The following is a 115343-nucleotide window of genomic DNA, read 5'->3' on the forward strand; positions in this document are numbered from 1 at the left end:
GTGGCGGCTGGGGTGGCGGCTGCATCCCGCCACCGCCGCCACCACCGCCGCCACCGGTGCGGTTCTGCTCGCGGATCGCCAGCTCGAGGTTCCACTTGGCGTCCGGGTCATCCGAGCGCGTGCGCAACGCACGCTTGTACGCTGCGACAGCCGCCGCGTAGTACGGGCCCGCCTCGGTGGCAGACGCCGCCCGTGCGCGGCGCAGGTTCGCGAGGCCAAGGTTGAAGAGGGCGCGGAACCGCAGGTCCTGATCCGGCGCGATGGTCACCACCCGCTCCAGTGCCTCGGTGGCCGCCACGACGGAATCCGCCTCGAGCAGCGCCGTGCCGAGGTTGTACTGGGTGCGCAGCGACCGGTCGCCCCGATCGATCCGGGCACGGAGTGCCTGCGCCGACGCCACGTACTGACGCTGCCCGAAGAGTGCGAGCGCATCGGGCGCGCCGCGCTCCTGCGCCGCCAGCGGCGCGCCGTGCGGGGACAACAGCAGCACAGCCAGCACGGCAGCCATCGTCGCCCCGCCGCGGCGATGGGCACGCTCCGCCAGCAGCGCATCGAGCAGCAGGAGTGCGAAGGCCGGCCACAGGAACAGGGCGTACCGCTGGATCGGCGAGGAGCCGGCGTTGTAGACCCGCTCCGTCTGTCGCAGCCGGCGCAGGGCGGCGCGCACGCGGCCGGGTCGATCCGCCGACACGCCATCGACGAAGACGCCGTCGGTCAGCTGTGCGATCCCCTGCAGCGTGGCGGCGTTCGCCCGCGTCACCACCGGCTGGCCATCGAGGTCACGCTTCACCTGGCCGCCGCCCGTCGGGATCGTGCTGCCGGCGGCGGTGCCATAGCCCACCGTCACCACGGCGAGTCGTGCGTCGCGCGCGCCCTTGGCGGCGGCCGCGATCTCCGGCTCATCGTCCCACGTCTCGCCATCACTCATCACCACCACCGCACGGTCGCCACCATCCTGGCTGGCACCGAGGAGCTGCGTGGCCTGCACCAGGCCCTGCGCGACCGCCGTGCCGCCCTGACTCACCATCCCGGGGTCGAGGCCATCGAGAAAGAGCTCGAGGGCATCGTGGTCGGCCGTGAGCGGGGTCAGGATGTAGCTCCGTCCCGCCACCACCAGCAGCGCCACGCGCGCACCGGGCAGCGTGGCCAGCAGCCGGCGCACGTCGGCCTTCATCCGGTCCAGTCGCGACGGTGCCTCGTCGGTGGCCAGCATCGACGCCGACACATCGAGGACGAGCGCGAGGTCGATCCCGACGTCGCGGCGGCGCTCCGCGCGCTCGCCCCACCGCGGTCCGGCGACGGCGATGCCGAGACAGAGTGCGGCGGTGCCGAGCAGCACGGCACGCACGCGCGGCGGCAGCCCGGCCGTCCGGTCCGGGATGAGGCGCTGCACCACCGGCAGGTCGCCCAGGCGCGCGAGCTTCGACCGGCGGCGCGCCTCGGTGCGCCAGCCGACCAACGCCACACCAATGGCCGCCAGCAGCGCGAGCGGCAGCATCCATGCGCGTGCGAACAGCGCCGCGACCAGGTCGATCGTCACGGCAGCGGCCCCCGGCGAAGCAGCACCCACGCCTCCAGCAACAGTGCGGCCAGCGCGACGCTCGCCGGGATGACGTACCACTCCGACCGCGGCAGCGAGCGACGTGCGAGCGTGGGCGTCCGCTCGAGGCGGTCGATCTCGCGCGTCACACGCTCCAGCCCTGCCGCATCGCGCGCCCGGAAGTACCGCCCGCCCGTCGCGCGTGCCACTTCCGTGAGCAGGGCATCGTCGATCTCGACCTTCTGCGTCTCGTAGCGCAGCCCGAACAGGCCGCGGCCCACCGGCACGGGGGCCATGCCCTCGGTGCCGACGCCAATGGCATAGACGCGGATGCCGAACGCCGCGGCCGCGCGGGCCGCGGTGCGCGGATCCACCTGGCCACGGTTGTTCACGCCATCGGTCAGCAGCACCAGCACCTTCGAGCCGCCGCTGGCGGCCCGCAGCCGGTTCGACGCCGTGGCGATCGCCGTCCCGATGGCCGTCCCGTCATCGAGCTGTCCGGGCTGGAGCTGGTCGATGGCCGCCAACACCACCTGGTGGTCCGCCGTGAGCGGCACCTGCGTGAGCGCCTCGCCGGCAAACGACACCACGCCCAGCCGGTCCGACTCACGCAGGCGCACGAACTCCTTCACCTGCGCGCGCGCGACCTCGAGGCGGTTCTGCGGCTGGAAGTCCTCCGCGAGCATCGAGCTCGAGATGTCGAAGGCGAGCATGATGTCGATCCCGTCCTTCGTCTGCCGGCCGGCACCGCCGCGCGAGAACGGGTGCGCCAGCGCCAGCACGCAGGCCGCCAGCGCCACCAGGCGGATGCGCACCAGCCACCGGCGCACGCGGCTGGGCCGCGGCGCCGCCTCGAGCACCACGTCCATCGCCGCGAACGGCAGCGCATCTGCCGCCGCCTTGCGCCGCAGCCACCACACCAGCGGCAGCACCAGCAGCGCCAGCAACGCCCACGGCACCCCGAGGGCGATGCCCAGTGCGTCCCACCACGCCGCGATGCGGTCCATCACGCCGCCCGCTCGCTGCCGCTGGCCCGCAGTCGCGCGATCTCCCGCACCAGCGCACGCGCGTCTCCGCTGACCGACTGCACCACGTCGCGCGTGACGGTCCCCCCACCGAAGCGCACCGCGTCCACCTGCCGCAGCAGGTGCGCCACCTGGCGATCCGGGATGCCCGCCACCGGCTTCATCGCCTCCAGCAGCTCGCTGCCGGTGAGCGACAGCGCCAGCGTGGGCTCGACATCGGCGAGGTACTGGCGAAAGATCTCGGCGGCCAGCGCGGCGTGACGGCCCCCCTCGCCAAGCGCCGGCAGCCCGCGCGCATCGAGCCGCGCGAACGCGAGCTCCGCGCGCTCGAGGGGCGAGAGCGACGGGTCGTCCACCTGCCGGCGACGCGTGCGCCAGCGTTCGGCGAGGAAGACGAGCAGCAGCGCCGCGAGCAGTCCCAGCGCCCACTGCCACCACTGCGCCCACCAGGGTGTGACGTCCGCGAGCAGGTCGCGCGCGGGCTTCGCGACGCGGTCGGCCGTGTCCGCGGGCAGCACCGACCGCACCACCACGCGGGCATCGAACGGCACCGAGAGTTCGCTGGCCTCGCGGCGCATCAGCACCGGTCCGAGGGGGATCGTGAGCACGCCCGGCTGCCACGCGATGAGCCGGTAGCGCACCACCAGCGTGTCGCCACGGCGGGTGGTGTAGGCGGGATCGAGGGGTTCCACGATGCCGCCGGTGTCGGGCACCGCCGGCGGCTGCGCGGTGTGGCCGCGGGGCGGCACCGCCCGCAGCAGCAGCGTGAACGGCTGCCCGACGGTGACCGTCTCCGGCTGCACGCTGGTGCGCACCTGGCCCAGGCTGTCGACGACGGCCACCGGCGCGAAGGCGGGGCCGGCCGGTGGCGCCGGCGCGGCCGTCGTGGCGGGCGCCTGCGCCGGTGCACGACCGGCGAGCAACACGCCCCACAGCGCCGCGCACGCGGCGCGCCGGCTACGCATGGCGTCGCTGCGGCCGCGCGCGCCGGAAGAACGCCAGCAGCGGCTCGACGATGCCGCGATCGGTGTGCAGCGCGACGACGGTCACGCCGGTGCGCGCGAACATCGCCGCCCGCTGCGCATCGAGGCGCTGCGCCGCCGCGGTGTAGCGGTCCCTGAACGCCGCGTCACCGCTGTCCACCTCCACGCGGGCCCCGGACTCCGGGTCCGCGAGCACGAGCACCCCCGCAGCCGGCAGCCGCCGCTCCACCGGGTCGTCCACCGTGATCACCACCACTTCATGCCGCGCCGCCAGCCGGCGCAGCGCCGGCTCGGCGCCGGCGTCACGGAAATCCGAGATCACGAACACGAGAGAGCGATGCGTGAGGTGCCGGCCAGCCTGCTGACAGGCGAGCGCGATGTCGGTGCGACGCCCCTGCGGGCGCAACGCCAGCAGGTCACGCAGCACACGCAGCCCGTGCCGACGGCCCTTGGCGGGCGGCACGGCATGCTCGATCCGGTCCGTGAACGCGAGCAGCCCGACGCGGTCGTTGTTGCGCAGCGCGGAGAGGCCGAGCACGGCGGCCACCTCGAGCGCCACGTCGTCCTTGAAGCGGGTGCGGGTGCCGAAGTGCGCCGAGGCGGAGCAATCCACCAGCAGCAGCACCGTCAGTTCCCGTTCCTCGACGTAGCGCTTGACGTACGGCTTGCGCAGCCGCGCGGTCACGTTCCAGTCGATGCTGCGCACCTCGTCGCCGGGCTGGTACTCGCGCACCTCCGAGAACTCCATGCCCTGCCCCTTGTAGACCGAGCGGTACTCGCCGGCGAACGTGGAGTTCACCAGGCGGCGCATGCGCAGCTCGAGGCGGCGCACCTGCTCGAGGATCTCCAGCGGGGCCGGCGCGCCGAGGGCGGCCGCAGCCGTCGGTGCCGGCGTTCGCACCGCTGGTGCGGAGCGGCGCCAGCGGAGGATCACGGCGCGGCCACCGCCGCCAGGATCCGGCGCACGATCTCGTCGCTCGAGATGTCCTGCGCCTCCGCCTCGAACGTCGTCATCACGCGGTGGCGCAGCACGTCGGGCGCGATCGCCTTGACGTCGTCGGGCAGCACGAAGGTGCGGCCCCGGAGGTACGCGTGGGCGCGGGAGGCCTGGGCCAGCGCGATGGTCGCACGCGGCGAGGCCCCGTACTCCACCAGCGGCACCAGGTCGGGCAAGCCCGCTTCTGCCGGACGACGCGTGGCGTGCACCAGCTCCACGATGTAGTCCATGATCCGCTCGTCGAGGTGCAGCGCCGCGATCTCGCGCCGGGCCGCGAGGATCGTCTGCGGCGAGGCGGCGTGCGAGACCGGGATCTCCTCGCCCGACGCCATGCGGCGCATGATCTCCTTCTCCTCGGCGCGCGTCGGGTACTCCACGCGCAGCTTGAGCATGAAGCGATCGACCTGCGCCTCGGGCAGCGGGTAGGTGCCCTCCTGCTCGATCGGGTTCTGCGTCGCGAGCACCAGGAACGGTTCCGCCAGCGGGTAGGTCGTGCCGCCGATCGTGACCTGGCGTTCCTGCATCGCCTCGAGCAGCGCACTCTGGACCTTGGCCGGCGCGCGGTTGATCTCGTCGGCGAGCACGATGTTGGCGAAGATCGGGCCCGGCTTGGTGCGGAACTCGCCGGTCGCCTGGTCGAAGATCTGGGTGCCCACCACGTCGGCCGGCAGCAGGTCCGGCGTGAACTGGATCCGCCGGAAGGTCGTGTGGATGGTCTCCGCGAGCGTGCGCACGGTGAGCGTCTTGGCGAGGCCCGGCACGCCCTCCAGCAGCACGTGGCCGCCGGTGAGCAGGCCGATGAGGAGTCGCTCCACCATCGCCTCCTGCCCCACGACGCGCCGCGCCACCTGCGCCAGGATCGCCTGCACGGCCGCCGACCCCGTGGGGGCCGCCGCCGGAAGTGGCACCGCCGTCATTCGCGCGCTCTCCGCCTGAGTGTTGTCGCTAGCCACCACGCACGGCGAGCCCGCGCATCTCGATCGCCGTCAGCGGCCGCCACTTGCCGCGCGGCAGGTCACCGAGGTTCACGGGCCCGAACGTCACGCGCCGCAGCGTCTCGACCGCCAGTCCCACCGCCTCGCAGAGCCGGCGCACCTCCCGGTTCCGCCCCTCGTGCAACGTGAGCGTGAGCAGCCACTTGCTGCGCCCCAGCTTGTCCACACTCGCCGCGTCCACCAGCACCAGCCCGTCGTCCAGCTCCACCCCGTCCTGCAACTGGTCGAGGGCCTCCATCGCGGGTCCCTGCACCACCGCCTCGTAAGTCCGCGAGACTTCGCGGCTCGGGTGCGTGAGCAGGTGTGCGGCACGACCGTCGCTCGTCATGACCAGTACCCCCTCGGTCATGTAATCGAGCCGTCCGACGTAGGTGAGTCCCGGCACGGCCGGCACCAGGTCGAAGACGGTGTCGCGTCCCTCGGGATCGGTGCGCGTGGTGACCACGCCCGCCGGCTTGTTCAGCACCAGCCACGTCACCGTCTCGGCCATCTTCACGCGGTTGCCGCCGAGCACCACCACGTCCGACTGTGGATCGACACTCGACCCGAGCGTGGCGACGACGCCATTGACCGTCACCTTGCCCTCGGTGATGAGCGACTCCGCCTGGCGACGTGAGGTGACGCCGGCGCGGGCGAGGAAACGCTGCAGCCGCATCGTCTCGCGCGCATCCTTGGGTGTCTTCACCACGGTCGGCGCGAGTGGTGCCACGGCCCGCGGGGTCGCGGACCTTCCGTCGGCGGCCGGCTTGCGCGGGCTTCGCTTGCGCGGGTCACGCGCCTCGGGCCCCAGCGGCGTGCGCGAGCCCTTCGCGGCGGGGCGCGATGGTGGCTTGACGCCGCGTGGTGCCGGCGCGGCCTTCTGGCCCGACGCGCCGCGCCGGGGCGGCCGGCCCGTCACAGCGGCTGCGGCGAGGGCCGCAGCGCGATGGCGAGTTCGTCGGCACGCGGAAGCTCTTCGAGATGACGCAAGGCGAACTGCTCCAGGAACAGGGGGGTCGTGCCGTACAGCAGCGGACGTCCCAGGCCCTCGGCCCGACCGACCACGTCGATCAGGGCGCGCTCCTGCAACGACTTCAGGATCGATCCCACGGCGACGCCGCGGATCTCCTCCACTTCGGTGCGCCCGATCGGCTGCCGGTACGCGATGATGGCCAGCGTCTCGAGTGCGGCGGCCGACAGGCGCTGCGGCCGCGCCGCGAGTTGTGCACGCTCGATCGCCTCGGTGTATTCGGCGCGGGTCAGGATCTGCCATCCGCCGCCGATCTCCGCCAGCTCCACGCCGTGGCCATCCACGTCGTAGTGCTCGCGCAGCGTGTCCAGCGCCGACGCGATCTCGGCCGGACTCGCCTCGGGGGCGAGCGCCTTCAGCTCCTCGACGGGAATCGGTCGCGGGCTCGCGAAGAGCGCCGCCTCAAGCAGCTTCACCAGGGGAATCATTCTGAATCTCGACGGACGCGAAGGCGCGAGGCTGCGCGAGCCGCAGCTCCCCCAGCTTCGCCAGTTCCAGCAACGCCAGCAACATCGACAGGATCTGCCACGGTTCCGCGTCCCGGGCCACCAGGTCGCTCCATCGTGCGGCGCGGCGGGTGGCGATCAGCGTGCGCACGGTGGCCAGCGCGCCGGCCACATCCAGCGTGCGCGCCACCACCGTGTGCACCGTCGGCTCCCGCGTCACGCGCAGGATCCGATCCACCGCCGTCAGCAGCTCACCCAGCGACAGCGAGAGCGGCGCGGCCACCGTCTCACCCGTCTCGGGCAGGTAGGCGCGCGCGAACCGGCTGCGGCGCTCGTCGCCGCGACGCTCGAGGATGTCCACCACCTCGCGCATCTGCTGGTACTCGAGCAGCCGGCGCACGAGTTCCGCGCGCGGATCCTCCCAGGTCTCCGCCTCACCGTGGCGCGGCAGCAGGAGCTGCGCCTTGATGCGCAGCAGCCGCGCCGCGAGCTCCAGGTACTCGGCCGCGTCGTTGAGCTGCAGCACCCGGATGCGCAGCAGGAACTGCTTCGCGATGTGGGCGATCGGAATGTCGTAGATGTCGACCTTCTCGTCGCGGATCAGCGAGAGCAGCAGGTCGAGCGGGCCGGCGTAGGCCGGCAGGTCGACCACGAAGTGGTTCGGAGCCTCCACCACGTCGTCCGGCCCGGCGGCGGGGACGCCCGCCGCCGCGATCGCTTCCGGACTCATGCGCACCCCACGAGGCACCGGCGCTGTGACGGACGGCGGGGCCCGGCTGGCGTGCGGAACGGCGGGCAGTGGGTCACGCGGGGGGAGGCGGGACGACGGAAGGACGGGCCGGTCCGCCGGGTGGCGGCGATGTCACCCGGCTGGAGGGCAGCAGGGCAAGCTAAGATGCCCGCCGGTTCCGGCCAACCCGCACCGGAAGATTGACAGGACGGTCCTGCTCCCTATCTTTCGCGGTTCGCCCAAGATGGGCGAGTCGTGTTCATTTCCTGAATTGGAGTCATCGGTGCCGAACATCGCCTCCGCAAAGAAGAACATGCGGAAGTCGCGTGCCGCACAGGCACGCAATCGCGCGCAGCGTTCCGCGCTGCGCACCGCCCTCAAGAAGGCCAAGGCAGAGGGCGCGTCGGCCGAGGTGCGTGGCGTGGCAACCACGTTGCTCGATCGTGCAGCCCGCAAGGGCTTGATCCACAAGAATGCGGCCGCCCGGCAGAAGAGCCGGATGGCCAAGCGCGCCAACGCCGCAGCCGCCTGAACGTCCGCTGCGTCGTCATGAAACACAGAAGGGCGAACCTCGCGGTTCGCCCTTCTGCATTCCAGGACCTGCGCCGCGCGGTCTACAGGACGGCCAGTTCTCCGCCGCAGCGCTCGCAGTACCACTCGGTGGCGTAGTTCATGGTGCCGCACTCGGCACACCGGAGCGTCTTCGCCGCGTCAGCCGAGGACGGGGTTCCGGGCGGGGTCGCCGCCGCCACGGCGGAGGCGGGCGAGTCGGACACGATGCGGAGCGCCGGTGCCTCCGGTGCCCGCGAGCTGTTGTCCACCGAGGGCGTCGCGGCCGCCTGGCGGAGGAAGCCCATGTCGTCGGCGGGCCGGCGTTCCGGTGCGGACGCCGCCTCGGGGCGGTAGGCCGCGGGGGCGGGTGCCGGGGCCGGGGCCGGGGCGGAACGCACCGGCTCGGGGGCTGCCGTCGGGGCTGCCGCCATCGCCGCGTTCACGGCCGGCGTCGGGGAATCGGCCGCCGTGGTGGCGGAGACCGGGGCCGTGCCAGCATCACCGAGGGCGCGGGCCCGCTGGGTGGCGTCGTGCGCCGCGGCCAGGCCGCGCTGCACGTTCGCCAGGTCCGTGGCGATCTGCTCCCGGTCCTGCGCCAGGCGCGCGAGCTGTGCCTCATGGCCCACGCGAACCTGGCTCCACTGCTCGTCATCGAACTCGCCCACCATGTGACGCAACTCACCCTCGGCATGCTCGTCGCGACAGGTCTTCTCCTGCGCCGCGAGCGCCGCGTCACGCGACTGGTGCTCGGCCAGCGCCTTCTCGAGTTCCGGCGTGTGCACCGTGAACCCCTGCAGCACGGTCCGCAGGCGCGAGATATAGTCATTCCGCACCTTTTCCAGCACATGCGGCGGCACGTCGGCCTTGCTCGCGAGGGCGGTGATCCAGCCCTCGTATTTCGAGCGTTCCCCGATCAGCGCGCTGACGGCTTCGAGCGCGTTCGTCACGTCAGTCATCCCTTGATCTCCTGGTGAGCGACCCCTGGGGCCGCATCGGTGCGGGCCCCTCGCCGGGCCGCGCGCAGCGCGTCACACGCTGTCCCCTCCAACGTAACCACACGGCCGAGCTGGCGCGCCAGATGGATCATCCGGGCACCATGCTCCAGGCTCTCCATCGCGAAGTGCGCGTCCTGCAACGATCGCCCGAGAGACACGGCGCCGTGGTGCGCGAGCAGGACGACATCGTGCGTCCGGAAGAACGGCGTCACGACCCTGCCAAGCTCGTCCGTTCCGGGTTGCGCGTATGGAGCAAGCCCGACCGTACCCACCGTGAGCATCAGCTCCGCGAGCACGCCGTCGGGCACCGTCTCGCCCACGAGCGTGAACGCGGTGGCCGTCACCGGATGCGCGTGCACGACAGCCATTACGTCGGGCCTCGCAGCGTAGGCCGCGAGGTGCAGGCCCAGCTCACTCGAGGCCCGCTCCCGTCCCGCGAGGTGTGCGCCCGAGAGCGAGACTTCCACGAGGTCGTCCACGTCGAGCGACCCCTTCGCGAAACCGGCGGGCGTGACCAGCAGCCTATCAGCGCCGACGCGCAGCGAGACATTCCCGTCCTGGCCGGCGATCAGGCCCCGATCGGAAAGCCGCCGGCACACGTGCACGAGCGCCTCGCGCACCGCGAACGGGGTGCACAGCCGCGGCGGACGTCCGGCGGCGCGTGACACCGGCGGGGCCGTCAGGCGAGTCCGTCGCGGACGTGCACCTGCCGTCCCCCGACGATGCACCGGTCCACACGTCCGCGCAGCGTGCTGCCCAGCCAGGGCGAGTTGCGGCCCTTGCTGCGGAAGTCACTCCCCTGCACCGTCCACGCCGCGGCCGCATCCAGCACGGTGACATCCGCGATCGCCCCGCGCCGCAGCGTGCCCCCCGCCAGGCCGAACACCCGCGCCGGCGCGCACGACATCTTCTCGACGAGCTGCGAGAGCGTGATCGTGCCCGGTGCCACCAGCCACGTCATCAGCACCGACAGCGCCGTCTCGAGGCCCACGATGCCGTTGGGAGCGTCCGCGAACTCGCGGTTCTTCTCGTCGTTGTGGTGTGGCGCGTGGTCAGTGGCCACACAATCGATGGTGCCATCCTTGAGTGCCGCGACCAGCGCGTCCACGTCGCGTTGCGTGCGCAGCGGCGGGTTCATCTTCGCGTTGGTGTCGTACTGCCCGACGCGGTCCTCGGTGAGCGTCAGGTGATGCGGGCACACCTCCGCCGTCACCGGGATGCCGCGCTCCTTGCCCCAGCGGATCAGCTCCACGCTGCCCCACGTGCTCATGTGGCAGAGGTGCACGCGGCCGCCGGTGCGCCGCGCGAGCAGGATGTCACGGATCACCATGATCTCCTCGCTCTCCGACGGGATGCCCTTGAGCCCCAGCCGCGCGCTGATGATCCCCTCGTTCATCACGCCGCCGTGGGCGAGCGTCGGCTCCTCGCAGTGATCCGCCACCGGGATGCCGAAGGTGCGCGCATACTCCAGCGCGGTGCGCATGAGCTGTGCGCTCACCACCGGACGGCCATCGTCGCTCACCGCCACCGCGCCGGCCGCGACCATCTCACCCATCTCGCTGAGCCGGTCGCCGTTCATGCCCACGGAGATCGCGCCGATCGGGTACACGCGCGACGCGTCGGCCTTTGCCGCCTGGGCGCGGATGAACCCCACCGCCGCCTGGTTGTCGGTGACGGGATCGGTGTTCGGCATCGCGCACACCGCCGTGAAGCCACCCGCGGCTGCGGCCCGGGCGCCGGTGGCGATCGTCTCGACGTCCTCGCGGCCCGGCTCGCGCAGGTGGCAGTGCACGTCGATGAAGCCCGGCGTGACGTGGCGCCCGCTGCAGTCGACGCGGATGGCGTCCGCCGGCCCGGCGATGCTGCCGCCGACCGCCGCGACCACGCCATCGACCAGCAGCAGGTCACCGGTGCCATCCAGCCCGATGGACGGGTCGAGCAGGTGACCGCCGGTCAGGAGCAGGGGGCGCGTCGTCATCTCAGGGTCATTCTCCCGCGGCCGTGCCGGCCGTCGCAAGGTCGGGGCGTCCGCCCCGCAGCAGGTAGAGCACCGCCATCCGCACCGCCACGCCGTTCGTGACCTGGTCGAGGATCAGGCTGTGCGGGCCATCGGCCACATCGGAATCGATCTCCACACCGCGGGTCATCGGGCCGGGGTGCAGGATCAGCAGGTCGCGCGGGGCCCGGTCGAGCCGCTCGCGCGTCACGCCGAACACGCGGTTGTACTCACGCAGCGAGGGGATGTAGCCGGCCGTCATGCGCTCGAGCTGCAGGCGCAGGATGTTCAGGGCGTCGGCCCACTCGATCGCGGCCTCGATGCGGTCGAACACGGTCACGCCCAGCGCCTCCTCGGCGCCGTTCGGCAGCAGCGAGCGCGGGCCGCAGACCGCCACCTCGGCCCCCATCTTCCGCAGCCCGTGGATGTTCGAGCGGGCCACGCGACTGTGCAGCACGTCACCGCACAGGCAGACACGCCTGCCCTGCAGCGACCCCCACCGGTCGCGCAGCGTCAGCAGGTCCAGCAAGCCCTGTGTCGGATGCTCGTGCGTCCCGTCGCCGGCGTTGATCACGTTCGACTCGATGCGCTCGGCCAGGAACCGCGCCGCACCACTGGCCTGGTGGCGGATGACGACCATGTCGATCTTCATCGCCTCGAGGTTCCGCGCCGTGTCCACCAGCGTCTCGCCCTTGCTCACCGACGAGTTGCCGATCGCCACGTTCACCGCGTCGGCGGACATCCGCTTCTCGGCGAACTCGAAGCTCACGCGGGTGCGCGTGGACGCCTCGAAGAAGAGGTTGACGATCGTTTCGCCCCGCAGCGTCGGCACCTTCTTGATCGCGCGCAGGCTGATCGCCTTCAGGGGCTCGGCGGTGTCGAGGATGGCAGTGATCTGCTCGGGGCTGAGCGACTCGAGGTCGAGCAGGTCCTTGCCGAGGCTCGTCATGCGGTGCGCGACCGCGCCGGGCTGAGCACCACCGTGTCGTCGCCATCGAGCTCCGCCACGCGCACGTCGACCTGCGCGCCGTCGGGGACCGTGACCACCTTCCCGATCACGTCGGCGCGGATCGGCAGTTCCTGGCCGCCGCGGTCGATCAGCACCGCGAGCAGGATGCGCGCCGGCCGGCCGAAGTCGGCCAGCTCGTCGAGCGCCGCGCGGACCGTGCGCCCGGTGAACAGCACGTCGTCGACGATCACGCACTGCATGCCGTCGATGTCCACGGGCAGCTCCGTGGCGCCCACCAGCGGTCTCGGGCCGACCGTCTGCAGGTCGTCGCGGTAGAGCGTGATGTCGAGGGCGCCGCGCGGGACCGGCTTCCCTTCCCGCTCCTCGATCAGGGCCGCGAGCCGCTCGGCGAGCTGCACGCCGCGGCGCTGGATGCCGACCAGCACCAGGTTCTCGGTGCCGGCGGTGCGCTCGACGATCTCGTCGGCCATGCGCCGCAGGGTCCGGGCGCAGGCGCGGGCGTCGAGGATGGTCTCTGAGGCTGTCATCAGCGCGCAATATGCCCGCCCGGGCCCCCGAATTGAAGGCAGTGCGTCAGCCGCGCGGGCGCGCCTGCCGCGCCGACAGCAGCACTGCGGGATCGTCCGACATGACGCCGGTCACGCCGGCGTCCCAGAGCCGGTTCGCATCGGCCGCGCTGTTGACGGTCCAGACATGGACCGGCACACCGATGGCGCGGCCCCAGCGCGCGAAGCGTTCCACGGGGAGGCGGATGCCCGACGCCTGCTCCGGGACACACATCGCCGCGCACGGCAGCCGTCGCGGGGCCAGCCGGAAGGCGGCGCGCAGCAGCAGCGCCGAGATGTCGCGCCGCGACGCACCGCTGGCGATACCGGAGGCGCGCACCCGTCGCATCGCCCCGTGCTGGAAGCTCCCCACCACGGCGCGATCGCCGGCGCCGTGCGCCGCGAGCGCCGCCAGCACCACCGGCACGGCATCCACGCGCTTGCACTCGATGATGACCGGCAGGTGGCGTGTGAGGTCCAGGACCTCGTCCAGCAGCGGGATCGGCGTGCGGTGTCGCGGGCGGAAATCCCCCTCGAAGGTGCTCGCGGCATCGAGGCGGCGCAGCGCGCCGATGCCGACCCGCTCCACCTGGAGGTCGTCGCCGCAGGTGCGCCCGGTGAACGGGTCGTGGTGCACCACCGCCACGCCGTCACCGCTCACGCGCACGTCGAACTCGACCGCATCGACGCCCAGCGCGATCGCATGCGCGAACGACGGCAGCGTGTTCTCCGGTCGCACCGCCCTCGCGCCGCGGTGCCCGATCACGAGCGGCGGGCCGGGATGGATCAGCAGTGACATCGACGACGGGTGCAGTGTGGAGCAACGCAACGGGGCGGCTCGCGTCCTGCGAGCCGCCCCGTGCGTGCCGACCGCCGGCGACGTCAGAACGTCGCCGAGATGCGGCTCATGGCGAGACGACCGATCGCCGGCGTGCCGGCGAAGGTCGGGACGCGACGGTCGAACAGGTTGGTGACATTCAGGCTCCACGTCAATGCACGACGGGTGGTGCCGCCGAAGCGCTTCGAGATCCCGACGTCGAAGAGGTTGTTCACCGGGACGGGATTGTAGGTGTAGTTCGCATCGCGACCCACCACCGTGCCGGTCGTCACCAGCGGCTGCCCCGAGACGTAGACGCCCGAGTTCACCGGGAAGGCATTCGTGTACCGATAGCGGACCTCGCCACCCCAGCCCGTCTCGGCGTTGCTGTACCGGCTCGTCAGCGACCCCTTGGCGCCCGGCGCGTTCAGCGCGAACGGCTGCGGGCCGACCTGCACGTCGACGAAGATGATGTTGCTCACCACGCTGGCCGTTCCATCGAGCGAGAACTTGTCGCTGAGGGCATAGCTCAGGCCGATGTCGGTGCCGAACACCTCGACGATCTTGTCGAGGCGCTGGTACGTCGCACGCAAGTTGCCGTTCGAGACGATGCTCGCGTTGTTGAAGGTGACCGTGCCGAGGGGCAGCGGTGCCATCGCGGCCGCGAGGCTCGGGGCGATGTTGCCGGCGATCGTCTGGATCTGCAGCGGCGTGAGCGGCAGGCCGGACCCGGCGAGCGCCGCGGCGGCCTGGCCACCGATGTAGGTGCCCAGCTCCGTCGGGCTGCCGAAGAGGACCGTCGGCGTCGCGAGCGCGGCGGTCACCGCCACGTCACCGCGACGCTGGTACCACGACGACACGTCGAAGCTCAGCTTGCCGCTGGACGAGAGGCCCTTGTAGCCGATCTCGTAGGTGTCGTTGAAGGCGGCACCCAGCGCGCCGAGGTCGCGCACGGCGGCCGGCTGCACCCCCGGCACGCCGCGCAGCAGCGTCCCGGCGACATCGAGCGTTGCCCGGGTCGAGATCTGCGCGTTCGTCGGCGTGGCGGTGCTCAGGCGCGTCATGATCGCGTTCGCGGCGATGCCGGCGCCGGTGGCACCGAGCGAGCCGGTCAGCGAGGCGGCGAGCACGGCTCGCAGCGCCGGCGTCATGGCCGTGGCGAGCGCCGGGAACGCCGCGGCGGCACTGGCGGCCACCGGGGCGTTACTGCCGAGCAGCGACGAGCGCATGCAGAACGAGCCGAAGCCCGCGCCCGTGCACGACCGGTCGTACTGGAAGCCGGCCTTGGGCGGGTTGCCGTTCGCGATCACGTCGTAGTTGAACGGCGCACCCGGCACCAGCGCACCGGCCGCACCCAGCCCGGAGCGGACCGTGCCGACCAGCGACGAGAACGCGTTGCGCCCCTGCGGCAGGTCGAGGAAGAACGAGAAGTTGCCCGGCGTGCTGAACGCGCGGTTGTAGACCAGGCGGGCGGTGCTGTTCGGCTCGGGCTTCCACTGCAGCGCGGCGCGCGGCGACACGAACGTACCCTTGATCACGTTCGTCTGGTCGAGGCGCAGCGCCGTGAGCAGCTCGAGGCGCTTCGTCATCTGGTAGCGGCCCTGCACGTAGCCGCCCTGCTCGGTCACGTTGTCCCGCTCCTCGTTGGCGCCGTTGATGGTGCCGCCGGTGCGCGGGTTGGTCCAGATGTAGTCGAGGCCGTACACGAGGTCGAGCGGGCCGAACGAGGCGCCATGCTGCAGCTGTCCGGCCACCACGCGCGAGAGGTCGACGATCGGGCCGCCGGTGCGCAGCAGGAACGTGCCGGTGCTGGACAGGCTGTCGGCGTTGCCGGCGTTGGAGAGGTTGGCGAAGACCTGGCCGAAGAAGCGGTTCCAGCGGAAGCGCTGCTGCAGCGTCTGCATGCTCCAGTTGCGGATCTGCGCGGCGCCGTTGGCCCCCGTCAGCTCGACGGCATTGTTGATGTGGGCGAGGCCGTAGGTGGACACCAGCTCCATGCCGTCACGCGGGCGCCAGTCGATGCGGGCCTCACCGGCATAGCGCTGGGTGAGGAAGTCGCGCTGGTTGGCCACGCGCACCGGCGCCGCACCATCGGTGAGGCGACGCGAGACGGAGTCCGGCTCGCCGGGATCGTTGTAGTGCCAGTCGTCGCCCGTGAAGTACTCACCGGAGACCTTGTAGCCGAACTTCCCGCCCACGGCGCCGGCGTGGCGGATGCCGCCGCGGAAGACGCTGCGCTCCCCGCCATCGATGGTCAGCGTGGTGCCCTGCGAGGTGAACGGGCTCTTGGTGATGACGTGCAGCACGCCGGCCGAGGAGTTCGGCCCGTAGAGGGCGGAGGCGGGGCCGAGCAGCAGCTCGATGCGGTCGATGTCCTCGTTGGTGCCGGTGGCGAGGAACGGCACGTTCACGCGCAGCGACGGCACGCCCGCGAAGCGATAGTCCTGCAGCGTGAGCAGCGAGCCGCTGAACGCGTTGTTGAAGCCACGCGCGACGATGTTGCTCTGCGCGATGCCGCCGGCCGACACGTCCACGCCGGGCGTGCCACGCACATGGTCCGCCACGGTGATCGACGGGCGCCGCTCGATCGCCTCGGTCGAGATGACCGCCACCGAGGCCGGTGCATCGAGGGCCTTCTCCTGGCGGCGCGAGACGGAGGTCACGACGGCGTTGAGCTGCGTCGGCACCTCCTCCAGTCCGGCGTTCACGGTGGTCGCCTGCCCGCTGCGTACCACCGTGCCGGGAAAGCGCTGCAGCCGGAAGCCGATGCGGCTGACGGAGACGGTATATGTGCCGGCGGCGATGTTCGGCAGCGTGTACTGGCCGGACTCACCGCTGGTGGCGACACCGACGACGCGCGCGCCCTCGGCAACCGTCACGCGGGCGTTGTCGAGCGGACGGCCCGCGTCCCTGGTCGTGATGCGGCCGGTGAGCGATCCACTCTGCGCCGCGGCGGTGGCAGCGAAGAGCAGGCTCGCCGCGGCCGGCAACAGGCGGCGTACGATGAAAGGCAGCACTCAACACCTCGGGTGTGGATGAGGCCAGCCGATTCACCTGCAGAGACCCGCCCCGCCCCGCGAACGGGACGGCGCGTCGAAACGGCCAGCACACTGGATCCGTGTGGAAATCAGTGGGGCGAAGCTGGCGCTGGGGACCGACCTAGTCAATGGAGCACCCGGACACATCTTCCCGCCTGCGTCGCACGCCGGCCACAGGTGTCGGGAGATCGGCACGTCACGTCACGTTCGTGTGCACGAATGTGCACGAAACAACGATCACCGCATCGCCGCCGGTGGGCCTTCCGGCACCCGCAGGACCAGCTCGCGACGCGCCGGCGAGGCGCCCGGGCTCGTGACCTCCACCGCCAGGCGATACCGCCCCGGCTTCACCTCCGGCATCGTCAGCGTCAGGCGGCGCCCGGGCCCGCCATCCGGCTGCGCGGGATCCGGAATGCGCAGCGATGCCCCACCCGCCGTGCCGCCGCCGCCCAGCCGGAACAGCGACCCGAGCCGCCGGAATCCGCTGGCCGAGTCCAGCGGCGTGATCGAGATCGTCACGGTGGCGCCCGGGCCGCCGTAGTACTCCCAGAAGATGCCGAACGACTGCCCGTCACCGATGTCGGTGCCGCCCAGCACGCTGGGGATCACCGACTCGAGTGTCGCGATGCCTGCGAGGCCGGCACTCGCGGCATCCGTCGCACGTACCGAGAGCAGGAGCAGGTCGGAGAGCATCGCGTCGCGTTCGAGCGGCGCCACCCCGGTGCGATAGCGGCCGGCGAACTTCCGCGCATCGCTGAGCACCTCGATGCTGGCGAGCATCGTGTCGCGGAGCACCCCGCCTTCCAGCGCCAGCGCACCGCGGAGCGGCTGCCCGTCCTTCACGATGCGCGCGACACGCTGGTCCGGCCCCTTCTCCAGCACCAGTGCGGCGCGCGCGCGCCCGCGCTCGTAGCGCGCCTTGCCGTCCATCACCCAGGTGCCCACCAGCATCGTGGAGTCTCCGCGCCGGAAGCGCACGAACTGCCCGCCCAGGTCCTGGAACCCACCCGGTGCGTACCGGGGAGCGTACCGCATCTGGGCGTAGCGCGCGTTGAAGGGATAGTCCGCCGGCGTGGCCCGGTACGGATCGGCGAGCGCACCCGCGCCGGGCATGAAGTCGTGGCTGGGTGTGGCCTCGTGGCCGATGGTGTTGGACACCATGTCGCCCCGCCGGCTGACGATGGTGTTCTGTCGGGACCAGGCCACCGGCCAGCCATAGCGGAGCTGTGACTGTGCGAAGTCCACCCGCCATGGCCCGTAGACGGTGGCAGTGCCGGCCTCGATGGTGTTGAAGGTCTGGCGTGCGAGCAGCTCGTTGCGGAGGTCGTTGCCGTCGAGGTGCGCGAACGGCTTGCCGAGCCAGAACAGCTTCGTGTTGTACGCGACGCGGTCGGCGCACGACTTGCCGAGGTAGGCCAGGCTGTCGGCCTTCTTCATCCAGGGTGCAATGTTCTGCCACTCGCAGCGCTGCGCCTCCGGCATCTGGGCGAGGGCGCTGTTGAAGGCGCGCTCGGCGCCCGGGGCATCGTTCTGTGCATGCTTCACGAAGCCGGTCAGCGCGGCACACCACCAGGCGCTGGCCTTGCAGTCGCCGATCACGGCGTTGGCCTCGGCGACGTCGCGCCCCTCGACGGCGTACTTGGCGCGCTGGCCGGCCACCCAGTCGTCGGTGGGGGCCTGCAGGGCGGCCTCGCGGAGGGACTGGATCAGTCGCCGGCGCGCCGCACCGATCTCCGGCAGTTCCGGGCGCGGGGGGACGTCGTTGTTGTTGTTCCAGTAGTAGATGGTGCCGAACTGCACGTCGGGCTCCGAGGTGGCACCGCCGGAGCTGAACCCGAGGCCATCGCGGCGGGCGCGCTCGAACTCGGCCTGGGCCTGCCGTGCGGCGGCGGCGCCGGTGCGGGGGCCGGACTGGGCGCGGGTGGAGTCGGGGGCCTGGGCGCCGAGCACGACGGCACACAACGGCAGCAGCGGGACGAGGGCCCGGAGGCGTCGGTGGCGGTGTCGGGTCGGAACGGGGGCAGTCGGCATGGTGCGTAAGTACGCACATCGGGGGCGGAAGTGCCTTCCGTGGCCCGGGCCCCCGCGCGCGCCGGGCGCGTCGGGGGGACGGACAGGGTGGGATTCGAACCCACGAGACCCTTTCGAGCCCACACGCTTTCCAGGCGTGCGCCTTCAACCACTCGGCCACCTGTCCCTCGAGGGAAAACGACCCCTCAAACGACCTCCGGGTCCCGTACTTAGCATAAATTTAGCATAGACGGCATCCGGACGACGCGAGGGCAAGCTAGTCGAACCGGGGTCGAGAGGTGAGCCCCATGGGGCGCGTGCCGGTCAGGGAGCGCTCGGTGAACCAGCCGCTGGGGCTCAGCACGACCGCCCGCCCCTCGTCGGGCACCGTGCCCTCGATGGGGCTCGCCCCTCCCGTGGGTCCCCGCCCGACTCGGCGTCATTGCCATCAGCCGTCGCCCCCCGCCGCGAACGACGGTCTGGGCCAGACACGCACGTGGAGGCCACGTCCTGACGTGGGGTGGTCCGCGCACGATGCCAGGCCAGCGGCGACCACCCCGAAATCGCCGGTGGCGCGGATCACCGGCCCCTTCCCGGAGTACGCGGCGTGGGTGATCCTGACGCAGCACCGCCAGAGCCGCTCTCGGGTGGACGGGCGGTATGGGCAAGGCATCCGGCAACGCACAGCACCGTCACCATCCGAGGATCCGCATGCGGCTTCGTCCCCACCACGCTGTCCGGGCCTTCATCGCTGTAGTCATGGGCATAAGCGTCATCGCGACCGCCGGCCACGCGCAAGTCACCGTGGCCACGCGCGACAGTCAGCTTCTCGCCTCGCCGATCTCCGCGATGCTGCCCGTCGACGTCGCGCGCCTGCGTGCGTTGGGGCCGGGCCTGCTCGCCGACGATTTGGTGGCTGGCACCGGCGCGGAGGCGACCCGCGGGCTCATCGCGCGCATGCGGGCCGAGGTGTGGCTGACGGACGGCACCCGAGTCCGCGCCGGGACGTGCCAGTCGCTGCAGTTCAAGATCGGCAGCGGCATCCTGATCAGCGGCGCCGACGTCGGTGTGCGTGGCATGCGGGTTGGCGGCACCCGCGTGCTGGTGGTGGGTGCGGAGCGCGCGTACGGATCGCGTGGTGTGCCGGGTGATGTGCCGCCTCACGCGACGCTGATCATGCGGTTCCAACTGCTCGCCGTCAGTGAGGGCAGTTTGCCGAATCCGGACGAGTGCGTGCGGAGCTGACGCGGCGATGCCGCGCTGGCGACGTTTGAGGAGCTGAAGGCAGCGCTGGCATCGTAATCAGCTGGCTCGCGTGCCTCACAGCGGTCGCCCCCGCATGCGCGCCGTGCGGACACCGCCACCCGTCAGCGCGCGCCTGTAACCGGCTCGACCAAGCGACCATCGAATAGTGTGACCTCGCGCTGCGCATGGCGGGCATACCGTTCATCGTGCGTCACGATGCACACGGTACTGCCCTGCGCATGCAAGTCACGCAGCAATTCCATGACCGCTTCACCGTTGCTGGAGTCGAGATTCCCTGTGGGCTCGTCCGCCAGCAGGATCGCAGGGTCACCCGCCACCGCGCGTGCGACGGCAACACGCTGCTGCTGTCCGCCACTCAGCTGGGCTGGAAAGTGCCTCGCTCGATGCTGCATCTCCACGCGCTCCAACGCCGACTGTACGCGCTCGCGGCGCTCGCCTGCGGGCATATCACGGTACGTCAGTGGCAATTCCACGTTCTCGAAGACCGTCAGATCCGAGATCAGGTTGAACGACTGGAAGATGAAGCCGATCTCGCGATTGCGACGGCGTGCACGCTCCGCGTGCGGCAACTGCACCACCGATTCGCCCGCGAGCAGATACTCGCCTGCGGTGGCGGTATCGAGCAGACCCACCAGAGATAGCAGGGTCGATTTGCCGCATCCGGACGGGCCGCTGATCGCGACGTACTCCCCTGCCCTGACCTCGAAGTTCACCGAAGACAGCGCGTGTGTTTCGATATCATCGGTGGCGAACACTTTGGTGATGCCTGTCATCTGGATGAGTGGGCGCTCGTATGGTTGCATGGCCGTGGTCGAGGTTGAGGTCAGCGAAGGCGCACGCGCGGCGTTGACGCGTACTGGGACATATCGGAGACGATGATCCGGTCACCAGGCGCGAGGCCGCGGCGCACCTCCACGAGATTCACCGAGTTACGACCGAAGGACACGAGCGTGCGCACCGCAGTGCGCCCATCGCCTGCCAACTTGAACACCGCTGTCGTCCCCGTGTCTGACTGCTGTGCAGGACGGCCCGTCTGCAGCACGTCGTGCAACTGTTCCACGATGATCGTGCCATCCACGTTCAGATCCGGCACGGCGCCACGAGGCAGCGCGTCATCGAGCGCGACATCGACGGTGACATTCCCGGATTGCGCCGCAGGATCCTTGCGCGTGACATGCCCCCGGACAACACCATTCCGCGTATCGATGCGGGCCATCTGACCGGTGAATACGTCGCGTGCCTGACTCTCTGGAATTCTGAGCACCGCCTTGAGCTGATCCGGTTGCACGACTTTCGCCAGCGCTGTGCCTTCTGGAACCCACTGCCCGACCTGTAGGGACAGGTCCTGCAGCACGCCGCTGTCTGAGGCGCGCACCGTCAACGATTGGAGCCGATCCCGCTGACGGCCCACGATCTGCTGCAATTGCGCAATCTGTGCGCGCTGTGCGGACAGCTGCCGGGCGAGTGCGTCTCGCGTGAGGACGAGGCGTGCCTGCTCGATCCGTAACCGCGTGGTGAGCTCCTCCCGTGCCGCCCGCTTCGCCCGGACATCGAAGGTCGAGACCAGCCGCAGCGTACTGAGCGACTCTGCTGCGGACGCATCCTGTGTCGCCAGGACGTACTGTGTCGTCGTGGTTGCCACCACGCCTTCCTGGGTCAGCACCTGACCGCGTAGCGACGCCTCGAGTGACAGCAGGCCCATCTCCGCCTGCCGCACTTGCTGTTCGGCCAGCATCAGTTGGATCTGCAGATCCGGATTGCTGAGCACCAGCAACACGTCGCCGGGGGCGACATGCGCACCCGAGACCTGTGCCAGGCGCTCAACGCGAGCACTCGTTTGTGCCGTGATCAGACGACTGCGTTCGGGCACAAGTGTTCCCGTCCCACGCACATCCCGCAGGAGATCCCCACGCCTCACGCTATCGATCAGGATGGCAGACCGATTTAGGACCGGTCCGTCCGGCGCCCGAAGTGAAAGCCATGCAACCGCAGAAGCGGCACACATGCCGAGCAGCGCCAGCATGACCCTGCGGCGTCGGGGCGAGCGTGGTGCGCGAGGGATATCCATGAGAGGTCTCGTCGGCGCGCTCAGTCAGCGCGGAGCGTCAGCGTCGGATCAATCGTCGCCGCGCGCCGCGCCGGAAGGAACATCGCCGCGGTCGCGACCGAGACCAGCACGAAGGGCACGAGACCGAAGGCAATCGGATCCACGGTGTCGCCGTAGAGCAAACCTGCCAGCAACCGCGACGCCGCCAGTGCGCCAGCAACACCAAGGACAGCTCCAGTGACGACAAGGGTGACCCCTTCACGCATGATCATGCGAACGACCTGCTGACCCGTGGCACCGATGGCCATCCGAATGCCGATTTCGCGTGTGCGTTGCGACACCGTATATGCAACGACGCCGTACATCCCGACCGATGCGAGCAGCAGGCCAAGCAGGCCAAACACGCCGAGTGCGGTGCCCGTGAGCCTCGCTGGGAGCAGGGCCACACCGAGATGGCGCTCCATCGAGCGCACACTGCTCACGGGGATGTTCGAATCGATGGCGGCGACTTCGTTCCGCAGGGTGCTGATGAAGGCGTCGGGATCCCCGGTGGTGCGGATCACGAGCACCATGCTGAAGTCCGCGGTCTCTGAGAGCGCAAACCACATGAATGGCCGCGGCGACTCACCGAGGGTTTCGTACTTCCCCGTCGGCACGATCCCGATCACGGTGAACGTGCCATCGCCGGACCGCACCGTCTGACCGACAGCGTCCTTGCCCGGCCAGAATCGGTCGGCAAACGCCTGATTTATGATCAGTTCACGCGCCTCGGTTCGAGTGGCCAATCGCGTGAACTCGCGCCCCTGCAGCACAGAAGTCCCCATGGTCGCGAAGTACCCGGGTCCCGCCACCGCGAAGGCCATCGTCACATTGTCACTCGCTGGCACCACCGACCCAGGCACGGCGACACTCGTCGAGCTGTTGTTCAGGCCGAGCGGCAATTCGTCTACCATCGACGCGCTGCGAACCCCCGGCAGCGCCCGCAGTCGATCCATCAGGCGCCGGTAAAAATCCCCCGCTCTGGCGCCAGAATATCCCGCCAATGATGGACTGACTTCCGCGGTCAGGAGGCTTTCACTGACGAAGCCTTTGTTGATCGTCGTGGCACTGCGAAGATTGACCGCGAATAGGCCAGCGCACATCAGCAGCATGATGGACAACGCCATCTGTGCGATGACGAGGAGGCGGGTCAGACGCGTCCGTGACCCGTTTCCGGGATGTTCTCCCTTCAGCGTCGGCGCCAGTGATGGTCGTGTGGCCTGGAGCGCCGGCGCCAGTCCGAACAGCACTGCGGTCAGCGCGGTCGCCCCGAGGGCGAAGAGCAGAACCGTCGGGCTTAGCGCGATGTCGGGACTGACCTCGAAGTCCACCGGGATCTCGATGCGGTTCACCGCGTAGATCGCCGTGCTCGACACGAAAAGACCAGCGACACCCGCGATGCCGGCGAAGACCAGGCTCTCGACCATGAGTTGTCGCAGGAGCGAGCTGCGACTCGCACCGAGCGAGAGGCGGATGGCCATCTCACGAGCGCGTACGCCAGCCCGCGCGAGAAAGAGGTTGGCCACATTGACGCACGCCACCAGCAAGAGGAGGCCTGCTACGACCAGCACCACCGCCGACAGGCCGAGTTGCGCCGAACGCATGCTCGGCGGGATGCCCGCCTCGGATTGCGGGAGCACTCGGATCGCATCCAGCGCGACGTACGCGCGAGGATTGACCGGTTGCAGCGCGGTGGTGAGGACTCGCATGCGCGCGTCTGCCTGTTCGAGGCTGACGCCCTGGCGTAGACGCGCTATCAGGTTGACAAAGCCACGTCCACGGTCGTCGACCACGGCAGGCGGCTCCAGCTGTACTATCGGCAAGTACATGGCCGGTCGCACCATCTGCAATACACCGGTGAACTCTTGCGGCGCAACGCCAATGATGGTCACTTGGCGCCCGTTGACGACCACCGTGCGCCCGACCACCCCCGGATCACCACCGAAGAGCGTACGCCAAGTGCCGTGACTCAGCACGACGACTGGCGTGGCGCTCGAGCGAAGCGTCTCCTCCCGGCTGAACATGCGGCCAAGGGCCGGCTGCACACCCAGCACGGTGAAGTAGTCGCCGTACACCATGACGGCGAAGAGCTTGTCCGTTCGATTCGCGACGGTGACACCAACCTGCGTGAACGTCCATGCCGCCACGTCGGTGAAGACATCGGTCGCCCCATCCCTGACGTCGCGGACGTGCGGGAGCGAACTGCTGCCGTCGGTGTTCCGGAAGAGCTGCACCAGTTCATCGGGTGCATGTACGCCAGGCAGCGGCCGGAGCAACGTGGCGTCGATGACGGCGAATACCGCCGTGCTCAATCCGATGCCAAGCGCCAGGGTTGAAACGACGCTGCCGGTGAACAGTGGACTCTTTCGGAGCATCCGCATCGCGAAGCGGCCATCGGCACGAAGATCGTCGAGCCAGCGGAGTCCGCGCGCGTCCCTTGCCTCTTCGCGGTAGCGCTGCACCGAGCCGAAGGCGAGCCGCGCTCGGCGAGCCGCTTCGCCGGGCGCCACACCCTGCGCGATGTATGCCGCCGTCTGACGCCGGAGGTGATCGGCCAGCTCGTCGTCCAACTCGACGTTCATCGCCTCGTCGTTGGTCACCGCACGCCAGCGGTGGCGGATTTGCGCGAGCAGGCGCCTCATGATTCGAGGATCAGCTGCACAGCCTGCATGAATCGACGCCAGTCGGCCTGCTCTTCCTTCAGCGCACCCCGACCAGCAGGCTGTAGGCTGTAGTATTTCGCGCGACGGTTGTCTTCGGATGGCCGCCATTCGGCCACGATGAGGCCGCGCGCCTCCAGCCGGTGGAGGGCGGGATAGAGCGAGCCTTGGGGCACCGTCAGGACGTCGCGCGAGAGCTGCTGGATACGTTCGGCGATCCCCCAGCCGTGCATGGGCTGCAGAGACAGCGCCTTGAGGATCAGCATGTCGAGCGTGCCCTGCCGGATGGCAGCCTGGTCGGTCATAGCCCGTGTTGTAGAAGGTCGACAGGAAAGGCTAACGACGAGTCGTGTAGAAGGTCAAGAGGAAGGAGCTGTCACGCACATCAAACGTCGACCTCTGGCCGCCTCCTCGTCCCAGCGCGCCCAAAACGCGACGCACCGTCGCGCAGGTTGTCGATGCGCGTCACCCGAACGTGGCCCTGCCGCTCACCTATCGCAGGATGGAGCCCGCAGATCGAGATGGTCGCGTCCAGGTCGCGCTCGAGCGGGTCGGCATGGCACACCGGGCGAATCACTACCCCGCACAGCTCTCAGGCGGGCAGCAACAGCGCGTGGCTGTCGCGCGCGCCGTCGCCGGTGACCCGGTGCTGCTCCTCGCCGACGAGCCAACGGGGAACCTCGATTCGGCAAACGGCGACGGCGTCATGGAACTGCCGAGCGAGCTGCACCAGCAGGGGACCGCGATCTGTGTCGTCACGCACGATCCGCGGTATTCGGCGCAGGCGGAACGGACGGTGGCGATGCTGGATGGGCGGGTGGTCGGATAATGGGTTGCGCCTGTCGCAGAGCGAGGAGTGACGCCGCCATCATCGCGACGCGTCGCGACCAAGGGTTGGGTTGCAGCAGGGAACGCACGAGGTAGGCATTCAGGATGGATCACCCACCGGCTCTGCCCCGCGTGACGGCCCGACCGCCGCGGCGCCAGTTCGACTTCTCGCATCGGCCCCGCGTTCGGCGCCCTCGCCGCCACGGTCGGTGCCGTGGCACGGCGACTCACGTCGCCGCGGCTCCGGAGGGCCTTGCATGAGCCGTTGGCACTGCTGATCCGGCAAGTACATCGGGATGAGGGGTTGATCGGGCCCGGACGAAAAGAAGAGACTGGGAAGCGGCGCGGAACCGTCGCGACGCCCCCAGGCTCATCTACACTGCTACTTCAGCTCGGGTGGGCGCGGCTTGCGACGGACCCGGATGCGAAACGCCTGCTTCCCGTAGCTGCTGGCATGGATGACCTTGCCAGACCGCGTCCGGAACGAGCGGACAAAGATCCACTCGTGCTCGTCTTCGTTGGACATCGTGGGGGTATGTGTGACGGGGCGGCGTCACAGGTCGTCGTCGCTTGCGCCTGCCAAGGCCCCGCCACAAGTTTGCCGATGTCAGACGGACAAACGCTGGTTCGGTGAGGCATCGTCAGCCACTCGCCCGCCCGGTCACGGGTGGTGCAAGCGGTTCCCCTTCATGAGGGGAACGGTGGTTCCAGCGGCCGGCACTCGCGAGCTCTCGCAGGCTCGTCGAGCGACGGCGTCATGCCCTCGTGGTCATGAGATCCTCGCAGTTGAAGGTGAGTCTTGAAACGGCCGGCAACGTATCCTCCCCAGGGTATGCCGGCCGTTTCAGTCTTCGGCCACCGGATGCTCGCCGAAGTCGATCTTCGCCGCACGGAACCACTTCTTTCGGAGTCGGAGGTAGTCGATCAGGTGCCGCAGCGCGAAGGCGGCATCTTCCTCCTGCATCTCCGCTGGCATGTGCACCGCGAACGGCGAGTCCGGCAGCGGCCGAATGATTTGGAGGCCCTGACGGGCGGCATCGCTGTCGGACATGTCGGCCGGGGTCGTACTGGAGATGTCCGGGGTCTTCACCGCCTTCTTCGTCCCGTTGCGCTGGCCAACCTTCCGGCCACCGGCGCCGGGGCGCACGGCCTTGAAGTGAGGGCTGACCGGGATCCCGGCATCCTTGCACAGCGCCAAGAAGAAGCGCGCCGCTTTGGTCTTGGGGTCCGCACCCTTCAGCCCTCCGCGCTCCATTGCCTGCTCAAGCTGCTGCTGCGTCGCGATTGACATCTGCAGGTTCTGCAGGAGCGGCTCGTACGACTGGTACAGGTTGGCGACCGCCCCCTTCCACGCTTCCGTGTCGTGCGCTTCGACCAGTGAGCGCATCGCCGGTGTCGACTCCAGCGCGGGCCCGGTCACGAGCCCGAAGAATCGCAGGGCGATCTTGATGTCCCGCTGAGCCGTGCCCGCCTTGCTCGACAGCACCGAGGAGTCGACCTGTGGTGGCACCGCCCCCTTCTTCTTGATGTCCCCGAAGAAGGTCTTGAAGGTGCTGTACGAACCGTACGGCGCTGTGATCTCCTGCGCCTTCTCTTCCACCATTGATCCCTCCCCAAGATTGAGGCCGCAAGCCCAAGATATCGGTGCCACTCGTACGGCACAAGTCCGAGCTCGTGCTATCCGGAGAGTGGCAGACGGGCCACTGGTGCGCCACTCAACGGGCCACTGAGAGCCGCAAGCCCTAAGCGTGCCGGCGTCTCGCTGCAGTATGGCGCCCTTACGGAGGTCCACGCCAGCCGTGCCGCAAGTGCTGCAACCGCCAGCTGTTGAGCGGTTGCGGATCACAATCGTACTGTGAAGTGGCGGCGGCCCCTGTCGCGCCGAGATGGGGCCTCTCGTGATGGTTGTGGTCGGCGTGCTGTTCGCCGCGGCCGTGATGCTCCTCACCTCGTTGACGTGGATGCCTAGCCCGACGTCTGCACACTGTGCCATTCGCCGTGCAGCGGACGACGGTCATGCGACGTCGCCACTCTCGACCTACGCGCGCAGTACGTCGAGCCGCACCGACTCCATCGATTCAGGAAGTGCGCTCCATTCGAGGGCAGTCTGAGCCAGAGCGATTTCGATCTCCGCCGGGTGAAACAGCGGAAGATTGCGGCCGGACGCTCTGGTATATGCACCTGTCGTCGCGTTGGCGATACGTGCCAGTTCCAGCGCGCTGACAACCCGCAGTCCTGCCGGCGGTGTGGACTGCGGCGTTGCGGGCACACGGGGGCCGACGAGGAAATGGTGGCGCCCTGCGTTCGGGAACTGTCGCTCAACCCACAGAGCGTGCTGCACCGACCGGCCGATGAGATCCTTACTGTAGTGCTCGTTCACCTTCTTCGTCTTCGCATCGAAGAGGATGACGCTGGTGCCATCGGGCGTCGCCCACAACACATCAGGCCCTTGACCGCCGGTCTCCTCATCGGGTCGGGTAGCCAAGTAGCCGAGGTACTCGCCAAGCGTTCGGATGGCCTCTTCGTGCATTGCCGCCGAGCCTTCGCCGTCGCGCAGGTCAGCCTCCGCAGCGGACAGATCGCGCTGGACCCGCTGGGCACCGCGGTCGTCGAGGAGTGACGCCATGCGCGCCGCCTGCGGAGAGCTCGCGGCAACGTCAGCTGCGGGAGCTGTCAGCCCCGGCGGTAGCGCACCGAGGTCACGCTTCACAGCGGATGCCCTCCGGTACAATTGACCAGCCTGATCGAGGTCGCCAGCCAACTGCGACGCGAACGCTGCCCAATGCAGCATCCACCCGCCAAGGTTGCGGTCGGCGGCGAATGCGTCCTGTTTCGCCTGAAGCAGTGCCTTTAGAGCGTTCTCCGGCTTGTTGACCAAGCCCCGTACCGTCTCCCACGATCTTCCCGAGGGTGTCGCCCGCCAGCCCGGCAGTCGGTACCTCTACGTCTTCGTCAAGTCGCCCGACGGCGGCCCGACCAAGCGATTCAGCACCAAGATCGATTGGACGCAGCTGACGAAGGCGGAGCACAGGGCAGCCGCCAGGCGCGCCGGTGACCTGTACCGCCTCATCGAAGGCATGCGGATGCACCCGGCGCACCGTGACGTTGCGCGGGCCGTGTACGACGGCACGCTGCCCATCACGCAGGTCTTCGAGATCGGCCTGGTGGCCGGCGCCACGGGCCTCCGCGCCGCACTCGACGCCAAGGCGCTCGACGATGCTGACATCGACCTGACTCCGCATCTCGACGCCTTCCGGGCTCACACGATTGGCCTCCACCTGAAGCGACGCGGTCGGCCGATTTCCGCGCACCACCGGGACCAGACGGTGTCCGCCATCCGTCGCTACCTCGCCTGGGCCGCCGCCGACGACACCGGCAAGCCCGCCGCGACCGAGCGCAGGCCGCTGTCCCTGCTCTCCCCGACGCGGTTCCAGCGGTACGTGGCGGTGCTCGAAGCCCGCACCAAAGCAGCCACGAAGGCCGCGGGCAAGTCCGTCAAGAACACGACGGGCCATCGGCCCGTGCGCGACTGCACCCTCGCCCTGCGCCAGTTCGTGCGCTACCTGCAGGCTGAACGGGGCGTGCCACACGCCGTCGATCCGACCGAGGGGAAGGCCCCACCGGCGAACAACCCACCGCGCATGCACTGGCTGCCGCTCGAGGACGTGCGGACGCTCATGGCGGCCCTCCCAGCCCCCGGGGGCGTGTACTGCGCCATCCTCCATGCCACAGCGTTGGACACGTCGGATGTGGCGCGCCTGACCGCCGACAGCTTCGAGCGGCGCGGCGACCGGTGGATGATCAGTGCCTCAAGCAAGAAGACGCGGACGCGTCGCCGCCGCGTCCCGGTGCATCGTTGGGCCATTCCCGAGATCGAGCCCTACCTGCTGGCGCGAATGGACGCGGACGGATCACGCGCGCAGCTCTTTCCGGACTGGGCCCGATGGCGGAACGCGCGGGACCCGTACGCCCGGCTGCATGCGGCCACGGTGGCAAGGCTGGTCGCGCACGGGCACACGCAGTACGCCGGCTACGAGCCGCGTGACAGCCGGCACAGCGTGGCCGTACAGATGTGCCAGGCGGGTATCCCGATCCAGCTGGTGGCGCAGCAGCTGGGCAGCGCGGTGGACACGGTCGCGTCCACGTACGCCCAGTGGATCACGACGGAGGAGCAGTGGGACGCGATGCTGGAAAGGCTCGAGACAGCGCAGTCGCCGGGATGATGGAGATGTGCTGCACTTGAGGGCACCACAGGACGAGAGTCGACAAAACGAGCGGCGCTGACGGGTGCGCGAATCGTGCCGAAACGAGTCGCCGGATTCGCGTGCGCCTAGGGCGCGATGTGGCCCCAGCGGACGCACCGACCGTCGCGCGGATGTGATCAGGGAACGACAGTGATACGAACCGAAGGCGTGCTCCGTGCGGCGAACTTGCCAGTCAGACGGTTCTCGCCTTCAGCCAACTCGGACGCCTTGAAGTCGAGCTGCCAGCGTTTTGTCTCACCCGGCGCAAATCTGAGCGTCGTGACGTCCCAGACGCGATCACTGTTGGAGAACGACAGACTGGGACTATCGATGTCATATCCGAACGACGGCGGCGGTCCGGCGTCAGGCGACGGAACGTCGACGATGATGGACTGCCGCAACGGATTCGTGACAAGGATCGTCGCGCGAACGTAGGCGTCGTCGTCGCTCTGACGCACGGTGTCTGACGCGCTCGTCAGACCGAGAACGAGCGCATCCGGCGTGACGCGCACCGCAGATGCCAGAGCGGACGGAGCCGGTCCGGCTTCCAGGGCGCAATCCTCACCACATCCGACGAACTCGGCGCACTGCTGGAGGAACGGCTCACGGGGATGCCCACCTCGGGGGCCGAGCAGTGCGTGCAGGATCTCGTGCCTGACGGTCTCTCCATCGTAACGAGCGCCCTTGGCCAGCACGATTCGCCGTCCGCCGTGATCGTAGTATCCACCAACGAACGATTTTCCGGTGAGCTCGAGGAAGTCGCGGGGCGAGACGTACCATCGCACGCCAGATAACGGGGCTGTCCGGCCCGAACAGCGCTCCACCTCAGACCACCACACGCGATAGATCGCCGGGGCCATGAACTCGGTAGCGTCGGGCGGCAGCGGAAACGGCTGTGGCATCGTGGCGTCTCTGCACGCTGTCAGCGCGGGGAGAACAAGAGACACGACAACGCTCGATCTCCAACAACGTCGCGCCGCGCTGAACGTTCGGCGAACGTCGGCCAACACGCTGACTCGCCCTGCAAAGCCATTCCGCACGAATGCGGACGGCGGCGAAGACGCCTCGGTACTCATGCGGCGATGGTCCGAGCGTGACTCACATGCCGAGTTGGCGACGGAAGATGTGGCGACGCCGCCGGACGCGACAACGCTCGCCATCTGCTCATGCCGAAGAGCCTCACACGACGAAGCACTGCCGTCAGTCGTCGGCGGACATTCTCCAACGGAGTGCCGAATCGGCGACCGCAAACATCACGCTCGGTTGCTGACGGTCGCCGCCTGGCGATGGCGACCACGACGCCACCGGCTACCGCGGTCGCCATGACGACGACCTGCGCAGTAGCCCTACGGAACAGCCAGGCGACGAGGAACGCAGTCATCAGTTCGACGACGAGCACGACCGTCCATACGCTGACAACATGCTGTCCAGAACTAGAACGCCCACTGAACGCCGAGCTGTAGTTCGCGCCGTCCAGGGACGCGGACTCCACTGCCGAAGGTCATACGGGGCGACCACTTCTCTGGAGCCGCGAGCGCACCGACACCGGTTCCAAGCGCTGTGAATAGAACTCCGAGCGGCACGACGAACAGTGACGTCGGAATGATGACATCCCGTGACCGGCTGTCTACGTGAAGTGCGACTCCGATTGCCGCGAGGCTGACTACTCCCGTCGCGAGTGCGCCGCGCCGGGCACCGCGCCAACGGTCCTTCCCCGCGCTGTACCGCACGGCTTGAATCGACGACGTGTGCAAAACGAGCGCTGTGGCACCGTCGTCACTCGTGAGGCGAAGGGAGTCCGCGCCGACCATTACCATTCGCCCCTGAATGACCGCACCCGTAGACAGCTCAACCCGCACGTGTGCATCCGGTCGCGCGAGCGTTGTGCCCTGCGCGCCTGTCAGTTTCCCGTGGGCGATGGAGAGGACCGCCGCAACCCCCAACTTGCGAATCAAGAGCACTTCATCCCTCCAGCATGCTGCATTGCGTCCGAACGAGGTTCCCACAGACTCATAATACGCCAAATTGTATTCTGCAGCCAGATCTCCGCTGAGGTCACGGCTTCTTGTCGATCCCCTGCGGCGCCACCGACGCCGCACCAGCCGCGCGCCGGCTCCAGACCGCGATGACCCCGCAGCCGGTGTTGCCGCCCGCGAATTCCGATGGCACCGCGCTGCCGCGTGCGTAGACCTCCATCGCGGCCACGTCGTCGCGCGTGACGAAATCATCGATGATCAGCGAGGAGGGTTCATTGCCGCCGACCTGCACCAGCGCACCGTCGAAGTACACGTACGGGCTGCACAGTGGCTCACGCGCCCCGAAATTCTTCATCTGCACCTTGTTGCCGCGTTGGCCGCCTGTGACGACCAGCCCGTTCATGCCGCGCAGGATGTCCGTCACGTACACCGAGGACCGCTCGCGGATCACGTCGCCGGAAAAGAATCGGCCGGTCCCGCCGCGTGCACGCGCCTCGATTCCCCGCACCTCTGCCGAGACCGGCCTGTCCGCCGCCACGCGGACCGTGTCGAGCTGCGGCCGCTGCACGGGCAGCACCAGCACGATCTCGTCGGTGCCAGTGGACTTCACCTGCACGGTGCGCCGGTGCGGGGTGTAGCCGATCATCCGCGCTTCGACGGTCTGCGTGCCCGCGCTCGCGTCGGTGATGGCGAACCCTCCATTGGCCCCGCTGCGGACTGTGGAGCCGACGTCGATGAGCCGCACGAGCGCGCCGCGCAAAGCCGAGCCATCCTCCCGGGTGACACGACCACGGACCGTGACGGGGCCGCGGCTGGGTGCGGACGTGCCGGTGCCCTGCGCGACCGACGAATCGCGCGTGCCACGCGCCATCAGAAAGTCCTGCACCCCGTAACCGCCGTCCGGCATCGTCACCGCGATCATCCCCGTGGAGTCGGCCTCCAACACGGCACGGGCGCGCATCGTGACGCCGCGCGGGGCGCCGCAGATCGCGAAGCGTCCCAGCGAGTCGGCGCGCGCGGTGCGCGCCTGCATGACGGTCGTCAGGTTCTTGCCGCTCAGCAGGAACTCCGGCCAGGCCACGTGCACCTGCGTCAGTGGCACCGCGAGGTCCGTCGTCGCATCACGAACACTGCCGACCAGGAGCCCGTCATCGGTCGGCAGCGCCGCGCCGCACGTGGCCGTTGCCACGCTGAGGACCGAGGGCGTCGTCAACGGCAGATCGACGTCGCCCGATTCGGTCAGCTCGAGACGGACCACGCCCGGCTCGAGGCGGAGCGAGTCGAGCACTGGGTGGAGCATGGTCGCCAGCCAGGCCCCGGCCGGGAGATCCGCGACGCGGAACGCTCCGGTGGAGTCGGAGGTGCTGGATCGCCCGACCGACGGGTCGTCGACCCGAACGAGGCGCACGAGCGCGCCAGCCAGCGGCCGCATGCTGATGCTGTCGAACGCCGTGCCCCTGACCTGGACGCGCACGGGCGCCTGTGCCGACAGGAGCGGTGCGGTTGCCAGCGACGACAGTGCCAGCGCGACGACGACTCGCAGCATGCCACGGTGGGGCTTGGGGAGGCCATCAGCACGGCGGCGGACACCCGAGTCTTACCGAGGACGCCGGGCGGCGGCAAGTGCGGTGCTCAACGCGCCTGGGGCCCGCAGGGCGACGGGGACTGCCTCCCGGCGCTTCCGGTCACCCACCCGGCCAGACGCCCTTCCCGGCGCCGCCGCCCCACTGCCGCCCCTTGCCGGTGGCATGCGGGCGGTACGACACCCTTGCAGCGAGCCGGGAGGACTCGCGGACGGCAACCCGCGGAATGGCGTGAGCCGATCTCTAGCCATTCGTTAGCCATTGAGTCGCCGGATTCCGCCCTCTCTCGCCCTAGGGAATCCCTCTGGCAGGGGTGTGTTTTGCCCCCTTTTTCACGCTTTCCAGGCGTGCGCCTTCAACCACTCGGCCACCTGTCCCTAGAGGGGAAACTGCCCCCTCAGTCGTCGACCAGCTCATCCATTAGCCATTGGTTAGCCATTGGACACGGGGTGACGAGTCGGTGAAGCTAGTCGAACCGGGGTCGAGAGGTGAGTCCCGACGGGCCACACCTCTCTGCCCGTCCCGCCCGCGCTGTCCCCAGGTGTGGGCCGGGCGCTCACTACGACCGAATGGATGGTCCCGCGACCACCTCCTGCGCCCCCTTCCCACAGTCGAGCGACGCCCCGTACGCGCCGTGGCTCGGGTGGTGAATCGAGGCCTCTGCCCTAGAGAAGGCGATCACGCGAGCGCCCTCGCCTCGACCACGACTCGTCCGTCGAAGAGCTGGATCGTGCGGTCGGCATGCTCGGCATACCGATGATCGTGCGTGACCATGCAGATCGTCGCGCCATTGCGATTGAGTTCGCGAAGCAGTTCCATGACCGCCTCACCGTTCACCGAGTCGAGGTTGCCCGTCGGCTCGTCGGCGAGAAGGATGGCCGGATCGCCCGCGACGGCGCGCGCGACGGCCACTCGCTGCTGCTGACCGCCGGAGAGCTGTGCCGGAAAGTGCCTCGCACGATGCGACATGCCGACACGCTCGAGTGCATCGACCACGCGTGCCTTACGCTCGTCCGCCGTCATGTCGCGATAGGTGAGCGGCAGCTCGATGTTCTCGGACACCGTGAGGTCACCGATCAGGTTGAAGGCCTGAAAGATGAAGCCGATCTGGCGGTTGCGTACGCGGGCACGCGCAGCCGGACCCAGAGTCGCCACCGACTCGCCGGCGAGCAGGTACTCGCCGGCGTTCGCTGTGTCGAGCAGGCCAAGGATCGCCAGCAACGTCGACTTGCCACAGCCGGAAGGCCCCGAGATGGCCACATACTCGCCTCGCTTGAGCTCGAGGCTCACGTCGGCGAGGGCATGGGTCTCAATGTCTTCCGTGTGGAACACCTTCGTGATGCCCCGCATGCAGATCAAGGGCGCGTCCCTCGTCTCCATCGCTCGCTCCATCGATCATGAGTTGACGTGCGTCGCTCGTGAATGGCTGCTGTACGTCCGAACGACACCCTACCGGATCTTCACCTTCCCGACACGCGCCAGCGACGTCATGTCAGACAGGATCACGCGATCACCGACGGTGAGCCCCCTGATGACCTCGACGCGGTTGACTGCGGTCCGTCCCAGGTCGACCTGAACGCGCACCGCAGCGCGGCCGTCATCGACCAGCTTGAATAGGCTCACCGTACCGCCTGCGGCACCGAACGCTGGGCGTCCCGTGTGCAGGACGTTGTTCATGTTGTCGATGATCACGGTGCCGTCCACGCTCAGATCCGGCACTGCACCGTCTGGCAGCGGGCCGTCGAGTGTGACGTCGATGGTGACCGTGCCGCCCTGTGCGCTGGGATCCTTGCGCTGGACGTGGCCGGCCACGACACCGTTGCGCGTGTCGATCAATGCCCGCTGACCGATCTGGATGTCTTTTGCCTGCGACTCAGGCACGCGCAGGACCGCCTTGAGCTTCCCGGGCTGCACGACGCGGGCGAGGATCGTGCCTTCCGGCACCCACTGTCCGAGCTGCAACGTGAGATCCTGGACGACGCCCGCCTCCGGCGCGCGCACCTGCAGCGACGACAGGCGGTCCTGCTGGTTCACGGCAATCGCCTTGAGCTGCTCGACCTGCGACGACTGGAGGCTGACCTGCGCATCAATGGCCTGCTTCATGAGCTCGAGACGTTCCTGTTCGATGCGGTAGCGCGTGATCATCTCATCGGCCGCCGCCGCCGTGCTGTTCGACTCGAAGGTCGAGACGAGCCTGCGAGTCGCCAGGGTATCGGCCGCACGTGCAGCCTGTGTCGCATTCACCAGCTGCGTGCGCATCGACGCGAGCACCGCTTCCTGCGCCAGGATCTGGCTGCGGAGGTTCGTTTGCAGGTTCAGCAGGTCGATCTGCGCCTGCCGCACCTGCTGCGCCGCCTGCATGGTCTGGATCTGCAGGTCGGGATTGGAGAGCCCGAGCAGCAGATCTCCCGCCGCGACGTTCCTGCCCGATTCCGACGCGAGCCGTTCGACACGCGCGGAGGCCTGCGCGGTGATGTAGCGGATCTGCTCTGACACGAGTGTGCCCGGCGCTCGCACGTCGCGCACGATGTCACCACGCGCGACAGAATCAATGAACAGCGTCGACCGCTCCACCGACGGCGATGCCGGATCGAGACGCGCCAAGAGCACGGTCGCCGACGCCAGCACCACCGCCCCTGCGCCGATGGCGATGTTGCGGCCCGTCTCCTTCTGTGGTGAACGAACGGTATCCATGAGTGCCGGAGTGAGTGGGCGACGATCACGACGAACGACCGAAGCAGGTCAGCGGGAGGCGTGGACGCTGCTAGCCGTCCGTCCGGAGCGCCTCGGTCGGCTCGATCCGAAGCGCTCGCTGCGTCGGCACGATGCAGGCGAGGAGACAGACGCCGAGCATGAGCACCGCGTACCCCAGCGCCCCCAGCAGAACGTCGGCGCTGGGATGGTCAATTCCGTCGTTCACGATCACTGTGAGCACGCCGCCGGCGACGACGCCGAGCCCCACCTGCGCGAGCGGCCGCGTGAACACCGCGGTTACCACGCGCCGCCGGCTGGCACCGAGTGCGACACGAATCCCGATCTCCCGCGTGCGCCGCGCCACGGTGAACGACATCACGGCGTAGATGCCTGCGAGAGACAGCAGCATCGCCACCGCGCTCACGACGCTGACGAGTCTCACCCAGAACATGGAGAAGGCGATGCCAGGGTCGCTCAGCGTGTCCATGCGGGCAACGGCGGCGAGGCGAAGCGTGGGGTCCACTGCCGCAGCGATGGTGCGGAGTCTTGGCTCGAACGCCGCCGCGTCACCGCCACGCACATGCACGGCGACGTGCAGCGGCCCGTCTCGTTCGACGGCGAGCGGGTGGTAGACGCCCGCGACCTTCGGGTCAGTCGCCCGCGACATGCCGAGGTCGGGGACGACGCCGACGATCTCGTGCCACGGGCCCGGCTCTGCATCACCCGAACGCGGCCCGCGCGCGCCGTAGCGATCCCGCACGTGGCGACCAATTGCGTTGCGTCCGCCGAGCACGAGTCGGACGAACGACGCGTTCACGATCACGGCGCGAGCGTCAGGCGCGAGGTCGCCGGTGTTGAACGCGCGTCCGGCGAGCAGCGGAGCACCCAACACGTCGAAGTAGTCCGCGTCTACAGCTGCTGAACTCGTCCGGTAGCCGCCCGGAAAGCTGGGGTTCTCGGGCGCTGCACCGCCGGAGTCCACCTCGATTCTGCGGGGCGGGTGGTCCATCCGCGGCAACCGCTCGGCCAGCGTCACGCCGACGACACCCGGCTCTGCGAGGAGCCGCCGCTCCAGCTCGCGCACTGTCGCCTGTCGCCGCGTGACGAACGCGGCGAGCGACGTGTCTGCACCCGACGGAGGCTCCCGGTCGAGCGCAATGCTCGCAGAAAGGAACTCCGCCGCCGGGAAGTCGGCCAGCATGTCGCGGATGTCTGCCGCTTCGCGCGCCACGCTGAACGCAACCACGGGGAAGCCGAGCGTGACCGCGATCTGCGCCACGATCACCGCCGTCCAGATCCCGCCGAATGTCAGTCCTCCCGCCCCTGCCGCAGCCTGGCGGAGCCGCGACTCGATCCCCCGCGTGACCTTGAGCCCTGGCAGCACGCCCGTGACTGCGGCGCCGAGCACCGTGAGCCCCACCGCGTAGCACACCGTCCACGGCGACAGGTCGTCGTGGAACCAGAACGGGAGCTGCTGCCCCATGTTCGTTTCGATGGCGCGGACCAGCAGACGCACGCCGAATCCGGCGAGCCCAAGCCCCACCGCTGCCGCGACGCCGCACAGCACGAGCGCCTCGGCGAAGAGCTGCGCAACGATCCGTGCGCGACTCGCGCCCAAGGCGTGGCGCACGACGAGCTCTCTCTCGCGCGTTGCCGCCCGCGCGAACACCAGCAGCGCAACGTTGCCGCAGACCAGCACGACCAGCATGAGGAAGAAGGCGTAGCTCGACCGGGCCGCGAACAGGTCGGACCCATCGAGGAGGGCGACCGACTCTGCGTACGGCATGACGCGCGGCCGCAGGTGCTGGTGCGTAACCGGAAAGTCGGACGCGGCGCGACGGCCCCACGTCGTCAGCTCCGTCTGCGCCTGCGAGAGCGTGGCACCGGGGGCGAGTCTCCCGAAGAGCCGAAGCGCGGGTCCTTCGCCGCGTGGGTAGTCGAGCGGCGACAGTCGCAGCGGCACCCAGAGGCTTTGCGCGACCGGGAACGCAAACGATTCGGGCATCACGCCGACGACGGTCGTTGCTGTACGGCCCAGCTGCACCACGCGCCCAATCACGTTCGGGTCACCGCGGAACCGACCCTGCCAGACGCCGTACCCGATCACGGCGACAGCGGGGGCGCCGGGGCGCTCGTCGGCGTCACTGAGTGCGCGCCCAAGGAGTGGCCGCTCGGGCGCGACGCGGAACCCCGAGGCACTGATCTCGGCCACCTCGGCCGGCCGAGACGCACCGTCGGTCGTGATGAGGTTGCGCTCTGCCAGCGCGTATGCCCCAAGCTCCGTGACCGACGTGAGTTCGGCGCGCCACGTCGCGAAGTCATGCAGCACGCGAGGCTCCGCGCGCCCCGCAGCGGCGTCCCAGGTCTCGAGCGCCACGATGCGGTCGGCGTCGGGGAGCGGGAGGCGCGGCGAGAGCACCTGGCCCACGAACTCGAACGACGCCGCGGCGACCCAGACTGCGAAGGCGAAGGCGAGCCCGCCGACGAGCGTGAGCCCCGGGTACTTCACCAGCATGCGGACGCCGAGCTTGAAGTCGAGCGAGAGGCCGCCAAGCCAGCGCAGGCCCCGTCCATCGCGCAGTGATTCCTTGTGGTGCTCCACGCCGCCGAACGCGACGAGGGCACGACGCCGTGCCTCGCCGGCATCAAGCCCGTCGTCGCGCTGAAGACGCGCCGTCTCCATCTCGATGTGGAAGGCGATCTCCTCGCTGAATCGCGCGTCGGAGTGCGTGCGCGAGAACAGCAGTGCCAGACGCGCGCGCACCCCGTCGAGCGCGCTCACGCGGTCCTTAGCACGGCTTCGAGCCCCGCGGTGAAGCGCCTCCAGCTCTCGAGCTCCGTGCCCAGCGCGCGGTGACCCGAGGTCGTGAGCTGATAGAAGCGGGCGCGGCGGCCGTTGTCGCTGACCCGCCACTCGCTGGTGATCAGCCCGTCCTTCTCGAGCCGCTGCAGCGCCGGGTACAGCGATCCCTGGTTCACTTCGAGGACACCCTCGGAGATCTGCTGAATCCGCTGCCCAATGCCCCACCCGTGCATGGGTTCGAGGGACAGCGTCTTGAAGACCAGGAGGTCGAGGGAGCCGCGGAGGGCGTCGGTCTGCGAGCGCGGGGCCATGGGCGGGGTCGGCGTTTTTCGTCTAGGTGTCTACAGGAGACTACAACACTCTTGTCTAGTTGTCGAGAGGAGCCTACGAGATTGTCACTGCGGCGGTTTCGGTGCCCGGGTGCCGTCAGCGATCTCGAGCGCGCGTCACCGTGACGCCTCGGTTGGGGCGCGACAGCGGTCACCGCGTCCAGATTTCCGGCACGCCGAGTCTTGCCGTCGGCATGGCATCAGTGTGACACCAGAGTGACGAGCCGGGGCGGAGCGGCGGTCGATGCCCAAGGCCTGCTGAGCCGGCATTCGGGCTTAGCAAAGACTTAGCATAAGAACGACGAATTGCTGGGTCGCTCCCCCTAGGGACGCCCTCTGCGCGGGGTGTGTTTTGCCCCCTTTTTCACGCTTTCCAGGCGTGCGCCTTCAACCACGCGGCCACCTGTCCCTACAGGGCGTACAGCCCCTCTTCTGCCCCCCGCCCCGACCGGCCGTTGACCAGCCACCGCGAGGCACGGAGACGAGGGCGGAACGCAGTCGATACCGGGCGAGGGTGTCAGCCCCGGCCGCACCCATTCCCTGCTCTGCGCCACCGTACACGCCGGACCTGCACCCGACCGAACCCACACTCGCGCAGCGTGGTATACCAGCCACTGGCCGCCTGCCACCGGAGACGCAAGTTGAGGAAGGCCCCTCGACCGGCAGCACGACCTCCCACGCCGGAATACCCGCCTGAGACCGCCGATGACGTTCCGCACCCGCGCCCCGTTCCTGCTGCTGCTGGCCGCCGTGGCACCGCACACACCGGCACTGGCCCAGCCCGCCGCCTACTCCGTCACGCCACCGGCAGGCTGGCTGAGTGCCGCGCAGGACGGCGCCACGCTGTTCGTTCCGCCCGGTGGCCCGCCCGGCAACACCTACATCCTGCTGCTGCCCGTGCAACCACGCACGGCCGACTTCCCCGCGCAGTTCACTGCCAACCGCCAGCGCATGGAAGCCGCGCTCGGACTCACGCTGACCCTCGAGCGGCCGGGAAAGCGCGGCTCCGGTGCCGCTGGTGACTTCGCGGCCTGGTTCGGCACCTACCGGTCCAGCCAGGGCATGCGGCACGTGGCCTACATGGCACGGGCCGACAGTGGCGCCTACGGCTCCATGCTGTTCCTGGTCGATTCCGACTCCGGGTACCAGCGCCACGCCGGGAAGGCCACGGAGATGTTCAACGGGCTGCGCCTCACCCCCGAGGCCGCCCGGCTCGCGGCCGCCGCGCCTCCGCTCACTCCGGCCGCGCCGCGTGAGCCGGCCGGCACGCCGCCAACCCGGCCCGGTCCGGTGCACGTGACCGCGGGGCGCGTGCCGGCCGACGCGCTGTCCGGCCGCGCGCTGGACCTGCGGCGGGAGCTGGGCGTGTCGCACCTGGAAGGCACCTGGGTCTTCGACACCATCAAGCGCGACTTCCGCGTCAGCTTCGGCTCGCAGACGATGGCATCCGGCAGCACCTACGAGACCATGACGACCTCCATGACCACCATGGAAGGTGGCGGCGGCACCTACCTGCGCGTGGAGCCGGACGGGCACTATCGCTTCTTCCACGGCTACCGCGACCGGAACTGCAGCACCACGCTGACGCACGAGGGCACGCTCACGCTGGAGGGCCGCCTGCTGGTGATGCAGCCACAGCGCGCACACGAGTCCAGCCACCGCCTCACGGCAGGGGCCCCGCGGAGCTGTGTGGAGCGTGACGGCGATGGCTCACTGGCGCCGCGCCGCTACACGGTGGACCTGACCGTGTCGCAGACCGTCTACGGCCTGCCCACGTACCACCTGTCGCTGACCAACGCCGATGCGCGCGGCGAATCCATCAAGAGCTTCGAACGACTGCAGGCGCGGCCGCTGCCGGAATCCGCCGGCATGCTGCCCAACAGCACCCCGCCCACTCAACTGCCGCCGCCGCGCATGGTGGGCACCTGGCTGGTGGCGTCTGACGATGCGCCGCTGGACGCGGCGGGGTTCCTCTCGCCGGCCACGCGCTACGATGATCGCCGCTACCGCGCAGGGCTGCGCATCCTCGCCAATGGACGATACGAGCTGGTGGTGCGCCGACCGGACGTGCTCAGCGCACCGGTGTGCACGCGTGACCTGCTGCTCGTGGAGCAGGGCGAGGTGCGGGTCGCCACGTCGCCGTACAACGCCAACGGTGGCAACCTGATCCTGCAGCCCACCTCGTCGCGCCTGGACGACCGGATCCTGCAATGCGGGGCCGAGAGCGTGCAGCGCACCGCCGACCTCTCACTGGCACCGCGCCACCTGCACTGGCAGATGAGCGGAAGCCGGGGCGAGCAGCTCGCCGTGCTGTGCGGCGACTGGGCCGACCGCCAGGCGGCCTGGCGCTTCCTCTCCTGTCCGCAGGATGCCGCCCAGGTCTACCGCGGGTACACGCGCCAGTGAGCGGCGCGGCCGGCGTCGCGGCGCGGGAGCACCGTCAGTCGTTCCACGCCGACGCGAGCGCGGCATACAGCAGCGCGAACCCGATGGCCACGGCCGTGCCACCGATCAACGCCGGCTTCGACCCGAGCCGCGCCCCCGCGTGCAGCCCCGTCGCAAGGCGACCGTCACGGTGGCTCGCGGAGCCGCGCAGCACGATCGCGCCGTAGTCACTGAAGTTCAGCGCCACGTCACCCACCACCGCCGCACTCCGGGACCGGAATCGCCGCTCACGCACGATCCCCGCGCCCACGTCGACCGCCAGGCCGCTGGTGTCGAGCCAGCGGCGATACCGGACCTTCGCGCCAACGTCGGGCCCGAGCACGAGCGCACCACCGATCGCGTGGTTCGGCCCGCGGTTCGCCATCATCCCCAGCTCCACCAGGATCTCGCTCGCGTGGTCCTCGTCGCGGAGCCCCGGGTAGACGGTTCCATCGTAGCCGACGGCAGGGCGGCTCGTGGTCGCCACGTTGCGCAGGAAGCCGAGCTCCGTCAGCACGAATCGCCGGCACGCGGGAAGCGGCTGGCCGCGGAAGCAGGTCAGGCGGGGCGGCTTCCCGGCGGCGGCCGCCGCCGACTGTGCCGCGAGCGGCCCCGGTGCGCCCGCCGCCAGCCCGAGGACAGCGAGCCAGACTGCGCGCGGGCGACGGAGCCCAGCGGTGGTGGCGTGTGGTGCGCGGAGAGTCACGTGGAAGCGCCTTGATCGAATGGACATGGAGACCCCATCCCGATGATCGCCACGCCCCCATCCGGCGCACATACGTCACCTGACGTAGCCTCGTGTCTCACCTGCTGCACGCAGGCGTGCCGAGCCAGCCGCGGGGAGCCGGCGTCGGCGGCGAAGCCTCCGCCAGACGACAGAACCGGGCGCCCGCCGCTTTCGCGGCACGACGCCCGGCTCGGATGGCAGGACTGTTGACGACACGGACAGGGTGGGATTCGAACCCACGGTACCGTTTCCGGCACGCCGGTTTTCGAGACCGGTTCCTTCAACCACTCGGACACCTGCTAGCAAACGCCGAGGAACTGGCGCGCGCTCCTGGGCGAGGTATCGAAGGGGAACTCCTCCGTGACCACATCGGCAAAGTCCCAAAACCAACGCGCACACCGGCTGACCATCCGCAGTCGCGAGAGGCAGACACATGCGCTTCTCGTTTGTCAACCCGCTCCACGCTCAAGGGTTCTTCCGACGCGAACGATGGCAAGAGTCCAGCATGGCACCCAGGCGATCGTGGAGCACGCGAGCGTCGTCGTGGAACGAGCAGGAATCGCGACGCGGACGTTCTATCGCGTTGCGACGAACCGCTTCGCCACTCGCCGCGACTGCGGAACGGACGGCCAAAGCGCACTGGTCCCCCGACCCACGCGAAACGCATAGCAGCTAGACGGATCGATGCAGCCGGTGTTGGTATTGATCGAGACGGAAAGCATCGAAGTCGCGACTGAGACCCCGCCCTCCACGATCCTCGCCCGCACAAGGAGCGTTCCGGAGTAGTAAGGCTCGACCCACCGAGCGTAAGTCGGACCCGTGGCCGAGATGGACCATGATTGACCGCCGTCGCTCGACACATCCCAACCAATCGTGGATGCAGGCGGCGCATTGACCGCCGTTGCGTACCACGAGTGCGAGCCAGCTTCAGAAACAAAAGTCGGGCCGGCTATCGTGATGCTCACCTGTGACACCGGCGGTGGTCCTGGGTAGGCCCTGTCAGTATCCCAGCAGTTCGACGGGAGTGAGCACACGAGAACGGGACGGGTCACAATATCGTCTGTCCCAAGGGCATTGTCGTGGAGCTGGAAAGTGACGGAATCCTTGTACGGGGCACCATCGACCGAGCGTGCGAAGGACACGCGGTTCACGAACACCTTTGCGCCGTCAGCGTCGACATACGACGTCCCGCCGAGACCCTGCATGACGGTGCCGCCAACCCTGGTGCTCCAGTTGACACTGTAGTTCCCGGATCCAGTATTGGCACTTGGCAGAGCGTTCAGGTGGTTCGCGACGACATTGCTCAGTATGTACCCTTCGCCGTAGGGCTGATCGTCCGTATAGTAGGTGACCGGTTGCATGCTGCGCCACCGAACGATGCAGGGCCCTCCGTTCGCGGCACCAGCGTCGAAACCGGTGCCCTCGGCGTTCTGCAGGCCATTGCAGCCCTTCGATGCGATCAGTCGGTTCACAATCTGCGCCGCAGAGAGATACTGAAAGCGCGCGCGCATCAACGCCACGACGCCGCTGACAACCGCCGTGGCGCCGGACGAGCCTTCGAGGCCAACGATACTCGTGCTCCCAAGCGTGCGCGTCGCGCTGCCGACAACTGCACGAATCTTCCACGGATTCGATCCCAGCCCGTACACGTTTGTCGGGAAGCTACCGTCTTCGAGCATTCCTGACACGGCCAAGACTTCCGCCTGAGCAGCGGGCCACACGGGCGTCGAACCATACGGACAGACCTGCGCTGGTGGACCGTCGTAGCAAGTCCCCGCGGCACCAACGTATACGATGCCTAGACCATAGTATCCGCGATCGATCTCGTCGGAGATCGCCTGGGAGAAACGGGTGAGCCCCCACGCCATGTTGATCACCTTCGCGTGGCGAACAGATGCCGCCATCACAAGGGCTTGGCGCATTTCCCATGTACCGCCAAATGTGTTGATGAGCACGTTGTCGTTCCCCCATACGAACGCCATCGAGGCACCATAGGCGACGCCGACGACACCACTTCCATCTCTCGGCGCGCCGATGATACCCGCGCTGCGTGTGCCATGGGCACATGTCGGAAAGGGGAAATTGTTGGACACGGTCTTGTCGACCGTCAACGCCCGCCCGGCACTTGCACCCGCGGCAAAGCGGCCCGGAGCGAACTCGGACGCCGGCGACTGATCGAGGCCGGTGTCAGTTACGCCGACCACGACTCCGGTCCCAGTCGTCATCCGCCACGCGTTCGCGATGTTCATGCCCCAGAAGGTCCGGAAGGATCGCGAATACTTGTCGGCGCCGGAACCGAGCGTCAACGACAGCAACGAGCTCGAGGACAGGGGATCCCCAACTCCGCAACTGCTGAACGACTGCACAGGGGCCGATGCAGGTTCGACGTACGACGACGACGGCAGTCGACGAAGCTCCCCGAGCGCTCGGACGCCGGAGACCTTCACCACGGCAAGCGGTGCGTGTACGGAATCGACATACGTGACGCGAAGGCCCTTGACCCGAGCCAGTTCATCTGCCTTCTGCACCCAGGCGTGTCGGGTTAGTGTCGGCACCCCCCGTTCAACCGATCGCAGCGCACCTGGCGCGCGGAGTCCGACGATGACAGCGGAGTCAGTCCGAGCGATGACGGCCCAGAGCTCGTCATCGCTAAGCGACGTCCAACGTGCTGGCGCCGCACCGCGGTCCTTCAACACCTGTGCGGACACCGCGCCAGCCGCGGCCACTGTCGGATCCGTGGGGTCCAGGGAGCAACCTTGGGTCGCGATGCACGCCAGGAGAAGAAGCGCAGCTCGGCAGCGAGCCGCGCGCACATGTCGCGCGATAGCGACTAGAACGGCGGGCAGAGCGACCCGTGGTTTCGTGGCAGGTCGTGTGCCCGCAGTACACGCTGTCCTTCGGAACCGTCGCACTGACATAGTCGCTCTCCAGACATAAGGTGGATCAGCACAATAGGAGTCAGCGCCCGTGGTGTGTCAAGGGCGGATCGTGCAGGCCTCGAGTGTCGGAGCTTCTGTCGGAGTTGAGCGGATAAGGCCGCATGCAGGGCGCGACCGCCATGCTGAGAGACCACGTGTGTGCCGAGCGATCCCGGACGCAGAAAACTGATACCGTCGGCCTTTGGGGGTTACCCGAGGTTGTGCATGACACGCGATACTTGCGGCAGGGCTGATGAGTCTTCCTGCCTGATGCGCTGTGCCGTGCCTTGCCGTCCTGCCCTGTGTTACGACTGCCTGCAGCGTGGGGGGAGTGCGCCCAGGTGCGTCGCGCGCGCTCTGGTGGGGACTGCAGGCACGGCGAACGCAATGCTACATGCTGGGCGGCGAGGCTCCGCCTGATCAGCAGTCTGCGCCACCTCTTGACCTTGGGAACTCCGCCGCTCGCGGCGTGCCTCGAGACGACACTTCCACAGCGCGCCGCGTTTTCCGCGTCGGTGTGGATCGCCTCTCTGGGAGAGGCTGGCGCGCCAAGGGATGGGTGACCCTGTTGATAGTGCTCGTCCACATGAACGAGCGAGACCCAGGCCCGCCGAGGCAGTCGCGCACCCTCTTCCTCAGCGGCCGCTGATCAAGTTCAGCCGCCGGAGGGCGCCACAGGGATCCGACGCGGCCCCGCTGAGAATCTCAGCGGGCGCTGCCTCGGCCAACTTCTTCCTCTGAGTAGCGCGCCTGACCGGCCGCCCGGATGCCCCGAAATAGAGTCCGGGCCCCACCGAAGCGACGGCGAGACCCGGACGACACTGAGTGATGTACACGGACAGGGTGGGATTCGAACCCACGGTACCGTTTCCGGCACGCCGGTTTTCGAGACCGGTTCCTTCAACCACTCGGACACCTGTCCAGCAACGCCAATGAACCGGCGTAGCCTTTGAGTCTAGGCACTTCAGGGCGACGGGTCAACGTCCATGGAGGTCACGGCCTCCTCCCGCCGGCCGGCGAAGAAGGCCTTCAGCATCGCGCCCGCCTCGTCCGCCAGCACCCCGCCGGCCACCTCGGGCCGGTGGTTCAGCCGCGGATGCCGCAACAGGTCGCCCACCGACCCCGCCATGCCCGCCTTCGGGTCCCAGGCGGCGAACACCACCCGGTCCACGCGGCTCAGCACGATCGCCCCGGCACACATCGCACACGGCTCCAGTGTCACGTACAACGTGCAGCCCGTCAGCCGGTCACTGCCGCGGACCGACATGGCCGCGCGCAGCGCGCGCAACTCGGCGTGCTGCGTGGCGTCGGCATCACCACGCATGGCGTTGGCGCCGGTGGCGACGAGCGCGTCATCCGCCACCACGCACGCCCCCACCGGCACCTCCCCCCGCGCACGCGCAGCGGTTGCCTCGTCCAGCGCCACCTGCATCCAGCGCGCGTCGCCCGGACGCGCGAACGCACTCACGCCACCGCTCCCGCCGCGCTTTCCTCCGCCGGTGCCGGCGCCGGCGCCGATGGTGCGTCCGACACCTGCCGCGTGAACACCAGCGTCTGCCCCGCCCCGGGGGATGCCACCACCGTGTCTCCGTCGTGCAGCGTGCCGTCCAGCAGCGCCAGCGCCAGCGGGTTCTGCACCATGCGCTGGATCGTGCGCTTCAGCGGCCGCGCGCCGAACGCCGAGTCGTACCCCTCACCCACCAGCAGCTGCTTGGCCTCGGGCGTGAGCGTGATGTGCAGCTTCCGGGCACCGAGCATGGCGTCCAGCTTCCCGAGCTGCAGGTCCACGATGCTCGCGATCTCGGCCTCGCCCAGCGGCCGGAACACCACGATGTCGTCGATGCGGTTCAGGAACTCGGGACGGAACTGCTGCCGCAGCATCCCCAGCACTTGTGTCTCCACCAGCGCCCAGTCCTCGGCGTACCGCTCGAGGATCACCTGGCTGCCGATGTTGCTGGTGAGGATCACCACGGTGTTGCGGAAGTCCACCGTGCGCCCCTGGCTGTCGGTGAGGCGCCCGTCGTCGAGCAGTTGCAGCAGCACGTTGAACACGTCGGGGTGCGCCTTCTCGATCTCGTCGAAGAGCAACACCGAGTACGGGCGGCGCCGCACGGCCTCGGTGAGCTGCCCGCCCTCGTCGTAGCCCACGTAGCCCGGCGGCGCGCCGATCAGGCGCGCCACCGCGTGCTTCTCCATGTACTCCGACATGTCGAGCCGCACCATCGCGCGCTCGTCGTCGAACAGGAAGTCGGCCAGCGCGCGCGCCGTCTCGGTCTTGCCCACGCCGGTGGGGCCGAGGAAGAGGAAGCTGCCGATGGGGCGGTTGGGATCCTGCAGGCCGGCGCGCGACCGGCGCACGGCGTTGGACACCGCCGCCACCGCGTCGCGCTGCCCGACCACGCGGCGCGACAGCTCCTCCTCGAGCTTCGTGAGGCGCTCGCGCTCCGACTCCAGCATGCGCTGCACCGGGATGCCCGTCCACTTCGCGACGACCGCTGCGATGTCGTCGTCGCCGACCTCCTCCTTCAGGAAGCGGCGCCGCCCGTCCCGCACCGACACCACCGCCTCCGCGTCGGCCAGCTCACGCTGCAGTTGCGGAATGCGCCCGTAGCGGATCTCGGCCGCCTGCTGCAGGTCGCCCGTGCGCGCGGCGCTCTCGGCCTCGGTGTTGGCGTGGTCGATGGCCTGCTTGATGCGGCCGACGTCACCCAGGGCCTGCTTCTCCTGCTGCCACTGCGCCTTCATGGTGGCGCCCTGCGTCTTCAGCTCGGCCAGCTCGCGCTCGAGTGCCACCAGGCGCTCGCGCGCCGGTGCATCGGTCTCCTTCTGCATCGCCTGCCGCTCGATCTCGAGCTGCATGACCCGGCGCTCCACCTCGTCGATCGGCTGCGGCAGCGAGTCGATCTCGATGCGCAGCCGGCTCGCCGCCTCGTCCAGCAGGTCGATGGCCTTGTCGGGCAGGAAGCGGTCGCCGATGTAGCGGTTCGAGAGCGTGGCGGCGGCCACGATGGCCCCGTCGGTGATGCGCACGCCGTGGTGCGACTCGTAGCGCGCCTTGAGCCCGCGCAGGATCGCGATCGTGTCGTCGAGCGTCGGCTCGCCCACGAACACCGGCTGGAACCGACGCTCGAGGGCAGCGTCCTTCTCGAGGTGCTTGCGGTATTCGTCGAGCGTGGTGGCACCCACCATGTGCAGCTCGCCGCGTGCGAGCATCGGCTTCAGCATGTTGCCGGCGTCCATCGACCCCTCGGCCTTGCCGGCGCCGACCAGCGTGTGGAGCTCGTCGATGAACACCACGATCTCCCCCTCGCTGTCGACGATCTCCTTCAGCACCGCCTTCAGCCGTTCCTCGAACTCGCCGCGGAACTTGGCACCCGCGATCAGCGCGCCAAGGTCGAGCGAGAGGAGGCGCTTGCCGCGCAGTCCCTCGGGCACGTCGCCGTTGACGATGCGCTGCGCGAGCCCCTCGACGATGGCCGTCTTGCCGACGCCCGGCTCACCGATCAGCACCGGGTTGTTCTTGGTGCGGCGCGACAGCACCTGGATCACGCGGCGGATCTCGTCGTCGCGGCCGATGACCGGGTCGAGCTTGCCGTCGCGCGCACTCTCGGTGAGGTCGCGGGTGTAGCGCTGCAGCGCCTGGTAGCGGTTCTCGGGTGACTGGTCCGACACCTTGTGCGACCCGCGCACCGCGGTGAGCGCGGTGGCGAGCGCCTCGGATGTGGCGCCCATCGCCGTCAGCAGCGCGCGGCTGTCGGTGCCCTTCACCGCCGCGAGTGCGAGCAGGAAGTGCTCGGTGCTGACGTAGTCGTCGCCGAGGGCCTTCGCATCGGCATCGGCGCGGTCGAACACCTGGTTCAGCTCGCGCGAGACCTGCGGCTGCGCCTCACTCTGCTTCGGATAGCGGGCCGCCTCGGTCTCGGCGCGCTGCCGGAGCTCGGGCGTCTTGACACCGGCCTTCTGCAGCAGCGGCACCACGATGCCGTCCTGCTGCGCGATGAGCGCCAGCAGGAGGTGCAGGTCGTAGACCAGCGGGTTGCCGGCACGGCGGGCCAGCGACACCGCCTCGTTGACGGCTTCGCCGGACTTGATGGTGAGGCGGTCTGGATTCAGCATCGGGAGGTCTGGGATCTGGGGAGAAGCGTCACGATACGCGCATTCACCACGGAAGGTGCAACACGGGGACCTCCGCGACCTGCCACACCGGCCCGCGACGGGCGCCGCCGCGCCGTCAGCGTGGCAGGCCGTCGGCCCGACTGGCAGGCCTTGCCAGCGCCCCGGTCAGCCCGATACGCTCGCAGGCATGAACCGGCACCGAATCCCGTCATTCGCGGCGCTCCTCGCCGTCCTCGTCCTCGGCGGTTGCCGAAGCCGGAAGGCCGACCTCGGCATGAGCGACAGCGCCTTCGTCCAGGTGATGAGCGAGCTGAAGGTGGTGGCGGACGAACCGAAGATCACGCCGGACGTGCGGGCGCAGCGCCGCGACGCCGTGCTCCGCCGGCGCGGTGTCTCGGCGGCACAGATCGAGGGGCTCTCGACCACACTCACCGAGCACCCCCGCCACGCCCGCGACCTCTGGTCGGCGATCGACCTCAAGGCCATGAAGCTGTCGCAGGTGAAGAACAACACCGGCGGCGCCGCGCGCTGACCGACGGGCACGGAAAAGGGCGCGCCGGAACCCTCCGGGCACGCCCTTCACCGATGAACGACCAGCTTCTTCACCATGGCCCGTCCGTTCACCTCCAGACGGTACAGGTAGATGCCATCCGGCGCATCCCGCTGCGTGCCATCAACCCGGCCATCCCAGTACGCCTGATACTGCCGGCAGGTCAGCATCACTCCATTCAGCCGCCGCGCTCCTTCCAGCTCGCCGTTCGGACCGGTGAGCTGGGCTACCGCGACCTCCTGTGCGAGGAGGTTGTAGATCCGCAACGACACCCGGTACTGCCGCCGGGAGTCCCGGCAGACGGGCGGGTCCCCCACGAAGAACGGGAACCGCGTCTCACCTGCCGTGGGATTCGGAGAACTCTGCCCGAGGTCGAACCCGTCGGGACGCAGCTTCACCGGCGCGGGGGCCGGCGAGACTGGGGCCTGGGCGAACGACGACACCGGCAGTGCGACGGCGAGCCCCACGGCCAGGTGCCGTGCGAGTCTCCGCCAGGTCATGCCACACTCCAAACGAACGAGAGAAGTTTTCTGAGCAACCTCGAGTAAAGGACCGGTTTCGCCTGCACTTCACGATCAGCCTAGGATATCTCAGTACACCGGTCAAGCAAGCAACGGACCAGCCCGACGCCAGTGCTCACTGCAATCGGGCACGCCGGCGCTTCAGTGACGACAGCCACACGCAAGGCTCAGGTCGCCGCCCAGGCGTCGAAGGCCCGCAGCGGCCGGCCATCGGTGAGGTGCGCGTGCACGAAGATCCGCAGGAGTCGGCGGTGCGCCCGGACCGTCGGGTCCCCAGCCCCTGCCGATGCCGGCTCCTTTCCGCCGTCGGGCGGGTCGGCCACGAGGCCGGGGCCACGCAGCGGGCCAGCCGGCTCGCCCGCCAGCCAGCCGCGTACCGTCGCGCGGGCGGTCGCCGGAAGGCGCCGGCAGGGCACCCGGGCTGCGCAGCCGTCACAGAGCACCCCGCCGGCGTCGGCGCTGAACGACAACTCCAGCCCCGGTGCCAGTTCGCGGTCGCACTGCACGCAGGCGTCCAGCGCCGGCGTGAACCCTATGGCGGAGAGCAGCCGCCAGATCGCCCGGATCGATTCCACCGCCGGTTCGGCGCCGCCGGTGATCGCGTCCAGCCCATCCCGCAGCGCGTCGAAGGCGTCGGCCGGCGTGTCGTCGTCCGCCGCCACGCGCAGCATCACCTCCGCCAGCGCCGACGCGCCCTCGAATCGCTCCAGTGACCCGCCGAGTGCCACGCGCGAGCGCACCACGTCGAACCGCGCGAGGGTGTGCAGGTCGCGTCCGGGGCGCGTCTCGTACTGCACCTCGCCCTCGGCGAACAGGTCGACGGCCGACCCGAACCGTCGCTGCGACGAGCGCGCGCCCCTGGCCATGACGGACTGCACGCCGGCGTCCCGGGTCGCCAGGCGCAGGATGCGCGACGACTCGCTGTAGTTCAGCGCGTGCAGGACGATGGCGGTGGTGACGACGGAAGGCACACCCGCAATCTACCGGCATCACACCGGCGGCCGGGGCTCACCCGGGGCGTCGCAGCGGGACCAGCGTGGGAGCGCCGACGGCGGGATCGTGCGACACCACGAGCGGCCAGCCGTACACCGCCTCCAGCACCGACGCCTGCATCACGTCGCGCGGTGTGCCCGCCGCCGCCACCCGTCCGTCGTGCATCAGGATCAGCACGTCGGCGAAGCGTGCGACCAGCGTGAGCGTGTGGCTCACCAGCACGACCGTCCGCCCCGCGCGGGCCTCCCGCGAGAGCGTCTCGAACGTGGCCATCTCGTGCGCGACGTCGAGGAAGGTCGTCGGTTCGTCGAGCAGCAGGACCGGAGTGTCTTGTGCCATGGTGCGCGCCAGCCGCACGCGCTGCCACTCACCGCCGGACAGTTCATCCGTCCGCCGCGACGCGAACGCGACGACGTTGGCGCGTTCCATGGCCGCCTGCACGATGGCATCGTCCCGCGCCGCGGGGGCATCCCACACGCCAAGGAACGGTGACCGTCCGAGCGCCACGTAGTCCCGTACCAGCATCGGGAACGCCAGCGACTCGCGCTGGGGCATCACCGCCACCAGGCGGCTCACCTCGCGCGGGGAGGCGTGGAGGAGGTCGGTGTCGCCAACCATGATGCGCCCCGACCGCTGCGGCATCAGCCCGAGCACGCCACGCACCAGCGAGCTCTTGCCGCTGCCGTTCGGCCCGACGACTGCCGTGATGCTGCCGGGCGCGGCGAGGAACGACACAGCCTTCACCACCGGCGTCGCGGTCGGGGCGTACGCGAGCGTGACGCCATCGAAACGGAGTGGAGTGGCGGCGGTCACCGCACCCTCCGCAACCGCGAGAGGAACACCGGCACGCCCACCAGCGCCGTGATCGCGCCGATCGGCAGCTCGATCGGCGCCCGCAGCGTGCGTGCCAGCAGGTCCGACAACAGCACGAGGGCCGCGCCGGCGAGCGCGGACGACACGATGAGCGGGCGGTGGCGCACGACGCCGAAGGCGCGCACGACATTCGGCACCACGAGCCCCACGAACCCGATCAACCCGGCTGCAGACACGCTGGCAGCGGCAAGGAGCGCGCTCAGGAGGAAGACCTGCCGCGTGGCCGCGCCGACGTCGGCACCGAGTGCCGCAGCGGATTCCTCGCCGAGGGACAGGACATCCAGCACCCGTGCGCGTGCGACGAGCAGACCGACGCCGACGAGGACATAGGCCGCGAGCCAGGCCACGCGCGTCCACGAGGCATCGCCCAGGCTGCCGGCCATCCAGAACAGGGCGCCCCGCACCTTGTCCGGCGGCTGGTCCGCGAGCAGGACGAGGATCGCGGCGTTCGCGAAGGCGCCGATCACCACGCCCGCCATCAGCAGCGTGCGGGAGTCGCGCGCGCCTCCCGCCGCGCGGGCCAGCCCGAGCACCACCAGCACCGCCGCGATGGCGCCGGCGAAGGCCGCCAGCGGCAGCAGTGCCCCGTCAACCACGCCAAGGATCATCGCGACCACGCCGCCCAGTGCCGCGCCTCCGGACACACCCAGCAGGTACGGCTCGGCGAGCGGATTGCGGAGCGTGCCCTGCAACGCCGAGCCACTGCTGCCCAGCGCGCAGCCGACGAGGATGGCGAGGGCAACGCGTGGCAGCCGCAGCTCGCGCACGATGGTCACGGCGAGTGCATCGCCCTGCCCCGCCAGTGCATGCAGCGCCGCGCCGGGGTCCAGCGGCACCGCGCCGATCGCCAGGCTCGCGATCACCAGCAGGACGAGTGCGATCACGGTTCCGGCCCAGAGCACCGCCGGCCGGCGGTGCGGTGCCGCCATCGTCAGCGCCTGCCGGACGCGCCGGCACCGCCGCCCGCTGCCGCGCGGCCCATCAGCGCGCCGCGTCGCGACTGATCAGCGCCTCGGTGAGCGCGCTCTTCAGCGACTGCCGGCGCTGGGCGTATTCCGCGCGCGCGGCGTCGTCCGGGTCGCGTGCGCGCTCGAACTTCGCATCGAGGTCGGCGATCTGGCGCGCGAGCCGTTCCGCCTCGCGATCGGCGGCCACCGCCGACGCCACGCCCGGCGTGCGTGGTGCAGTGCGTCGCCCGAAGGCGCGCGCCAGCGACACCAGCATCGCGAGCGCGATGGCGGCCACCAGTGACAGCACGATCCGCGTCTTCTGCGCCTGCGCACTGCCGGGCAGCGTGATCTCCAGCACCCCCTCCGCCGGCACGTCATTGCCGAGGAAGCGTCGGAAGTTCCGGCCGTCGAGCGATGCCGGCGCCGTCTCGCTGGTGCGCGGCGCGGTGACGGTGGCCTGCGGATCCTCCGCCAGCACCTCGAGCACGCCGGTCGCGAACTGCACCGGCACCTTGAGCGGGAAGGCGTCGGCGTCCACCGAGTACGAGAACGAGAGACGCTTGAGGCCGGGTGCGAACGGCATCTGCACCAGCACCTCGCCCTCGGAGAACGTCACCGCATCGGCCGGCACGTCACCCTGCGCGACCTTGAAGTCCTGGGCGCCCTGCGGGATGCGCACGCGGAACGTCGGCGTCTTGTCGGAGCGGCCGATCAGCGTGCGGCTCGAGTCGTTGGTGATCTCGAACACCTCGATCAGCGCGCGACGGGTGCCGCCGGTGCTGGCCGAGAGGATGATGTGGCGGCCGCGGACCGTGAGCCGGATGCCCGACGAGGTGGTGTCGAAGACCTGGATCTCGGCATCGGGCCCGGAGACCTGCGGCTGCGACAGCCCCGAGGAGAAGTAGGCGATGCCGGCGTAGCTGGCCGAGACGAAGTAGATCGCGTCGGGGGCACCGGTCTGCCGGTAGGAGAAGCGGTACGCGCCGTCGCTGGTCGTGCGCATCGAGTCGAGGGGGCCGGCGCGGTCCTGCCCGACGCGATGGAGGGTGACCCACGTCCCGATGACCGGCTCGAAGGCCTCGGCACCGGGGCGGACCACGCGCCCCTCGACGGTCCGGACGCCATTGGCGGCGCCCGCCGCCGCAGCGGTGTCGGCCGGCAGCGAATCCGCCGGAACGGCGGGCGGTGGCGCCTGGGCGCCCGCAGGCGCTGCCAGCAGCAGCAGCAGCGTCAGCACCGGTGCCAGCACGCTGCGCCACGGCCGGCCGTCAGGGCATGAACTTGCCAAGATCTTCCGGTCGCAGTCGCTGAAGGTATGCCTTGAGTTCATCCGGGCTCATGTCCATGCCGGTGGATCGATCCCCACCGGGGATCGGCGGCGGTACGATGGACTGCTCGTCGCCGTCGTGCACGATGAGCAGGTCGTCTGCGGCAAAGATGGCGGCACCGGTGCGCAAGGCAATGGCGACCGAGTCGCTCGGCCGGGCATCGATCGAGATGATCGACTCACCATGCTGGAGCTGGAGCTCCGCGAAGTACGTCCCGTGCTCCACGCGGCTGATGACGACGCGCCGCACGGTGGCGCCGAGGCCGAGGATGACCTGCTTGATGAGGTCGTGGGTGAGCGGCCGGTCGCGGGTCACCGACTGCAGTTCCATGACGATGGCTTCCGCCTCGGGCTGCCCGATCCAGATCGGCAGCACGCGGGTGCCGTGCAGCTCGCGCAGCACCAGCACGTACGTGCTGGCGACGCTGTCCACACCCAGTCGCGCGACCCGCATCTCGATCATGCCCGGAAGCTACTGGGACGGGGTCACACGGGAACAGCCCACGCGCCGCACCGGGTGGTGCCACGCGTGGGCTGTCCGGACTGCACCTCAGATCAGATCGCGGCCTTGAGGTCCCGGGCGCGGTTCGTCCGCTCCCAGGTGAACGTGTTGTACAGGCGGGACGGCTTGCCGGTCGTCACGTCCACGTGGCGCACCTGCGACGGCGTGCGGCCGAAGTGGCCGTACGCGGTGGTGGCCGAATAGATCGGCTTGCGCAGGTCGAGCGACGTGATGATGCCCTTCGGCGTGAGGTCGAAGACCTCGCGGACGGCGCGCGTGATCTCGGCATCCGGCACGACACCCGTGCCGAAGGTCTCGACGCGGATCGACACCGGCTCGACGACACCGATGGCGTATGCCACCTGAACTTCGCAGCGGCGGGCGAGGCCAGCCTTGACGATGTTCTTCGCCACCCAGCGCGCGGCGTAGCAGGCGCTGCGATCGACCTTCGACGGATCCTTGCCGCTGAAGGCGCCGCCACCGTGACGGCCCATGCCGCCGTAGGTGTCGACGATGATCTTGCGGCCGGTGAGGCCGCAGTCACCCTGCGGGCCGCCGATCACGAAGTTGCCGGTCGGGTTGATGTGGAACGTGATCTTCTTCTGCGCCAGCTCGGCGGGCAGGCAGGGCATGATGACCTGCTCGATGACCGTGTCGCGGATCGTGCGCTGCGACACATCCGGGGCATGCTGCGTGGAGACGACGACCGTGTCGACGGCGATCGGGCGGCCCTTGTCGTCGTAGGCGACGGTGACCTGACTCTTCGCGTCGGGGCGCAGCCACTTGATCGCCTTCGACTTGCGGAGCTCGGCCAGGCGGGCGGTGATGCGGTGCGCGAGCGTGATCGGCATCGGCATCAGCTCGTCGGTCTCGTCCGTGGCGTAGCCGAACATCATGCCCTGGTCGCCGGCACCGCCGGTGTCGACGCCCTGCGAGATGTCGGGCGACTGCTTGTCGATCGTGCTCATCACGGCGCAGGTGCGGCCGTCGATGCCGAACTCCGGATCGTCGTAGCCGATGGCGTTGATGGTGCGACGCACGAGCGACGGGATGTCGACCCACGCCGACGTGGTGATCTCGCCGGCGACGACCGCCAGGCCAGTGGTCACCAGCGTCTCGCAGGCGACGCGCGCCTTCTCATCCTTGGCCAGGATGGCGTCGAGCACGGCATCGGAGATGGCGTCGGCCACCTTGTCGGGATGCCCCTCGGTAACCGACTCGGAAGTGAAAAGATTGCGTTCAGCCACGGCCCTTTGGGTTCAAGAAGGTATAAGGAAATGTTTATATGTCAGACGGCGTATCCCAAAATATCCCCGCTGTCCGACGCGAGCAACCCGAGTTCGACCGGCGACAGGTCAAAAGCAGCGGCCTGGAGCAGGCGCCGGACGATCCGCTCGGCCTCCGCGGCCGTCGAACTGTTCAGCGCCGCCTCGGCCGCATCCCGGGCGGATTCGGCCGATACACTCCGGAGCATCCGCTTCATCAACGGCACCGCCCGAGGGGCAACACTGAGATGACGAATACCCAGCCCAACTAGCACAAATGCGGTCAGGGGGTGGGAGCCCATCTCCCCGCAGACCGCCACTTCCAGCCCCCGGCGCCGCCCCGCGTCCACCGTCTGCCGGATCAGCCGCAGCACCGCCGGGTGCAGCGGGGTGAAGCGGGCCGCCAGGTTCACGTTCCCCCGGTCCACCGCCAGGGTGTACTGCACCAGGTCGTTCGTCCCGATGCTGAAGAAGTCTGCATCGTTGACGAAGGTGTCGGCGGCCACCGCCGCCGCCGGCGTCTCGATCATCACCCCCACCTGGACCCGGTCGCGGAAGACGGCGCCGCGCTCGTTCAGCGTCCGGGCGGCCTCGGCGATGAGGGCCCGGGTCCGGCGGACCTCGTCCACGCTGACCACCAGCGGGAGCAGTATCCGCACGTCGCCGTGCGCGGCCGCCCGCAGCAGCGCCCGGAGCTGGACGAGGAAGAGGTCGGGCTGGTCCAGGCACATCCGGATCGCGCGCCAGCCGAGGAAGGGGTTGGCCTCACTGGGGAAGCCTCCCACCGGGAGCTTGTCCCCGCCGATGTCGAAGGTGCGGATCACCACCGGCTTGCCGGCGAATGCGTCCACCACCCGGCGATAGGCGCGGTACTGCTCGTCCTCGTCCGGCATCGCGGTGCGTCCCAGCACCACGAACTCCGTGCGCATGAGCCCCACGCCATCGGCGCCACTGCGGGCGGCCAGGTCGGACTCCTCCGGCAGGTCGACGTTCGCGCGGAGGTAGATCCGTTCGCCGCCGCGCAGCTGCGCCGGCACGTTGGCCTGCGAGCGCAGGCTCTCCTCGAGGAGCGCCGCCTGCTCCGCACGCAGGCGCGCCTGCGCGATCTCCTCGTCGGTCGGGTTGACGATCAGCACGCCGGTGGTGCCGTCGAGGACGACGCGATCGGTGCCCTTCAGGCGTGACGTCGCGTCGCGCAACCCGACCACGGCCGGCAGCCCGAGCGACCGCGCCAGGATCGCCACGTGGCTGGTGCTGGTACCCTCGTCGGTGGCGAGCGCGGCGATCGCCTCGCGATCGAGCTGCACGGTCAGCGACGGCGTGAGGTCGTGCGTGACGAGCACCGCGTTGCTGCCCTTCGGCAGGTCCACCGGATCGGTGTCCGGCAGCGACAGCAGGATGCCGAGCACGCGGATGTGCAGGTCCATCAGGTCGCCGACGCGCTCGCGCAGCATCGGGGCCTGCGCCCGCCCGAAGCGCCGGCGCCACTCCAGCATCACGAGGTCGAAGGCATGCTCCGCGGCCCGGCGCTCGAGGATGAAGCCCTCGACCTCCGAGTTCAGCGCGCGGTCGTCGAGCATCGAGATCTGCACCTCGAAGATCATCGACTCCTCGGCGCCCGCATGGTGCGCGGCGCGGTCGCGCACGTGGCGCAGCCGGTCCTGCGCGCGCGACACGGCATCGCGGAAGCGGGTCAGTTCATGCGGGACCTCGGCCTCGGTGACGGTGCGCGCCGGCACGTCAGGCACTTCCCAGCGCAGCAGGTGCACCGGTCCGGCGATGATGCCCGGCGAGGCGGGCAACCCGCGCAGCATGCGTTCCATCAGTGTTCCCCGAAGCGTCCAGCCACCAGGGCCGACAGCGCCTCGAGCGCGGCATCCGCATCCGCGCCATCGGCGCGGATGGTGATGCAGGCCCCGCACTCCGCCGCGAGCATCATGACACCCATGATGCTCTTGCCGTTCACCTCGACATCATCGCGCACGATGGTGATCGCCGACTGGAACCGGGCCGCGGTCTTCACGACCTCGGCCGCCGGCCTGGCGTGCAACCCGTTGCGATTCAGGATCTCGACTGTGCGCTCAGGCATGACGGAGAAGGAAGAGGACAAGCGCCGCGAACCCGGCGACGAGGGCAAGGCGCCATCCTTCGACGCGACCGTGGAACAACACCAGCGTGCCAGCCCCGGCCGCGGCCGTGGCGAACGTGATCCCGGAACGGGCGAGCCCGCCGCCGTCGACGAGACGCATGATCGTGAGCGGCACGGCGACCCCGGCGAGGAAGGTGCCGGCGCGCGCCAGCCACACCGGCCCCTCGCGCAGGATGGGGTGGCCCAGCGCACTCGCCACCGACAGGCCCTTCTCCCAGCCCATCTGCAGGCCCCACAGCCGCAGTGCCACGTGCCCCGCATTGTACAACAGGAGGAAGAGCAGCACGCAGGCGAGGGTCGGCGCACCGAGGCCGAACAGTGCCAGCGCAGCGAAGGAACAGGTCGGCAGCAGACCGACCCACACGAGTCGGTCCCCGACGCTGCCCAGCGGTCCGCAGAGCGCCGTGCGGAATCGCTCGATGCGCGCGGCCGGCTGCCCCTCGAGCTCGGCCCGTGCGAGCGCCCCGACGGCGAAGCTGCTCAGGTACGGATGCGCGTTGAAGTACTGGCTCTGCCGTGCCAGCGCCGCGCGGTACTCCGCCCCGCCCTGCCCGCCAGGCAACAACCGCAGCGCCGGCTCGACACAGAAGCCGATCCCGTTGCCGATCAGGATCTCGTAGTTCCACGAGGCCTGCACGGCGAAGAGGCGGCTGGCGATCACCGCGCGCGTGACGAGCGGCAGTGTGGGCGCCTGCGTCGCCGTGGTGGGCACCGGGGTCACGGCGCTGCTCATGGTGTCAGGGCGATCACGAGCCCCACACCGAGCACCAGCCCGGCGATGCCGAACCAGCGGGTGCCAGCCGTGGAGTGGAACATCTTCCACGCGGCCCCCGCCGCGACGGCACCGCCGAGCGCCGCCAGCATCGGCATGGCGTAGGGCGCGAGCGGCGCGGGCTGGACGGCGATCCAGCGGACGCCGGGCAACGCGATGCTGGCGGCGCCGAGGGCAATCAGGCCGGCACGCGCGAGGTCGGCGGTCGCGCCGGCCACCTGCAGGCCCGCCACGGTCCGCGCCGAGCCGCGCGCGAGCGCCTCGAGGCGCCGCCGCGCGAGGCGTGCGTTGAGGTGGCGCAGCTGCACCATCGACCAGCCGCCGACGTAGGCCGTGAGCAGGCCGAAGGGCACGGCGAAGAGCAGCGCCATCGGCATGCCGCCCACCGAGGCGCCGACCGCCGCCGCCGCACCGGCCACCGGTGACGACGAGCCCCATTCGGGATAGCGCGACGCGCCGAACGGCAGCGTTTCGTGTGCGAAGAGCTCGAGCAGCACCCCGCAGATCATGCCGACTCCTGCGTCGCCCATGAACGCGCCGCCGAGCGTGGCCGCCACGATCGGGCGCGAGAGCTGCGCCTGCGGGAAGCTCACGACATCCAGCCCGAGGATGGCGCCGAGCATGCCCAGCACGAGCACGTCCACGATCACGTGGTGGCCTCACCCGTCAGGATCTGCTCGAGCGGCACGACGCGCGCCGCGGGCAGGTCCTGTGCCGATATCTCGACGCCGCTGTCCGCCATGGCCCGGAGCTCCGATTCCTCGGCCGCAGTCAGGAACACGTAGCGCAACCGCTGCGTGCGGCCGGCACGGTGGTGCACGCCGCCGAGGTTCACGCGGCGCATGGCAGGGATCGCGGCACACAGGCGCGCCATGGTGTCGATGTCGCCGGTGAGCAGCATGCCCGGCTTCGGGTCAGCGGCGAACGCCGGGTATCGCTCGACGGCCTGCGCCACGCTCACGAATTCCACGCGCATGTCCGGCGGGACGCCCATGCGGTAGAGCTCCTGCTCCCATTCGCTGGCAGCGACCTCGTCGTCCACCAGCACCAGGAACCGCAGCTCCAGCGGCTGTCCCCAGCCCACGACCACCTGGCCGTGGATGAGGCGATCGTCTATGCGGTGCAGCTCAATCGGCACGGGGGGTGCCTCGGGTGACGATCATGGCCGCCCGCCCCTTCTCGACGGCCGCATCGGCGGCGTGCGGTGCATCGGCGGCGGCAAAGGCATAGTCGATCAGCACCGGGAGGCTCACGCCCGTGACCACGGTCACCTGGGGGTGATCGCGCTGCGCGCGACGCGCCGCCATGGTGGTGGAACCCGCGGGGAGGTCGGAGAAGATCACGGTCACGCCATCGGCGATCGCGGCGCGCACGAGGTCCTCCATGGCGCGGGTGTCGAGGCCGTAGTTGCTCACGGTGCGAAAGAGGTCGGCGCGTCCGGTGATGGCCGTCACCGCCGACACCAGTCCGGCGGCAAAGTCCTTGTGGCCGATCACGAGCGCCGTCGCCCGTCCCTCGGTGTCAGTCATGCCCGGCAGTCCCCACGGTGGTTGCCCCTCCCGGGAGCGAGCCGCGCAGTTGCCGCGTCACTCATTGTCTTCCTGCAGGTAGCGGCGCACCTCGACATCACGCGGGGTGAGGCGCGGTTCCCGTGCGTCGGCGCTGCGGCGCATGCGGGCGATGAGGCGTTCATTGAATTGCTCGGCGGGATTCACGCCAGCGTAGCGCAGGAGGTGGTTCATCGCCAGCACCTCGAGGATGACGGTGATGTTCTTGCCCGGGTTGAGCGGCACCCGGATGCGCGGGATCGGGACGCCGAGGATGTCGGTGGTCTCGAGGTCGAGGCCCGTGCGGTCCAGGTGTGCATCACCGTGCCAGAGCTCCAGCTCCACCGCCACCTCGATGCGCTTCTGCTGGCGCACGGCGCGGATGCCGAAGAGCGCCGGGATGTCCACCAGGCCGACGCCGCGGATCTCCATGTGGTGGCGCTGCAGCTCGTGGCCCTTGCCGATCAGCACGTCGTTGCCGCGCTTGAGCACGATCACCATGTCGTCGGCGACCATGCGGTGCCCGCGCTCGACCAGGTCGAGCACGCACTCCGACTTGCCGATGCCGCTCTGCCCGATCAGGAGCAGGCCGACTCCGTACACGTCGGCCAGCGAGCCGTGGAGGGTGGTGCGCGGGGCGAACTCCTCCTCCATCGCCGGCTTGATGCGATGATAGAACTCGTTGGTCTTCAGCGGGGAGCGGAAGAGCGGCATGCCGGCGGCCGCGGCCTCGCGGAGGAACTCCTCGCTCAGCGTGAGTCCCTTCGTGATGAAGCAGCAGGGGAATGGCAGGCGGAAGAAGGCGCGCAGCACGTCGAGGCGGCGCGCCTCCTCGAGGGAGGAGACGTAGGTGATCTCCGTCTCCCCGATGATCTGGCAGCGGTCGGGGACGAATCGCTCGGTGTACCCAGCCAGAACGAGCCCGGGGCTGGACACCTCCGGGCTCGTCACTGGCCGGTCGAGGCCAATGGCCTCGCCGATGGGTTCCAACTCCAGAATGTCTTTCAGCCGGTCGAAGAGCCGGCTCACCGACAGGGTCGCCGTCACGCGCTCCGCGTTGCCAGGGCCGTGACGCGGGCGCGCGTCCGCGCCGGGTTCTTCTTCGGGATCTGCGCCTGCAATCGGGTGAGGGCGTCGGTCAGCGCGGCGGCGTAGGAGCGGGAGCGTCCCTCGGCCACGAGGTTGCGCTGCTTCGGTGCATGGAGCACGATCTCGACCCGGCGCGTCGGCCCGTCGTCCTCGAATCGCACGACAGCGTCGACCGCACGCTGCAGGCGGCGCCCGAACTTCAGGACCGCGCGCTCAGCGCGTCCACGCAGGGGCTCAGGGATCGTGGCATGATGCGCGTGAAAAATGATCTCCACCAGCGTGTCCTCCTTCGCGCACCTGCTGACGCAGGTGCGCCTCGGTGTGATCGGCCGCGGACTCCCAGGTGAAGGACTCAGCGAAAGCTCGTCCGGCCGTCCCGAGTCGGGTGACCAGTGCCGGATCGGCGATGATTCGATCGAACGCCCCGGCGAGCGCTGCGACATCGCCGTGGGGCACGAGGAATCCGGTCCGTCCATCCAGCACTGATTCGCGCAGGCCCGGGGAGTCGGACGCCACCACTGGCGTCCCGCACGCCGCCGCCTCCAGGTTCGTGATACCCCACCCCTCCTTCGGGGAGGTGAGGCTCACGATCCACGCTCGACGGAGCAAGGCGGACTTCTCCGCCTCACTCACGAATCCAAGAAACCGCACGCGTCGTCCGAGGTCAAGCGACGCCGCGAGGGCCTCCAACCGGGGACGATCGTCCCCCGTGCCTGCAATCTCGACCGCTGTCGTACGATCCTGCATCCGGGCGACCGCCTGCAGGATGAGCTCGACACCCTTGTACCGCCGCAACCGGCCGACGTACGCGATCACGGGGGTCGCCGACCGCTCGGCCGGCGCCGGCGTGAACGCCTGGCTGTCGATCCCGCAGTAGATCACCCGGGTCCGTTCCACTGGTACCCCCCGGGCCAGCAGATCGCTCCGCGTGCTCTCGCTGATGGCCGTGAAGTCGCACCGGCGGTAGACCAGCGGGATCGCCCGCTCGGCGGCCACCACCGTGCCTGCCACCGCCCACCCGGCCTCGCGGAACGCGGTCCAGCCGAACAGGTGCGGCACCACCACGTCCACCGGCTCCCGCACCCACACCGGGCTGAACAGCGGCAGCTTGTTGATGTCCTCGACCACCACGTCGAACGCCCCCGCGCGGCGGAGCGCCCGGTAGGCGCCCACCACGTGCAGCGCGAAGGTCCAGCGCCCGCCGGCGCGGTGGACCTTCATGCCGTCCAGCGTGGCCTCCCGCGCGCAACCCTCCCAGCCGCTGCACAGCAGCGTGACGTCGTGGCCGCGCTGCGCCAGGCGGCCGTAGATCTCGTGCAGGTGCGTCTCGGCGCCGCCGGCCTGCGGATTCTCGCGGTCGAGCCAGTTGATGACGAGAATGCGCACCGGTCAGAGCTTGTCGAGGCGGCGCGCCAGCGCATCGAGCACGCCGTTGACGAACTTCGCGCTCTGCTCCGAGCCGAAGCGCTCGGCGAGACGGACCGCCTCCTGCAGCACCACCTTGGCCGGTGTGTCCATCTGCCGCAACTCACCGGCGGCGATCCGGAGCACGCAACGCTCCACTGCGCCGAGGCGGTCGATCCGCCAGTTGGTGGTGATGGACTCCAGGTCCGCGTCGATCGCGGCGATGTCGCGCTCGACCGCGGCGACGATCACCGACGCGAACATCCGCTCGTCGCGCGGGATGCCGATGTCGTCCCACACCGTGCGGGCCACGGTGCCGAGCGGCTGCACCCGGCCCCGCACATCCCACGCATAGAGGGCCTGGAGCGCGCGCGATCGCGCACGCGTCTCAAGCCTGGGCTTCGCCATCGAGCTCCCCGGGTTCGAGTGCATCGAGGCGCGACAGCAGGTCGGCCATCTCGAGCGCCGCCAGTGCGGCGTCACGGCCCTTGTTCCCGTGCTCACCACCGGCGCGCGCCTCGGCCTGCGCCATGTTGTCGGTGGTGAGCAGCCCGAAGCCGATCGGCACCTCGAAGTCGGCGCCGAGCTGCATCATCGCGCGCGACACCTCGCCGGCGACGTACTCGAAGTGCGGCGTCCCGCCCCGCACCACGGCACCGACCACCACGCAGCAGTCGTAGCGTGCGGTGCCGAGCAGTGCCCGCGTCGCGGTGGGCAGTTCCCACGCGCCCGGCACCACCACCACGTCGATGTCGTCGAACGACACGCCGCACTCGACGAGCGTGCCGACCGCGCCCTCCCCCAGCGCCTGCGTGACGGTCTCGTTGAAGCGGCTCACGACCACCGCCACGCGGCGGCCGGTGCCGTCCGGGGATCCGATGAACTCAGGCATTGGGCGTGGCGCTGAATGGCAGGTGACCGAGCTTGGCGCGCTTGACCTTGAGGTACTGCGAGTTCTCCGTGTTGAGCGGCGCCTCGAGTGCGACCTGGCCGGCGACCCGGAGGCCGTAGCCCTCGAGCCCGACGATCTTCTTCGGGTTGTTCGTGATCACGCGGATCGAGTGGATGCCGAGGTCGAGGAGGATCTGCGCCCCGACACCGTAGTTGCGCAGGTCCGGCCCGAAGCCGAGCCGCTCATTGGCCTCGACGGTGTCCGCCCCCGCGTCCTGCAGTTCGTAGGCCCGCAGCTTGTTGAGCAGGCCGATGCCGCGGCCCTCCTGGTCGAGGTACACGATCACGCCGCGCCCCTCGTGCACGACCATCTCCATCGTGGTCTCGAGCTGCCAGCCGCAGTCGCAGCGCAGCGAGTGGAAGGTGTCCCCGGTGAGGCACTTCGAGTGCATGCGCACCAGCACGTCCTCGCCGTCGGCCAGGTCGCCGTACACCAGCGCCACGTGCTCCGCGTTGTCGATGTCGTTGCGGAACCCGACGATGCGGAACTCGCCGAACTCGGTGGGGAGGCGGGCACTCGCCACGCGGTGCACCAGCCGCTCGGTCTGCAGCCGGTGTGCGACGAGCTGGGCGACGGTGATGAAGGTCAGCCCGTGCCGCGTCGCGAAAGTGGAGAGCTGGTCACGCTTGGCGGTCGTGCCGTCGTCGTTGAGGATCTCGCAGATCACGCCGGCCGGCGTGAGGCCCGCCATGCGCGCCAGGTCCACCGCGGCCTCGGTGTGCCCGACGCGCTTGAGCACCCCGCCCTCGCGCGCGCGGAGCGGGTGGATGTGCCCGGGCCGGCGCAGGTCCGACGGCTGCGTCCGCGGGTCGACGGCCACGCGGATGGTCTGCGCGCGGTCCTTCGCGCTGATGCCGGTGGTCACGCCGAACCGCTCGTCGGCGTCGATGCTCACCGTGAATGCGGTCCGGAAGGCGTCGGTGTTCTCGCGGCCCTGCGGCCCGAGCTCGAGCTGCTGCACGCGCTCGGGGGTCATCGCGAGGCAGATCATCCCCTTCGCCTGCAGCATGAAGTTGATGACCTCGGGGGTGATCATCTCGGCGGCGCAGATGAGGTCTCCCTCGTTCTCGCGGTCCTCGTCATCGGCGACGACGATGACCTTGCCCTGCCGCAGGTCCTCGATGGCTTGTGCAATGGTGCCGAATGGCATGGCGTTCTCTAGTGACCCATGCCGCGGAACAGCCCGAGGGCGGTGCCGAGCATCTGTGGTGGCAGCGCCGAGCCGGAGTGCGGCAGCGCCTGGAGGTACGGCGTGAGGAGGTGCTGGACGAACTTGCCGATGACGTCGCACTCGAGGTGCACCGCGTCGCCGCAGTGCCGGTCGGCGAGGGTCGTGTGCGTCCAGGTGTAGTCGATGATCGAGAGCCCGAGGATCCCGGGTTCGGGGAGGGCGTTCACGGTGAGGCTGACGCCATCGACGCAGATCGACCCCTGCGGCACCAGCAACGCCGCCACGGCCGGCGGCACCTGCACGAGGATGATCCAGGCATCGCCCTGCCGCGCCACCGAGGTGACCCTGCCGACGGCATCGACGTGCCCCTGGACGAGATGCCCGCCCAGGCGGTCGGTGGGGCGCATCGCACGCTCGAGGTTCACCCGTCGCCCGGCATCCCAGCCACCGAGCGCGGTGCGCTCGAGCGTGGTGACCACGGCCGCGACGGTGAACCAGCCCGCGCCGTGCTCGCGCACGGTGAGGCAGGTGCCGTCGAGCGCGATGCTCTCCCCATCCAGCAGGTCGTCGTAGCGGCACTGCACGCGAAACTCGCGTCCGGCGTCGGTGGCGCGGACCTGCTCGATGACGCCGATGTCGTCAACGAGTCCGGTGAACACTGCGGCTGAGGTCGTAGATGGCCATGAGATCGTCCCCGAAACGGCGTTGCGCGACCAGACGGTGTCGCACGGTTGCGTCCTGGGGGATGTGGACGCCGGCCTGCAGGGGGCGCACGGCATCGGCGCCCAGCAGGACCGGGGCTGTGAAGATAACCAGCCGGTCCACCAGCCCATCGGCCAGGAGGGCGTCGGCGAGCGCCGCACCACCCTCGCAGTAGATCGACTCCACCCCGGCCGCCCGCAGCGCCGCGAGCTGCGACGGAAGGTCGGGGGCCGGCAGCAGGGAGACGCCGGCCTCGGCGAGGGCCGACAGCGCCGGCGACGAGCCCGGCAGGCAGGCGACGATCACCGGGATCTCCCGGGCGCTGCGGACCAGCGCGCCCGTGCAGGGCAGCCGGCCATGCCGGTCGAAGATCACCCGCACCGGCGCGCCCTGTGGCGTGGGCAGGCCACGCACGGTCAGCAGCGGGTCGTCCGCGATCGCGGTGCCCACGCCAACCGCCACCGCCGCGTGGTCGCGTCGCTGCCGGTGCACCTCGCGCCGCGCCGCCGGTCCGGTGAGCCACGTCCGGCTGCGGTCGGCGCCCGCGATGGCGCCGTCGAGGCTGAGCGCCAGCTTCAGTGTCACGAACGGACGGCCACTGGCGAAGCGGTGGAAGAAGGCGGGGTTCTGGTCCAGCGCCGCCTGGGCCTCGAGTCCGCCCTCGGCCCGCACGCCGGCGGTGGCGAGGCGCTCCGCCCCGCCCTGCATCGCCGGATTCGGGTCGGTGGCCGCGTAGACGACGCGTGCCACCCCGGCCGCGAGCAGCGCATCGACACAGGGCGGCGTGCGCCCGGTGCCGTTGCAGGGTTCGAGTGTGACGTACACCGTGGCACCGCGGGCCGCCTCGCCGGCGGCGGCCAGCGCCATGATCTCGGCATGCGCACCTCCGGGCGGCTGCGTGTGGCCCTCGCCCACGACGCGACCCTCGCGAACGACGACGGCGCCGACCATGGGGTTCGGCGCCGTCGTGCCACGGCCGCGGAGCGCCACACCCAGCGCCCGCCGCATGAAGCGGCGATCGTCGGTGGAGAAGGCGCTCACCGCGGCGACATCGTCATGCGGTCAGAAGCTGAGGCGCAGGCCAACCGAGCCGAACATGCGCTTCTCGTTGATCTTCCCGTCGGTGAACTCGTTGAACGTCGACACGCTGTCGCCGCCGAAGGTCTGGCCCGCCTCGGCCCCGATGCGGAGCTTCAAGATGTTCAGGGCCAGCGAGCCGTAGGCGGCGTTCCGCTTGATCTGCTGCGTGAGCACGAAGGCCCCGCTGGCGGCGGAACCGACGGGCGGCGTGACCCGCGCCTGCAACTGCGAGAAGCTGCGATACGTGTCCTGGCCGACACCGCCGCCGATCTCGATGAAGCCGAGCTTCTTCGACGCCGAGAGACGCAGGGCGTCGTTGCGGATGCTGAGTTCCGAGAGCGCGAGGCTGTCGTTCACGGTGACCCCCGAGACGCCCGACGTGAAGCTGGTGCTGAACGTCGTGGTCGGGATCTGCCGGCGGAAGTAGCTGATGGCCACGGCCGGCACCATCAGCCGGTCGGCAAGGAGGCCGAGGCGCGCACCATACCCGAACTTGAACGAGCTCTTCGACGGCCGGATGCTGAAGTCCTCGACGTCCTGCTTCGGCATGTACGCGACGTTCACCAGGGCGTCGAGCGACAGCACGCGCTGCACGCCGAGGTTGACGCCCGGGAAGACACCGAGCGCCACGTCGAGCGCCGGCATCGGGACCGGTGCACGCTTGGTGGCGAAGGTGCTGCGGACGACGCCGGTGCCGCTCAGCGACACGTTCGTGATCTCGGGCACCGCGCCGTCCATGGCGTTCACGCGCAGGCCGATCGACAGGCCGCGCACGGCGCGCGAGGAGCCGAGCACGGGTCCGCCGCCGCCGAGCGCGCCCTGCACCTGGGGCATGAGCATCGCGAAGATGTCGGTGCCCTTCTGGCAGGCGTCGCGCAGCGCCGCCGGTTGCGAGGCGCACTGCGCCGACTGGGCGGAGAGCGGCAGGGCGAGCGCGCCGGTGCTCAGTGCAACGACGGCCAGGAGGCGGGCGGGTGTGGTCACGAGACGGGAGGTAGGAGTTGCACCGCGCCCGAGCCGGGCCGGATGGCACCAAGGATCCACGACGGTGTGCCTGATTCCGCCGCGGCGGCCTGCACCTCCCTCACATGGTCCGGGGCGCAGGCGATCACCATACCGACGCCCATGTTGAAGGTACGAAACATCTCGCCGTCCCCGACCCGCGCCGCCGCCTGGAGCTGTCGATACACATTGGGCACGTCCCATGACGTGAGATCAATGGCCGCATCGAGATGGTGCGGCAGCATGCGGTTCACGTTGCCCGGCAGCCCGCCGCCGGTGATGTGCGCCATGCCATGCACCAGGCCGAGCACCGGCCGCAGTGCGGGCAGGTAGGTCACGTGCGGCCGCAGCAGCACCTGCGCCACGGTCTGGCCCTCCTCGCCCGGGAAGGGATCAGCCACGCCGAGCCGCATGGCATCGCTCACGATCTTGCGGGCCAGCGAGTAGCCGTTGGTGTGGAGGCCGGCACTCGCGAGCGCGACCAGCGTGTCACCATCGCGCACCCGGTCCGCCCCGAGGACCGCGTCCTCTTCCATGATGCCGGTGATGAAGCCGGCGAGGTCGTAGTCGGGCGGGGTGTAGACGCCCGGCATCTCCGCCGTCTCGCCGCCGAGCAGCGCGCAGCCGTTCTCGCGGCAGCCGTGCGCCACGCCGGCCACGATGCCCTCGGCGACGACCGGATCGAGCCGGCCGAACGCGACGTAGTCGAGGAAGTAGAGCGGCACCGCGCCCATCACGAGGATGTCGTTGACGCAGTGGTTCACGAGGTCGCGGCCGACGCCGTCGTGCACGCCGGCCTCGATCGCGACCTTCAGCTTCGTGCCGACGCCGTCGGCGCTCGACACGAGCACCGGGGCCCGATAGCCCGCCGGCACGCGGAACATCCCGCCGAACCCGCCGAAGCTGCCGCGCGCCCCCGGCGTCAGCGTCGACTCGACGAGCGCCTTGATGCGACCCTTCGCGTCGTCGGCCTTCTCGAGGTCGACGCCCGCGGCGCGGTAGTCCAGCGGCGCGCTCACGCGGACATCGGCGCCTCGAACGCGACCAGGCGGTGGAACTCCCGCACCCGCTCCTCGATCTCCGGGCGCGTCAGCTCGATGGTGCGCTCGTTCGAGAACTTCTCGACCGCGAACGATCCCATCGCCGAGCCGTAGACGACGGCCTTGCGCATGCTCTCCTCGCTCAGGTCGCCGGTGGCGGCGAGGTAGCCAATGAAGCCACCCGCGAAGGAATCGCCGGCGCCGGTGGGATCGAACACCGACTCCAGCGGGAACGCGGGGGCGAAGAAGATCGTGCTCCCCGAGAACAGGAACGCACCATGCTCCCCCTTCTTGATCACGACGTGCTTCGGGCCGCGGGCCATGATCCACCGGGCGGCCTTCACCAGGTTGGCCTGCTCGGTGAGCTGCCGCGCCTCGGCGTCGTTGATCGTGATCAGGTCCACGTGGCCGAGCAGCTCGAGCAGGTCGGGGCGGCGGCTCTCGATCCAGAAGTTCATCGTGTCGCACCCCACCAGGCGCGGGTTCTTCACCTGCTTCAGCACGTCGAGCTGGAGGCGCGGGTCGATGTTGCCGAGGAAGACGAACGGCGAGTCGGCCAGCGTGGCGGGGATCTTCGGCCGGAAGTGCGAGAACACCCCGAGGCGCGTCTCGAGCGTCTCGGCGGAGTTCAGGTCGTGCCGGTAGCGCGCGCGCCAGCGGAAGCTCTCGCCCTCGGCCACCTCGACGCCGCTCATGTCCACGCCCTTCGCCTTCAGCGGCTCGAGCTTCTCCATCGGGTAGTCGGTGCCGACCACGCCGACCATCCGCACCGGCGCGAAGTGGCAGGCGGCGGAGGCGAACATGTTGGCGGAGCCACCGAGCACCTCCTCGGCCTTCCCGAACGGGGTCTCAACGGAATCAAGGGCGACGGAACCGACGACGAGTACGGACATGAGCGGTGTTCTCGGGGAGTAGGGGAGCAGCGGACGGCCTACATCCGCTCCGGGGCGGACAGGCCGAGCACGGCGAGGGCATTCGCGAGCACGACGCGGGTGGCGTTGGCCAGCACGAGGCGCGCCTGCATGATGGGTGGTGGTTCGTTCAGGATGTGATGCTTGTGGTACCAGGTGTGCACGAGCGCCGCGGTCTTCTCCAGCCAGTTGGCCAGCCGGTGCGGTTCCAGCGCCTGCGCCGTGCCGGCGAGGAGCGCCGGGAAGTCGGCCAGCGCCTTCACCAGCTCGCGCTCCTCCGGCTCCACCAGCACGCCCAGGTCGACGCCCGCGCCGGTGACCGAGGCGGGGTCGATCGCGCCGACGCGGAAGATGCCGCACAGCCGTGCATGCGCCATCTGGATGTAGTACACGGGATTGGCCTCCGACTGGGAGCGGGCGAGGTCGATGTCGAAGACGAGCTGCGAGTCGCCCTTCCGCATCACGAAGAAGTACCGGACGGCGTCACGTCCGACCTCCTCGATGAGGTCCCGCACGGTCACGTAGCTGCCGGCGCGCTTGGAAATCTTCACCTCCTCGCCGCCGCGCATCACCGTCACCATCTGGTGCAGCACGTAGTCGGGGTATCCCTCCGGGATGCCCACGCCCAGCGCCTGCAGGCCGGCGCGGACCCGCGTCACGGTGGAGTGGTGGTCGGAGCCCTGCACGTTGATCGCACGTGAGAAGCCGCGCTCCCACTTCGTCACGTGGTAGGCCACGTCCGGCACGAAGTAGGTGTATTCCCCGCCCTTCTCCGCCGAGCGCTTCATCACGCGGTCCTGGTCATCCCCGAAGTCGGTGGTGCGGAGCCAGAGGGCACCGTCCTTCTCGTAGGTGAAGCCACTCTGCACCAGCGCGGCCACGGTCTCCTCCACCTTGCCGTCGGTGTAGAGGGAACTCTCGAGGTAGTAGGTGTCGAACACCACCCCGAAGGCCTTCAGGTCCAGGTCCTGCTCGGCGCGCAGCGCGGCCACCGCGAAGCGGCGGATCGCGTCGCTGTCGGCGACCGCGGCATCGTCAGGATGCGCGGCGCGGTACGCCGCGGCGATCTCCCGGATGTAGTCGCCGTGATAGCCGTTCTCGGGAAACGCGATCTCCGCGCCGCCCAGCTCCTGTGCGCGCAGCTGCACGCTGCGCTGCAGCGTGTTGATCTGGCCGCCGCCGTCGTTGTAGTAGAATTCGCGGCTCACCTTCCAGCCGGTCCACTCGAGCAGCGTGCTGATGGCGTCGCCGAGCGCGGCCTGCCGGCCGTGGCCGACGTGCAGCGGCCCGGTGGGGTTCGCCGACACGAACTCGATCACCACCGGCCGGCCGGCCCCCTCGCTGCCCCGCCCGTACGCGGCGCCGCTGGCGATGATCGCCGGCAGCACGCGCGTGAGCGCGCCGGTGTCGACGCGGAAGTTCAGGAATCCCGGGCCCGCGATCTCGGCCGCACTGATCCCGACCCCGCCCAGGTCCATCGTGGCCACCAGCTGCGTCGCCACGTCCTTCGGCGCCCGCTTCAGCGGCCGGGCGAGCATCATGGCCGCGTTCGTCGACCACTCGCCGAACGCGGGATCGCGCGGACGTTCGACCACCGCGACGAAGTCGTCCGGCGCACCGAGCGTCCGTGCCGCGCGCTCGATCTCCGCGCGCAGCGTGTCGGGCGAGCTCACGATGCGGCTGGACCGCTGCCCGACGACGGCTTCGGATCGCTCTTGGCCGGCGCGGCCTTGGACTCCGACGCGGTCGTGCCGGCATCCGCCTTCGGTTTGGCCCCCCCTTCGGACGTGGAGGGGGCCGAGGGCTTCGGCGCATCCCCCTGCGTGCGATGGGCATTGCGGCCGTAGTCGGTCAGGTAGAATCCCGAGCCCTTGAACAGCAGGGCCGCGCCGCCGGAGATGATCCGCACCGCGGTCCCCTCACCGTTGGGGTTCGGGATCTCGGCGGGAACTTCGGAGATCTTGAAGGACCGCTCGATGATCGTGCCATCGGGCAGGCGAAACTCGTAAGTGGGCATGACTCCGGCACTTGGAAGAGACGACAACCATGCAAGCTAGCCGGGCCGTGATGGGCATTCAACGGCGCCCCGGGCTCGCGGGGGACGGCAACCGGCGTCGAGGGGTAACAGCAGGCCGTGCGCATCGGCCACCAAATTCGTGGCCCGCGCGGACCCGGCCCGGCCACCCCCAAGCCCACCGCCGGCACCAAGTCACACCCCGCGTCACCCAACGACGCCGCGCCCCCGTCCAGCCCCCACGCTGCCCTCGCCACCTTCGGCGCCGGCTGCTTCTGGGGCGTCGAGCAGATCCTCTCCCGACTCCCGGGTGTGACGGGCACGGCCGTCGGGTACATGGGCGGTGGCATCTGCGCACCGACCGACGAACAGCCCTGCAGCGACACGACCCGTCGCGCCGAGGTGGTCCAGGTCACGTTCGACCCGGCCATGCTGCCATATGAGCAGTTGATCGACGTCTTCTGGCGCCTCCACGACCCGGCCCAGGTGAACCGCGAGGGGCCGGACATCGGGCGCCAGGCCCGGAGCGTGGCCTACACGCACGACGCGGAACAGGAGCACATCGCCCGCGCGACGTTCTGGACGGGCGAGGCGTACCACCTGCAATACTTCGACCGCCGTGGGGTGGAAGGGTGCCACCTCTACCCGGCCTGGGAGCGCGCCAAAGACCGGGCACACGCAGACCCGGACCGGAATCCGGTGACAGTGCACACAACCGGAATCCGGTGACAGTGCACACAGCAATCCGGTGACAGTGCACGAATTGCGGCGTTCGTGCACTGTCACCAGATATTCGCGAGCTCTCGCAACAGGTGCACTGTCACCGATTTTCCCCCGCAATCCGTGCACTGTCACCGATTCTCCCAATTCGTGCACTGTCACCGATTTTCCAATTCGTGCACTGTCACCGATTTTCCCACCGATTGGCCGTGCCACCGGCCTTCCTGCACCGAACGGCTTGCTGATGCGACTGCTCATCCTCGGCGCGTCCGGGGGCTGTGGCCAGTGGCTCACGCGCATCGCCGTGGCGCGCGGTCACGAGGTGACGGCCCTGGTCCGTGGCACCGCCCGGACGTCGCAGGCGCTGGCGGGCGCCACGATCGTGCGTGGAGACGTGCTGGATCCCGCGTGTCTCCCGTCAGTGCTCCGGCGACAGGACGTCGTGCTCTCGGCACTCGGCATGCGGCGCGCCAGCCGCAATCCATGGTCCGCACTGCTGTCGCCGCCGGACTTCACCGCGCGTGCAGTCCGCGGCCTGATCCCCGCCATGGAACACGCCGGCGTCACGCGGCTGGTGGCGATCAGCGCCGCCGGCGTCGGCGACAGCGACAGCCAGCTGACCTGGCCGGTGCGCAGGCTGCTGAGCCTTGGCAATGTCGGCGTCGCGTACCGCGACCTTGCGGTCATGGAATCGGAGCTCGCAGCGAGCCGCCTCGACTGGCTGGTGGTGCGGCCGGTGGCGCTGGTCGATGGCGAGGTGACCGGGACCGCGAGCGCAGTCACGCGCTTCGGGCTCGCCTCCACCATCCGGCGCGCCGACGTCGCGCAGTGGATGGTCGAAGCAGCGGAATCCGTGCCGCAGCGCGCGTCGCGTTTCGTGACACTCGGCTCCTGACACCATCCGACAGGGACGCGGTGTTCAGCCGGGCCGGTACGCGCCCCAGACCGCCGCGAAGGTGTCCGAGATCTCGCCGACGCTGGCCCGCGCCCGCACGGCCTCGATGATGAGCGGCATCAGCGGCTCCCGCGGCGCATCGCCCGCATACGCGGCCGCCGCATCGCGGATGGCCGACAGCGCCGACTCCACGCGTACCGCGTCGCGCGTCGCGCGCACGGCGGCCAGTCGCCGCACCTGATCACCTTCCAGGGCCGAGAAATCCGGCGTGGCGATCGTCGGCGGATCCTGCCCATCGCCGAACCGGTTGACGCCGACGATCACGGTGTCGCCTGCCTCGACGCGCAACTGGTGCTCGTAGGCGGATCGCCCGATCTCGTCCTGGAAGAACCCCGTCCCGATCGCCGCGGCGCTGCCGCCGAGCGCCTCGACCTGCGCCATCAGCGCGAGGGCACGCGTCGCGAGCTCGGTCGTGAGCGACTCGACGTAGTAGCTGCCCGCGAGGGGATCGACGGTCTGCGCGACACCACTCTCGTAGGCCACGATCTGCTGCGTCCGGAGCGCCAGCGTCGCCGCCTCCGCCGTCGGCAGGGCCAGCGCCTCGTCGTAGCCGTTGGTGTGCAGCGACTGCGTGCCCCCCAGCGCCGCCGCCAGGGCCTGCACCGTCACCCGCACCACGTTGTTCAGTGGCTGCTGCGCCGTGAGCGTCACGCCGCCCGTCTGCGTGTGGAAGCGCAGGCGGCAGCTCGTCTCGCTGGCCCCGAAGCGCTCCCGCATCAGGTGGGCGTAGAGTCGTCGCGCCGCACGGAACTTCGCCACTTCCTCGAACAGGTCGTTGTGGCAGGCAAAGAAGAACGACAGCCGCGGCGCGAAGGCATCCACGGCGAGGCCGGCCGCGATGGCGGTCTGGACATACTCCACCGTGTTGGCGAGCGTGAACGCCAGCTCCTGCACGGCCGTGGCCCCCGCCTCGCGGATGTGGTAGCCACTGATCGAGATCGGGTTCCAGTTCGGCACCTCGGCGGCGCAGAACCGGAACGTCTCCGCGACCAGGGCCAGCGACGGCACCGGCGGGTACACGTATGTGCCCCGCGCGATGTACTCCTTGAGGATGTCGTTCTGCGTCGTGCCACTGAGCGCCGCGCGGGCGATGCCGCGCTCCTCGGCCACCACGATGTACATCGCCAGCAGCGTGCTCGCCGTGGCATTGATCGTCATCGACGTCGACACCCGGTCGAGGGGGATGCCGTCGAGCAGCGTGTGCATGTCCTCGACGGTGTCGATGGCGACACCCACGCGTCCCACCTCGCCCAGCGCGAGCGGCGCATCGGAATCGATGCCCATCTGCGTCGGCAGGTCGAACGCCACCGACAACCCGGTCTGGCCCGCGTCGAGCAACATCCGGTAGCGCGTGTTCGACTCCGCCGCGGTGCCGAACCCGGCGTACTGCCGCATCGTCCAGAGCCGTCCGCGGTACATGTCCGGCTGGACCCCGCGGGTGAACGGAAACGCCCCGGGCTCCCCCAGCACCGCCCCCGCCGCGTCCTCCGCGTGGTAGACCTTGCGGATCTCGATCCCCGACGGTGACACCGTGCCGGCGGCCGGTTGCGGCCGCACCTTCGCTCCGCTCACGCCGTGGCCGCTGCGGGGGCCAGCATCTCGATCGCCGTCTCGACGTCGCCCTTGCTGCCAAGGTACAGCGGCGTGCGCTCGTGCAACTCGGCCGGCTGCACGTCGAGGATGCGGATGCGGCCGTTGCTGCCTGCGCCACCGGCCTGCTCGCACACGAACGCCAGCGGGTTGGCCTCGTAGAGCAACCGCAGCTTGCCCTTCGGCGACATCGTGTTGGCCGGGTACACGAACACGCCCCCGGCCAGCAGGTTGCGGTGGAAGTCCGCCACCAGCGACCCCACGTAGCGCACGTTGTGCGCCTGCTGCTGCCCGTCGAGGCCGCGGTAGCGCCGCATCAGCGCCTTCACGTTCTCGTCCCAGTACTGCTCGTACGAGTCGTTCACCGACAGGAACTTGCCGCGGTGCGGGGTGCGGATGTTCGGGTGCGAGAGCAGGAACTCGCCGATCGAGGGATCGAGCGTGAAGCCATGCACACCCTGGCCGGTGGTGTAGACCATCATCGTGCTCGAGCCGTAGATGATGTACCCCGCCGCGACCTGCCGCCGCCCGGGCTGGAGGAAGTCCTCCAGCTCACCCTGCCGGCCGTTGGTGATCTTGCGCACCACGGAGAAGATCGTGCCCACCGGCACGTTGACGTCGATGTTCGACGAGCCGTCCAGCGGGTCGAACATCAGGCAGTACTTCCCGGTGCGGAAGCGGTCCGGGATCGGGATGATGTCCGGCTCCTCCTCGGAGGCCATGGCGCAGAGGCGGCCACCGTGGTCCATCGCCTTGATCATGATGTCGTTGGACAGCACGTCGAGCTTCTGCTGCGTCTCGCCCTGCACGTTCTCGTTCTCGGTCGCACCGATGATGTCGACCAGCCCGGCCATGCGGACCTTGTTCGAGATCATCTTCGCGGCCAGCGCGACGTCGTACAGGATGCCCGAGAGCTCACCGCTCGCCTCGGGGTAGAGGCGCTCCTGCTCGATGATGAACCGCTCGATGGTGACGACGGAAACGGGGGTGTGGTTGACCACGGTCACGCGCCCGGAGGAAGGTTGGACGGCCAGGGCCGTTTGTAACGCGTTGCAGCCCAGGCATCGGCGTCCGCCTCGAAGCGGTTGCCGGCATACCCGCGCGTGAGCGATTCCCACACGTACAGCAGCGGGAATGCCAGTGACCCGGCGAACTGCTCGGCATGCCGATGCTCGTGCAAGAGTAACGCGGGCTCCCACGCGACGCCGGGCGCGAGGTAGACGGTGCGCCACAGCGTGATGCCCTGAACTGACGACTGACCGAGGCACCAGCCACCAACCCGCGGCGGCAGCCCGCCGCGGCGCCACCGCACCGTCGTGAGCTCCGGCCACCGCTCAGCCAGCCGCTCGGGCAGCGCCGCCGGCTCCCCGATCAGGGGGCGGACGAACCGGTGCCGGAACCACGAGGTAGCGCGGGTGAGGAGAGTGTCCATGCTCGAGCGGCGGTGGCGATGACCAGATCCCGGCCATCCGTACTCACGACAGTCGTTCCGGCCACATCGGTCCGCAAGAGCGGAACCGACCGCCGGGCGTATTCGGCCACGACCTCGGGGGAGGGATGCCCATACGAATTACCCCGCCCGACCGAGACCAGCGCCACCCGGGGGCGGACCGCGTCGAGGAAGTCGCTGCCAGAACTCGTCCGGCTGCCGTGATGCCCGACCTTCAGCACGTCGGCACGCAGCCACGCCGGCGGGACGTGCTGCAGCAGCCAGTCCTCCTCGGCGATCTCGGCGTCGCCCACCAGCAGCATCGCGATGCGCCCGAACTCCACCCGGAGGACCGTGCTGGCGAGGTTGGCGTCGTCGAGGCCCGCCGTCCAGGACGAGTCGGGGGCCAGGAACCGGAACGTCACCCCGTCCAGGTCGAGCGTGTCACCCGGGTGCACGCGCTGCCAGCGCACGCGGTGCACCGCCGCGCTCTCGAGCGACGCCCGGTACGCCGCGGTGGCTCCGGCGAACGCACCGTCGAGGTAGCGTGCCGGTGGCATCCGCCCGAGCAGCGCCGGCGCGCCACCCACGTGGTCGAGATGAGGGTGCGAGAGCACGAACGCCTCGAGGGGGCCGCCGATGCGCCGCAGGTAGGGGAGCACCGTCCGGCGCCCGCGATCGAGCCCGGGCGCGCCCCCACCCGCGTCGACGACGACCCAGCGCCCCCGCGGCGTGCGGACGGCAATGGCGTCGCCCTGCCCCACGTCCAGCATGTGCAACTCGAGCCGTCCGGAACCACGCGGGGCGCCCAGTCCCGACCACACCAGCACCACGACGCTGCCGGCGGCGGCGAGCAGGGCCGGCCCCGCGTCCCGCCGGACCATGGCCGCCAGCAGTGCGCCCGAGACCACCCCGCCGAGCACCGCCGCGTTCAGCGTCGGCGTGAGGTCGGTTGCCGCCCACGTCGGCGCGGCGGCGCGGACCGCGACACCGTCGATCAGCGCGAGCAGCGGATGCACCGCACCCGCCACGAAGCGTGCGACGGCCGGCCAGGGCGAGCAGGCCAGCGCGAGGAAGAGCGTCGGTTGCAGCACGGTGACCAGCGGCGCCACCACGATGTTCGCGGCCGGCGCGATGAGGCTGATGGTGCCGAAGTGCCAGGCGATGAGTGGCGCCGAGGCCAGGCTCGCCACGACGCTGGCCACGAACTCGCGTCGCAGCGATCCGCGCCACCCGCCGCCGCTCCAGCCGACACGGCGCACGAGGCGCGCGCTGGCGGCCAGCGCGACGACACCGAGCACCGACAGCTGCCAGCCGAGGTCGAGCGGGGCCGCCGCATCGGCGAGCACCGGGATCAGCGCACCGAGCACCAGCACCGACCACGGCGACGCGGGGCGTTGGCGGAGCCTGGCGACCATCACGCTGCCGAACATCACCGCGGCCCGCACCGCCGGTGGCGGCAGGCCAAGCACCACGACGTAGCCGGCGGTGAGCGCGAGCGAGGCGAGCGTGGCGGCGCGCAGCGAGAGGCGCAACGCACTGCCCAGGAGCAGCAACGCCCCCGCGATGATGGCGACGTGCACCCCCGAGACCGAGAGGAGGTGCACCAGGCCGGCTCGCGCCCATCGCTGGCGCATCTCCGGATCGATGAGGTGCATGTCGGCCAGCAGGAGTGCCCTCGCCATGGGTGCGTCGCCGGCGAAGGTCGAGTCGACGCGACGCACGCCGGCCGCCCGCAGGCCGGCGCGACGCAGCAGATCGCCGGTGGGCGTGACGGTGGCGATCGTGACGACGAGTCCCGCGCGCGATGGCTCCGGTCGTGACGCCGTGCGAAGCCAGATCCCGCCGCGCACGCCGACCCGGGCCCGGATGCGCCCCGTGGTCTCACATCCGCCGCGGTGGGGACGGAAACGCGCCGGCGCCATCCCGCCCGAATCGGCATCGAAGTCCGCGACGACCTCCACCTGGCTGCTCCGCATGAGCAGCGCCCTGCAGTGTGCCTCACGCCATCGGATGGCCGTGGCGCGCGCGCCGGCGGCGAGGGCCAGTGCCACCGTCGCGAGGATCGCGAGCCGGCCGCTGCGTCGCACCATGCGGGCGATGCACAACACGGCCACCGCGCTCCCCGCGGCAACCGACGTGACGCCCGCACTCCCTGCCGCCGAGCCGATGATGTAGCAGGCGAGGATCCACGAGGTGGCGGGCATGGCGACACCATGCGGCCCGTCGCCCCGGCGCGCACATCAGGCGAGCGCACGCGGCATCATCCGCGCGCGCGCCGCCGTGTCAGCCCGCCATTGGCAGGGCGGCGCGCGCAGCCACCGGCGCCCCGGTGAAGGTGTGGCCGGTGGTCCCGGTGATCTCCACCGTCATGTAGCTGCCGATGAGCGACGCATCCCCCTGCACGAGGATGGTGCGGAAGTCACGGGTCCGACCCTGGAGGAGGTCGCCACGCCGCGCCAGTTTCTCGACCAGGATCTCGTGGCGCGTGCCCAGCAGGCGCATGTTCACCGCGCGACTGTCGGCCCGGATCGTCTCCACGAGCTGCAGCAGCCGCGCGCCCGCCACCTCGTCCGGCACCGTCTCCTCGGCCGCCATCCGCGTGGCGGGCGTGCCTTCACGGGCCGAGAACTTGAAGGTGAAGGCATCCATGAAGCCGACCTCCCGGCAGGCGCTGAGCGTTTCCGCGAAATCGTCGTCGGTCTCGCCCGGGAACCCGACGATGATGTCCGTGGTCAGCACGATCGACGGGATCGCCGCGCGCAGGCGTGCGACACACTCCATGAACCCCTCGCGCGTGTAGCGCCGCAGCATGCGGCGCAGTGTGCGCGTGGAGCCGCTCTGCATCGGCAGGTGCACGTGCTCGCAGACCGTGGGTGTCTCCGCCATCGCGGCGATCACGCGGTCGCTGAAGTCATTCGGGTGCGGGCTCGTGTAGCGGAGGCGGCGCAGGCCGGGCACGCGGCCGACGGCGCGCAGCAGGTCGGCGAAATCGTGGCGGCCGTCGTTGTAGCTGTTGACCGTCTGCCCGAGCAGCACGATCTCCGACATGCCATCCGCCACCACCTGCTCCGCCTCCCGCAACACGTCGTCCAGCCGGCGGCTGCGCTCGCTGCCGCGGGTGGTCGGCACGATGCAGTAGGTGCACCGGTAGTCGCAGCCGCGCTGCACGGGGATCCACGCCTTCACCCGGTCGAAGCGGCGCGGCGTGAAGTCCTCGTAGTGCTCCTCGAGGTCGAAGGTGGTGGCGGTGGTGCGGGCGCCGTGGCGTGCGCCGTCCACCAGCGACGGCAGGGCGCGATACCCGTCCGGGCCGATCACCAGCGACACATGCTTCGCCTGCTCCAGCAGCCGCGGGCCGAGGCGCTGCGCCATGCACCCGGTCACCCCCATCACGGTGTCCGCCTTCATGTGGCGCTTCAGTTCACCCAGGCGGCCGATCACGCGCTGCTCGGCGTGGTCGCGGATGGCGCAGGTGTTGAGCAGGATCACATCCGCGCCATCCGGCACGTCCACCACGGCGTAGCCGGCGTCCACGAGCTTGCCGAGCATGAGCTCGGAATCGCTCACGTTCATCTGGCAGCCGTAGGTCTCGATGAAGACGGTGGGGCGCAGCGGCATGGACGAGTCAGGAAAGCGGTGTGGCGATGGGCCGGACCGGTGTGGTGCCGGCCCCGAGGCGGGCAGCGAACCGTACGCCGCGGCCAGGAGCGGGCTGCGCGAGCTCCACGGCAATGTAGTCCTCCGTGAGCCCGTCCCGGTGACCATCCGCATGCCCGATCACGATCACGTCAGCCACCCCACCGATGCGGCGGGCCACGTAGGCGGCGGCCGCCGATGCCCCGAGCTGGCGCAGCTCCGCGGCCCGCGCGCGCCGGACCGCATCGGGGACGTCGCCCCCGAGTCGCACGGCCGCCGTGCCCGGCCGCGCAGAGTACGGGAAGACGTGCAGTCCGCTGAACGGCAGCGCCTGCACCACGTCGCAGGTGGCGCGGTGGTCGGCCTCCGTCTCCCCCGGGAAGCCGGTCACGACGTCGGCACCGAGGCCGAGCACCGGCGCCCGCACGAGGAGCGCCTCGATCGCCGACACGTAGCGGGACGAAGTGTACCAGTGCCGTCCCATGCGCCGGAGCACGGCGTCGCTGCCCGACTGCAACGGGGCATGCAGGTACGGGGCGACCCGGCGCGGGTCGTGCACCAGCAGCTCGCCCAGGAAGGCATCCACTTCGGTCGCCTCCACACTCGACAGCCGGAAACGCACCGCCGGCACGCGGCGCACGAGCGTGTCGAGGAGCATGGCGAGCGACGAGCCCTGCTCCGCACCGTACGACCCGATGTGCACGCCCGTGAGCACGATCTCGGCGTGATGCGCGGCGAGCCGGCCGGCCTCCTCGACGAGTTCATCGACGGGTCGCGAGCGGCTGGCCCCGCGCGCGAGCGTGGTCGCGCAGAAGGTGCAGTGCTCGTTGCACCCGTCCTGGATGCGCAGCAAGCCACGCGTGCCCCGCTGCGGACCGGTGGGCGCGCCGGTGGTGGTGGCCTGCGGCAGCCCGATGGCCTGGCCCACGGCATGCAGGTCCGCACCGCCGATGACGGCATGCACCCGCGGCAGTTCCGCCAGCGCAGCCCCGGATCGCGCGGCCGCGCACCCCATGACGATCGTCCGCACCTGCGGGGCGTGACGCGCCGCGCGCCGCACCTGCTGCCGCAGGTCCGACTCGGCGGCGGCGGTGACGGCACAGCTGTTGAAGACCGCGACGTCCGCGTCGGCGACGTCGTGCACCACGGTGCCGCCGCTGCGCGTCACGAGCGCCGCGACGGCCTCCGAATCGTACTGGTTCGCCCGGCACCCGAACGTCTGCAGGAAGACACGCACTGCCACGGGCTCAGGTGCGCAGCCGGAATCCGAACGACACGATGAAGCCGTTCTCCTTCACGTTGTCGAGGCCCGGGACCTTGCGCGCGGCACGCTCGAGACCGAGGTCGATCTGCGCGCGGCCGAAGCCGACCGGCAGCCCGATGCCGCCACCGAGCACTGTCTCCGTCGGCTGGCGGCCTGCCACGCCGTACGGCAGGTCGCGACGCCTCGCACCGAGGCGCACCAGAAGCTGGCCGCCCGGCAGCCGCGGTCCCGGCACCTCGGCACCGATGCCGTACTCCTTCGTGTCGAACACACCGGCGGTGCTGGCACCCAGGCCCTGCATCGACGACCATCCCTCCCAGTTGTAGCGGGCGGCGATGTTCGAGCCACCCACCTCCCAGCGCACCGCCGCGCCGGCGCGGTTCGGCACATCGGCGTTGAAGCGCGTGGAGTCGTTCAACTCCGCGCGCATGCCGAAGCCGATCCTCGCGGAGCCAGCCAGGCTGAGGCGCTTGTGCGGCGTCAGTTCCACCCCGAAACTCAGCCCGGTGCCGCCGAAGGTGAGTGTGCTCTGCTCCGGGATGTCGGCGTAACTCACCGTGTCCACGCGGACACCAGTGTCGCCTGCAATTGCCCGCGTGGTGTTGACGCGGTTCTCGCCGGTCACGACGTGCAGTGCGGTGCCGACACGGAGCCACTTCGTGACCTGCATGGCGCCACCGAACCGGATGTCGCTGATGCCGCCACGCGCCGTGGTGGTGGTGGTGGTGGTCACGGAGTCGGCGCGGATGTACTGCCGTGCGGTGAGGATGGTGGTGAAGTTTCGCTCCAGCAGCGTGGAGCTCGACACCCCGAAGGCGAAGCGCTGCCCCGCCGGCAACCCGATCGCGAAGACCGGGAAGCGCGCCACGAGCGACGTGGTGCGCGTGCCCGCCACGGTGGTGGAGCGGCGCTCTGGCGAGTACTGCAGGTACGCGCCGGCCACGCCCCAGTTCAGGAGGGCAGCCGGATTGACCGGTGCGGCGGGATCGAACTCACCAAGCGCGCCGCCCGTCGTCGCCGCGCGCACCGTGAGCTGGCCCGGCGGGTAGCCGTACCCCTGCAACGCGACCGCCCCCTGCGCCCGCAGCGCCCCGGCGGCGCACAGCAGGGCGACACCGAGCACGGTGGCGGAACGTGCGCGGGTCATGGAATCGCTCCTTCGCGACGGGTGGTGTACGTGACGCGGAGGCGCGGTCGCAGCGACGGGATCGTCGCCCGTGACGAGAAGAACGCGGGGCGCTGTTCCTGGAAGGTCTCACCCTCGGAATAGAGGACGAAGCTCGTCGGGATCACGGTGTCCTGCGCGATCCAGAGCCGGATGGCGGCGCCGACATCGAACGAGCGGGTCCCGCTGTCCGCCGCGGCGATGCGCAGTGACGGCAGCAGCACGCCCTCGAGGGTCGGGTCGAGGAACTCCACCAGTCGCCGCGGGTCGGAGCCGAGCGCCGGCCCCGCGATGCCCACGCGGGCACGGATGCGGATGAAGTCACCGGCCCCCGGCATGGTGCGCCGTGGGCGCTGCACGAGGTCGAGCGAGGCGCGCACGATCGTGACCGTGTCGAGGAACCCGCGCGGGATCCGCACCTTCAGCAGGCTGCGCGAACCCACCATGCCGCCCACCTCGAGTGACCCGTCGTTGAGCAGCGTCGTGCGGTCCTGCAGCACCAGCGTCTGCGACCGCAGCCGCTCCGGTGATGCCGCAGTCCCGTTGTACTGCGTGGAGACGAGCCAGGAGTCGACGGTGGTGTCCGGTGACGGATCGTACGTCACGCGCGGCACGAGGTTCGACGAGTTCACGCTGGGCGCCACGAACCGGAGGCCAGCCGGGCCTGCGGACGTGACCTGCATGCCGACGCGGATCCGGTGCGCCTTCGTCACCAGGCGCAGCATGATCGAGTCGGGGATGGAGACCTGGAACGACCGGATGGTCACGCCGGAGCCGGAGCCGTCGATCGTGTCCGCATACACCTCGTCGCGCGTGAACGTCCGCGTGGCGATCAGCCGCGACGGCACGAACCGCGCCGCGAGCACGGCGGCACTGGTGTCATCGGTGACCGTGGAGTCGTCCACGTCGTAGAGCGACACGGTGGTGTTGCCAGCCGGGATCACCGACCGCGCGGTGTCGATGACGAGCAGCAGCTTGCTGTCCGTCACCGCGGCGATGGAGGTGGTGTCGGTGGCCGAGAGCGTGCGCGGCAGCGTGTCGAACCGGAAGACCTGGCGGATGTCCACCGAATCGGGACGGCTGACCACCGGCACGAAGGTTTCGTAGAGGTAGCCGCCGAGGCCATCCGAGGTGGCGAGCCCCGGCGCACGCCAGCGCTCACCGACCCCGGTGAAGCCGGCGTACATCGAGTCGAATTCCACCACGTCGAAGGTGGTGTCCCTGAACGCCAGCGAGTTGTCGGTGCAGAGCACCGGACAGTTCTTGCTGGTGTCGAGGCGTTCCGAACACGCCGCCGCGAGGGCGATCGCGGCGAACGGCAGGCAGCGTAACAGCGGGCGAAGAGACACGGAAACGGGACGGAGAGTGGCGAGTGAGCGCCGTCAGGAGACGGTCATCAGGTTCGCCGCAAAGGCAGCGGGCAGCAGGGCATCGAGGCGCCAGCGCTGGCTGGCCCCACCGGTGGTGATACTGGTGATCTCGAGCGTGGGGGCGAACTCGTACAGCACCTGGCGACAGATCCCGCACGGGGGCGTCGGCACGGCCGCCTCGGTGCAGATCACGATCGCGGTGAACGTGCGGCAGCCATCGGCCACCGCGCGCGAGAGCGCCGTGCGCTCGGCGCAGATGCCCGCCGGGTAGGTGGCGTTCTCCACGTTGCAGCCGACGTGCACCGAGCCGTCGGCGGCGAGCAACGCAGCGCCGACACGGAAGTTGGAGTACGGTGCATAGGCGCGACGCATCGCGGCCTCGGCGGCAGCGGCCAGGTCCGGCGGCGGCACGGGCGGGGTCGGGACGGTCATCGCATCACCACCGGTGACAGGACCCGGGCCAGGAAACTCGTGCCGTGCCCGCGCCACCCCAGCCCGAAGGCCTCGGCGACGGTGGCACCGACATCCGCGAACGTCGCGCGCGGAGGGAGCACCCCGCCCTGCACCGACCGTCCCGCGACCAGCAGCGGCACGCACTCGCGCGCGTGATCCGTCGATGCCGTCGTGGGATCGTTGCCGTGATCGGCGGTGATGAACAGCAGGTCGTCGTCGCGCAGCGCACCCAGCAGCGCCGGCAGCGCCGCGTCGAACTCCGCCAGCGCGCCGGCAAAGCCGGCGACGTCGTTCCGGTGCCCGAACTGCTGGTCGAAATCCACGAGGTTGGCGAAGAGGAACCCGTCGGTCGTGCCATCGAGCCACCCCTGCACCAGCGCCAGGCCCTCGGCGTTCCCCGAGGTATGGGTCGAGGTGATGCCACGGCCGGCGAAGAGGTCGTCCACCTTGCCCACGCCCGTCCGCGCGATGCCGGCAACTGCCAGCGCATCGAGCAGCGTCTCCGCCGCCGGCGGGACCGAGTAGTCACGCCGGTTCGCGGTGCGGTGCCAGGCGCCCGGCGTGCCGGTGAAGGGCCGCGCGATCACGCGGGACACGTTGCAGGGAGCCACCAGCAGCGCGCGGGCCAGCTCGCAGGCGCGATACAGCTCCGCGAGCGGCACCACCGACTCGTGCGCCGCAACCTGGAAGACGGAATCCGCGGAGGTGTAGACGATCCACGCGCCGGTCGCGACGTGTTCCGCGCCGAGCCGGTCGAGCACCGCCGTGCCGCTGGCCACGCAGTTGCCGATCACGCCCCGCCCCGTGGCTTCGGTGAACGCGTCCAGCACACTCGTGGGGAAGCCATCGGGAAAGACGGGGAACGGCGTCTCGAGCACCACGCCGGCCAGCTCCCAGTGGCCGGTGGTGGAATCCTTGCCGGCGCTGCGCGGCGTCAGCGTCGTGACGACGGCGGCAGGCGCAGCCACCGCGTCCACGCCGTGCAGCGGAGTCACGTGCCCCAGCCCGAGGCGTTCCATGGCGGGCAGCCGGAGTGTCGTGACCTGAGCGAGCACGTGGCCGAGCGTGTTGCTGCCGGCATCGCCGTACGCGTCGGCATCGGGGGCCGCGCCGCAGCCGACGCCGTCGAGCACGATCACGGCCACACGCCCGCTCACGCCGCGACCCCGACGGGGGCGGCACTGGCGAGGTACGTGCGTGCCGCCCGTGCCCGCAGCCCGGTGAGGATCTCGTACGGTGACCGGCGCGCGTGCGCGGCCACCGCACTCACGCTCGACGCGGCGTCACCGCCGATCAGCGTGACGCGATCACCCACTTCGCACTGCACATCCGTCACGTCGCACATCGTCATGTCCATGGTCACGAGTCCCACCACCGGCACCGGGCGGTCGTTGACGACCGCGGTGGCGCCATTGCCGGCGCCGCGCGGATATCCGTCCGCATACCCGAGCGCGACCGTGGCGATCCGCCGTGGTTCCCGCGCACGCCAGGTGGCGCCGTAGCTGACCGAGTCCCCGGGGGCCAGCCGGCGCAACTCGACCACCGGCGCCGCCAGCCGCACCACGTCCAGCGGCGTCCACGCGGCCGGTCCCACCGACACGCCGTAGAGCGCGATCCCGGGGCGCGCGCAGTCGTACCGCGACACCCCGCGCTGCAGCAGCGCGGCGCTGTTCTCGGCGTGGATCGACGCCGGACGCACCGGCAGGGCGCCCACAACGGCCGCGAAGCGCTCTTCCTGCACAATCATCGAGCCGGGGTCGGTGTCGGCGGAGTGGAAGTGCGTGAAGACCCCGTCAGGCGCAGGGCCGGCGGCGAGCAGCGCGCGGATCGTGGCCGTGTCACGCCAGTGCACGCCCGCGCGGTTCATCCCCGTGTCGACCGGCAGCTGCCACCGACCACCGAGCGCCAGCCAGGCCGACAGGTGCCCGGGATCCGACAGCGCCAGCGTGAGTCCGGCCTCGCGCGCGAGGGCGAAGGCGGACGGCAGCACCGGTGTGAAGACCACCACCGGCCGCGCGACGCCGGCGGCACGCAGCGCCCGCCCCTCGTCGACCGACGCGACGCCGAAGGCCACCGGCGATTCCGGGTCCAGGACCCTGGCAACCTCGACCGCACCCAGGCCGTAGGCGTCGCTCTTGACCATCGGCAGCAGCGGAACCGCCGCACGCCTCGCCAGCAGGCGATAATTCTCCCGCACCGCGGCGAGGTCCACGGTGAGCATGGCGCTCAGGGCGCGGGCGTCGGCGGGAGTGGCGGTCACAGCCTAGGAAGCTACCGGGAGCGGTCGTAACGATGCAAGCGAAAGCCAGCCTTGAAGATACCCTCGCACTTATGCGCGATCTCCGGGCCCGGTGTGACTGGGACGGCGCCCAGACCCACCAGTCCCTCCGTCCGTACCTGATGGAGGAGGCGCACGAGGTGGACGACGCGCTGCGGCTGGCCGACGACGGCCTGTTGCGGGAGGAGCTGGGGGACCTGCTCTTCCAGGTGCTGTTCCACAGCGTCATCGCCGAGGAGCGCGGGGCGTTCGACCTGCACGAGGTGGCGGCGGCGCTCATCGCGAAGATGCGGACGCGGCATCCGCATCTCTATGGCGGGGGGGAGGCCGTACCCTGGGAGCGGCAGAAGGCGAAGGCCCGGGAGTCACTGGCGGACGGCCTGCCGGTGGACCTCCCCGCGCTGCACCGGGCCCACCGGCTGCAGGATCGTGCCGCCGGCGTCGGGTTCGACTGGGACGATGTCCGGGGTCCGCTGGAGAAAGTCCGCGAGGAGGTGGAGGAGGTCGCGGCGGAGCTGGCGCCAGGGGCGGAGGGTGTCGCCCCCTCGCAGGACGCGATCGAGGGTGAGCTCGGCGACCTGCTGTTCGCGGTGGTGAACCTCTGCCGCAAGGCGAACGTCCACGCCGCCGTGGCGCTGGACCGGGCCAACCTGAAGTTCGTGCGCCGCTTCACGGCGGTCGAACGGCTCGCGGCCGAGCGCGGCGTGCAGGTGGGCACAGCGTCGCTGGCGGAGCTGGACGTGTTGTGGGATGCGGTCAAGGAGGCCGGCGGATGACCGTGACGCAGACGGTGGCGCCACCGCGGTCACTCACGACCATGCAGCCCTACTTCCGCGAGCTGGCCGTGAACCGGGAGACCGCCCTCGCGCTGCTCGACGGCCTCACCGCGACGCAGCTCGCCTGGTGCCCCGACGACGTGTCGTGGGGCCTGTCCGAGATCTGCGCGCACCTCGCGAACACGTTCGAGGTGGCCCTGCCGGCGCTGGACCGCGCCATCGAGCGCGGGCATGGTGATGCCGCCTACAGCGACCGCCCGTTCACGGGGAACGTCGTGACGCGCCTGATGGTGTGGACGATGGAACCGCCGGTGCGCGTCCGCCTGCGCGCGCCGCGCGTGCTGCGGCCGGACCCGGCGGCGGACCCGCTGCTGTCCCGCCAGCGCTACCGCGCCGCACAACACGCCTTCGAGATGCGGCTCGAGCGGGCGGCCGGGCTGGACCTCACGCACGTGCGCGTGCAGCTGCCGACCATCCGCAGCCTGCAGCTCGCGCTGGGCACGGTGCTGGCGCTGCTGCTGGCGCACGAGCGCCGCCACCTCTGGCAGGCGACGGTGGTGCGCAAGGCCGGTCCCTTCCCGCTCGCCGCGCGACGCCGCTTCGCCTGAGCGGCGCGCGCGCGCGCGTCACCGCCGCCGGGTCACGGCCGCAGGCGGTTCATGAGGCGCGGGAACGGGATGCACTCGCGGATGTGCGGCGTGCCGCAGAGCCACGCCACCGTGCGCTCGAGCCCGAGCCCGAAACCGCTGTGCACGAACGTGCCGTACTTCCGCAGGTCGAGGTACCAGGTGTAGGCCGCGACATCCAGTCCCTCCTCGACGATGCGGTGCAGCAGCTTGTCGTGGTCGTCCTCGCGCTGCGAGCCGCCGATGATCTCGCCGTACCCTTCCGGCGCCAGGCAGTCGGCGCACAGCACCGTGCGCGGATCGTCGGGATTCTCCTTCATGTAGAAGGCTTTCGCCTCCTTCGGGTAGTTGCAGATGAAGATCGGCGTGCGGTAGTCGGCCACCAGCAGCGCCTCGTCCTCGGCGCCGAGGTCCTCTCCCCAGGTGATGGCACTGCCCTTCTGCTGCAGCGTGGCCACCGCGTCGGTGTACGAGATGCGCGGGAACGGGCCCGTGATCGCCTCGAGGTGGCTGACGTCACGCTCCAGCACGGCGAGTTCCGGGCGGCGACGCTCGAGCACGCGCGCGGTGATGTAGAGCAGCATGTCTTCCTGGAGCTGCATGCTGTCGTGCACGTCGTAGAACGCCATCTCCGGCTCGATCATCCAGAACTCGGTGAGGTGGCGCCGCGTCTTCGACTTCTCGGCGCGGAACGTGGGGCCGAAGGTGTAGATGCGGCCCAGCGCGGCGGCCAGCGCCTCGCCGTAGAGCTGCCCCGTCTGCGCGAGGTAGGCGCTGCCCTCGTCGAAGTACTCGGTGCTGAACAACCCCGAGCGCTCGCCGATGGCGGCGGTCAGGATCGGCGTGTCGCAGTGGATGAAGTCGCGGGCGTAGAAGAAGTCGTGGATCGCCTGCTCGATCTCGTGCCGGATGCGCATCAGCGCCACCTGGCGCGGCGCGCGCAGCCAGAGGTGGCGGTTGTCCATCAGGAAGTCGACGCCATGCTCCTTCGGCTGGATCGGGTAGTCGATCGGGCTGGCCCCGAGCACCGTCAGCCCGGTGGCGCCCAGCTCGGCGCCGCCCGGGGCGCGCGGCTCGAGCCGCACCTCACCGCTGACCGAGACCGACGCCTCGAGCGTGAGCGTGCCGAAGCGCTCCCACACCTCGGGTGTGACCTGGCTCTTCACGAACACGCACTGCACCACCCCGGTGCCGTCCCGGACCACGAGGAAGGCGACCTTGCCCTGCGTGCGGACGTGCTGGACCCAGCCGCGCACGGTGACGGCCTGGCCAGCCGCCGATGGCAGCGCGTCGATGTACTGCACCTGACCTGTCATTGTTCTGCACTGCTCCGCTCGCAAGATTGGGGGGCAACGTACCGATCGCTGGAATGCGAGTCAACGCATTGCAGCACCGACGCCTACGCCCCTTTCGTGACCCCAGTCTTCCGCGAGCCGAAACCAGCGCTGCACCTCGTGTCGCACCGGCGTGGGGTGTCGCTGCGTGTCCGGCTGGTGGCGGGGCTGCTGATGGTCGCGGCGATCCTCGTCGCGCCGCTGGTGGTGACGCGGTTCTCGCTGAAGCGGCTGTTCACCGACATGGAGCAGCTGCAGAGCCAGGACTTCCGGGCCTCGCTGCTGCTGGGTGGGATGCGCACGATGGCGGACCAGGTCCGCCGTGGCGACGACCAGATCGGGGGCCTGCGCGACTCGACCGGCGCCCCCATGCTGCGGGCGGCCGTCGCGCGGCTGCTGGTGCTGAGCGACAGCCTGCAGGCGATCGCGACCGGGCCGTCGTACGCGGCGGTGGACTCGACCGTGCGCGAGGTGAACCGCCTCACCGGGCTGAGTCTCGAGGCCATGGAGAATCGCGACTTCGACCGGGTGGACAACCTGTCGACCCAATCGGTGCGCCCCGGGCTGAGCCGCATGCTGACCGCGGTGGCCGAGGCGGAGGCCGCCCTCCGCATCGAGACGGCGGCCCGGGTGCGCCGCGCCCGGGACGAGACGGGGCAGGCGCGGCAGGTGTCGCTGATCGCGCTCATGCTGGCACTGGTGCTGGCCGCCATCGTGGCGGCGTGGATCATCGTCAGCATCGCGAGACCGGTGGCCGACCTGCAGTACGGCATGGAGCGGGTGGCCGCCGGCCAGTTCGACCACAAGCTGTCGGTGGCTGCGCGGCGGAGCGACGAATTCGGCAGCCTCGCCGCCAGCTACGCCGCGATGGCACAACGCCTCGGCGAGCTGGACCGCCTGAAGGCGGAGTTCGTGTCCATGGCCTCGCACGAGCTGAAGACGCCCCTCAACGTGATCCTCGGCTACCTCACGCTGCTCGACGACGGCGTGTACGGGCCGTTGAACGACAAGCAGCGCGAAGTGGTGCACACCTTGGAACGCCAGAGCCATTCGCTGAACCGCCTGGTGCGGCAGCTGCTGGACGTCTCGAAGTACGACGCCGGCGGGGCGAAGCTGGACCTGCAGCCGCTGGACACCCGGGCATTCTTCGCGGAGCTGGAGGACTCGCTCCAGGTCCTGGCCCACCAGCGCGGGGTGACGTTCAGCGTCACGTCCGCTGACGGGATGCCGGGCGAAGTGTGGTGGGATCATGACCGCATGACCGAGGCGATCGGGAACCTCGTCACGAACGCCTGCAAATTCACGCCGCGCGGCGGCGTGGTGGCGCTGCACGGCGACGGCGAGCCCGGCGTGGTCCGGATCGAGGTCCGCGACAGCGGTGTCGGAATTCCCGCCCCGGAGCTTCCGCACGTCTTCCGCAAGTTCTTCCAGGCCGGCAACCAGGAGGCGGCCACCGGCGTGGCTGGCACCGGGCTCGGCCTTGCCATCGTCCGCGGGATCGTCGAGGCGCACGGCGGATCCGTGAACGTCTCGTCGGAGGTGGGCGTAGGGACGACATTCACGATCCTGCTCCCGCAGCGCGCGCCGGCCCCCCGCCGTCAATCCGTGTCACCACCCACGGCGAGTGCCACGGCACTCCCGAGCACTTCGACATGACCCTGCACGTTCGCTCCCGCCTGCTGCCCCTCGTCGTGACCGTCGCACTCGTGAGCTGCCGCACGGCCGCGCCGGCCGCGGCCCCGCCCGTCGCGCCGCCCCCGCTTCCCGCACCCAGCGTCACGTCGCAGTGGGTCGCCGTGCAGGGTGCCGTCCTGGCGCTGGTGGCGGAGAACCGCACCGCCGCGGCCGACTCGTCACTCCAGCAGTTCGCCCGCGAGTTCGCGCGCACCAACGAGGGAGATCGCGCGCGCTGGTGGCGTGCACTGATGCGCGCCGACCAGCGCGCGGCGACCGGCGATCCCACCCTCGCCATCGCACAGATCGACTCGCTCCTCGCCGACTCGCTCTCGCAGGAGATCCGTGCCGAGGCCACGATCATCCGGCGCAACTTCGTCGCGATCGATTCCGTGCGCCGGCTCGAGGTGCGCCGGCGCACGCAGGCCACGCAGACGGCCACCGAGCGTCTCGACGAGCTGAAGACCACCCGCGACTCGCTCGGCAAGCTGCAGGCGGAGATCGATCGGCTGCGCCGGCGCCTCCGGCCGTAGCAGCGCGCCGCCACGCGCGCATCAGCCGACCCGGAACAGCTCCAGCGCACGACGGTAGCGGCCCGTGAGCAGGTCACGCAGCGGCGCGTGTTCCGGCGCGCTCAGCGTCGGGTCGCCGGCCAGCAGCTGCTCCGCGGCCGCGCGCGCCACCGGGATGAGCGCCTCGTCGCGCAGCGGATCGGCGACGCGGAAACTCGGCAGCCCGCTCTGCCGCTCCCCGAAGAGGTCCCCCATGCCGCGCAACCGCATGTCGGCACGCGCGATCTCGAATCCGTCCTCGGTGCCGACGAACACGTCGAGCCGCTCCGCCGACTCCGGTCCCACGTCACCGAGCAGGATGCAGTAGCTGTCGGCCGCCCCACGGCCCACACGGCCACGCAACTGGTGCAGCTGCGACAGCCCGAACCGCTCGGGATGCTCGATGAGCATCACCGACGCATTGGGCACGTCGATGCCGACCTCGATCACCGTCGTCGCCACCAGCACGTCCATCTCGCGTGCGAGGAAGGCACGCATCACGGCGTCCTTCTCGTCGGCCTTCAGCCGGCCGTGCAGCAGCCCCACGCGCCGCGCCACGAACGCCCCCGCCGCCAGCTCCGCGGCCATCTGCGTGGCGGCACGCAGGTCACTGCGCTCGGATTCCTCGATCACCGGATACACGACGTACGCCTGCCGCCCCGCGTCGAGCTGCGTGCCGATGAACGCCATCACCCGCTCCCGGGCCGACTCCGGCCGCCGCGTGGTGACGATGGGGATCCGCCCCGGCGGCTTCTCGTCCAGCAGGCTCACGTCCAGGTCCCCGTAGATCGTCAGCGCCAGCGACCGCGGAATCGGCGTGGCGCTCATCAGCAGCACGTCCGGCGTCGCCCCCTTGGCCTGCAGCGCCTTCCGCTGCTCCACGCCGAAGCGGTGCTGCTCGTCCACGATCACGAGGCCGAGGCGGCCGAACGTGGTGGCCTCCTGCACCAGCGCGTGTGTCCCGATCACGATCAGCGGCTCGTACGACGCCAGGCGCGTGGCGACGGCGCGCCGCTCCGCGGCACCCATCCGGCCAGTGAGCAGCGCCGGCGTGATGCCAAGCGGCGCCAGCAGCGACGTGAAGGTGCGGAGGTGCTGCTCGGCCAGCAGCTCCGTCGGCGCCATCAGTGCGGCCTGCCAGTCGTTCTCGAGCGCCACCAGCGCCGCGAACAGCGCCACGATCGTCTTGCCGCTCCCCACGTCACCCTGCAGCAGGCGGTTCATGCGATGCACGCTCGTCATGTCGGCCACGATCTCGCGCAGCACGCGCACCTGCGCACCGGTGAGCGTGAACGGCAGGCGTTCCTTCAGGGCGGTGGTGAGCCGTCGCCGGTTCACGAACGTGATGCCGTCACGCGCCGTGCGCTCGAGCTGGTTCGCGCGACGATGCAGGAGCTGCACGCAGAACAGCTCCTCGAACGCGAGCCGCGCCCGCCCATGCTCTGCCTCCTTCACGCTCCCGGGACGGTGCACCTGCCGGAGCGCCTCGGCCAGCGGTGGCACGCCGGCGGCGGCCAGCACGGCCGCCGGCAGCGGATCGCGCACCTGCGGCAGCAGCGCATCGAGCTGCGCGTCGACGAGCTGGCGCAGCAGCTTGGTGGGCAGCCCCTCCGTGGCCGGATACACGGCCAGCACGCGCCCGCCGGCCGTGCCCGCATCCTCGGCGCCGAGGTTCACGAACTCGCGCGGCGCCAGCTGGCGGCCGTGGAAGACGCGCACCGGCCCGCTCAGCAGCAGCACGTCACCGACGTTGATCGTGCGGTCCAGGTGCGGCTGCCCCGGCCAGCCCACCTCGAGCAGGCCACTCGCGTCCTGGATCACCGCCTGGAAGATCCGCAGCCCGCGGCGGGTGGGGATGATGCCCTTCGAGATCACGCGGCCGAGCACCGTGACGTCGCTGCCCGGTTGGGCGCGCGCGACGGGCAGCACGGTCGTCGCGTCCTCGTAGCGTCGCGGGACGTGCAGCAGCAGGTCACCGGCGGTGGTGATGCCCAGCCGGCCAAGCAGCTCGGCGCGCCGCGGCCCGACGCCCTTGAGGTACGTCACCGGTGTGAGCAGCGTCACGGGCGGCGCACTTCCACCACCGCGCCGGTCGCGTCGCTGCGCCGCACCGTCACCGCTCACGACTCGAACATCGCCTCGGCAAACACCTGTGCGTCGAACGGCTCGAGGTCGTCGGCCCCTTCGCCGGTGCCGATGAACTTCACCGGGATGTCGAGCGCCTCGTGCACCGCCACCACCACGCCGCCCTTGGCCGTGCCATCCAGCTTCGTGACGACGAGCCCCGTCAGCGGCACCGATGCCGCGAAGGTCTTCGCCTGCTGCACCGCGTTCTGCCCGATGGTGCCGTCGAGCACCAGCAGCGCCTCATGCGGCGCCCCCGGCAGGCGCTTCGCGATCACGCGCACGACCTTCCGCAGCTCGTCCATCAGCGAGTCGCTGGTATGCAGCCGGCCGGCGGTGTCCACGATCACCACGTCAACACCGCGCGTCACACCGGCGTCAATCGCGCTGAAGGCCACGGCGGCAGGATCGGACCCGGGCGACGCGCCCACGAAGTCCGCGCCGGTGCGCTGGGACCAGACCCTGAGCTGCTCGATGGCGCCGGCACGGAAGGTGTCACCGGCCGCAACCAGCACCTTCTTCCCCTCCCCCCGCAGCCGCGAGGACAGTTTGCCGATGAAGGTCGTCTTGCCGGCACCGTTCACGCCGAGCACCAGGATCACGGTCGGCGCCTCGGGCTGGTAGTGCAGCGCGGGATCGGCGTTGCCGGTGCGGAGCGCCTCCGCGATCTCCTGCTGGAGCGCCGAGCCGAACTCCTCGTCGGTGCGGATCTCGCCGCGGCGGGCACGATCCTCCACCGCGGCCACCAGGCGCAACGTCACCGCCACGCCGAAATCCGACTCGAGGAGGACCTGCTCGAGCTGCTCGAGCGACCCCTGGTCGACACCGCCCTTGAGGACGACACGCCAGTTGGTGGTGACGACCGACTTGACCTTCTGCCAGAAGGACTTCTTCGGGAGGTCGCCGTCGCGACGAAAGAGGCGCGCCATGCGAGGAGTTCAGGGTGGGACGATCAGGAGGACCGGGCGCCAGGGCGACGCCGGTCAGCGCAGGCCGGCACGCCGCCGCAGCAGCCACTCGGCAGCCAGCAGCAGCACTGCCGCAAGGTAGAGCCAGCCGACCGAGCGTGCACCGCGACGCACGGGACGGGCCTCCCCGTTCAGGGGACCACTGCGCAGCGTGACGGCACCGGGGATCCACTCGCGTGAGGCGCTCACCGGAATCACCACCGCGGCGCCGTCGACGGTGCCGCGCCACACCCCTTCCGCCAGCGCCGGCATCGTCGCGTCACCGGCCGTGCCGAAGCGGAGCGAGTCACGTCGTGTCCGTCGATCCCCATCGCGGATGAGGCTGACGATCGACAGGGGCTGCGCGCCGCGACGCCAGGCCAGCGGCGTTCCGCCGCGCACGACCGGCGTGGCCGGCACGGGCACGGCCGCCCTGCCACGGGCGCCGAGCAACCAGTCCGTGGCGGCGCCGATGACGGACTGGAACGCGATCTCGCTCACGCCGCCGCGGGCGCGCCACCGTCCGTATCCGGCGGCGGTCAGCACGACGCGGCGCACCTCGCCGTCGATCACCGACAGGATCGGCGTCGCGCCGCTGGCCGTGACGCCGGGGGCTGCCGTCAGCGCCACCACGCCGCCGCGCGCCGGCGCGGCGGCCTGCAGCGGTGGCAGCGACTCGACGACGATGCCCGCGAGGCCCGCCTGCAGTGGCGAGGCGGGGGCCCGACGCACGAGCAGCTCCGGCGCGTCCTCCGCCGGCGGCGAGAGCAGCAGGAGCGCGCGCGTGCCGAGTGCACCGGGCGCGCCCATCGCCGTCGTGTCGCCGTGCAGGACGGCGAGGGTGGCGCCGCGCACCGCGCTGCGCACCACCGATTCCTCCACCGGCAGCAGTGCACCGTCGCGGAGCCAGCGCCCCGGGGCGATGCGGTAGTACGCATCGGTGGGCAGCGACACGCTCGCACGCAGTGCCGTGGCCACATCGCGCACGTCGGCGTCCGGTGCGGTGGAGACGATCACGATCCGCTGGCGTGCGCCGCGGCGGAACGCAACTGCAATGGTATCATTGCGCGACTGGGCATCCGCACCGGCGGGCAGCGCGGCCCGCAGCACCGCCACCGAGTCACCCGCCGGCACGACGAGGCGCTCCTCGATCACCGCCTCCCCATTGGCCAGCAGCGGCGGCACGGGCGACTCGGCCAGCACGACGCCATCCAGCAACCAGCGCACCGACGCGGCGACCGGCATCGCGGCGCTGGCGGCAATGCGGACCTGCACCGCCACCGTGTCACCCACGCGCCCCTCCGCCGGCGCCGACAGGTCCACCACCGCCCGATCGGCTGCCGGTCGCACCGGGATCACAACCAGGCGCGAGCCGGGCATCGCCTGCTGGAGCGCGTCGGCATCGTCGAGCGCACCGTCGGTGACCACCACCAGTCGCTCGCCACGCGCCGCCGCGCGCTGCATGAGCGGCGTGGCGAGGCTGGCGGCGTCCACCGGGCGCGCCGGCGCGTCGCCTCCACGCACGGAGTCGCCGAAGAGCAGGACGGCCGCCCCGCCCGACGCCGAGCGTGCGGAGTCGAGGGCCGCGCGCCACGCGCCCGCATCGCCGCTGCGTGACCAGCTCGCCGACGCATCGAGTGCGACCAGCGGCTCGGGCGGCCGCGCCACCCCGATGGCCAGGTCGAGCAGGAGCGCGAGCACCAACACCACCGACACGACGCGCAACGCCATGAGCAGGCGGCGCAGGCGCGGCGCCGCCCCCGCGGGATACGCGATCCACGCCACCAGCAGCCCTGCCCCGAGCGCGAGCCCCCAGCCGAGCGGTCCGTTCACCTGGTGGCGCCAGCGCTCTTGGCGGGCACGCCGACATCGATCCTGACGCCCGGCGGGGCCGCGTCAGCGGCGCGGGAGGCCGCCTCGGTGGCGGGAAGGCCGAGCCGCGAGGCAAGCCCGTCGCGGACGCTGGCGAACGCCGAGAGCTTCGGGCCGGACAGGGTCACGCCGCTCGCCGCGCGCAGCGTTCGCGTGGGTTCTCTTGACACACCGTCCACGAGGGTCTCGAAGTGCAGATGAGGGCCCGTGGAGAGTCCGGTGGACCCGACGAAGCCGATGACCTGTCCCTGCGTGACGACCTGGCCTTCACGCAGGGATGGTGCAAAACCGCGCAGGTGTCCGTAGCGCGTGACCATCCCGTCCCGGTGGCGGATCTCGACCATCTTGCCGAACCCGCCGCCGTACCCCGCCTTGATCACCGCGCCGTCGCCGACCGCACGGACCGGCGTGCCGAAGGGTGCTGCGAAGTCGATGCCCGCATGCCGGCGGACCGTCCCGAGGATGGGATGGACGCGCAGGCCGAACGCGCTCGACATCCGACGGAACTCGAGCGGTGCGGTGAGGAAGGTCGTCCGCATGGGCCGACCTTCCAGATCGTAATACTCCGCGTTACCGGCGTTGGTTGAGAACCGGATCGCACGCAGCCACTGGCCATCATGGTAGATGCCCCCGGCCACCAGCGCACCGACCTGCTCGGCACCGAACGCGGTGCGGCGGCGCTCCATCACGACCAGCGCCGAGTCCCCCGGCGCGAGATCCCGTCCGACATCGAGCTTGTACTCGAAGGCCTCGGCCAGCGCGTAGGCGGCCTCGATCCGACCTCGCACGGTGAGCGCGCCGCGGCCGGCGTTCCGCATCGATTCCACCAGCGAGCCACGGGTGGCGGTGCGGATGACCACGGTATCGGTGCGCCAGAGTTCGCGGCGCTCGGTGGCGCTCCAGGTATTGCCCGCGGTGCGCATGACCCGGATGCTACGGTCGTCGGCGACCTGGAACTCGACCTCCCGCACGGGAGCGGCGGCGCTGTCGGCGTAGATCGCGAGCGGGATGTCTCGCCGCGCGGTACCGCGCATCTCGGATGCCTTGAGCACCGCCAGCGCGTCGTCACGCGGGAGGCCAGCCCGGACGAGCACGGTGACGACACCATCCCTGGCCCGGATCGTGTCGCGGCGCGACACGGGGATGGCCGTCTCGCCCCGACCGGCAGTGGTATCCCTCGGGAGCGGGGGCGAGCGCTTGGGCAGGCCCCAGATCGCGAGCGCGGCGGCGCCGAAGACCGTCAGGAAAACGACGGCGCGCGCCCGTCGCCGCAACTGGCGTTCGAGCGCGCGCTGACGTCGTGACCTGTAGCGATCCTCTGCGGCGGGAGCGTCGGGCATCCCCTCATGATGGCCGGAAGTGACTCCGGACTCAATCCATCTGGCGCCGCATGAAGGTGGGGATTTCGAGATCGTCCTGACTGACCGGTCGCATCGGGCGCGCCGGGCCGGTCACCGAGCGGGGACCAGCGGGCGGCTGGGCCTGGACGGATCCGGCGCCTGCGGCCGGGTTCTGGCCTGGCCGCACGATGCTGCTGGGCTTCGGGACCACGAGCTGGGACGGTGTCTGCCGACCGTTCGCGGTGACGATGCCGGGCTTGAAGTCGGGCGTGGCCTGCCCGAGCGCACGGTCGAACCCGGTGGCGATCAGGGTCACGCGGATCTCGCCTTCCATGGCCGGATTGCTGGAATCGCCGCCGAAGATGATTTCCGCATCGTCGCCGACCGACTCCTGCACGAGCTCGGCAATCTGCTGCACCTCGCCGAGCTGGAGGTCGGGGCCACCGACGATGTTGATGAGCACGGACTGGGCGCCGGTGATCGAGACGCTGTCGAGGAGCGGGCTGGCGATGGCCTGCTGCGCCGCCTCCATCGCCCGGTTCTCGCCGCGGCCGATGCCGGACCCCATGAGCGCCGAGCCGCCGTTCTGCATCACGGTCCGCACGTCGGCGAAGTCGACGTTGATGGTGCTCGACGTGTTGATGATGCCGGAGATGCCGGAGGTGGCCTGCAGGAGGACCTCGTCCGCCTTCTTGAGGGCATCCTGGAACGGCATGCCGCGCCCGACCACGGCGAGCAGGCGCTCGTTCGGCACGACGATCATCGTGTCGACGTGCTTCCGCAGCTCGCTGATGCCGAGCTCTGCCTGGCGCATCCGCTTGCGCCCTTCGAACAGGAACGGCTTGGTGACGATCCCGACCGTGAGGGCGCCGGCTTCGCGGGCGAGCTCGGCAATGACGGGGGCTGCCCCGGTACCGGTCCCACCGCCCATGCCGCAGGTCACGAAGACCAGGTCGGCGCCGGCGACCGTCCGGCTGACCTCCTCGCGATTCTCTTCGATCGACTGCCGCCCGACGTCAGGTCTGGCACCAGCGCCGAGCCCGTTGGTCAGCTTCCGCCCGATCTGGATCTTGACGTCGGCCTTGGAATTGTGAAGGGCCTGGGCGTCGGTGTTGACGGAGATGAACTCGACCCCGCTGAGGTGCTCCTCGATCATCCGGTTGACGGCGTTCCCGCCGCCACCGCCAACGCCGATCACCTTGATGACGGCGTTGGAATCGTTGCGTTCCTCGAACTCGAAGATCATGGCGGACATATGGCGCTGCGCTCCGCGGAATGGCAGGAGAGTGACCGGGCGACCGGCGTGCAAACAATCATGGAAACTCGCTGGCCCGGAGACACGACGGGCGCCGCGAGCAGGATTTCAGTCGAGAGTATAGCAAATGGCTTCCTGCAACGCTATGGCGCGTACCACGGCCGTCAAGATGCCGCCACGCTGACGGCAGCCTGACCGTCGGCAGGAGCGATCGCCAGCCAACGGCATCCGGGTGAAGCACTTACCTGCCCACGCCTCGCGTGCTGCCGCAGGAAGGACGTTGCCCGGACGCACCTGGTCTCACCATCGGGAGCACCACACGGTTGCCCGGAAGCACTGGAGCCAAGTCGGCACGTTGCCGCGACACACGACCGGCACGCCGCGCCGCCGGTGCAGGTTGTCTGGATTCGCGTGCCAACTCCCGGTGAGCGTTGGACGTGCGTGATGGCGAGAAAAAAGGGCGCGTCCCATTGCTGGAACGCGCCCGTCGAACAGCCGCTGCAACTCCATGTCCTGGCGAACGCAGCGACCCCCTGCCCACCGTCCGGTCAGCCGCCCGAGTCCTCCGGGCGTTCCGGTGTCCGCCTCAGAAGAAGTCCTGGAACCACTCCTTCACCTTCCCCACGATCTGGTTCACACCCGCCGGAGTCGGCGCACCCGTCCGCTTCGCGGCAGCGGCCGGCTGCAGCATGGAGGCAATCGCGACGCGGCCCGCAGCGAACTGGGCCAGACCCACGACGCAGCTGAAGCGCGGCGAATTCACGGCTTCCTTCAGACCATCCACACCTTCCGGAAGGCCGATCCTGACCGTCTGCCCGAACAGGTCGGAAGCCAGCTCCGCGATGCCTGCGGTGACCGAGGCACCTCCGGTCACGACCACGCCGGCGTTCAGCTGCTTGGCGAACCCGGCACGCTCGAGGTCGCGCTGGACGTGATCGAAGATCTCGTCGGTGCGCTGCTGGATGATGTGCGCGAGCAGTTCGTACGGGATCTGCCGGTCACCCTGGGTCACCGTGCTGGGCAGTGTGATGAACTGCCCGGGTTGGATCATCGGTTCGTAGGCGCAGCCGTACTCTTCCTTCAGGCGGTCGGCGTCCACGGGCGAGACGCCGAGCCCATGGATGATGTCCGCGGTGACGTTCTGCCCGCCGAGGTTGATCGTCGCGACGTGGCGGATCTTTCCCTCGAGGAAGACGGCGAGGTCGGTGGTGCCGGACCCCATCTCGACGAGCACCACGCCGAGTTCCTTCTCGTCTTCGGTGAGCGCCGCGAGCGCGCTGGCGAGCGGGGCCAGCACGAGGTCGCGGGTGCGGTACCCGGCCTTCTCGACCGCCTTCCGGATGTTGTTGGCTGGCGACGCCCCGACGGTGACGAGATACATCTCGGTCTCGAGGCGCGTGCCGACCATGCCGACGGGATCCCGGACCCCGAGATTCTTGTCGACCGTGTACTCCTGCGGAATGGCGTGCAGCAGTTCCCGCTCGCGCGGGATGGACTGGGCACGGGCCACCTCGTTCGCCCGGTCGACGTCGGCACGGGTGATTTCGTCCCCGTTCACGGCCACGATGCCCTGGCTGGTCATGGTCTGCACATGCTCGCCGGCGATGCCGACATACAGTGACTCGACCTTCTGCCCTGCCATCCGTTCGGCGTCACCGAGCGCCTGCGCAATGGACCGGGTCGTCTCCTCGATGTCGGACACCACGCCACGGCGGAACCCAGCGGTTCGCGCCGTGCCCACGCCGAGCACCTTGAGCATCGGGCGCCTCGGCAGCTCGCCGATCACCTCCGCGATGAGGGCGGTGGTGTGGGCGGAGCCGATGTCGAGCGCGGCGACAAGGCGGTCAGGACTCATGGCAGTCTGGCGATGACGAGGTTGCGGAAGCGCAGGTCCAGCTCGGCTGCGCGGATCCGGCGGCGAGCGAGGTCCTGCTCGACAGGAATAATGTCTGCCAGACGGTCCAGCGTCACCTGCGGCGTCACCCGGACACGCTGGTGCGTGGTCCAGAGGTGCCATTCGGTGGTCGAGATCCGGCGGACCTCCTCGATCGCGTCGAAGAGGAGCGGGTCACGTGACCGCAGCGTGCCGAGCAGGTTGTAGAGGCGGCGATCGGCGACGGTGTCGCGCGGGCCGGCGGGTGGCAGCACGACCGGGGCATCGAAGGCGGAGACCGCCGGGTCGATCGGCAGGCGGGTGCCGGCGGAATCCACACCGCGGAAGCCGTCCCGGGTCGCGACGAGGGCAACCGGGGTGCGCTCGACGATGGCGACGACGAGCGTGCCGGGGAGGCGCCGCCGGATGTTGGCGCGGGCGACGAGGGGGATACCCTCCACCTTGGCGGCAAACCCCTTCGGGTCGTCGAAGACGCTGGCCGTCGTGTCGGCGCCCAGCGCCGCGACCACCGCGGTGGGTGAGAGGAACCGCGCGCCCTCGAGCTGAACCGTCTGGACGTGGAAGTACTCGAGATTGCTGAGGAGGCGCGGGAGCCCCCAGTAGAGCAGGCCTGCCGTCACCAGCACGGCGCCAGCCACGGCCCCACGACGGCGAAGGTCGGTGTTCGCAGGCTCGGCCGCCGGCGCAGCGGTCACGCGCGCGGCCGCCGTCATGCCGACCTCGCCGAGAGGGCCTCGAGCAGTTCCGGCCCGACCGCCGTCACGTCACCGGCACCCATCGTCAGCACGACATCCCCCGGCCGCACCAGCGCGAGCAATGCCGGCGTGGCGTCGCGGCGCGATCCCAGCCAGTCGGGCGCGTGCCCCGCACGATCCGCCGCATCGGCGATAAGCGTCGAGGTGACACCGGGAATCGGGTGCTCACGCGCCTTGTAGATGTCGGTCAGGGCGAAGCAGTCAGTGCCTGCGGCCAGCGCCTGCCCGAAGTCGTCCGCGAAGTCGCGGGTGCGAGTGTAGAGGTGCGGCTGGAACAGCGCGACGATGCGGCGACCGGGAAAGGCCGCGCGCGCCGCCTCGAGCGTTGCGCGCACCTCGGTGGGATGGTGCGCGTAGTCGTCGATGACGAGGACACCGTGCACCTCACCCTTCCGCTCGAACCGCCGCTCCACGCCCACGAACGCCTCGAGCCCGGGCTTGAGCGCGTCGAACGAGTGGCCGAGCATCAGCCCTGCACCGATGGCCGCCAGCGCGTTGCGGCGATTGTGCTGTCCCGGCACACGGAGCGTGAGCGTGCCGAGCGGGGCGCCGTCGAAGACGATGCGCATCGCGTCACCCTCGACGATGCCCACCAGCCTGGCATCGGGGGTGTCGGTGCCGTAGCGGATCAGCTCCGCCTGTGCCGGCACGGCCAGCGCGTTCGCACCGGGATCGTCGGCACACAACACGACACCATGCGCCTCCGCCAGGTACGCCTCGAACGTGGCGACGATGTCGCGGAGGTCGGTGTAGATGTCGAGGTGGTCGGCCTCGACGTTCGTGACGACGGCGATGGTGGGGTGCAGGGCGAGGAACGAGCGGTCGTACTCGTCTGCTTCGACCACCACCGTGGTGCCGCCGCCCCAGCGCAGGTTGCCACCCCAGCGGTGCACGCGGCCGCCGACGATGCCGGTGGGTGCGGCACTGGTGCCGGCGAGCGCCTCGGTCGTCATGACCGTGGTGGTCGTCTTGCCATGTGTGCCGGCGATGCCGACGATCTGCATGCCGGCGACGGCTGCACCAAGCGCCTCCGCACGCCGGATGACCGGGAGTCGCAGTGCGCCTGCCTCGACCATCTCGACGTGGTCGGCGGGAATCGCGGAGGACACCACCACGGCGCGCGCGCCGCGCACGTACGCGGCGTCGTGCCCGCGGTGCACCGTGACGCCCAGCGCCTCCAGGTCGGCGTTGCCCGCCGGGCTCATGTCGCTGCCCGTGACGGTGACACCGCGGCGCACGAACAACTCGGCCAGCGCACTCATGCCGGCGCCGGCGATGCCGACGAAATGCACCGGCCTCGGGTCCGGTTCGCGGAAGAGGCGCAGCGCGTCATCGCGCATGCGGGCACTGGTCGTGGAATCGACAGCCATGAATGGAGTTGAAGCTACTGCAGGTTCAGTGAGGCCAGGATGCGCGCGGCGATGACGTGCGCGGCGTCGACACGCGCCCGCAGGCGCGCCGCCGTGCCCATCGCCGACAGCGTGTCACCGGAGGAACATACGTCAGCCAACGCCGCGCCGAGTGCACCCTGCCCCAGCTGCGACTGCGGGACCACCTGCGCGGCGTGTGCCGCGGCGAGTGCGCGCGCATTCAGTGACTGATGGTCCGCCGCGGCGGTGGGCAACGGCACGAGCACCATGGGGATGCCCCACGCGCAGAGTTCCGCGGTGGACATGGCGCCGGCGCGGGCCACGGCGAGATCCGCGGTGTCGTACGCCTGCGCCATCGGGTTCTGGTACGCGACGACCCGCACGCGTTCACTGGCGAGGTGCGCCAACCGGGGGTGCTCGGACGGCCCCGTCACCCAGATCGCACCCCATCCGGCCGGCAGTCCGGCGGGTAGCCAGGCGGCGATGGCGTCGTTGATCGCGCGCGAGCCCTGGCTCCCGCCGAAGACCAGCAGCACCCGCGTGACCTGGTCGCCGAATCCCCAGCGGGCGCGTCCAACCGCGCGATCCGGGAGCGGCGAGGGGGGTGGCGCGATGGGGTTCCCGGTGTCGACCGTGCGACTGCGGGCGGCGGGCGGCAGGGTGGCGACGGCCTCGGGAAACCCGACGAAGGTGGCCCGCGCGGCCGGGCTGAACCAGCGGACGGTCAGGCCGGCGACGGCATTCTGCTCCTGCAGGAAGTACGGGATGCCCTTGAGCCGGGCGTAGCCCAGCAGGGCACCCGCGGCGTATCCGCCCGTGCCGAGCACTCCGACCGGGGGGTGCGCGTCGGCGAGCCGGCCGATGGTGCCAAGGGCGCTGGCCAGGCCGCGCAGCGTCTTCCAGTTCTGCCACGGCGCGCTGCGGTAGAGCGGGTGGAGGTCGAGCAGCTCGTGCGGCCAGCGGGTGGTGGGCAGCACGGTCCGCTCGATCCCGCGCTGCGCGCCGATGAAGCGGATGTCGAGGTCGGGGCGCTGGCTGGCGAGGGCGTCGGCGATGGCGAGCCCCGGGTACAGATGACCGCCGGTGCCGCCACCCGCGACATAAAAGCTGCCCACGGCACCCATCAGCGCGCGCCGATCCCGAGAATCGGGTCCGGAAGGGCGTCGCTGTAAACGCGCTCGCGCGAGCTGCCGATGTTCACGAGGATCCCCGTCATCGCCAGCGAGATGAGCAGGTTGCTGCGGCCGTAGGAGATGAACGGCAGGGTGAGGCCGGTGTTCGGGAAGAGCCCGGTGATGACCGCCAGGTGCACGAACGCCGTGATGACGGTGGTGAGTGTCAGGCCGACGGCCGTGAGCTGCAGGAACTGACTTCGGGCGTCGCGAGCGATCCGGAAGCCGAGCCAGGCGTAGCCGCCGAAGAGGGCCACCACGGTGAAGAGGCCGACGAATCCCCACTCCTCGCCGACGTTGGAGCCGATGAAGTCGGTGTACTGGAACGGCAGGAAGCCGCTCTGCTGGCGGCCCTCTCCGAACCCGACGCCGAACATGCGGCCGGCGCCGATGGCGATCATCGACTGGCGGGTCTGCAGGTTGATGTCCTGCGCACAGCCGACGGCACGCGGCTGGTCGCGCCAGTCGGCGATCCGGCACTTCACGTAGCCGTTCATCCGGCCCCACGCGAGCGGGATGACGAGCAGCCCGATGAGCAGGAAGTGGCCCACCCGCGCGCCGGCGATGAAGAGCATCGCGCCCATCAGCGCCATGTAGAACAGCGCCACCGAGACGTCCGGCTCCAGGATCGCGAGCACCGCCAGGGTGCCGTTGACCGCGAAGAACGGCAGCAGGCCCTTGCCGAGCCGCCGCAGCTGCTCCCCCTTCTTGGCCGCGAGCATGGCCGTCCACAGGATCACCGCGACCTTCGCGAACTCCGAGGGCTGCACGGCATGGCTGAACAGGAAACGCTTGGATCCGTTGACGTTGCTCGAGATGAGCAGGACGAGGAGCATCGACACCAGCGACGCGATCATGATGTGCCACGCGTACTCCCGCAGCCGCTCGGCGTCGAACTTGGCGCAGACCGCGAACGCCACGATGCCCAGGCCCGCGCCGACGAGCTGGCGGACGAGGTAGTACGACGGGGTGAGGTTCTTCTGCTGCGCGACGATCACCGTGGCGCTGTAGACCGTCGCGAGGCCGAGCACGAGGAGGATGGCGGTGATCAGCAGCAGCGCGCGTGCCTCGACGCCCATGCGCCACCGTTCCCGGACCACTTCCACCGTCACCGCAGCCGTCATGACCTGCCTCCCCTGGCGAGTTGCCGGAACGCGGCGCCGCGCTCCTCGTAGTTGCGGAACATGTCGTAGCTGGAGCACGCCGGCGACAGCAGCACCGCGTCACCGGGTGCCGTGAGCGCGCGGGCGCGCTCGATCACCTGCGCGAACGTGCCCTCCACCCGCTCGACGGGCACGAGGGCGGCCAGGTCGTGCACGATCTCCGCCGCGGACTCGCCGTAGGCCAGCACGGTGCGGCCGTGTGCGAGGAACGGCGCCGCCAGTGCCGTGTACGGCTCCCCCTTGTGGCGCCCGCCGAGCAGCAGCACGAAGGGCCGCGTCATGCCCTGCACCGCCACCAGCGTCGAGCTCACGTTCGTCGCCTTGGAGTCGTTCAGCCAGAGCCGGCCGTCGTCGGTGGGGACGGGCTCGAGGCGGTGCGGCAGGGCGTGGAAGGTCCGCAGTGCAGCGGCGATCCGCGCGCGCGCCGCGGGTGTCGCATGCGCCGGATCGGCGACGGCGACGGCCAGCGCGGCGGTGAGCGCGTTGGCCACGTTGTGGTCGCCGACGAGCGGGAACTCACTGCGGGCGAGCAGCGGCTCACCGAGCAGGTGGAGGATCCCGGTCGCCGGCTCGTACCAGGCGTCGGCCGGTGTCCCGAGGCGGAAGGTGTGCACGGTGCCCGCCAGCGCGCGGTCCGGTGCCAGGCGGCGGTGCAGCGCCATGACACCCGCGTCATCGCCATTGAGCACCCACACCGACCCGGCAGCGGCGTTGGCGAACAGGAGTGCCTTGTCCGCGTAGTACGCATCGAGCGAGGCATACCGGTCGAGATGGTCCGGGCTCAGGTTCGTGACCACGCCGACGGTGGGCCGGATGCCCGGCGTGTCGTGCAGCTGGAAGCTCGAGCACTCGAGCGCCGCCCAGCCGGGCTGTGGATCGCGCAGGGCCACGTCGGCCAGTGCGGTGCCGATGTTCCCCGCTTCCACGGCATCACGGCCCAGCGCGCGGAGCAGGTGGCCGACGAGCGCGGTGGTGGTCGTCTTGCCGTTGGTGCCGGTGATCGCGACGTAACGCAGCGCCGGCATGGCGCGGAGCGCGACCTCCATCTCTCCCACGACCGGCACCCCGCGGGCACGGGCGGCGGCCAGCGGCGCGGCGCCGGGCGGCACGCCGGGACTGGCGACGACCAGTGCCGCGCGCGCGATGCGATCGAGGTCGTGCACCCCGAGTTCCACCGTCACGCCCGACGCACGCAGCGTGTCTGCGGTGGCGTGCAGCGCGGGTGACGACCCGCCGTCGGAGGCGTAGACCGCGCGCCCGTCGCGGCGGAGCAGCAGTGACACCGCGGCACCCGAGCGACCGAGCCCGATCACGGCCACCTCCCCCCCGGTCGCCGCCATCGTCATCGCAGCTTGAGGGTGCCCAGCGCCAGGAACGCGCAGAGGATGCCGATGATCCAGAAGCGGACCACCACCTGCGTCTCCGGCCATCCCTTCATCTCGAAGTGATGGTGCAGCGGTGCCTTGAGGAAGACGCGGTGTTTCTGCGCGAACTCGAGCCCGTGCTTCTTCCGGCGGTACTTGAACACGGTGCGCTGGATGATGACCGAGAGCATCTCGGCCACGAACACCGCGCCCACGATCGCGAGCAGGAACTCGCTCTTGAGCAGGATGGCGACGGCGCCGATGGCACCGCCCAGCGCGAGCGACCCCGTGTCACCCATGAACACCTGCGCCGGGAAGGCGTTGAACCAGAGGAACCCGATCAGGGCGCCGAACATCGCGGCGCAGAAGATGGTCAGCTCGCCGGCGCCGCGCAGGTAGAAGAGCTGCAGGTAGCTGCTGGTGTCGATGCGTCCCATGGCGTAGGCATAGATCGCGAACGTCACTGCGGCGATGGCGCAGAGGCCGGCCGCCAGGCCATCGAGCCCGTCGGTGAAGTTCACGGCGTTGCTGGTCCCGGTGAGGATGAACGTGACGAACGGCACGTACAGCCAGGCGAAGCCGAGCGACAACGGGACGATGAGCACGTACTTGAAGAACGGCAGCGTGGTGGACGCGCCCGGCAGCGTGCTGATGGGGTCGAGCCAGAGGTAGAGTCCGAGCGCGACGCCGATGACCACCTGGCCGGCGAGCTTGTAGCGCTCCACGAGGCCCTCGTTCTTCACGCCCATGCGCTTCTGGCGGAGCTTGAGGTAGTCGTCGAGGAAGCCGATGGCTCCCATCCACGCCATCACCGCCAGCGCCAGCAGGACGTAGCGGTTGTTCAGCTTCGCCCAGAGCAGCGTGGGCACGATCGTGGCGGCGAGGATGATCAGCCCGCCCATGGTCGGCGTGGTGCCCTTCGCCTTGTGCGAATCCGGCGTGCCCTCGCGCACGATCTGGTGCAGTGCCATCGCCCGGAGCCGGGTGAGGATCAGCGGGCCGACGAGGAACGCCATCAGCAACGCGGTCACCGCGGCGGCGACCGCGCGGAAGCTGATGTAGTAGATCAGCCGGAACGGGTCCCAGTAGGGTTGCAGCGGCGCGAGAAGGTGGAACAGCACGTCGGGGTGGCTGGAGTGGGGTCAGGAGGCCGTGGTGGCCCAGGCGGTGATCGGCGCCACGAGGCGCTCGAGGCGCACGCCGCGTGAGCCCTTGAGCAGGATCGCGGCATCACGCGGCGTGCGACGAAGCAATGCCGACTCGAGGTCCGGCACGTCGGCGGCGGTGAGGACGCGCGGGTCACCGGGCGCGAGGCGCCGCAGCGCATCACCCAGCTCGCCCACGCCCGCGATGAGGGCCAGCGGGCGGCGCAGCGCATCGCGTGCGACGTCGTCGTGCAGCGCGGCGGCCGTTGCCCCGAGTTCGCGCATGGTGCCGAGCACCGCGACCAGCGGCCGGCCCTGTCCCACGGCCTCGAGCAGGTCGAGGGCGGCACGCATGGACGGCGGGTTGGCGTTGTACGCGTCGTTCACGAGCAACACCGACCCGACCGTCCCGACGGCGGCCCGCATCGTGGGCTGCGTCATGCGGGACAGGCCGAACTGCATCTGCTCCAGCGTGACCCCGAAGCCGCGGGCCACCGTCACCGCCAGCATCGCGTTCCGCAGGGTGTGCACGCCGCGCAGCGGGATGTGGAGGTCGCCATCCTCGAAGGTCAGCGTGCCGGTGCCATCCGGTTCGAGGCGCCAGCGCAGCGGGTGCATGTGGCCGTCGTCCAGGCCGGCCACCACCACCTGCTGGCCGGCGCCGGTGACGCCCTCGGCGACCTCGGGGTGCGCCGCGGGTGTCACCACCACCGGCACACCGGTCGTGAGCGCGAGCTCCTCACGCAGCACCCCGGCGACGTCGCCGAACCCCTCGAGATGTTCCTCGCCGATCGAGGTGATGACGGTGACGTCCGGGCTGATGATCGCGCGCAGGCGGGCAATCTCACCGGGGTTGTTGGTGCCGGCCTCGATCACGGCCAGGTCACAGTCGTCCGGGATCGTGAGCAGCGTGAGCGGCACCCCGATCTCGTTGTTCAGGTTGCCGGCGGTGGCGTGCACGTCGTAAGCACCGGCCAGCATCGCGGCCAGCATGGCCTTGGTGCTGGTCTTGCCGTTCGACCCGCCGATCGCGATCACCGGCCTGCCCCACGCATGCCGGCGGAAGGCGGCGAGGGCACCGTATGCCGCACGCGTGTCGTGCACCACGAACACCGGCACGCCAGTGCCGGCGGCACGCGCCGCATCGGAGACGACCAGCGCGCCCGCACCCGCCGCCACGGCCTCGACGAGGAAGTCGTGGGCATCGAAGCGCTCACCCACGAGGGCCACGAACAGCGTGCCGACCGTGATGGTGCGCGTGTCGGTGCTCACCGCCGTGAACTCGCGCGACCCGGCCGGCAGTGGTGCGGCGGCACAGCCGGCGAGTGCCTGTGCCACGCGATCCATGGTCCAGAAGGCGCGACCGGTGGCCGTGTAGGGCACGTCGCTCGCGAGCGACGGACGTGGCGCCGTCATCGGGCCGCCGTGAGTTCTGCCACGATCTCCGCCTCGTCGAACGGGTAGCTGGTGGTGCCGCGGATCTGGTACGTCTCGTGGCCCTTGCCGGCCAGCAGCACGAGGTCGTCCGGGCCGGCCATCGCGATCGCGCGCGCGATCGCGACGCGCCGGTCCTCCTCGCACAGCGCCCGCCCCGGCGGCATGCCGGCGACGATGTCGTCGATGATCGCCGACGGGACCTCGGTGCGCGGGTTGTCGCTGGTGACGATGCAGACATCCGCCAGCGCCGCCGCGACGCGGCCCATCTCGGGACGCTTGCCGCGGTCACGGTCACCGCCGGCCCCGAAGGCAACGATCACGCGCCCGGTGGCGAAGGGCCGCACGGACTGCAGCGCGCGCTCGAGGGCGTCGGGCGTGTGTGCGTAGTCGCGCAGCACCGCAGGGGCGGTACTCAGGCGCTCGAGTCGCCCCGGCACCTGCGGCATCGACGACAGCCGTGCCCCGACCTCCGCCAGCGGAAGTCCGAGCGCCACGGCCACCGCCGCCGCGCCGACCGCGTTCTCAACCTGGAAGTCGCCCAGCAGCGGCAGCACCACCGCCACCGCGTCGCCGGCGTGGGCGTGCAGCGTGAAGCGACTGCCCACGGGGCTGAACACGACCTCGCTGGCCCGCACGTCAGCGGCGTGCGCGCCGGTGGAAAAGGTGAGCCGCCGGTGCGCCGTTGGCGGCAGCGCCGCCCAGGCCGCGTCGTCGGCATTCACGACCAGGCAGCCATCGTCGGCAAGGAGGCCGACCAGCAGTGCCTTGGCGGACAGGTACTCCGCCATCGACCCGTGATAGTCGAGGTGGTCGCGCGTGAGGTTCGTGAAGAGCGCCGCCTGGAACGGCAGCCCCTCCAGCCGGTGCTGGTGGAGCGCGTGCGAGCTGGCTTCCATCGCCACCTGCCGCACGCCGGCGTCGACGAGTTCACGCAGCACACGCTGCAACTCGATCGGGCCGGGCGTGGTGAGTCCGCCACCTCCGGGCAGCACCCGACCCTCGGAGCCGACGAGCACCCCGAGCGTGCCGATGGAGGCGGCGTCGGCCCCCTCGCGCGAGAGCAGGTGGCGGAGCATGCTGGCCGAGGTGGTCTTGCCGTTGGTGCCGGTGACACCGACCAGCGTGAGCGCGTCTGCCGGCGCGCCGAAGTACGCCGCGGCCGCCACCGCCACCGCGCGGCGCGTGTCGGAGACGATGATGGCCGGCAACGTGGTGGCGTCGGCATCGCTGACGAGGGCTGCACTGGCGCCCAGCGCCTCGACCTGCCCGAGATAGGCGTGCCCGTCGCGGGCGTTGCCCTTCACGGCGGCGAACAGGACCCCATCGCGTGCCACGCGGCTGTCGTCGGTGATGCCGGCGAAGGTGGCCGGCAGAGGACCGCGGACGGCGACGAGCAGGCCGTGGCGGGTCAGCGCGTCGAGAATCGCGGCGGATGTTCCATGTGGCATCACGGCGCGCGATGGAGTCGCACGATGCTGCCCGCCGGCGCGCTGCTGCCCGCCGCGGGTGTGGTGCCGGCCGGACCGGCCGAGTCGACGATCACGCGGAAGCCCTTGTCATGCAGCGTGAAGAGCGCCTCGCGCATCGGGAGTTGCGCCACCGAGGGGACCGTCCGGGGCGCGGCGGCCGGGGCAGCCGACGGATTGCGGGCCGGGGCGATCGCCATCAGGAACGGCACGGCGCCCTCCGCCGACTCCGCTCGCACGCGCCGTGCCACGCGGACCGGTGCAGCCGCCGGCAGCGCCATCACACTGTCGTCGGCCAGCGAATCCGGCACCGGCGGCGTGGGAATGACCTGCGTGGCGAGCGCCCGGCGGTCGATGGCCGTGCGGGTGGAGGCGAATGCGCCCTCGATGATCGCCTTCAGGATCGGCGCGGCCACCAGGCCGCCGTAGACCTGCCCGTTCCGCGGCCGGTCGAGCTTGGCCAGGATGACCAGCTGCGGATTGTCGGCCGGAAACAAACCGACGAAGCTCGCGGTGTAGTCGCCGGAGTTGTAGCTCCCGTTGCGCAGCAGCTTGGTGGTGCCCGACTTGCCGGCGAGCGCGAACTTGGTGAGCGAGGCGCTCCGGCCGGTGCCTTCGGTGATCGTGTGCTTGAGCACCTCGCGCATCTGCCGGGCGATGTCGGGGGTGAAGACGCGCCGCACGAGTCGCGGGGTGTGCCGCCAGCGCACGGTCCCGTCGGGGCCGCGGACCTCGCGCACCAGGGTCGGCTCCATCAGCAAGCCATCGGTGGCGAGCGTGCCGTAGGCCACCGCGAGCTGCAGCGGCGTGACGGTGAGCTCGTAGCCCATCGCCAGGGACGACGGGGTGAGCGGATGCCAGCGGCCGAACGCCGGCAGTGAGCCGCGCGATTCACCCGGGTACGACAGCCCGGTCGGCGTGCCGAAGCCGAGGTTGCGGAGCAGCGAGTAGTGGTCGCGGTTCGACATGCGGTCGCGCAGCGTCACGATGCCGATGTTGCTCGATTGGGCCAGCACCTCGGTGACGCTCATGCGCGGGGCGACATGGGCGTCGGTGATGCGGCGGATGCCCTTGTAGTTGAGCGTGCCGTTGAAGGTGTTCACGACCTCGTCGGGCCGGGTGCGGCCATCGGCGATGAGCTGCGCGACCACGAACGGCTTGAGGGTGGAGCCGGGCTCGTACGGGTCCGTGACGGCGGTGAGCTTGGTGGCCACCCCGGATCGCGTGCGGCTGGCCAGCGCCCGGATCTCGCCGGTGCGCGGGTCGAGCACCACGACGTCGCCGCCATCGGCGTTGTTGGCCGCCACGGCGCTCTCGAGGGCGCGTTCGGCGATGTCCTGCAGCGTGTAGTCGATGGTGAGCGTCAGCTCGCTGCCGGCCACCGGCGCGATCATCGGCGCGTCCGGCGACTCGAGCCGGTCGCCGCGCCCGGTCTTGATCAGGTGGCGGGTGCCGGTGGTGCCCTGCAGCAGCGAGTCGAGCGAGAGTTCGAGGCCGCTGATGGCGCTGTCGCCATCCAGGCCGCCGACGACCGCGCGCACGCCGCGCGACTGGATCGCCATCAGGCGGGCCATTTCGTAGGTGGCGTACACGCCGCGCATGCCGATCATCGGGCCGGCATCGGCCACGGCGTAGCGGCCGGGCAGGTTGACCCACTTGCGCGTGGTGTCGAGCGCGCGGCGCTGGTAGGGCTTCGGGGCGTTGAGCTTGCGCAGCGTGCGGGCGAGGAGCTGGCGGTCCTCGCGGCGCACCTCGCGCGGCGCGATGTTGAACGTGACCAGCTCGCGACTCTCGACCAGCGGCATGCCGCTGGCGTCGATCATGCGGCCGCGCGGCGCCGGGAGTCGCTCGAGGCGCGTCTGCTGGCGCGTGGCCAGCGCGGCCCACTTGCCACCGTCGAGCAGCTGCACCTGTGCCGCCTTGACGACGATCGCGAGCGCGAAGAGCCCCACGCCCCACTCGACGAGGGTGAAGCGGTCGCGCAGCCCGCCCAGGCGTTCACGGAGTGACACGTGGCGCCTCGGTGAGCTGGAGGTCGATGACCTGCGTGTCGGAGGGCACGCGCATGCCGAGCGTGGACTCGACCAGCGGTGCGAGGCGGTTGCGGCTGGAGGCGGAGCGGATGTCGGCCTCCAGCTTGATGACCTCGCCGCTGAGCTGCGTGCGGGTGCGCTCGATGCCGCTCAGGTCACGCTGGAGGGTGCGGCCGTAGGACCGGCGGGCGATGACCGCCACGGTGACGACGAGGAACCCGGCCAGCGCCAGGAAGACGGTGGTGCGCCCGCGGCGGCGCGGCGGCGTTACTCGGCGCGCTGCCATATGCGGAGATGCGCGCTGCGGGCGCGGGGGTTGCGGGCAACCTCGCCGGCGTCGGCGAGGATGGCCTTGCGGGTGCGCAGCGTCCCGGCGGCGACGCCGCTGCACTGGCAGAATGGCGCGCGGGGCGGGCAGGTGCAGGCCGCACTCCAGTCACGGAATGCGTGCTTCACGAGCCGGTCCTCACCGGAGTGATAGGCCATCACCAGGAACAGTCCACCAGGAGAGAGGCGATCGCGCAGCACGGGGAGTGCGCGGGCGAGACCGGCCAGTTCGTCGTTGACCGCGATCCGGAGTGCCTGGAAGAGGCGCGCGAAATCGGAGGGTCCGGAGCGCGCGCCGAGGGTGGCGCGGATCGCGTTGACAAAATCGTCACTGAGCACGAAAGGGCGCAACATGCGACGCTCGACGACGACCCGCGCGAGGCGGTGCGCACGCGGTTCGTCGCCGTACTCGCGGAAGGCGCGCACGAGCGTCGCATCGTCGGCGGTGTTGAGCCAGTCGGCCGCCGAGGCGCCGGCGGCCTCCATGCGCATGTCGAGCGGTGCCCCCATGCGGAACGAGAATCCGCGCGCGTCATCGTCGAGCTGGCGCGACGAGACGCCGAGGTCGAGCAGGATGGCGTCGAAGGTCCGGCCGTCGAGCGCGGCGACGCTGTCCACGTCGGCGTAGTTGCAGCGGACGATCTCGAGGGTACCCGCGGCGCAGGCGTCCGCGAGGCGCGCACCGGCCACGGCGATGGCCGCGGGATCGCGGTCCAGGGCGGTGACGCGCTTCCCCGCCGCGAGCAGGGCGGCCGTGTGGCCTCCGCCGCCAAGGGTCCCGTCCAGAACCCTGACCGCCGGCGCACAGGCCTGCAGCACGGCGTCCACCAGCACCGGGGCGTGGTAGGGCGATGCGTACGTCACGGCGGTGGGTGTCTCTGGCGAGGCGATCATGCGGGCGGGCTGGGTGGGCAGCGAGCCGCAATATAGTCGCGCCGGGTGCGCCGGACGCGCCGGAAAAGCAGAGCGCCCGCCGTCGGTGAGGACGGCGGGCGCTGCACCCGGCTCAGGGCCGATCGTGCCTTACTTGCAGACCGCCTTCGCCGTCTGCTCGCCGGCCGGGATGAGCTGGCCGAGCGCCTGCATGAGCTGACCGGCGGCCTGTGGCGCGAAGCGGCCACCCGCCGGCACGTTCACCTGTGCCACCGCGAACTCGGCCTGCGCCTTCTTCACGAGGTCGCAGTTCCGCCCTTCCGCACCCGCCTTCAGCAACGCCTGGCCGTGCCGCAGCGAGACGGCACCGATCAGGAACTTCGCCTGCTGGCGGCGCTCCGGGCTGGTGGCATTCGCATCGGCGAGCGTGAGGTAGTTCACGACGGCGGCGTAGTCCGCGTCGGTGGCATCCGGCCTGGCCGCGACTTCACGCTGCGCCTTGTTGCCGAGGTCGAGCGCCACGTCACCCACCAGCACGCTGTCGGCACCCTTGTCGGCGAGCACCAGCGCCGCGTACGCGCTGTCGGCCTGCTTCAGTTCACCATAGAGCTGCGCGAGCTGCAGCTGGCCCTTCTCGACGTTGGCATCGAGGGTCAGCGCCTTCTTCAGCGTCTCGACCGCCTGCTGCGTCTGGCCGGCGGCGCGCTGCGCCTGGGCGGAGACGACGAGGAGGCTGGCGTTCTCGGGGAACTTCGTCACGCCCTGCGCGATGACTTCGGCGGCCTTCGCCGGCTGGCTGTCGGCCTGGTAGGCGGCGGCCATGCGGAAGAAGTAGCTGGTATCGGTCATGGCCGTATCCAGCGCGG

Annotated in this window: 102 protein-coding genes and 2 tRNA genes (1 of these 104 running past the window's edge); 13 read left to right on the forward strand and 91 right to left on the reverse strand. The window is 70.3% G+C overall.

Going from position 1 to position 115343, the window contains the following annotated elements; all coding sequences use genetic code 11:
- The 8 genes from IT355_06965 to IT355_07000 all read right to left on the reverse strand — a co-directional run.
- The coding region (locus IT355_06965) for a VWA domain-containing protein (protein ID MCC7052994.1) at nucleotides 1–1540 on the reverse strand (1540 nt) is incomplete at its 3' end.
- Nucleotides 1537–2550: a VWA domain-containing protein gene (locus tag IT355_06970; protein ID MCC7052995.1), complete on the reverse strand. Its 1014-nt coding sequence runs from the start codon at nucleotides 2548–2550 to the stop codon at nucleotides 1537–1539. The genes IT355_06970 and IT355_06965, both read right to left, overlap by 4 nt.
- On the reverse strand, nucleotides 2547–3530 hold the full coding sequence (locus IT355_06975; protein MCC7052996.1) for a hypothetical protein: 984 nt from the start codon (nucleotides 3528–3530) through the stop codon (nucleotides 2547–2549). The genes IT355_06970 and IT355_06975 overlap by 4 nt, the downstream gene beginning before the upstream one ends.
- Entirely contained in the window at nucleotides 3523–4482 is a 960-nt protein-coding gene (locus tag IT355_06980; protein ID MCC7052997.1) for a DUF58 domain-containing protein, read from the reverse strand. Before IT355_06980 ends, IT355_06975 begins: the two co-directional genes overlap by 8 nt.
- Entirely contained in the window at nucleotides 4479–5462 is a 984-nt protein-coding gene (locus IT355_06985) for an AAA family ATPase (protein MCC7052998.1), read from the reverse strand. Before IT355_06985 ends, IT355_06980 begins: the two co-directional genes overlap by 4 nt.
- A gap of 28 nt (nucleotides 5463–5490) precedes the next feature.
- Nucleotides 5491–6249, reverse strand: coding sequence for an rRNA pseudouridine synthase (locus IT355_06990; protein ID MCC7052999.1), 759 nt, complete (start codon nucleotides 6247–6249; stop codon nucleotides 5491–5493).
- Between the two features lie 185 nt (nucleotides 6250–6434).
- The gene (gene scpB / locus IT355_06995; GenBank protein ID MCC7053000.1) at nucleotides 6435–6977 is read right to left on the reverse strand and encodes an SMC-Scp complex subunit ScpB; all 543 of its coding nucleotides are present in this window, start codon (nucleotides 6975–6977) and stop codon (nucleotides 6435–6437) included.
- Nucleotides 6952–7725, reverse strand: coding sequence for a segregation/condensation protein A (locus tag IT355_07000; protein MCC7053001.1), 774 nt, complete (start codon nucleotides 7723–7725; stop codon nucleotides 6952–6954). The genes scpB and IT355_07000 overlap by 26 nt, the downstream gene beginning before the upstream one ends.
- A gap of 283 nt (nucleotides 7726–8008) precedes the next feature.
- On the opposite strand from IT355_07000, the gene rpsT reads away from it, so the two are divergent.
- Nucleotides 8009–8257: a 30S ribosomal protein S20 gene (rpsT, locus tag IT355_07005; GenBank protein MCC7053002.1), complete on the forward strand. Its 249-nt coding sequence runs from the start codon at nucleotides 8009–8011 to the stop codon at nucleotides 8255–8257.
- Nucleotides 8258–8339: 82 nt separating this feature from the next.
- Here rpsT and IT355_07010 read toward each other — a convergent pair whose 3' ends face one another.
- The 9 genes from IT355_07010 to IT355_07050 form a co-directional block, all read right to left on the reverse strand.
- Entirely contained in the window at nucleotides 8340–9233 is an 894-nt protein-coding gene (locus tag IT355_07010; protein ID MCC7053003.1) for a zinc finger Ran-binding domain-containing family 2 protein, read from the reverse strand.
- Nucleotides 9230–9940 (reverse strand): class II aldolase/adducin family protein, encoded by a 711-nt coding sequence (locus IT355_07015; GenBank protein ID MCC7053004.1) that lies wholly within the window; start codon nucleotides 9938–9940, stop codon nucleotides 9230–9232. The genes IT355_07010 and IT355_07015 overlap by 4 nt, the downstream gene beginning before the upstream one ends.
- An 11-nt stretch (nucleotides 9941–9951) precedes the next feature.
- Complete coding sequence (locus IT355_07020; GenBank protein MCC7053005.1) at nucleotides 9952–11250, reverse strand: dihydroorotase; 1299 nt, start codon at nucleotides 11248–11250, stop codon at nucleotides 9952–9954.
- A 7-nt stretch (nucleotides 11251–11257) separates the two neighbouring features.
- Nucleotides 11258–12217: an aspartate carbamoyltransferase catalytic subunit gene (locus IT355_07025; GenBank protein ID MCC7053006.1), complete on the reverse strand. Its 960-nt coding sequence runs from the start codon at nucleotides 12215–12217 to the stop codon at nucleotides 11258–11260.
- Nucleotides 12214–12765 carry a bifunctional pyr operon transcriptional regulator/uracil phosphoribosyltransferase PyrR gene (gene pyrR, locus IT355_07030; GenBank protein MCC7053007.1) on the reverse strand — a complete coding sequence of 184 codons (552 nt, stop codon included), beginning with the start codon at nucleotides 12763–12765 and terminating at the stop codon, nucleotides 12214–12216. The genes IT355_07025 and pyrR overlap by 4 nt, the downstream gene beginning before the upstream one ends.
- A 46-nt stretch (nucleotides 12766–12811) precedes the next feature.
- Complete coding sequence (locus IT355_07035) at nucleotides 12812–13582, reverse strand: hypothetical protein (GenBank protein ID MCC7053008.1); 771 nt, start codon at nucleotides 13580–13582, stop codon at nucleotides 12812–12814.
- Nucleotides 13583–13665: 83 nt separating this feature from the next.
- Nucleotides 13666–16617, reverse strand: coding sequence for a TonB-dependent receptor (locus IT355_07040; GenBank protein ID MCC7053009.1), 2952 nt, complete (start codon nucleotides 16615–16617; stop codon nucleotides 13666–13668).
- A gap of 258 nt (nucleotides 16618–16875) precedes the next feature.
- Nucleotides 16876–18669, reverse strand: coding sequence for a hypothetical protein (locus IT355_07045; GenBank protein MCC7053010.1), 1794 nt, complete (start codon nucleotides 18667–18669; stop codon nucleotides 16876–16878).
- 79 nt (nucleotides 18670–18748) lie between these two features.
- Nucleotides 18749–18835 (reverse strand) — tRNA-Ser (locus IT355_07050).
- A 473-nt stretch (nucleotides 18836–19308) separates the two neighbouring features.
- Between IT355_07050 and IT355_07055 the strand changes: the two genes are divergently transcribed.
- A complete protein-coding gene (locus tag IT355_07055) occupies nucleotides 19309–19893 on the forward strand; it encodes an FKBP-type peptidyl-prolyl cis-trans isomerase (protein MCC7053011.1) in 585 nt (194 codons plus the stop codon).
- Between the two features lie 122 nt (nucleotides 19894–20015).
- Here IT355_07055 and IT355_07060 read toward each other — a convergent pair whose 3' ends face one another.
- From IT355_07060 to IT355_07075, 4 genes are all read right to left on the reverse strand, one after another.
- Nucleotides 20016–20717: an ABC transporter ATP-binding protein gene (locus IT355_07060; GenBank protein MCC7053012.1), complete on the reverse strand. Its 702-nt coding sequence runs from the start codon at nucleotides 20715–20717 to the stop codon at nucleotides 20016–20018.
- A gap of 20 nt (nucleotides 20718–20737) precedes the next feature.
- Nucleotides 20738–21937 (reverse strand): HlyD family efflux transporter periplasmic adaptor subunit, encoded by a 1200-nt coding sequence (locus IT355_07065; protein ID MCC7053013.1) that lies wholly within the window; start codon nucleotides 21935–21937, stop codon nucleotides 20738–20740.
- A gap of 65 nt (nucleotides 21938–22002) precedes the next feature.
- On the reverse strand, nucleotides 22003–24642 hold the full coding sequence (locus IT355_07070) for an ABC transporter permease (GenBank protein ID MCC7053014.1): 2640 nt from the start codon (nucleotides 24640–24642) through the stop codon (nucleotides 22003–22005).
- Nucleotides 24639–24965 carry a PadR family transcriptional regulator gene (locus IT355_07075; GenBank protein ID MCC7053015.1) on the reverse strand — a complete coding sequence of 109 codons (327 nt, stop codon included), beginning with the start codon at nucleotides 24963–24965 and terminating at the stop codon, nucleotides 24639–24641. Before IT355_07075 ends, IT355_07070 begins: the two co-directional genes overlap by 4 nt.
- A gap of 197 nt (nucleotides 24966–25162) precedes the next feature.
- On the opposite strand from IT355_07075, the gene IT355_07080 reads away from it, so the two are divergent.
- Nucleotides 25163–25489 (forward strand): ATP-binding cassette domain-containing protein, encoded by a 327-nt coding sequence (locus IT355_07080; GenBank protein ID MCC7053016.1) that lies wholly within the window; start codon nucleotides 25163–25165, stop codon nucleotides 25487–25489.
- Nucleotides 25490–25870: 381 nt separating this feature from the next.
- Here IT355_07080 and IT355_07085 read toward each other — a convergent pair whose 3' ends face one another.
- The 3 genes from IT355_07085 to IT355_07095 all read right to left on the reverse strand — a co-directional run bounded on the left by IT355_07085 (nucleotide 25871) and on the right by IT355_07095 (nucleotide 28366).
- Nucleotides 25871–26014, reverse strand: a complete 144-nt coding sequence (locus IT355_07085; protein ID MCC7053017.1) for a hypothetical protein — start codon at nucleotides 26012–26014, stop codon at nucleotides 25871–25873.
- A 318-nt stretch (nucleotides 26015–26332) separates the two neighbouring features.
- On the reverse strand, nucleotides 26333–27091 hold the full coding sequence (locus tag IT355_07090; GenBank protein MCC7053018.1) for a hypothetical protein: 759 nt from the start codon (nucleotides 27089–27091) through the stop codon (nucleotides 26333–26335).
- A 435-nt stretch (nucleotides 27092–27526) separates the two neighbouring features.
- Complete coding sequence (locus IT355_07095; GenBank protein MCC7053019.1) at nucleotides 27527–28366, reverse strand: hypothetical protein; 840 nt, start codon at nucleotides 28364–28366, stop codon at nucleotides 27527–27529.
- On the opposite strand from IT355_07095, the gene IT355_07100 reads away from it, so the two are divergent.
- Nucleotides 28359–29711, forward strand: coding sequence for a tyrosine-type recombinase/integrase (locus IT355_07100; GenBank protein ID MCC7053020.1), 1353 nt, complete (start codon nucleotides 28359–28361; stop codon nucleotides 29709–29711). The two genes, IT355_07095 and IT355_07100, sit on opposite strands and share 8 nt — an antisense overlap.
- A 158-nt stretch (nucleotides 29712–29869) precedes the next feature.
- Here IT355_07100 and IT355_07105 read toward each other — a convergent pair whose 3' ends face one another.
- From IT355_07105 to IT355_07130, 6 genes are all read right to left on the reverse strand, one after another.
- The gene (locus tag IT355_07105) at nucleotides 29870–30634 is read right to left on the reverse strand and encodes a hypothetical protein (GenBank protein ID MCC7053021.1); all 765 of its coding nucleotides are present in this window, start codon (nucleotides 30632–30634) and stop codon (nucleotides 29870–29872) included.
- Between the two features lie 1153 nt (nucleotides 30635–31787).
- Complete coding sequence (locus IT355_07110; GenBank protein ID MCC7053022.1) at nucleotides 31788–33254, reverse strand: carboxypeptidase regulatory-like domain-containing protein; 1467 nt, start codon at nucleotides 33252–33254, stop codon at nucleotides 31788–31790.
- Between the two features lie 715 nt (nucleotides 33255–33969).
- Nucleotides 33970–34671 carry an ABC transporter ATP-binding protein gene (locus IT355_07115; GenBank protein ID MCC7053023.1) on the reverse strand — a complete coding sequence of 234 codons (702 nt, stop codon included), beginning with the start codon at nucleotides 34669–34671 and terminating at the stop codon, nucleotides 33970–33972.
- Nucleotides 34672–34740: 69 nt separating this feature from the next.
- Nucleotides 34741–35985, reverse strand: coding sequence for an HlyD family efflux transporter periplasmic adaptor subunit (locus IT355_07120; protein MCC7053024.1), 1245 nt, complete (start codon nucleotides 35983–35985; stop codon nucleotides 34741–34743).
- Between the two features lie 70 nt (nucleotides 35986–36055).
- Complete coding sequence (locus IT355_07125) at nucleotides 36056–38767, reverse strand: ABC transporter permease (protein MCC7053025.1); 2712 nt, start codon at nucleotides 38765–38767, stop codon at nucleotides 36056–36058.
- Nucleotides 38764–39099, reverse strand: a complete 336-nt coding sequence (locus tag IT355_07130) for a PadR family transcriptional regulator (protein ID MCC7053026.1) — start codon at nucleotides 39097–39099, stop codon at nucleotides 38764–38766. Before IT355_07130 ends, IT355_07125 begins: the two co-directional genes overlap by 4 nt.
- Before the next feature lie 723 nt (nucleotides 39100–39822).
- On the opposite strand from IT355_07130, the gene IT355_07135 reads away from it, so the two are divergent.
- Nucleotides 39823–41523, forward strand: coding sequence for a hypothetical protein (locus IT355_07135; GenBank protein ID MCC7053027.1), 1701 nt, complete (start codon nucleotides 39823–39825; stop codon nucleotides 41521–41523).
- A gap of 34 nt (nucleotides 41524–41557) precedes the next feature.
- On the opposite strand, the gene IT355_07140 is transcribed toward IT355_07135, so the two are convergent.
- The 5 genes from IT355_07140 to clpB all read right to left on the reverse strand — a co-directional run bounded on the left by IT355_07140 (nucleotide 41558) and on the right by clpB (nucleotide 49302).
- On the reverse strand, nucleotides 41558–42247 hold the full coding sequence (locus IT355_07140; protein MCC7053028.1) for a hypothetical protein: 690 nt from the start codon (nucleotides 42245–42247) through the stop codon (nucleotides 41558–41560).
- A 596-nt stretch (nucleotides 42248–42843) separates the two neighbouring features.
- The gene (locus IT355_07145; protein ID MCC7053029.1) at nucleotides 42844–44796 is read right to left on the reverse strand and encodes a S8/S53 family peptidase; all 1953 of its coding nucleotides are present in this window, start codon (nucleotides 44794–44796) and stop codon (nucleotides 42844–42846) included.
- Nucleotides 44797–46021: 1225 nt separating this feature from the next.
- Nucleotides 46022–46108, reverse strand: a tRNA-Ser gene (locus tag IT355_07150).
- Between the two features lie 42 nt (nucleotides 46109–46150).
- Nucleotides 46151–46618: a nucleoside deaminase gene (locus IT355_07155; protein ID MCC7053030.1), complete on the reverse strand. Its 468-nt coding sequence runs from the start codon at nucleotides 46616–46618 to the stop codon at nucleotides 46151–46153.
- 32 nt (nucleotides 46619–46650) lie between these two features.
- Nucleotides 46651–49302, reverse strand: coding sequence for an ATP-dependent chaperone ClpB (gene clpB / locus IT355_07160; GenBank protein ID MCC7053031.1), 2652 nt, complete (start codon nucleotides 49300–49302; stop codon nucleotides 46651–46653).
- Between the two features lie 187 nt (nucleotides 49303–49489).
- Here clpB and IT355_07165 point away from each other — a divergent pair, with 187 nt between their 5' ends.
- On the forward strand, nucleotides 49490–49834 hold the full coding sequence (locus IT355_07165) for a hypothetical protein (protein ID MCC7053032.1): 345 nt from the start codon (nucleotides 49490–49492) through the stop codon (nucleotides 49832–49834).
- A gap of 47 nt (nucleotides 49835–49881) precedes the next feature.
- On the opposite strand, the gene IT355_07170 is transcribed toward IT355_07165, so the two are convergent.
- The 26 genes from IT355_07170 to IT355_07295 all read right to left on the reverse strand — a co-directional run bounded on the left by IT355_07170 (nucleotide 49882) and on the right by IT355_07295 (nucleotide 72119).
- The gene (locus IT355_07170; GenBank protein MCC7053033.1) at nucleotides 49882–50352 is read right to left on the reverse strand and encodes a hypothetical protein; all 471 of its coding nucleotides are present in this window, start codon (nucleotides 50350–50352) and stop codon (nucleotides 49882–49884) included.
- Nucleotides 50353–50540: 188 nt separating this feature from the next.
- Entirely contained in the window at nucleotides 50541–51344 is an 804-nt protein-coding gene (recO, locus tag IT355_07175; GenBank protein MCC7053034.1) for a DNA repair protein RecO, read from the reverse strand.
- A 37-nt stretch (nucleotides 51345–51381) separates the two neighbouring features.
- Nucleotides 51382–52179, reverse strand: a complete 798-nt coding sequence (locus IT355_07180) for an ABC transporter ATP-binding protein (protein MCC7053035.1) — start codon at nucleotides 52177–52179, stop codon at nucleotides 51382–51384.
- Nucleotides 52176–53168 carry an iron ABC transporter permease gene (locus IT355_07185; protein MCC7053036.1) on the reverse strand — a complete coding sequence of 331 codons (993 nt, stop codon included), beginning with the start codon at nucleotides 53166–53168 and terminating at the stop codon, nucleotides 52176–52178. Before IT355_07185 ends, IT355_07180 begins: the two co-directional genes overlap by 4 nt.
- Before the next feature lie 52 nt (nucleotides 53169–53220).
- Nucleotides 53221–54438, reverse strand: a complete 1218-nt coding sequence (locus IT355_07190) for a hypothetical protein (protein ID MCC7053037.1) — start codon at nucleotides 54436–54438, stop codon at nucleotides 53221–53223.
- A gap of 19 nt (nucleotides 54439–54457) precedes the next feature.
- The gene (locus tag IT355_07195) at nucleotides 54458–54979 is read right to left on the reverse strand and encodes a bifunctional nuclease family protein (GenBank protein MCC7053038.1); all 522 of its coding nucleotides are present in this window, start codon (nucleotides 54977–54979) and stop codon (nucleotides 54458–54460) included.
- 92 nt (nucleotides 54980–55071) lie between these two features.
- Complete coding sequence (locus tag IT355_07200; protein MCC7053039.1) at nucleotides 55072–56265, reverse strand: methionine adenosyltransferase; 1194 nt, start codon at nucleotides 56263–56265, stop codon at nucleotides 55072–55074.
- Between the two features lie 41 nt (nucleotides 56266–56306).
- Nucleotides 56307–58106: a phosphoenolpyruvate--protein phosphotransferase gene (gene ptsP / locus IT355_07205; protein ID MCC7053040.1), complete on the reverse strand. Its 1800-nt coding sequence runs from the start codon at nucleotides 58104–58106 to the stop codon at nucleotides 56307–56309.
- Nucleotides 58106–58372, reverse strand: a complete 267-nt coding sequence (locus IT355_07210) for an HPr family phosphocarrier protein (GenBank protein ID MCC7053041.1) — start codon at nucleotides 58370–58372, stop codon at nucleotides 58106–58108. The genes ptsP and IT355_07210 overlap by 1 nt, the downstream gene beginning before the upstream one ends.
- The gene (locus IT355_07215) at nucleotides 58365–59165 is read right to left on the reverse strand and encodes a PTS system mannose/fructose/sorbose family transporter subunit IID (protein MCC7053042.1); all 801 of its coding nucleotides are present in this window, start codon (nucleotides 59163–59165) and stop codon (nucleotides 58365–58367) included. Before IT355_07215 ends, IT355_07210 begins: the two co-directional genes overlap by 8 nt.
- The gene (locus IT355_07220) at nucleotides 59162–59848 is read right to left on the reverse strand and encodes a PTS sugar transporter subunit IIC (protein MCC7053043.1); all 687 of its coding nucleotides are present in this window, start codon (nucleotides 59846–59848) and stop codon (nucleotides 59162–59164) included. The genes IT355_07215 and IT355_07220 overlap by 4 nt, the downstream gene beginning before the upstream one ends.
- A gap of 2 nt (nucleotides 59849–59850) precedes the next feature.
- On the reverse strand, nucleotides 59851–60342 hold the full coding sequence (locus IT355_07225) for a PTS sugar transporter subunit IIB (protein MCC7053044.1): 492 nt from the start codon (nucleotides 60340–60342) through the stop codon (nucleotides 59851–59853).
- A complete protein-coding gene (locus IT355_07230; GenBank protein ID MCC7053045.1) occupies nucleotides 60332–60733 on the reverse strand; it encodes a hypothetical protein in 402 nt (133 codons plus the stop codon). The genes IT355_07225 and IT355_07230 overlap by 11 nt, the downstream gene beginning before the upstream one ends.
- A 57-nt stretch (nucleotides 60734–60790) precedes the next feature.
- The gene (gene hprK / locus IT355_07235) at nucleotides 60791–61798 is read right to left on the reverse strand and encodes an HPr(Ser) kinase/phosphatase (GenBank protein MCC7053046.1); all 1008 of its coding nucleotides are present in this window, start codon (nucleotides 61796–61798) and stop codon (nucleotides 60791–60793) included.
- Nucleotides 61795–62115 carry an HPF/RaiA family ribosome-associated protein gene (locus IT355_07240; protein ID MCC7053047.1) on the reverse strand — a complete coding sequence of 107 codons (321 nt, stop codon included), beginning with the start codon at nucleotides 62113–62115 and terminating at the stop codon, nucleotides 61795–61797. The genes hprK and IT355_07240 overlap by 4 nt, the downstream gene beginning before the upstream one ends.
- A complete protein-coding gene (locus IT355_07245) occupies nucleotides 62075–63226 on the reverse strand; it encodes a glycosyltransferase family 4 protein (protein MCC7053048.1) in 1152 nt (383 codons plus the stop codon). Before IT355_07245 ends, IT355_07240 begins: the two co-directional genes overlap by 41 nt.
- 3 nt (nucleotides 63227–63229) lie before the next feature.
- Nucleotides 63230–63652 carry a transcription antitermination factor NusB gene (gene nusB / locus IT355_07250; GenBank protein ID MCC7053049.1) on the reverse strand — a complete coding sequence of 141 codons (423 nt, stop codon included), beginning with the start codon at nucleotides 63650–63652 and terminating at the stop codon, nucleotides 63230–63232.
- Complete coding sequence (locus IT355_07255) at nucleotides 63633–64136, reverse strand: 6,7-dimethyl-8-ribityllumazine synthase (protein MCC7053050.1); 504 nt, start codon at nucleotides 64134–64136, stop codon at nucleotides 63633–63635. The genes nusB and IT355_07255 overlap by 20 nt, the downstream gene beginning before the upstream one ends.
- Nucleotides 64129–65346 (reverse strand): bifunctional 3,4-dihydroxy-2-butanone-4-phosphate synthase/GTP cyclohydrolase II, encoded by a 1218-nt coding sequence (locus tag IT355_07260; protein MCC7053051.1) that lies wholly within the window; start codon nucleotides 65344–65346, stop codon nucleotides 64129–64131. The genes IT355_07255 and IT355_07260 overlap by 8 nt, the downstream gene beginning before the upstream one ends.
- 8 nt (nucleotides 65347–65354) lie before the next feature.
- Nucleotides 65355–66026, reverse strand: coding sequence for a riboflavin synthase (locus IT355_07265; protein ID MCC7053052.1), 672 nt, complete (start codon nucleotides 66024–66026; stop codon nucleotides 65355–65357).
- The gene (ribD, locus tag IT355_07270; protein MCC7053053.1) at nucleotides 66007–67110 is read right to left on the reverse strand and encodes a bifunctional diaminohydroxyphosphoribosylaminopyrimidine deaminase/5-amino-6-(5-phosphoribosylamino)uracil reductase RibD; all 1104 of its coding nucleotides are present in this window, start codon (nucleotides 67108–67110) and stop codon (nucleotides 66007–66009) included. The genes IT355_07265 and ribD overlap by 20 nt, the downstream gene beginning before the upstream one ends.
- A gap of 21 nt (nucleotides 67111–67131) precedes the next feature.
- Nucleotides 67132–68133 carry a hypothetical protein gene (locus tag IT355_07275; GenBank protein ID MCC7053054.1) on the reverse strand — a complete coding sequence of 334 codons (1002 nt, stop codon included), beginning with the start codon at nucleotides 68131–68133 and terminating at the stop codon, nucleotides 67132–67134.
- Nucleotides 68130–69170 carry a phosphoribosylformylglycinamidine cyclo-ligase gene (locus IT355_07280; GenBank protein ID MCC7053055.1) on the reverse strand — a complete coding sequence of 347 codons (1041 nt, stop codon included), beginning with the start codon at nucleotides 69168–69170 and terminating at the stop codon, nucleotides 68130–68132. Before IT355_07280 ends, IT355_07275 begins: the two co-directional genes overlap by 4 nt.
- Nucleotides 69167–70084 (reverse strand): sugar kinase, encoded by a 918-nt coding sequence (locus tag IT355_07285; protein ID MCC7053056.1) that lies wholly within the window; start codon nucleotides 70082–70084, stop codon nucleotides 69167–69169. Before IT355_07285 ends, IT355_07280 begins: the two co-directional genes overlap by 4 nt.
- Nucleotides 70085–70122: 38 nt before the next feature.
- On the reverse strand, nucleotides 70123–71778 hold the full coding sequence (locus IT355_07290) for an arginine--tRNA ligase (protein MCC7053057.1): 1656 nt from the start codon (nucleotides 71776–71778) through the stop codon (nucleotides 70123–70125).
- A complete protein-coding gene (locus tag IT355_07295) occupies nucleotides 71772–72119 on the reverse strand; it encodes a hypothetical protein (GenBank protein MCC7053058.1) in 348 nt (115 codons plus the stop codon). The genes IT355_07290 and IT355_07295 overlap by 7 nt, the downstream gene beginning before the upstream one ends.
- Before the next feature lie 117 nt (nucleotides 72120–72236).
- Between IT355_07295 and msrA the strand changes: the two genes are divergently transcribed.
- Both msrA and IT355_07305 read left to right on the forward strand, forming a co-directional pair.
- The gene (msrA, locus tag IT355_07300) at nucleotides 72237–72845 is read left to right on the forward strand and encodes a peptide-methionine (S)-S-oxide reductase MsrA (GenBank protein ID MCC7053059.1); all 609 of its coding nucleotides are present in this window, start codon (nucleotides 72237–72239) and stop codon (nucleotides 72843–72845) included.
- 235 nt (nucleotides 72846–73080) lie between these two features.
- Entirely contained in the window at nucleotides 73081–73731 is a 651-nt protein-coding gene (locus IT355_07305) for an NAD(P)H-binding protein (GenBank protein ID MCC7053060.1), read from the forward strand.
- Nucleotides 73732–73755: 24 nt separating this feature from the next.
- Here the strand turns inward: IT355_07305 and IT355_07310 are convergent, their stop codons facing one another.
- From IT355_07310 to alr, 11 genes are all read right to left on the reverse strand, one after another.
- Nucleotides 73756–75321: a methylmalonyl-CoA mutase gene (locus IT355_07310; protein ID MCC7053061.1), complete on the reverse strand. Its 1566-nt coding sequence runs from the start codon at nucleotides 75319–75321 to the stop codon at nucleotides 73756–73758.
- A gap of 38 nt (nucleotides 75322–75359) precedes the next feature.
- Nucleotides 75360–76382, reverse strand: a complete 1023-nt coding sequence (gene fbp / locus IT355_07315; protein ID MCC7053062.1) for a class 1 fructose-bisphosphatase — start codon at nucleotides 76380–76382, stop codon at nucleotides 75360–75362.
- A gap of 2 nt (nucleotides 76383–76384) precedes the next feature.
- The gene (locus IT355_07320) at nucleotides 76385–76813 is read right to left on the reverse strand and encodes a hypothetical protein (GenBank protein MCC7053063.1); all 429 of its coding nucleotides are present in this window, start codon (nucleotides 76811–76813) and stop codon (nucleotides 76385–76387) included.
- The gene (locus IT355_07325; GenBank protein MCC7053064.1) at nucleotides 76753–79017 is read right to left on the reverse strand and encodes a DNA internalization-related competence protein ComEC/Rec2; all 2265 of its coding nucleotides are present in this window, start codon (nucleotides 79015–79017) and stop codon (nucleotides 76753–76755) included. The genes IT355_07320 and IT355_07325 overlap by 61 nt, the downstream gene beginning before the upstream one ends.
- 79 nt (nucleotides 79018–79096) lie before the next feature.
- Complete coding sequence (miaB, locus tag IT355_07330; GenBank protein ID MCC7053065.1) at nucleotides 79097–80431, reverse strand: tRNA (N6-isopentenyl adenosine(37)-C2)-methylthiotransferase MiaB; 1335 nt, start codon at nucleotides 80429–80431, stop codon at nucleotides 79097–79099.
- 7 nt (nucleotides 80432–80438) lie between these two features.
- Nucleotides 80439–81692 carry a MiaB/RimO family radical SAM methylthiotransferase gene (locus IT355_07335; protein MCC7053066.1) on the reverse strand — a complete coding sequence of 418 codons (1254 nt, stop codon included), beginning with the start codon at nucleotides 81690–81692 and terminating at the stop codon, nucleotides 80439–80441.
- A 4-nt stretch (nucleotides 81693–81696) separates the two neighbouring features.
- Nucleotides 81697–82860, reverse strand: a complete 1164-nt coding sequence (locus tag IT355_07340; GenBank protein ID MCC7053067.1) for a hypothetical protein — start codon at nucleotides 82858–82860, stop codon at nucleotides 81697–81699.
- Complete coding sequence (locus tag IT355_07345) at nucleotides 82857–84227, reverse strand: hypothetical protein (protein MCC7053068.1); 1371 nt, start codon at nucleotides 84225–84227, stop codon at nucleotides 82857–82859. The genes IT355_07340 and IT355_07345 overlap by 4 nt, the downstream gene beginning before the upstream one ends.
- Nucleotides 84228–84260: 33 nt before the next feature.
- Nucleotides 84261–84680, reverse strand: coding sequence for a cytidine deaminase (cdd, locus tag IT355_07350; protein MCC7053069.1), 420 nt, complete (start codon nucleotides 84678–84680; stop codon nucleotides 84261–84263).
- Entirely contained in the window at nucleotides 84677–85858 is a 1182-nt protein-coding gene (locus tag IT355_07355; protein MCC7053070.1) for a phosphopentomutase, read from the reverse strand. Before IT355_07355 ends, cdd begins: the two co-directional genes overlap by 4 nt.
- Complete coding sequence (gene alr, locus IT355_07360; protein ID MCC7053071.1) at nucleotides 85855–86961, reverse strand: alanine racemase; 1107 nt, start codon at nucleotides 86959–86961, stop codon at nucleotides 85855–85857. Before alr ends, IT355_07355 begins: the two co-directional genes overlap by 4 nt.
- A gap of 71 nt (nucleotides 86962–87032) precedes the next feature.
- Here alr and mazG point away from each other — a divergent pair, with 71 nt between their 5' ends.
- Both mazG and IT355_07370 read left to right on the forward strand, forming a co-directional pair.
- On the forward strand, nucleotides 87033–87755 hold the full coding sequence (gene mazG, locus IT355_07365) for a nucleoside triphosphate pyrophosphohydrolase (GenBank protein MCC7053072.1): 723 nt from the start codon (nucleotides 87033–87035) through the stop codon (nucleotides 87753–87755).
- Entirely contained in the window at nucleotides 87752–88363 is a 612-nt protein-coding gene (locus tag IT355_07370) for a DinB family protein (protein MCC7053073.1), read from the forward strand. Before mazG ends, IT355_07370 begins: the two co-directional genes overlap by 4 nt.
- Before the next feature lie 32 nt (nucleotides 88364–88395).
- Here the strand turns inward: IT355_07370 and asnS are convergent, their stop codons facing one another.
- Nucleotides 88396–89697, reverse strand: coding sequence for an asparagine--tRNA ligase (asnS, locus tag IT355_07375; protein ID MCC7053074.1), 1302 nt, complete (start codon nucleotides 89695–89697; stop codon nucleotides 88396–88398).
- A gap of 96 nt (nucleotides 89698–89793) precedes the next feature.
- On the opposite strand from asnS, the gene IT355_07380 reads away from it, so the two are divergent.
- Both IT355_07380 and IT355_07385 read left to right on the forward strand, forming a co-directional pair.
- Nucleotides 89794–91371, forward strand: a complete 1578-nt coding sequence (locus IT355_07380; GenBank protein MCC7053075.1) for a HAMP domain-containing histidine kinase — start codon at nucleotides 89794–89796, stop codon at nucleotides 91369–91371.
- Nucleotides 91368–91922: a hypothetical protein gene (locus IT355_07385; protein MCC7053076.1), complete on the forward strand. Its 555-nt coding sequence runs from the start codon at nucleotides 91368–91370 to the stop codon at nucleotides 91920–91922. Before IT355_07380 ends, IT355_07385 begins: the two co-directional genes overlap by 4 nt.
- Before the next feature lie 21 nt (nucleotides 91923–91943).
- On the opposite strand, the gene recG is transcribed toward IT355_07385, so the two are convergent.
- The 5 genes from recG to ftsZ are packed head-to-tail and all read right to left on the reverse strand — an operon-like array spanning nucleotide 91944 to nucleotide 99469.
- Nucleotides 91944–94064, reverse strand: coding sequence for an ATP-dependent DNA helicase RecG (gene recG, locus IT355_07390; GenBank protein ID MCC7053077.1), 2121 nt, complete (start codon nucleotides 94062–94064; stop codon nucleotides 91944–91946).
- Nucleotides 94061–94993: a signal recognition particle-docking protein FtsY gene (ftsY, locus tag IT355_07395; GenBank protein MCC7053078.1), complete on the reverse strand. Its 933-nt coding sequence runs from the start codon at nucleotides 94991–94993 to the stop codon at nucleotides 94061–94063. Before ftsY ends, recG begins: the two co-directional genes overlap by 4 nt.
- A gap of 54 nt (nucleotides 94994–95047) precedes the next feature.
- On the reverse strand, nucleotides 95048–96844 hold the full coding sequence (locus IT355_07400) for a hypothetical protein (GenBank protein MCC7053079.1): 1797 nt from the start codon (nucleotides 96842–96844) through the stop codon (nucleotides 95048–95050).
- Nucleotides 96841–98223: a M23 family metallopeptidase gene (locus IT355_07405; GenBank protein ID MCC7053080.1), complete on the reverse strand. Its 1383-nt coding sequence runs from the start codon at nucleotides 98221–98223 to the stop codon at nucleotides 96841–96843. Before IT355_07405 ends, IT355_07400 begins: the two co-directional genes overlap by 4 nt.
- A gap of 31 nt (nucleotides 98224–98254) precedes the next feature.
- On the reverse strand, nucleotides 98255–99469 hold the full coding sequence (ftsZ, locus tag IT355_07410) for a cell division protein FtsZ (protein ID MCC7053081.1): 1215 nt from the start codon (nucleotides 99467–99469) through the stop codon (nucleotides 98255–98257).
- Between the two features lie 9 nt (nucleotides 99470–99478).
- On the opposite strand from ftsZ, the gene IT355_07415 reads away from it, so the two are divergent.
- Nucleotides 99479–99673 carry a hypothetical protein gene (locus IT355_07415; protein MCC7053082.1) on the forward strand — a complete coding sequence of 65 codons (195 nt, stop codon included), beginning with the start codon at nucleotides 99479–99481 and terminating at the stop codon, nucleotides 99671–99673.
- Nucleotides 99674–100064: 391 nt separating this feature from the next.
- Here IT355_07415 and ftsA read toward each other — a convergent pair whose 3' ends face one another.
- The 13 genes from ftsA to IT355_07480 all read right to left on the reverse strand — a co-directional run.
- Nucleotides 100065–101333: a cell division protein FtsA gene (ftsA, locus tag IT355_07420; GenBank protein ID MCC7053083.1), complete on the reverse strand. Its 1269-nt coding sequence runs from the start codon at nucleotides 101331–101333 to the stop codon at nucleotides 100065–100067.
- Nucleotides 101330–102085, reverse strand: a complete 756-nt coding sequence (locus IT355_07425; GenBank protein MCC7053084.1) for an FtsQ-type POTRA domain-containing protein — start codon at nucleotides 102083–102085, stop codon at nucleotides 101330–101332. The genes ftsA and IT355_07425 overlap by 4 nt, the downstream gene beginning before the upstream one ends.
- Nucleotides 102082–103497: a UDP-N-acetylmuramate--L-alanine ligase gene (murC, locus tag IT355_07430; GenBank protein ID MCC7053085.1), complete on the reverse strand. Its 1416-nt coding sequence runs from the start codon at nucleotides 103495–103497 to the stop codon at nucleotides 102082–102084. The genes IT355_07425 and murC overlap by 4 nt, the downstream gene beginning before the upstream one ends.
- Nucleotides 103498–103511: 14 nt before the next feature.
- The gene (locus IT355_07435; GenBank protein ID MCC7053086.1) at nucleotides 103512–104612 is read right to left on the reverse strand and encodes a glycosyltransferase; all 1101 of its coding nucleotides are present in this window, start codon (nucleotides 104610–104612) and stop codon (nucleotides 103512–103514) included.
- Nucleotides 104613–104620: 8 nt separating this feature from the next.
- A complete protein-coding gene (locus IT355_07440) occupies nucleotides 104621–105793 on the reverse strand; it encodes an FtsW/RodA/SpoVE family cell cycle protein (protein ID MCC7053087.1) in 1173 nt (390 codons plus the stop codon).
- A complete protein-coding gene (gene murD / locus IT355_07445; protein ID MCC7053088.1) occupies nucleotides 105790–107178 on the reverse strand; it encodes a UDP-N-acetylmuramoyl-L-alanine--D-glutamate ligase in 1389 nt (462 codons plus the stop codon). The genes IT355_07440 and murD overlap by 4 nt, the downstream gene beginning before the upstream one ends.
- Nucleotides 107175–108314, reverse strand: coding sequence for a phospho-N-acetylmuramoyl-pentapeptide-transferase (locus IT355_07450; protein MCC7053089.1), 1140 nt, complete (start codon nucleotides 108312–108314; stop codon nucleotides 107175–107177). Before IT355_07450 ends, murD begins: the two co-directional genes overlap by 4 nt.
- Before the next feature lie 24 nt (nucleotides 108315–108338).
- On the reverse strand, nucleotides 108339–109757 hold the full coding sequence (locus IT355_07455; GenBank protein MCC7053090.1) for a UDP-N-acetylmuramoyl-tripeptide--D-alanyl-D-alanine ligase: 1419 nt from the start codon (nucleotides 109755–109757) through the stop codon (nucleotides 108339–108341).
- Entirely contained in the window at nucleotides 109754–111226 is a 1473-nt protein-coding gene (locus IT355_07460) for a UDP-N-acetylmuramoyl-L-alanyl-D-glutamate--2,6-diaminopimelate ligase (protein ID MCC7053091.1), read from the reverse strand. The genes IT355_07455 and IT355_07460 overlap by 4 nt, the downstream gene beginning before the upstream one ends.
- Nucleotides 111226–113256, reverse strand: a complete 2031-nt coding sequence (locus IT355_07465; protein ID MCC7053092.1) for a hypothetical protein — start codon at nucleotides 113254–113256, stop codon at nucleotides 111226–111228. Before IT355_07465 ends, IT355_07460 begins: the two co-directional genes overlap by 1 nt.
- Entirely contained in the window at nucleotides 113243–113563 is a 321-nt protein-coding gene (locus IT355_07470; GenBank protein MCC7053093.1) for a hypothetical protein, read from the reverse strand. The genes IT355_07465 and IT355_07470 overlap by 14 nt, the downstream gene beginning before the upstream one ends.
- Nucleotides 113545–114498, reverse strand: coding sequence for a 16S rRNA (cytosine(1402)-N(4))-methyltransferase RsmH (gene rsmH, locus IT355_07475; protein ID MCC7053094.1), 954 nt, complete (start codon nucleotides 114496–114498; stop codon nucleotides 113545–113547). Before rsmH ends, IT355_07470 begins: the two co-directional genes overlap by 19 nt.
- 129 nt (nucleotides 114499–114627) lie before the next feature.
- Nucleotides 114628–115343, reverse strand: partial view of a hypothetical protein gene (locus IT355_07480; protein MCC7053095.1) — the end only. The gene runs 1012 nt beyond the window's last position; 716 of the gene's 1728 nt are visible here — the last part of the coding sequence; its start codon lies beyond the right edge, outside the window — the gene reads right to left on this strand; the stop codon is at nucleotides 114628–114630.

This window comes from Gemmatimonadaceae bacterium, from assembly GCA_020851035.1.
In the GTDB taxonomy this organism is placed as follows: domain Bacteria; phylum Gemmatimonadota; class Gemmatimonadetes; order Gemmatimonadales; family Gemmatimonadaceae; genus JACMLX01.

Coding starts and splice junctions, on each gene's coding strand:
- IT355_06975 (MCC7052996.1), bottom strand. CDS start 3,530: ATGCGTAGCCGGCGCGCCGCGTGCGCGGCGCTGTGGGGCGTGTTGCTC.
- IT355_06985 (MCC7052998.1), bottom strand. CDS start 5,462: ATGACGGCGGTGCCACTTCCGGCGGCGGCCCCCACGGGGTCGGCGGCC.
- scpB (MCC7053000.1), bottom strand. CDS start 6,977: ATGATTCCCCTGGTGAAGCTGCTTGAGGCGGCGCTCTTCGCGAGCCCG.
- IT355_07000 (MCC7053001.1), bottom strand. CDS start 7,725: ATGAGTCCGGAAGCGATCGCGGCGGCGGGCGTCCCCGCCGCCGGGCCG.
- IT355_07010 (MCC7053003.1), bottom strand. CDS start 9,233: ATGACTGACGTGACGAACGCGCTCGAAGCCGTCAGCGCGCTGATCGGG.
- IT355_07020 (MCC7053005.1), bottom strand. CDS start 11,250: ATGACGACGCGCCCCCTGCTCCTGACCGGCGGTCACCTGCTCGACCCG.
- IT355_07025 (MCC7053006.1), bottom strand. CDS start 12,217: ATGACGAGCCTCGGCAAGGACCTGCTCGACCTCGAGTCGCTCAGCCCC.
- pyrR (MCC7053007.1), bottom strand. CDS start 12,765: ATGACAGCCTCAGAGACCATCCTCGACGCCCGCGCCTGCGCCCGGACC.
- IT355_07035 (MCC7053008.1), bottom strand. CDS start 13,582: ATGTCACTGCTGATCCATCCCGGCCCGCCGCTCGTGATCGGGCACCGC.
- IT355_07045 (MCC7053010.1), bottom strand. CDS start 18,669: ATGCCGACTGCCCCCGTTCCGACCCGACACCGCCACCGACGCCTCCGG.
- IT355_07055 (MCC7053011.1), top strand. CDS start 19,309: ATGGGCAAGGCATCCGGCAACGCACAGCACCGTCACCATCCGAGGATC.
- IT355_07060 (MCC7053012.1), bottom strand. CDS start 20,717: ATGCAACCATACGAGCGCCCACTCATCCAGATGACAGGCATCACCAAA.
- IT355_07065 (MCC7053013.1), bottom strand. CDS start 21,937: ATGCTGGCGCTGCTCGGCATGTGTGCCGCTTCTGCGGTTGCATGGCTT.
- IT355_07070 (MCC7053014.1), bottom strand. CDS start 24,642: ATGAGGCGCCTGCTCGCGCAAATCCGCCACCGCTGGCGTGCGGTGACC.
- IT355_07075 (MCC7053015.1), bottom strand. CDS start 24,965: ATGACCGACCAGGCTGCCATCCGGCAGGGCACGCTCGACATGCTGATC.
- IT355_07080 (MCC7053016.1), top strand. CDS start 25,163: ATGGAGCCCGCAGATCGAGATGGTCGCGTCCAGGTCGCGCTCGAGCGG.
- IT355_07085 (MCC7053017.1), bottom strand. CDS start 26,014: ATGTCCAACGAAGACGAGCACGAGTGGATCTTTGTCCGCTCGTTCCGG.
- IT355_07090 (MCC7053018.1), bottom strand. CDS start 27,091: ATGGTGGAAGAGAAGGCGCAGGAGATCACAGCGCCGTACGGTTCGTAC.
- IT355_07105 (MCC7053021.1), bottom strand. CDS start 30,634: ATGCCACAGCCGTTTCCGCTGCCGCCCGACGCTACCGAGTTCATGGCC.
- IT355_07110 (MCC7053022.1), bottom strand. CDS start 33,254: ATGCTGCGAGTCGTCGTCGCGCTGGCACTGTCGTCGCTGGCAACCGCA.
- IT355_07115 (MCC7053023.1), bottom strand. CDS start 34,671: ATGGAGACGAGGGACGCGCCCTTGATCTGCATGCGGGGCATCACGAAG.
- IT355_07120 (MCC7053024.1), bottom strand. CDS start 35,985: ATGGATACCGTTCGTTCACCACAGAAGGAGACGGGCCGCAACATCGCC.
- IT355_07130 (MCC7053026.1), bottom strand. CDS start 39,099: ATGGCCCCGCGCTCGCAGACCGACGCCCTCCGCGGCTCCCTCGACCTC.
- IT355_07135 (MCC7053027.1), top strand. CDS start 39,823: ATGACGTTCCGCACCCGCGCCCCGTTCCTGCTGCTGCTGGCCGCCGTG.
- IT355_07155 (MCC7053030.1), bottom strand. CDS start 46,618: ATGCAGGTGGCGCTGGACGAGGCAACCGCTGCGCGTGCGCGGGGGGAG.
- clpB (MCC7053031.1), bottom strand. CDS start 49,302: ATGCTGAATCCAGACCGCCTCACCATCAAGTCCGGCGAAGCCGTCAAC.
- IT355_07165 (MCC7053032.1), top strand. CDS start 49,490: ATGAACCGGCACCGAATCCCGTCATTCGCGGCGCTCCTCGCCGTCCTC.
- IT355_07170 (MCC7053033.1), bottom strand. CDS start 50,352: ATGACCTGGCGGAGACTCGCACGGCACCTGGCCGTGGGGCTCGCCGTC.
- IT355_07185 (MCC7053036.1), bottom strand. CDS start 53,168: ATGGCGGCACCGCACCGCCGGCCGGCGGTGCTCTGGGCCGGAACCGTG.
- IT355_07195 (MCC7053038.1), bottom strand. CDS start 54,979: ATGATCGAGATGCGGGTCGCGCGACTGGGTGTGGACAGCGTCGCCAGC.
- ptsP (MCC7053040.1), bottom strand. CDS start 58,106: ATGGAACGCATGCTGCGCGGGTTGCCCGCCTCGCCGGGCATCATCGCC.
- IT355_07210 (MCC7053041.1), bottom strand. CDS start 58,372: ATGCCTGAGCGCACAGTCGAGATCCTGAATCGCAACGGGTTGCACGCC.
- IT355_07215 (MCC7053042.1), bottom strand. CDS start 59,165: ATGAGCAGCGCCGTGACCCCGGTGCCCACCACGGCGACGCAGGCGCCC.
- IT355_07230 (MCC7053045.1), bottom strand. CDS start 60,733: ATGACTGACACCGAGGGACGGGCGACGGCGCTCGTGATCGGCCACAAG.
- nusB (MCC7053049.1), bottom strand. CDS start 63,652: ATGGCGAAGCCCAGGCTTGAGACGCGTGCGCGATCGCGCGCGCTCCAG.
- IT355_07255 (MCC7053050.1), bottom strand. CDS start 64,136: ATGCCTGAGTTCATCGGATCCCCGGACGGCACCGGCCGCCGCGTGGCG.
- IT355_07260 (MCC7053051.1), bottom strand. CDS start 65,346: ATGCCATTCGGCACCATTGCACAAGCCATCGAGGACCTGCGGCAGGGC.
- IT355_07285 (MCC7053056.1), bottom strand. CDS start 70,084: ATGTCCGTACTCGTCGTCGGTTCCGTCGCCCTTGATTCCGTTGAGACC.
- IT355_07295 (MCC7053058.1), bottom strand. CDS start 72,119: ATGCCCACTTACGAGTTTCGCCTGCCCGATGGCACGATCATCGAGCGG.
- IT355_07305 (MCC7053060.1), top strand. CDS start 73,081: ATGCGACTGCTCATCCTCGGCGCGTCCGGGGGCTGTGGCCAGTGGCTC.
- IT355_07320 (MCC7053063.1), bottom strand. CDS start 76,813: ATGGACACTCTCCTCACCCGCGCTACCTCGTGGTTCCGGCACCGGTTC.
- IT355_07325 (MCC7053064.1), bottom strand. CDS start 79,017: ATGCCCGCCACCTCGTGGATCCTCGCCTGCTACATCATCGGCTCGGCG.
- miaB (MCC7053065.1), bottom strand. CDS start 80,431: ATGCCGCTGCGCCCCACCGTCTTCATCGAGACCTACGGCTGCCAGATG.
- IT355_07340 (MCC7053067.1), bottom strand. CDS start 82,860: ATGACCCGCGCACGTTCCGCCACCGTGCTCGGTGTCGCCCTGCTGTGC.
- cdd (MCC7053069.1), bottom strand. CDS start 84,680: ATGACCGTCCCGACCCCGCCCGTGCCGCCGCCGGACCTGGCCGCTGCC.
- mazG (MCC7053072.1), top strand. CDS start 87,033: ATGCGCGATCTCCGGGCCCGGTGTGACTGGGACGGCGCCCAGACCCAC.
- IT355_07370 (MCC7053073.1), top strand. CDS start 87,752: ATGACCGTGACGCAGACGGTGGCGCCACCGCGGTCACTCACGACCATG.
- asnS (MCC7053074.1), bottom strand. CDS start 89,697: ATGACAGGTCAGGTGCAGTACATCGACGCGCTGCCATCGGCGGCTGGC.
- IT355_07385 (MCC7053076.1), top strand. CDS start 91,368: ATGACCCTGCACGTTCGCTCCCGCCTGCTGCCCCTCGTCGTGACCGTC.
- ftsY (MCC7053078.1), bottom strand. CDS start 94,993: ATGGCGCGCCTCTTTCGTCGCGACGGCGACCTCCCGAAGAAGTCCTTC.
- IT355_07405 (MCC7053080.1), bottom strand. CDS start 98,223: ATGCCCGACGCTCCCGCCGCAGAGGATCGCTACAGGTCACGACGTCAG.
- ftsZ (MCC7053081.1), bottom strand. CDS start 99,469: ATGATCTTCGAGTTCGAGGAACGCAACGATTCCAACGCCGTCATCAAG.
- IT355_07415 (MCC7053082.1), top strand. CDS start 99,479: ATGGCGCTGCGCTCCGCGGAATGGCAGGAGAGTGACCGGGCGACCGGC.
- ftsA (MCC7053083.1), bottom strand. CDS start 101,333: ATGAGTCCTGACCGCCTTGTCGCCGCGCTCGACATCGGCTCCGCCCAC.
- IT355_07425 (MCC7053084.1), bottom strand. CDS start 102,085: ATGACGGCGGCCGCGCGCGTGACCGCTGCGCCGGCGGCCGAGCCTGCG.
- murC (MCC7053085.1), bottom strand. CDS start 103,497: ATGGCTGTCGATTCCACGACCAGTGCCCGCATGCGCGATGACGCGCTG.
- IT355_07440 (MCC7053087.1), bottom strand. CDS start 105,793: ATGACGGCTGCGGTGACGGTGGAAGTGGTCCGGGAACGGTGGCGCATG.
- murD (MCC7053088.1), bottom strand. CDS start 107,178: ATGACGATGGCGGCGACCGGGGGGGAGGTGGCCGTGATCGGGCTCGGT.
- IT355_07455 (MCC7053090.1), bottom strand. CDS start 109,757: ATGACGGCGCCACGTCCGTCGCTCGCGAGCGACGTGCCCTACACGGCC.
- IT355_07460 (MCC7053091.1), bottom strand. CDS start 111,226: ATGCCACATGGAACATCCGCCGCGATTCTCGACGCGCTGACCCGCCAC.
- IT355_07470 (MCC7053093.1), bottom strand. CDS start 113,563: ATGGCAGCGCGCCGAGTAACGCCGCCGCGCCGCCGCGGGCGCACCACC.
- rsmH (MCC7053094.1), bottom strand. CDS start 114,498: ATGATCGCCTCGCCAGAGACACCCACCGCCGTGACGTACGCATCGCCC.